Below are 84129 nucleotides of genomic sequence, written 5' to 3' on the forward strand. Positions count from 1 at the left end.
ACGCCGGATAGATGAAAGCAAGCCAAACACGCATCAAAAACAGTATTGCAGAAAAGGGGGTAACCATAGATGTAGGAGCGAGGCTTGCCCGCGAAAAGGTCCGAAGGACCTTCAGAGTTTAGTTACTGATCGCCAGAATGCTCGCCTGATACGACCCGACAAACACATCGAAATCGCCGACTTCGTTCTGTTCCAGCTCCACCTGCTGAGCCAGGGACGAGCGCGCCAGTTCTTCAAATCTAGCCTGTTCTTCGCTTGGAAGTGGCTCGCTGCGGAAGAACTCTGCATGCACCTGACTTTGACGCAAGGAGAACCGGGCAAAGCTTTCCTTGTGCTCGGCCATCGCCGCCAACACTTGCGCCGATGGCGTCAGGGACGCGTCCTTGACCTTGGCCAGTTGCGCGTCCAGTGCCTTGCGGTGGGCATCGCCGCCATGGCTTTGATCCAGCAACGCCGCGAGTGGCGCAATCTTCTCCAGCAACTCGCCGGCCCATTCCTTGAGGTCTACCGGACGCCCGTCCCGTTGCAATTGCAGGCCCGGACGACGCCCTTCCTTGACCACGCTGAGGAAGTTCGAGGTCGCGTTCCCGCAGCTGGTGCTGGTCAGCAGCGGGCTGTCGTTCAGCGCGCAGTACAGCAGGAACGCATCAAGGAACCGCGACTCGGTGAGGTCGATGCCCATCGGCAGGAACGGGTTGATGTCCAGGCAGCGCACTTCGACGTACTGAATGCCACGGGCCATCAGCGCCTGGATTGGCCGTTCGCCGGTGTAGGTCACGCGTTTGGGGCGGATGTTGGAGTAGTACTCGTTTTCGATCTGCAGGATGTTGGTGTTGAGCTGAACCCACTCACCGTGCTGGTGTGTTCCGATCTCGACATACGGCGGATACGGCGTGGCCACGGCTTTGCGCAGGCTGTCGGTGTAGCTGGTCAGATCGTTGTAGCACGGTGTCAAACCGGCCTGGGCGTTACTCTGGTAACCCAGATCGCTCATGCGCAGGCTCGTGGCGTAGGGCAGGTACAACGTGTCTGGATCCAGCTGTTCCAGCTGATGCGAACGACCGCGCAGGAAACCGGCGTCCAGCGCCGGCGAGGCACCGAACAGGTACATCAGCAGCCAGCTGTATCGGCGGAAGTTGCGGATCAGCGCGATGTAGGCCGACGACTGATAATCGCGGTCGGTGCCATCAAAGCCTTCAGCCTCTTTGAGCAGGGGCCAGAGCTTTTCCGGCAGGGAAAAGTTGTAGTGGATCCCGGCGATGCACTGCATGGTCTTGCCGTAACGCAGGGCCAGGCCCTTGCGATAGACGTATTTGAGCTGACCGATGTTGGAGGTGCCGTAATAAGCGATCGGGATGTCTTCTTCGGCCGGCAACGGGCACGGCATCGAAGGGCTCCACAGGTACTCGTTGCCGAGCTTGCTGTAGGCAAACCGATGAATCTTGTCGAGGCTCGCCAGGGTGTCCGCCGGGTCTGGCAGGGCGGGCGTGATGAACTCCAGCAGCGACTCGGAATAGTCGGTGGTGATTTGTTCATTGGTCAGCGCGGAACCCAATGCTTTGGGGTGTGGCGTTTGCGCCAGGCGCCCTTCGCCTGTCACGCGCAGGCATTCACGTTCGATGCCGTGAAGGCACTGTTCGAGCAGAGAGAGGTTTGCGCGCTCGCCGAGCAGAGCCAGGCGGCGGTTGAGAAGTTCGCTCAAGTTGGATTCCTTCACGCGTCAGTCGCCCCAATATGGGGGTGGGCAAGACGGTCTACAAGGGTGAAGTTGAAACTGGCGTTTTCGCCTGGTTTTTTCGAGCCGCACAGGCCTAATGCCGGTCAGTCAGGAATTGCACAATCCCTGTGGGAGTGACCTGTGGCGAGGGGGCTTGCCCCCGTTGGGCTGCGAAGCGGCCCCAAAATCTCTGAGTTTCCAAAATCTTGTGAGTGCTACGCTCTCAAACGGGGGCAAGCCCCCTCGCCACAGGGTTCCACAGGTTGCATTGCGCCGAAATTAACTCAAATTGATGGCATTCATCTACAGGACAGCGAACGTGCCTTGTGCTTTTGCGACCAGTTTGTCGCCTTGCATCACGTCGGCCTCAACCACCAGCGTGCGCCGGCCCGGGTGGATCACCCGCGCCGTGCACATCACCTCGCCGTCGGCGACGGCGCGGATGTAGTTGATTTTGCACTCGATGGTCGCGCTCTGCTGGTCAAAGCCGTGGGTGCTGGAACAGGCCAGCCCCATGGCAATATCAACCAGACTGAACAAAGCGCCGCCGTGCAGTTTGCCGCCGCGATTGCGCAGTTCCGGCGCAAGCCCCAGGGCGACTTGCGCCACCCCGGTTTCCAGACTGTGCAAGCGACACCCCAGCAGCTTGAAAAACGCGCTTTCGGTCAAGCCGGCCGGGATCTCCATCAGCGTTTTTTCAACTGTTTGGCGTTCGCGAACAGCGAGGCCATGGCGTTGTTGGCCGGGGCTGCTGCCGTGGTTTCCTTGCGCGGTGCGGTGTTCTGGGACTGGCGTGGTGCCGAACCCGGACGCGCGCCACGGGCACCGTCGATTTTCTCGCCCGGGGTGTCACTCATGCGCATCGACAGGCCAACGCGTTTGCGCGGGATGTCGACTTCCATGACCTTCACCTTGACCACATCACCGGCCTTCACCGCTTCGCGTGGATCCTTGATGAACTTCTCCGACAGCGCGGAGATATGCACCAGACCGTCCTGATGCACGCCGATGTCGACGAAGGCGCCGAAGTTGGTCACGTTGGTGACCACGCCTTCGAGGATCATCCCCAGTTGCAGGTCCTTGAGGTCTTCGACGCCTTCCTGGAACTCGGCGGTCTTGAACTCGGGACGTGGGTCGCGACCGGGTTTTTCCAGTTCTTGCAGGATGTCGGTGACCGTTGGCAGACCGAACGTTTCATCGGTGTATTTCTTCGGATCGAGACGTTTGAGGAAGCTTGCGTCGCCGATCAGCGAACGAATGTCACGGTCGGTTTCAGCGGCAATGCGCTGCACCAGCGGATAGGCTTCCGGGTGAACCGCGGACGAATCCAGCGGGTTGTCGCCGTTCATTACACGCAGGAAGCCTGCGGCCTGTTCAAAGGTTTTTTCACCCAGGCGCGCGACTTTCTTCAACGCTGCACGGGTTTTGAATGCGCCGTGCTCGTCGCGGTGGCTGACGATGTTCTGCGCCAGGGTCGCGTTTAGGCCGGAGATACGGGCCAGCAGCGCCACGGAGGCGGTGTTGACGTCGACGCCCACGGCGTTCACGCAGTCTTCCACAACGGCATCCAGGCCTCGCGCCAGTTTCAGTTGCGACACGTCGTGCTGGTACTGACCGACACCGATGGATTTCGGATCGATCTTCACCAGCTCGGCCAGCGGATCCTGCAGGCGACGGGCGATCGACACTGCGCCACGGATCGATACGTCGAGGTCCGGGAATTCCTTGGAGGCCAGTTCCGATGCCGAGTACACCGATGCGCCCGCCTCGGAGACCATGACTTTGGTCATCTTCATGGCTGGATATTTTTTGATCAATTCAGCGGCGAGCTTGTCGGTTTCACGGCTGGCGGTGCCGTTGCCGATGGCGATCAGGTCCACCGAATGCTTGGCGCACAGGGCCGCCAGAATCGCCAGGGTCTGGTCCCACTTGTTGTGCGGCACGTGCGGGTAAACCGTGGCGTGATCCAGCAGCTTGCCGGTGGCATCGACCACGGCGACCTTGCAACCGGTGCGCAGGCCCGGGTCGAGGCCCAGGGTGGCGCGCGGGCCGGCCGGGGCCGACAGCAGCAAATCGTGCAGGTTGTGCGCGAACACGTTGATCGCTTCGGTTTCCGCGCTATCGCGCAGCTCGCCCAGCAGGTCGGTTTCCAGATGGGTATAGAGCTTGACCTTCCAGGTCCAGCGCACCACTTCGCCCAGCCATTTGTCGGCGGCACGGTTCTGGTTCTGGATGCCAAATTGCTGGCCGATCATGCCTTCGCACGGGTGCATAGTGCCCGGCAGTTCATCGCCGACTTTCAATGCGCTGCTGAGAATGCCTTCGTTGCGGCCACGGAAAATCGCCAGCGCGCGGTGCGATGGCATGCTTTTCAGCGGTTCGTCGTGTTCGAAGTAGTCGCGGAACTTGGCGCCTTCTTCTTCCTTGCCGGCAATTACGCGGGCACTGAGGGTGGCTTCCTGCTTGAGGTAATTACGCAGCTTGTCGAGCAGACCGGCGTCTTCGGCGAAGCGCTCCATCAGGATGTACTTGGCGCCTTCAAGGGCGGCTTTGACATCGGCCACGCCTTTTTCGGCGTCGATGAAGCGCGCGGCTTCGGTTTCAGGGTTCAGGGTCGGGTCGTTGAACAGACCGTCGGCCAGCTCGCCGAGGCCGGCTTCCAGGGCGATCTGGCCCTTGGTGCGGCGCTTTTGCTTGTACGGCAGGTACAAGTCTTCGAGGCGGGTCTTGGTGTCGGCGAGTTTGATGTCGCGCTCGAGTTGCGGGGTCAGTTTGCCCTGCTCTTGAATGCTGGCAAGGATGCTGATCCGCCGTTCGTCGAGTTCTCGCAGGTAGCGCAGACGCTCTTCCAGATGACGCAACTGGGTGTCATCGAGGCTGCCGGTCACTTCTTTCCGGTAGCGGGCGATGAAGGGAACGGTAGAGCCTTCATCGAGTAGCGCGACGGCCGCTTCGACCTGTTGTGGGCGTACACCGAGTTCCTCGGCGATGCGGCTGTTGATGCTGTCCATAAAACCACCTGACAAATTGTGAAAGCAGGCTCGCAGGCGCAGAGATAACGGCTCGGCGAGTCTGGTTGAGCGGCCTGGCGTGCGCCGCTACCTGGCCAACAGGCTTCCCGTTGACCCGTGAAATCGGACAATTACTGCCAGGGCCATGAAAAAAAAAGCGGCTGCTTACAGTAACGATCAGACGTTGCCTGACACAAAAGGCCGCGCATTATAACCAGCGTTCTGCCCATTGGGGGGCATCGCGGGTTGTAGGCACAATGCCCGGATTTCTGGCGATGAAGGAAAAATCTGCTAACAATGCACACGGTGCGTATAACGGCAGCTACGCCATAATGCGCGCCGAGATCAAAGGAGCATCCAATGAGCAGCACTGCAAACATTGCTGAAGGCGAAAAAATTCTTATTGTTGACGACGATCCCGGGCTGAGCAGCCTGCTGGAGCGTTTTTTCGTCAGCAAGGGCTACCGTGCCCGCGCCGTCCCGAACACGGAACAAATGGACCGCCTGCTGGCGCGTGAAGTGTTCAACCTGGTGGTCCTCGACCTGATGCTGCCCGGCGAAGACGGCCTGACCGCTTGCCGCCGCCTGCGCACGGCGAACAACCAGATTCCGATCATCATGCTGACCGCCAAGGGCGATGAGCTGAGCCGCATCAAGGGCCTGGAACTGGGTGCCGACGACTACCTGGCCAAGCCGTTCAACCCGGACGAGCTGATGGCTCGGGTCAAAGCGGTTTTGCGTCGTCAGGCGGCGCCGGTGCCGGGAGCCCCGGGCAGCGAAGACGAAAGCGTGACCTTCGGTGACTACGAACTGTCCCTGGCCACCCGCGAACTCAAGCGCGGCGACGAAGTGCACATGCTCACCACCGGTGAGTTTGCGGTGCTCAAGGCGTTGGTCATGAACGCGCGTCAACCACTGACCCGCGACAAGCTGATGAACCTGGCCCGTGGCCGCGAATGGGATGCCCTCGAGCGTTCCATTGATGTGCAGATCTCCCGTCTGCGCCGGATGATCGAGCCCGATCCATCCAAGCCACGCTACATCCAGACCGTCTGGGGCGTGGGTTACGTGTTCGTTCCGGATGGCGCCGCCACGAAGTGATCGGTGATTTGTAGGAGCGGGTCTTGCGGGCAAGGGATCAGATGACCTTCCCCGCAGACCCGTGATCCGCAATATGCGAGCATGCTCGCTCCTGCAAGTGTGTAGCGGTTACTCATGAAAACCCCTGTTTGGTTCCCCCAGAGCTTCTTCTCCCGCACCCTGTGGCTGGTGCTGATCGTCGTTCTGTTCTCCAAGGCGCTGACCCTGGTTTATCTGTTGATGAACGAAGATGTGCTGGTGGATCGCCAATACAGCCACGGCGTCGCCCTGACGCTGCGTGCCTATTGGGCAGCCGACGAAGAAAACCGCACCAAAATCGCCGATGCCGCGACCCTGATCCGGGTGGTGGGTGCCGGTGTGCCAGAAGGCGAGCAGCACTGGCCTTACAGCGAGATCTACCAGCGTCAGATGCAGGACGAACTGGGCGCCGACACTGAGGTGCGATTACGCATGCACTCACCGCCAGCGCTGTGGGTTCGAGCGCCTAGCCTGGGTGATGGCTGGCTGAAAGTACCGTTGTATCCGCACCCATTGCGCGGCCAGAAAATCTGGAATGTGCTCGGTTGGTTCCTCGCCATCGGTCTGCTGTCCACCGCCTCGGCGTGGATTTTCGTCAGCCAACTCAATCAGCCGTTGAAACGCCTGGTCTATGCGGCAAGGCAACTGGGTCAGGGCCGCAGCGTGCGCCTGCCGATCAGCGATACACCGAGCGAAATGACCGAGGTTTATCGCGCTTTCAACCAAATGGCTGAAGACGTCGAACAGGCCGGTCGCGAGCGAGAACTGATGCTGGCGGGGGTGTCCCACGACCTGCGCACGCCCCTGACCCGTTTGCGGTTGTCCCTGGAACTGATGGGCGCCCACAGTGACCTGACAGACGACATGATCCGCGACATCGAAGACATGGACGCGATTCTGGACCAGTTCCTGGCCTTCATTCGTGACGGACGTGATGAATCGGTGGAAGAAGTGGACCTGAGCGAGCTGGTTCGCGAAGTTGCCGCGCCGTATAACCAGAACGAAGAGAAAGTGCGCTTGCGCCTGGAACCGATTCAGCCGTTCCCGTTGCGGCGGGTGTCGATGAAACGGCTGCTGAACAACCTCATCGGCAATGCCTTGCACCACGCCGGCAGCGGCGTTGAAGTGGCGGCTTATGTGTCCGGTGATTCCAGCGCGCCGTATGTGGTGTTGAGCGTCATGGACCGTGGCGCGGGCATCGACCCGTCGGAGCTGGAGGCGATCTTCAACCCGTTCACCCGTGGCGATCGGGCCCGGGGCGGTAAAGGGACCGGCTTGGGGTTGGCAATCGTGAAACGGATCGCTTCGATGCACGGCGGGAATGTCGAGTTGCGCAACCGCTCCGGTGGCGGACTGGAAGCGCGGGTGCGGTTGCCGCTTGGGTTGATGCTGCCACGGGATGCCGTCTAACCCGATCGTTCCCACACTCTGCGTGGGAACGATCACCGAGTCAGCTTCAGCCTTTGCCCTTGGTCCGCGTCATATTCGGCCCGCCATTCTTCTCCAGATGCTCGATGATGATCCCCGCCACGTTCTTTCCGGTGGTGATCTCGATTCCTTCCAGCCCCGGCGACGAATTCACTTCCATCACCAGCGGGCCATGATTGGAGCGCAGGATATCTACCCCCGCGACCGCCAACCCCATGACTTTCGCCGCTCGCAACGCCGTCATGCGTTCTTCCGGTGTGATCTTGATCAGGCTCGCACTGCCGCCGCGATGCAGGTTGGAGCGAAATTCCCCCGGCTTGGCCTGGCGTTTCATCGCCGCGATCACCTTGTCGCCGACCACGAAACAACGAATGTCCGCGCCGCCGGCTTCCTTGATGTATTCCTGAACCATGATGTTTTGCTTCAGGCCCATGAAGGCCTCGATCACCGATTCTGCGGCCGTGGCTGTTTCACACAGCACCACACCGATGCCCTGGGTGCCCTCCAGCACCTTGATCACCAGCGGCGCCCCGTTGACCATCTCGATCAAGTCGGGAATGTCGTCCGGAGAGTGGGCAAAACCGGTGACCGGCAAACCGATACCCCGGCGCGAGAGCAATTGCAGCGACCGCAGTTTGTCTCGCGAACGGGCAATGGCGACCGATTCGTTAAGCGGAAACACACCCATCATTTCGAACTGACGCAGCACCGCGCAGCCGTAAAACGTCACTGATGCACCGATCCGCGGGATCACTGCATCGAAACCTTCCAGCGGTTTGCCACGGTAGTGGATCTGCGGCTTGTGGCTGGCAATGTTCATGTAGGCGCGCAGGGTGTCGATCACCACCATTTCATGGCCACGCTCCATACCGGCTTCGACCAGGCGACGGGTGGAATACAGACGCGGGTTCCGCGACAGCACAGCGATCTTCATGCAACACCTGTGGAGAAGGTAGATACCGGGAACACCGGCTTGTCTTGTACATACTTAATGCCCGGATTGACCACCAACTGGCCGTCGATCAGGGCTTTGGAACCGAGTAACAGGCGATAACGCATGGATTTGCGGCAGGCGAGGGTGAACTCGACCCGCCAGACCCGATCACCGAGGGCCAGAGTGGTGCTTACCACGTAGCGCATCTGCGCATGGCCGTTGGAGCTTTTAATGGTTTTTCTCGTTACCAGCGGGGCCTCGCAACGCCGGTGCCGCAGTTGCACGACCGTGCCCAGGTGCGCAGTGAAGCGTACCCATTGCTCGCCGTCGCGCTCGAATGGCTCAATGTCGGTGGCGTGCAGGCTGGAGGTGCTGGCGCCGGTGTCGATTTTTGCCCGAAGGCCCGCGACTCCCAGATCCGGGAGCGCCACCCACTCGCGCAGACCGATAACGGTCAAATGGTCAAATGTCTTCAAAAGTGCTCAACCGGCAAAAACCGCTCAGACCGCGTGCGGCCGAATTCGCGGTATTCACGCAGAATAATGGGTAAAAGGCGACAGATATCTACTGCCCGAATTTCCATCCCTCACTGTGCGGGGGAATGCCTGCATTCTAATCCACAGCGTGGTGATTCATGGCACGACAGAAACGGTAGTACAGTTCATCGATATTTCAGAATGAGGTCATCCAATGGCACAAAAAAGCGAAGAGGACGACAAGATCCGTCTCGATAAATGGTTATGGGCCGCGCGTTTCTATAAAACACGGACCCTGGCCAAGGCTGCGATTGAGAGTGGCAAGGTGCATTGCCGGGGCGAACGCTGCAAGCCGGGCAAGGAGCCGAGGGTCGGCGATGAACTTCAGATTCGCACCGGCTTCGAGGAGCGCACGGTAGTGATCAAGGCACTGTCGAACGTGCGCCGTGGCGCGCCGGAGGCTCAGGCGCTGTATGCCGAAACCGAAGCCAGCATCGCCAAGCGCGAAGCGGCGGCAGCCATGCGCAAAGCCGGGGCGTTGGGCGTAAGCACCGACGGTAAGCCGAGCAAGAAACAACGCCGAGACCTGTTCAAGTTTCGCGGAAACAGCAACGACGAATAAGAACCGTCGTCGGGGGCAGACTTGCAATCGCGCACCTGTGCAGCCATATGGGTGTACTCAACAGCGGCCTAATGAAAATGCCGTTCGTCGAAAACCGAGGTTTGACCTTGCTTGGAACAACCCCGGATTGTTCATAAAATGCCTTTATGGCTGAACTTTGCCCGCTCAAAAAAGCGGAAATGACGCGATTTTCTTTTTTTGTCACCCTTTCAGATACCCAGACCTATGACCCATCTATCGGATAACGACTACACCCAACGCTTCATCTTCGATGACAGCGACACCCGCGGCGAGCTGGTTGGGTTGGAGCGTAGCTATGCCGAAGTCCTTGCCAAACATGCTTATCCGGAGCCGGTCGCGCAATTGCTGGGCGAGTTGATGGCGGCGGCCGCGTTGCTGGTTGGCACCTTGAAGTTCGATGGCTTGCTGATTCTGCAGGCCCGTTCCGAAGGCCCGGTGCCGTTGCTGATGATCGAATGCTCCAGTGAACGGGAAATTCGTGGCCTGGCTCGTTACGAAGCCGACCGGATTGCCCCTGACGCGACCCTCGCCGACCTGATGCCCAATGGCGTATTGGCGCTGACTGTCGACCCCACTCAGGGCCAGCGCTACCAAGGCATCGTCGATCTCGACGGCGAGACCCTGGCCGATTGCTTCACCAACTACTTCGTCATGTCCCAACAAACCAATACCCGCTTCTGGCTTTATGCCGATGGCCGTCGTGCCCGTGGTCTGTTGCTGCAGCAACTGCCTGCCGACCGTCTGAAAGACGATGAAGAACGCGCCGCCAGCTGGCAGCACATCACCGCCCTGGCCAACACCCTCACCGCCGATGAATTGCTGAGCCTGGACAACGAAACCGTGCTTCATCGCCTCTTCCATGAAGAGCAAGTGCGCCTGTTCGATGTGCAGAAACTGCGTTTCCGTTGCAGCTGCTCCCGGGAACGCTCGGGCAATGCGCTGGTCAGTCTGGGTCTGGAAGATGCTCAGAAACTGGTCGTCGAACACGGTGGTCGCATCGAGATCGACTGTCAGTTCTGCAACGAACGTTATCTGTTCGACGCGGCCGATATCGGCCAATTGTTCGCCGGAGCAGGGGTCGATACGCCGTCAGATACCCGTCACTAAAACGCTTCAGCGCAGGTAAATTCACTGCGTAACGCCGGAATAACGCCGTTCTGACGGGAGGGCCCTACACTTTTTGGGCTTTTCTGGCATAATCCGGCCCACTTTTTTCGCGGTAGTAGTGCACGACTTTCTACTACAAAACGTTTGGAGCACTCGGCCACTGGCCGACGGGGAACCTCATGACGCAAGCTAATAACGCCGTGTACACCGATCTGAGTGTTGATGATCTGGTTAAAGAAGCCCTGAAGCGCGGTGAAGGCGAGCTTGCCGATACCGGCGCGCTGGTAGTTCGCACCGGTCACCGTACCGGCCGTTCGCCAGTCGATCGTTTCATCGTTGAAGAGCCAACCACCCAGGACGCCATCGCCTGGGGCCCGATCAACCGCAAGTTCCCGGCCGACAAGTTCGATGCCCTGTGGGCTCGCGTCGAGGCCTTCAACAACGCGCAAGAGCATTTCGTTTCCCACGTGCACGTAGGGGCTGCCGAAGAGCACTACCTGGCCGTGAAGATGACCACCCAGACTGCCTGGCAGAACCTGTTCGGTCGTTGCCTGTTCATCAATCCGGCCCAGTACAACCCGGCTGGCCGTGAAGAGTGGCAAGTGCTCAACGTTGCCAATTTCGAGTGCGTGCCAGAGCGTGACGGCACCAACTCCGACGGTTGCGTGATTCTCAACTTCGCCCAGAAAAAAGTGCTGATCGCCGGTATGCGCTACGCCGGTGAAATGAAAAAAGCCATGTTCTCGGTGCAGAACTTCCTGCTGCCGGCCGCCGATGTGCTGCCGATGCACTGCGCTGCCAACATCGGCGAAGCGGGCGACGTGACCCTGTTCTTCGGTTTGTCCGGTACCGGCAAGACCACCCTGTCCGCTGACGAAAGCCGTTACCTGATCGGTGACGACGAACACGGCTGGGGCGAGGGCGTGGTGTTCAACATCGAAGGCGGTTGCTATGCCAAGTGCATCGACCTGTCCGAGAAGAACGAACCCGTCATCTGGAAAGCCATCAAGCACGGCGCAGTCCTGGAAAACGTGGTACTGGATGACGCCAAGAAGGCTGACTACGCCGACAGCAGCCTGACCCAGAACAGCCGCGCCGCCTACCCGCTGGAGCACGTCGAGAAGCGTTCCGAGAAAAACCTCGGTGGCGAGCCAAACGCTGTGATCTTCCTGACCTGCGACCTGACCGGCGTCCTGCCGCCCGTCTCGATCCTCAGCGAAGAACAAGCGGCCTACCACTTCCTGTCCGGCTACACCGCTCTGGTGGGCTCGACCGAAATGGGGTCCGGCAGCGGCATCAAGTCGACCTTCTCCACCTGCTTCGGCGCACCGTTCTTCCCGCGCCCGGCTGGCGTATACGCAGAACTGCTGATCAAGCGCATCCGCGGCTTCGGCTCCAAGGTCTACCTGGTCAACACCGGCTGGACCGGCGGTGGCTATGGCGTCGGCAAACGCTTCAACATCCCGACCACTCGTGGCGTGATCGCAGCGATCCAGAGCGGCGCTCTGATCGGTGCCGAGACCGAGCACCTGGACACCATCAACCTCGACGTGCCACTGGCCGTACCGGGTGTTGAGACTGGCCTGTTGAACCCACGTAACACCTGGGCTGACAAGGCTGCTTACGATGAAGCCGCGAAAGCACTGGCTGGGTTGTTTGTTGAGAACTTCAAGAAGTTCGACGTGAGTGACGCGATCAAGGCTGCTGGGCCGAAGTTGTAAGGCCTGGATTCAGCGAATGAAAAAGCCGCCCTTTGAGGGCGGCTTTTTTGTGGGCGCGATTCGGACTATCAGAAATACAACTGCCATTATTCCAGCTGAAAAAGCGTTAAACAGCCAGAATAATGCCACTTACGCGTTCGAGCAGATGCCTTCTAACTTCTCAGTATCCCACCGGTGCAGCTTGATCGCGTTGTAGAGCATTCCGATAGTCAGCGGGACTTTGTCGCCACGACCCTTGGCCTGACGCTTGAGAAACACATCAAACCCTTCCGGCTGAAAATATCGATACGCCTCGTAGTCCACAAAGTCGATCCCGAACTGCTCCTCCAGCGCTTCCATCAACTGCCGCGCATCCGCACCGTCACAACCCAGGTCGAAGTTGATCGAAGTGTTGAGGCTGATGGTTTTGCGTTCGGGCAGGCCGAGTTCTTCGTGCAGCAGCTGGATGAGCAGGTGCATGGCGTGGTCGTCGGGGAAGTTGGGGGCGAGGTTCATTGCGGGGTGTCCGTTTGGCTTGGGGAGGGGAGGTTGAGTCGGTTTGCCTTGCCAATACTTGGCGAGCACGTTTTCTCGTGTAGAAAGCGGCATATCGAGGTCTGCCGGAGACGTATCGAATCCGGCGAGGCGCAGGCTAGCCAAGTAGTTCGAACGGCGGACTTTTTCGTAGTGCGCTTGTTTTTGCTTGAAGGTTAATTTGCTCATGAGGAGAGTGCCGGAGCCGTTTCACGGCCATTTCTGTCTGGCATGCATCACTCGCAGCATCTCCACCAAATCGTCTCTGATCAGATAGACCATAACGTAGTTTGAGGTTGCGACTATCTCGCGCGTCCCAGGAACGATGCCTTTTCTGTAAAGAGTCGGGTGCTGTCGAGCGTGCTCTGCCTTCAATTCAAACATCTCATCGAGGGCAACAGCTGCGATTGGGTTGTCCTGACTGATGTGATCCATGATTTTGTTTCGGTCATCAAGCGCCGTCGGGCGCCAGATTACCCTCATCAGCGCGCTCGCTGACGTATAGCATCACGCTTGGCGGCAAATATTCGGCGGGCCTCTTCGTCGCTCACGCTCGGTCTCAAATCATCAATACTGCTTTGTACCTGTTCCTTGAACCATTCTTCATATGCCGCAGCTTCATGGGCCTGTTTCATTGCCTCGGAGCGATCAGGGCGCGTATAAGTTTTGATTTGAAACGGATCATAGTTCGACGCGTCCACATCGAAGTGGTTGATGCCCATGTCTCGCAGATAAGTCACCAGTGTTTCAAGTCGTTTGAATAGGCGCACTTGACGACTACGTTGTGCCGTCAGCGAGCATTCTTTACTTCCGTGTCGGATTTGAATCGACCAGCCGCCTGGTCTTGCGACGATATGAGCGCTGCTTACCGAACCGTTTTCAAGCAATCGTGTGAGGGTGCTGTGGTCGATGGTTTCGGTTGTCATGAAGGTGAGTCCATTGTTGAACAGTGGCTCATATGCTACGCAATCAATAATAGTTTGCAAGATTCAGCTCCTCACATTGGAAGGCGGGAATACAGCGTTGATGATCGTTGATCAGGCAGGCAGCCCTTGCTGGAACAATGCCTGCCTGAGAGTGGGTTTAAGCCGGAGCTTTCCAGCCCATCATGCGTTGCTGGGCGACCTGTAGCAGATCGCAGCCATCCTGGGTTAGCAGGAAGAGTGCGTGGGTGATGTGGGGGATGTCTTCTACGTCGCCGTGTTTGAAGCAAACGCAGTGCAAGGTTTTGAGGAGATCGCTGGACGCTCGGATGCGCTGGAGGGCGGCTTCGAGGATGTCCTGGGGGTTGGCCTCTGTGTCGATGATCAGGGACGGAGAGTCGGTGAGGTTGGTTTGGAGTGGGCGGTAACGATCGGTGAACGGTTTCCATGAATTCATTGTGTTTATCCTCAATGCATCAAATGAAGCCACCACCATCGTGACCAAGCGATGGGAGGCGGACTGTGTTCAGGTTGGTCAACCGGTGAGGATCACACGCATACCCGGCACGCCCGAGGGCGTCCCAAACACAGCCACCATAAAGCGTGCAGACACTTGAGGTGCCGGCAGCATACAGCGAACGCGTAAGTATGATCCATTCGGGTGACCAAGCCCGAGTCGCTGATTTGGCAGCGACAGTCACGACTATAGATTTGAGCTACAAGGCAGCGATAGGCGACAAGGAGTCTTCTGTTGTAGGAACGGGATGAAGCTTTGATAGGCCGTTCCTACCGATCAGCCAACCTTTTCAACAAGTATGATGATACGCCGCAACATCCAGCACATTAGTGGTCAGCCCGGTTACCGGGGTATAGATCGTGCCTTTCACCGCCGAGAAGTTGACCCCTTTGCTGCCCAGTGAAACGTAGCGTTCGCCTTGGTCCAGCTCGGTGAAATAGGTGTAGGAGTAGTTGTGCATCAGCCGGTACTTCGCTTCGGCGTCGACCATGGCTTTGCCAAGATTCCCCAGATCGATAGGGGTCAGGTTCAACGCCTTGTCCAGCCGCACGCCCCAACGCTGGAGGCAGACTTCGGCAAAATGGCGGACGAACCGGCCTGGCTCGGCCAGGGTTTTCGGGCCGCTGACACCATCGTGGGAGGCATTGCCCACTAAGGTGGCGTGACGGCCGGCCATGGGGTAAATGTGGATTTTGGTGCCGGTGGAGGTTTGCGGGATGACGCAGCAGAAGCCTTTCGAGCGTTCGTCCCGGGCATAGAAACCTACATATTCCTTGACGTTGGCACCCAGTTTGACTTTGTCATCCTGGAAGTTGCCAATGCCCGGCACCGGATCGATCGCAAAGATATTCACCGGAATATTTTTAAGTGCAGTGTCATTGAGCATGGCATTGGCCAACATGTGGCAACTAATACCACCGCGACTCCAACCCACCAGGTTTACTTGAGTTGGAATAACACCGTCCTTGCGGAAGGTTTTGATGAGCTGTTCCTGTAACGCCTGTTGGGTCACGCTGCGATCGCCATAGTTGTATTTGCGCCAGAACCAGGAACCTTCAACTTTCACGTCTTCGATGGGAATGCCGGCCGCTTTCAGACGATTGTATTCCGCCTCGGTCAGCTGCTCGCGCTGCCAGCCGCACTGACCTTTGATGATGTTGACGGCATGCTGGACGTTCTCTTCCCAGCCCTTGCCGAATAGCGTGCCGCTGAGGCCGTAGTCTTTGGATCGAGTGAATAGCTCGTCGGCCTGCAGATTGCTGGTGCCGGGGCCGTCGACCACGATCCATTCGGCAAATTCCCGGCCAGGATGGTGGGAGGCCAGTGTCGACACCAGTTCGCCGTCCCAGTAATTTTCATGAGTGGTGTCGAATTTGGTTGAGCCGGTGCCGCAGAAGAAAATAGTTAAGACAGTCATTCGTGTTGCCCTTGTTTGATATAAGAGCTGACACGCTAGTTTGTGTTGTTTAAATAGTGAAGTGATGAGTTGTTGCTGTTCTTGTTGAAGTGTTAGTTGTTGTTTTTTGAGGCGTCATTTGATGAGTTGTTTGGCGGTTTCAAGAAGTTGGCAGCCATCCTGAGTCAACAAGTAAAGTGCATTGACAATATTTGGAATGTCTTTCACATCGGCCTGTTTGAAGCATAGGCAATAGAGCGTTTCGAGCAGATCGCTGGCGGCACGGATGCGTTGCTGGGCGGCGTCGAGAATCTCGTGAGGATTGGCTTGGGTGTCGATGACCAGCACGGGGGTTTCGCTGTAATTGGTTTTGAGTGGGCGATAGCGGTCGTTCATCGAGATCAGTCCTGTGGGAAGTCTGGCAGGCTCGCCGGCGGGCCGACACAGCGTTTTCAGCCGCGTCGGAAACTATAGAGGGCGGCGGTGAGGCGTCGCAATAAGACGTCAATGGACAGGTTTTGTAGGGGGTTTACCGGCGCTATCGACCTTTGCCTACGCACGTTCCGACTATTTTTTAAGCTTTTACCCCAAGCAGTCGATATTCCTACGGGATTGTCAGGCGTGGCGCCCTGAATCTGCATAAGGTGCGCGCCAGATTTTGTAGGACGTTTCGAATCGTCTGAGTCGGCTCTTAAAGGGAATTAGGTATGCAATGGCTACGTATGGTCTCGATATTGTTGTTGTGGGTCGGTGGTTGTCGTTTTAGCGGCGCTGCCGATGCAGGTAGTTCGCTGGTCCTCGCCAACATGGACCGCAACGGTTGGCCGCAGGCACTGACCACTCAGGCAGACGTCGACACCGCATCCCGCGCCGAGGTGTTGATGGTAGGCAAGGCGCTGCTGGCCAGCGAAGCGCTGGACGAACAGAGTCTGAAACAGCGACTGGGTGTGCAGGCTGTGCAGCTCAAGTCGGTCAGGCAAGTGCGGGACGGGTTGTGGGATCGGTTGCTGGACACCTACCGCGACGCCAGCCAGAACTGTGACAGCGAACCCTTTTGCCCGCGTGTGCGTAGCGTCGCTGATTTGCGTCAGTTGGCGGCGGCGTTCACGGGCGAAATCAGCCCGGCTTATGCGGTATGGGCGAGCAAGAGCCGGGCATTTCATGAGCAGGCGTTAAATGAGCAGCTACGAGTGGCAGTATTTGTACCCTAGGCTGCCGGTTTAAAAGCTTCATCGACAACGCGGCGAGATGAGTGCCGCCAGCCCTCAGTCAGAAAGTGAGGCTGATCACAGGCGCGACGCAGCCTCAAGGTCCATCAACCCTCTGCCGTACGCTTCACTGTTGGCATAGATACCCGTGCGGTTTGCCGTTGCCAGCAGTCGTTCGCGTACCTGCTGTGTGCTCAGTTCGGGGTATCGGCTTTGCAGGGCGGCCAGTGCACCACTGACCAGTGCAGCAGCAGGCGAAGTGCCGGCCGTCTGGACGTATTTGCCATCTTTGCTTGTGGTCAGCAGGCCTTGCTCGGCGCCAGAGTCACCACCCGGCACAGCGATACACCAGGCTGCGGCGACACCACAGTAATTGGATTTTGCATTGATGCTGCTGCCGTCGTTCTTTACTGCAACCACAGCGATCCAGCCTTTCTCCAGTTCGGGCAGGGCAACGGGTAATCCTGGCTCGGCCAGCGGTTCTCGTTTCAGCTCATTGCCGGTCGGAAACACAAACACCGCGCCGTCCCGAACCAGTTTTCGAGCGGTCATCAGCGATTCCGGCATCACCTGGTTATAACGTGCTTCATTGATCTCGGTCGCCGGAATGGCATTGGCCCACGAGTTATTAAGGATGCGTGCGCCCTTGTCGAAACCTGCTTGCCAGGATTGAGCGATTTCACTATCGAAGAAAAAGGGTTCGTCGTCGTCGCCGAAGCGATAGGGGATCAACTGGGCGTTATAGGCCACGCCATGCATGCCCTGATCGTCCTTGTTAGCCGCGAGAATGCCAGCCATTTGTGTCCCGTGACCGATTCGGTCGGAGGTGCCAGCTTGTTTCTCGATGTAATCGAACCCGGGGTCAAGGAGCCTTCCTTGAAACTCCGGCAGATGGCTGTTCAAGCCTGAGCCAATCAGAGCCACGGCTACGCCCTGACCGGTGCCGCCGCGAGCATAAAGACTTGAGGCATGGATAACCGCCAAGCCCTTCTGGGCCTGATATTCCCGGGTTTCAAACGCGGCAAGCAGTGGCGGTTCTTCAGGAGGATTAATGCATCCGCTCAGCAGAGTGGATGCAATGACAATAGACATAATGGGTATGCGGTGCATGATCGTTCCTTCGTGAAATCCGCGTCCATCAGGCTTCCTGCTGTGACGAATACTTCGCGGAAAATGTTTTGTCGGAGGAGGATCTTACCGGCAGGCAAGGGATTTACGTCAGGTGGCGAATTGCTCCGTTTTGTTTCAAGCCGTGGCGAGGGATCGATGAGTAGACGCTGTATCATTCCGTATCGTTTTTGCCCCAACCTTTTCTCGACTCGCTGCGTTCGCCGGCTAGGCTTTGGGCTTCGCAGCGGTCAACGGAGTGACAGCTTATGCACAACACCCTGGAACAGGTTTTTGGTTATCCACAGTTTCGACCCGGCCAGGAGGCGGCGGTCAGTGCTGTGTTGGCCGGGCGCTCGGCGGCGGCGATTTTCCCGACCGGTTCGGGCAAGTCCCTTTGCTATCAACTGCCGGCCTTGCTACTGCCGCACCTGACATTGGTTGTGTCGCCCCTGTTGGCATTGATGCAGGATCAGCTAGCGTTCTTGCAGCGCCACGGCATTGCGGCGGGCAGTATCGATTCGGCCCAGAGCCGCGATGACGCCAGCGATGTGATGACGCGGGCAAAGTCCGGTGAATTGAAGATTCTGATGATTTCCGTGGAGCGTCTGAAGAACGAGCGCTTCCGCCATTTTTTGCAGCAGGTACCGATCTCGCTGCTGGTGGTGGATGAGGCCCACTGCATCTCTGAATGGGGCCATAACTTCCGCCCCGACTACCTCAAGCTGCCGGACTATCAGCGGCAGTTCAACATCCCGCAGGCGCTGCTGCTGACCGCCACCGCGACACCCAGGGTGATCGCCGACATGCAGGCCAAATTCGCCATCGCCCCTGAGGATGTGGTGACCACCGGTTTCTATCGATCCAACCTCAATCTGTGGGTGGAACCGGTACGCGGCCAGGACAAGCGACGACGCCTTGTCGAGTGGATGAGCCAGCGTCCTGGCCAGCCGAGTATTGTCTACGTCACCCTGCAGAAAACCGCTGAGCACATTGCCGAGCATCTGGGGCGCAACGGCATTCAGGCCGAGGCCTATCACGCCGGTTTGCCCCATGAACAACGGGAAGCGATTCAGCGGCGGTTCATGGGCGGGCAATCCAATTGCATCGTCGCCACCATTGCCTTCGGCATGGGCATCGATAAAAGCGATATCCGCAACGTGGTGCATTTCGACCTGCCTAAATCCATCGAAAACTACAGCCAGGAAATCGGTCGCGCCGGGCGTGACGGGCAGCCATCCGATTGCCTGGTGCTGGCCAACCGCGACAGCCTCAACGTGCTGGAAAACTTCGTCTACGGCGATACGCCGGAACGGGACGGCATTCGCTACGTGCTCGACGAATTGCAAGCCACCGCGCCCGAGGGGCAATGGGAGTTTCTGCTGGGACCTTTGGCCGATCAGAGCAACATTCGCCAGTTACCGCTCAAGACTTTGCTGGTGCAGCTGGAACTGCGTGGAATAATCGCCCCGCGTTATGCCTATTACGCCGAATACCGTTTCAAGTATTTGCAGGAACCTGACGCATTGCTTGCCCGATTCGAAGGTGAGCGCAAGGACTTCGTCTCGGCAATCATCCAGACCTCCAGCCGTGCACGGACCTGGGCCACGGTGAATTTCGATGCGTTGTATGAGCGGTATTCCGCCGAGCGCAGTCGGGTGGTCAAGGCGCTGGATTATTTTCAGGAGAAGGGCTGGATCGAGGTCGAAAGCAAGCAGATGACCGAGGTTTACAGCCTGCTGCAAGCCGAGGTTGATTCCCAAACCCTGAGCGCTGAATTGCACGCCTGCTTCACCCAGCACGAGCGTACCGAGATCGCACGGATTCACGCCATGCTGGATCTGTTCGCTACCGACCATTGCCTGGGCTATCGCCTGGCGGAATACTTTGGCGATGAAAACGCGCCGAAGCAGTGCGGGCATTGTTCCGTGTGTCACGGTCAGGTGGCGCGATTGCCGGCACCGCCGGAATTGCCAGCGCTTGTGGATAAAAACTTCGAGGCGCTGTGCGGTGATTTTATCCACAGGCACGAGCAGCACACGGGCAACCTTCCTTCAGCTGAACGCGTAACAAGATTTCTATGCGGGATCAGCGTGCCGCTGTTTACCAAGCTCAAAGCGCGGTCGATTCCGGGGTTTGCGGTGTTGGAGGATTATCCGTACGGCGACGTGCGTTGTTGGGTAGAGGTCCATTTGTAGATACCAGGTGCCCGCATCCATCCGCTGAATGTCGCTCATCACAGGAATAAATTTCAAAAAAGCCCAGCGCCTGTCTATGGTGAAGAACTGTCTTTGGATCGCTGACAAGAGAACAACCATGAGCCAGACACCGTTCGATATTCAGCGCGCCGCCGTGATCGGCGCGGGCACCATGGGCCGTGGCATTGTCATGTGCCTGGCCAACGCCGGGGTGCCGGTGCAATGGGTCGATAACAATCCGCAAATGCTTGAGCAAGCACTGACCAGCGTGGCTGAAACTTACGCCCACAACGTGCGTCAGGGGCGGATCGATCAAGCCGAGGCGGATGCGCGCATTGCCCGGGTGACGGCGGCTGCCGATTATGCGGCGATCCGCGATGTCGATCTGGTCATCGAAGCGGTTTACGAAAACCTTGAGTTGAAACAGAAAATCTTCGGCGAACTCGACGGCGTGATGAAACCCGAAGCGATTCTGGCCAGCAATACCTCGGCACTGGACATCGACGCCATGGCTGCTGTCACTCGCCGTCCACAACAAGTCCTGGGCCTGCATTTCTTCAGCCCGGCGCACATCATGAAGCTGCTGGAAATCGTGCGCGGCGCCCGGACGGAGCCGGCGGTACTCGATGCAGCCTTGGCCCTGGGCCAGCGCATGGGCAAGGTCAGCGTGGTGTCGGGCAATTGCCATGGCTTCATTGGCAACCGCATGCTGCATCCGTACGTGCTCGAAGCACGCAAGATGCTGCTGGAGGGCGCCTTGCCTTATCAGGTGGATGCGGCGCTGCAAGGTTTTGGTTTCGCCATGGGGCCGTTTCGCATGTACGACGTGGTCGGCATCGATCTGGAGTGGCGCGCGCGGGAACTGGCAGGCAAAGGCCAGGATGCGCCGGAGGTTCAAGTGGACAACCGCTTGTGCGAGCTGGGGCGTTTCGGTCAGAAGAGTGGCGATGGGTATTACCACTACGAACCGGGCAGTCGCCAGGCTGAGCACGATGTGGAAGTCGATGCGCTGGTATTGGAAGTCAGTGAAGGGTTAGGGTTCCAACGCCGCGAGATCAGCCCTGAAGAGATTCTGGAGCGTTGCTTGCTGGCGCTGGTCAACGAAGGCGCGAAGATTCTTCAGGAAGGCATCGCGGCATCGGCGCATGACATCGACCTGGTTTATCTCAACGGTTACGGCTTCCCGGCGGACAAGGGCGGGCCGATGGCCTGGGCGGATCAGCAAGGGTTGGAAGATATTCATCTGCGCTTGCTGGCTCTGGAGACCCGTCAGGGCGATCACTGGGCGCCGGCACGATTGATTGGTGAGCTGGCGGCGGAGGGTAGGGGCTTTGCTGACATGTGATTTTATGAGGCGCCTGCGAAAAACGATAACGCGGTTTTCGCTTTAGACTCGCTATCCAATTCCAGGAATCGACGCCGATGTCCAACCCCATGCCCCAACGCACCGACTACCCGCACTTCCAGCCCGTCACCACTCGCTGGCACGACAATGACGCCTACGGTCACGTCAACAATGTCACCTACTACAGTTTTTTCGATACGGCGGTAAACACCTACCTGATCGAAGTCGGCGGCCTGGATATCCATGACGGCGAGGTGGTGGGGTTTGTGGTGAGTTCGGCCTGCGACTACTTTGCCTCGATCGCTTTCCCGGACCGTATCGAGATTGGCCTGCGGGTCGGCAAGTTGGGCAACAGCTCGGTGCAATACGAATTGGCGGTGTTCAAGGCAGGGGAAATTGACGCCTGTGCGGCGGGGCGCTTCGTGCATGTGTTCGTGGATCGGACCACGAATCAGCCGGTGGCAATTCCTGCCCGATTGCGCGGGGCGTTGGAGCGACTGGCGATCTGAGAGGCAAAAAAAATCGCAGCCCGAGGGCTGCGATTTTTTGATCTACCGGCAAACGAGGCGATTCAAGCCTCAGTCGTGATAGCGATGTTTATGCTTGCGATGGCCGTAGGCATGACCACGACCTGGATGGCCGCGACGGTAGTAACCACGATCGTCATCATCATAACCACGACGATAGCGACGATCGTCGTCGTCATCGCTCTTGTTGCCCATGTAGTTACCCAGCGCGCCACCGGCGCCGCCGCCTGCTGCGGAACCGATCAGGCTGCCGGTGGTGCCGCCCACGCTACGGCCGACCACGTTACCGCCTGCTGCGCCCAACGCACCGCCAATGGCTGCTTCGCCACGGCTGCGTTTGTCTGCGCCGACGGCGCTACCACCCGCGCCGCCCAGGGCCGCGCCAATGGTTGAACCTGTATTGCCGCCTAACGATTGACCGACGACCGAGCCAAGAACCCCGCCCAATGCGCCGCCCACACCTGCTTCGGTGGTGCCGCCTGCAGAAGCGAAGCCACTGACCAGGCCAAGGGACAACAAGAGAATCGAGGAGAACTTCATAGAGGAACCTCAAGGGGATGACGGCGCGATCCTGAGGCTGTGTCATGGTTGTGACAATCGAAATCCGACGAGTAACACGACTTGAGCACAATTCTATAAGTTACTGTTTTTTGGGCGGAACTTAAGTGTTTTTCACCGGTCTTTAACTACTTCGCAAAGGCCGTTTTTATACAGAAACGGCCTTTTTTGTGGGCGATTGGAAAGTGTTCGAAGGGTGTCGATAGGTGTGTTGCCAAATCGAATGTCTTCGCGGGCAAGCCTCGCTCCTACAAATTGCGTGTCCTTTAGAGGGCGAAAATCTGTAGGAGCGAGGCTTGCCCGCGAAGAGGCCAGACCTGCTACCGCATTAAGCCGATTTCGCCATGATCAACCCCGTCTCACTCGCCGCTTCCAAGCGAATCGCCACAAATTTCGATGTCGGCGTATGGCTGCCATCCCCGGTGCTTTCCAGCGGCACCAGCGGGTTCACTTCCGGATAGTAAGCGGCCGCTTGCCCGGCAGGAATATCAAACGCCAGCAGCGTGAAACCCTTCACCCGACGCTCATGGCCATCATCCCAAATCGAAACAATGTCAGCTTTCTGCCCGGGTTTGAACCCGAGGCGAATGATGTCGGCTTCATTGACGAACAGCACGTCGCGCTGGCCTTTCACCCCGCGATAACGGTCATCAAGACCATAAATCGTGGTGTTGTACTGATCATGGGAACGCATCGACTGCATGATCAGGTCCGGCAGCATGCCGGTGGCGCGGGTGCGTTCGTGGACCAGGTGTTTGGGCAGCCTGTTCACACGGAAGTTGGCCCGGCCCGATGGCGTATTCCAGCGACGTGCGCTGGCGCTGTTACCCAGATAGAAACCACCCGGGTTCTGGATTTTCTCGTTGAAGTCCCGGAAGCCCGGGATGGTGTCGGCGATCAGGTCGCGGATGCGGTTGTAATCGGCCACCAGCCAGTTCCAGTCCACCGGTTTGCTGCCCAGGGTCGCGGCGGCGATGCCGGCGATGATTGCAGGCTCCGAGCGCATCTGGTTCGACAGTGGCTGCAGCTGACCGTTGGAGGCATGGACCATGCTGAACGAGTCTTCCACGGTCACTGCTTGGGCGCCTTCGGCCTGGATATCGATGTCGGTACGGCCCAGGCACGGCAGGATCAGCGCGTCTTTACCGTGGGCCAAATGGCTACGGTTGAGCTTGGTGCTGATCTGCACGGTCAGGTCGCAGTTGGCCAGAGCCTGGAAGGTTCGCGTGCTGTCCGGTGTGGCTTGGGCGAAATTGCCGCCCAGGCCGATGAAGACTTTCGAGCGGCCGTCGGCCATGGCGTGAATCGCCTCGACCACGTTGTGGCCGTTTTCACGGGGCGCCTTGAACTGGAAGCGTCGCTCCAGAGCGTCGAGGAATGCCACCGGCGGACGTTCGTTGATGCCCATTGTCCGGTCGCCTTGCACATTACTGTGGCCACGCACCGGGCACAGGCCGGCACCCGGCCGGCCGATGTTGCCGCGCAACAACATCAGGTTGGCGATTTCCTGGATGGTCGCCACCGAATGACGATGCTGGGTGATGCCCATCGCCCAGCACATGATGACGTTCTTGCCTTTGACGTACATACGCGCCGCTTGCTCGATTTCCATCAGCGTCAGGCCGGACTGTTCGACGATCTGCTCCCACGAGGTGTCGTCGACGATGCCCAGGTATTCCAGAACGTTGACGCTGTGTTCATTGAGGAAGTCGTGGTCGAACACCGCAGGCTCACCGGCCTTCTGCGCATCGCGCTCCCATTGCAGCAGGAACTTGGCCATGCCGCGCATGATCGCCATGTCGCCGCCCAGTGCGGGGCGGAAGTACGCGGTGTTGGTCGGCTTGTCGCCGTTGGTGAGCATTTCCAGTGGGTGTTGTGGGTGCTGAAAACGTTCCAGGCCGCGTTCTTTCAGCGGGTTGATGCACACCACCTGAGCGCCGCGTTTCACGGCTTCGCGCAGGGGTTCGAGCATCCGCGGGTGGTTGGTGCCAGGGTTCTGGCCCCAGACGAAAATCGCATCGGCATGTTCGAAATCATCGAAGGTCACGGTGCCTTTGCCCACGCCAACGCTCTGTGCCAACGCAACACCACTGGCTTCGTGGCACATGTTCGAGCAGTCAGGGAAATTGTTGGTGCCATAGGCGCGCACGAACAATTGATAGAGGAACGCCGCTTCGTTGCTGGCGCGGCCCGAGGTATAGAACTCGGCCTGATTCGGGCTCGACAGGCCGCGCAGATGTTTGGCGATCAGGGTAAAGGCGTCATCCCAACTGATGGGCTGGTAGCGATCGGTTTCGGTGTTGTAGCTCATCGGCTCGGTCAGGCGGCCCTGATATTCAAGCCAGTAATCACTCTGTTCCAGCAGCGAGGTGACGCTGTGTTTGGCAAAGAATGGAGCATCGACGCGCCGCTTGGTCGCTTCCCAGTTCACCGCTTTGGCGCCGTTCTCGCAGAACATCACCATGCCCTTTTCCGGAGAATCACCCCAGGCGCAACCGGGGCAGTCGAAGCCACCGTTCTGGTTGGTCTTGAGCATGATGCGCAGGTTTTTCAGCGCGTTATCGCTGGTCAACCAGGCCTGGGCGACGCTGATCAGCGCGCCCCAGCCACCTGCTGGGCCTTTGTAGGGCTTGTAGCGGGGGACGGGTTTCTGATCGGCTTGACGGTGTTGACTCACGCTTGATTCTCCAACGCTGGGCTGTAAACCCGTGGTGCACTTTTCTGCGGCAGGTGGATGAGGTTGAGGTTATGTCGACGGGCCCATTGCACGGCAAGGCCCGTGGGCGACGACAGGCTGACCAGGGTCTGAATGCCGGCGCGTAAAACTTTCTGAATCAATTCGAGGCTGCAACGGCTGGTGACAATCGCCAGGCCGCCAGTGATCGGGATCTTCTGGCGGATCAACCCGCCGATCAGCTTGTCGAGGGCGTTGTGCCGGCCAATGTCTTCACGGCCCAGCAGCAATTCGCCATTGCCGTTCATGAACACCGCCGCATGCACCGCGCCGCAATGTTGGCCCAGTGGCTGAAATGCACCGATGCGCTGACGCAGGCCGTCCAGCCATTCGGCCGGGGGCAACGGTGCGCCGGCCAAGACTTTGAGATCGGGCAGCGCTTGCTCGACCGCTTCCACGCCGCAGAGACCGCAACCGCTGGTGCCAGCCAGTTGCCGACGCTGCTGCTTGAGGTTCCAGAAGGCGCGATTGGCGATGGTCACTTGCGCGTATTGCGCCGAACCCGAGCCGCTGAGTTGCAAGTCATAGATGTCTGAAGCGTCTTCGATGATGCCGCTGCCAAGGCTGAAGCCGACAATGAAGTCTTCAAGATCCGTTGGCGTGACCAACATGACGGCCTGGCTGATGCCGTTATAGGCAATCGCCAACGCGACTTCCTCGGCCAGCGCGGTGCTGGACGATTCGGTGTATTCAAGGTTGCAGTAACTGTATGTCTGACTGGCGACGGTCGCAGGCGTTTCAACAGCAGGCGCCGCGCGGGAAGGGCGCTTGGCGTTCATAAGGCATCACCAACGGTTTAATCAGCTTAGGGGGCGTTTTCAATGAGTTTCTCCGCCGCGCCGGGAAAACTCATTGAGAACGCCACCTAAGCCTAGGCGCGTCAATCTGTCGCGTCTAATTGCTATTACTGATCTTCCGATAGATGGCGTCGATCAAGAGCCGGCCATTGATTGTTGGTAGATCGCGAAACAGGCTTCTGCAAGCGCCGAACGCGGAGCGCTACGACGCATGATCAGCCCCAACCGGGCGAGGGTCTGGGCACTTTCAATGGGTTGCAGGCGCAAGTGATCGGTGAGGTTTTCCAGACCCCCCTCCAATGGCATCACGGCGCAGCACAGGCCGCCGTGTACCGCTTGTAACAATTGGTGGACCGCATCGGTTTGCAGCAACGGTTGGGGGGCCAAGCCACGACTGTGGAAGTTATGGTCGATGGACTGGCGAAAATGCATGCCACTGGTGAGCATGCCCAGTGGCAGTTCAATCAACGATTTCCAGCTTAAGGGCGCATCGCCGAAACTGAAGAAACGCTGATCGTAGAGCAAGCCCATGCGGGTTTCGCTGAAAGCCAGAGAATCGAAACGCTCACCGTCCAGATGCTCCAGGTATGACACGCCGAGGTCGAGACGGTTGTTTGCCAACTGTTCGAGGATCTGCTCGGAACTCAGGGCCGACAGTTCAAAGCGCAGGTTCGGGTGCTCGGCGTGCAGGCGCTGCATCAGCGGTACCGGGTCGAAACTCGACAGCGGCACCACGCCCAGACGCAACGTACCCACAAGGCTGCCGCGACAGGCTGCCGCTTCGGCCTGCAAGCCGTCGTAGGCCGCCAGCACCGTACGCGCCCACGCCAGCACGCGTTCGCCCGGGGCGGTGAAACCTTCGAAGCGCTGGCCGCGGTTGACCAGCGGCAGGTCAAGCTCTTCTTCAAGGCTGCGCAGGCGCATGGACAGGGTCGGTTGAGTGATGTGACAACGCGCGGCGGCCTGGCCAAAGTGCCGGGTTTCGTCCAGAGCGATGAGGAATTTGAGTTGCTTGATGTCCATCTTCGCTCCAGGGCGCGGGCAAGGTTTGCGATTCTACCGCCTGCGCGGGGTTGGGTCATTGGTCGGCAAGGAGCCGGGCTTTTCAAGGCTGGTCTAGTCTTTGGCGTCTGGAACCCAAACCCCAAGGAGAGTGCACCATGAGTATTTTTAGCTTTGTGAAAGAAGCAGGCGAAAAACTTATCGATCTGCTGACACCTGGCAATGCCAATGCCAGCGAGCAGTTGAAGGAACACCTCAGCAAGGTCGGCCTGGGCAATCCGAATGTTCAGGCGACAATTGAAGGCGACAAAGTCATCGTCACTGGTGATGTGGCGAGCCAGGAAGAGAAGGAAAAGATTCTGCTGGCCTTGGGCAATATCGCCGGTGTCGGCAGTGTTGATGACCAGATCACGGTGACCGGGCCGGTGGCGAAGGTCGCTCGTTTCGTTACGGTGAAAAAGGGCGACACCCTGAGCGCGATTTCCAAGGCCGAATACGGCGACCCGAACAAGTACAACAAGATTTTCGAGGCCAACAAACCACTGCTTTCGCACCCGGACAAGATCTATCCGGGGCAGGTGTTGCGGATTCCTGAGTAAGACTTGAGACCGTGTGATGGCCATCGCGGGCAAGCCACGCTCCCACAGGTTTTGTGTCGTTCGCGTAGAATGCACACACGACACAAAACCTGTGGGAGCGTGGCTTGCCCGCGATGCAGGCGACTCGGTCTAAAGTCCTGTAATGAGCTCCCGATAATCCCCCACCGCCGCAAACTCGGCGGTGTCCTTGGGCGCTTTGCGGCTGTCCGGTTGGCTCACGGCCAGCAGATGCACGACGCCAAAATTGCGCGCACTGCGCAGAATCGGCAGCGTGTCATCGATAAACAGGCTGCGCGCCGGATCGAAGCCGATGTCGGCTTGCAAGGCATCCCAGAACTGCGGGCTTTCCTTGGGATAACCGTAATCATGAGAGCTGATCAACCGCTCGAAATACGGCGCCAGCTCAATTCGTTCCAGCTTCAATGACAGCGAATCGCGGTGGGCGTTGGTGATCAGTATCACCCGTTTGCCGGCCTGATTGATCGCCGCCAGAAACGTGTCTGCATCCGGACGCAGGGCGATCAGGTGCGCGGTTTCCAGTTTCAGTTCGCGCACCGACAGCTTCAGCTCGGCGCTCCAGAAATCCAGGCAGTACCACTGCAATTGTCCGGCATTGCGTTCGAACAACGGCTGCAACTCCAGCTCCGCCATGGCCCGGCTCACCCCATGCAGCTCGGCATAACGCTGTGGCAGATGCTCCATCCAGAAATGGTTGTCGTAGTGCAGGTCCAGCAGCGTGCCGTCCATATCCAGCAAAACGGTATCGATGTCATGCCAGGGCAGCAGGGACATAAAAAACTTCTCCAGCGGTAAAAAAGATATCCGGGATAAACAATCAGGATAGGCCGGGTACAGGCTGGGTGGAAAGCGTCGCGAGCGAAGGGAGTGCAAGGAAAAAACAGGCGAGGACGGGGAGTTTACGAGTTGTAAATGACCCGTCCGAGCCTGTTTTTGACGCAGCAATCTCGAGCGCAGCAGCTTTCAAACAGCCTGTATAGTAACCCGCTTACGCCAAGGAGCCATCTATGCGCCAGAAACCCACCGTACTCGCCCGCGACATTGTCGCCACCAGCCGTTTGTTCTGTGTCGAAGAGCTGAAGTTGCGCTTTTCCAATGGCGTGGAGCGTACTTACGAGCGTCTGGTCAGCAAAGGCACCGGTCATGGCGCAGTGATGATCGTGGCGATGCTCGATGCGGAACATGCGGTGTTGGTAGAGGAGTACTGCGGCGGCACCGATGCTTATGAGTTGTCCCTGCCCAAAGGTTTGATCGAGCCGGGCGAAGACGTGTTGGCGGCGGCCGAGCGCGAGCTCATGGAAGAGGCCGGGTATGGCGCGCGACAGCTTGAGCATTTGACCGAGTTGTCATTGTCACCGGGCTACATGAGCCAGAGGATCCAGGTGGTGCTGGCCACCGACCTGTACGAAGAACGCCTGGAGGGTGACGAGCCCGAGCCGATGGGGGTGGAAAAGATCAATCTGCGTGAATTGTCGTCTTTGGCGCAGAATCCGCGATTCACTGAGGGCCGTGCCTTGGCGGCGCTGTATCTGGCCCGTGACTTAATGACTCAACGTGGGGTGTTTTTGCCGTGAACTTGAATTTTCCCCATCCGTTGATGGCGCCAGTCGTTGAACTGGCTTTGAAGGCTGGCGAGGCGATCCTGCCGTTCTGGCGCGTCAACGTTGCGGTCACTGCAAAGTCCGATGATTCCCCGGTCACCGCCGCCGACATGGCCGCTCATCATGTAATTCTGGCCGGGCTGACCGCGCTGGATCCGAGCATTCCGGTGCTGTCCGAAGAGGACGCCAATATCCCCCAGAGCGTGCGCGCCAGCTGGCAACGCTGGTGGCTGGTCGATCCGTTGGACGGGACCAAGGAGTTCATCTCCGGTAGCGAAGAGTTCACTGTCAACATCGCACTGATCGAACAGGGGCGTGTGGTGTTCGGCGTGGTGTCGATGCCGACCAACGGGCGTTTTTATGTCGGCGGTGCCGGGTTGGGAGCCTGGCGTGGTGATAAAGACGCCGAGCCGTTGCCGATTCAGGTTCGCGAGGTTCCGGCTGCGGGCGAGCTTTTCACGGTGGTCGCCAGCCGTCGGCATTCGAGCCCTGAGCAGGAACAGCTACTGACGGGGTTGAGCGATAGCCTGGGTGAATTGCAACTGGCGAACATCGGCAGCTCGCTAAAATTTTGCCTGTTGGCGGAAGGGGCGGCGGATTGTTATCCGCGGTTGGCGCCGACTTCGCAGTGGGACACGGCGGCGGCGCAAGGCGTGCTGGAAGGTGCGGGCGGTGAGGTGCTGGATTTGAATGGTGAGCCGTTCTGTTATCCGGCGCGGGAGTCGTTGTTGAATGAGTTTTTCCTGGCGCTGCCGGCTAAAGCGGCTTGGCGGGAGAAATTGTTGGCTTTGGCTCGGGGTTGAAGATCAAAGATAAGATCGTTCCCATGCTCCGCGTGGGAATGCTTCCAGGGACGGGCTGCATTCCCACGCAGAGCGTGGGAACGATCAGTCATCGGTGAAGGACATACTGCCCGGTAAACCGCACCGCATCCTCTTCACTCCCGGCATTCACAATCCGCGAATGCAGCGTCAACCGCGCCCGCCCATAGCGCTCATACATTGCCAGAAACTTCTTCCATACTGCCGCACTCGGTGCCTGGCAAATCGCCGTCGCGTCTGTAGTGACCGGTAGCGGGTAGCTGATCTGCCCTTCCTGAATCACGATGTGCCCGTCTTCGATGATGCCTTCTTCACGCAAACGCAAATGCAGCCAGCCCCAGCCGGCCAATACTGCGCCGCAATATAGACTGCCACCGAACATGGTGCTTTTGTGATTGACGTTGGCCGCAAGCGGCAGGTGCAGGCGCAGCTGTTGGTCGTGCCAGTCGAGCACTTTGAGGCCCATGTCCCGCGTGAGGGGGATGTCAGAATGGAGGATCGATTCCAGGTGACGACTGTCGCGGTTCATTCACGGGCCTTTTGTTTGAAGGGGATGATTTTACGGTAGCTCAATCAAGGTCGTCGGTGGGGCTGCTGGCGCCGCTGTCGGCGAAGTTCAGACCATGCTTGCGCAGTTTATCGTGCAAGGTTTTGCGCGGAATGCCGAGGGCTTCGGCGAGGCTGCGCACGGAGCTGTGAGAGCGCGCCAGTTCGGCGGCAATCAAACTCTTCTCGAAATTCTCCACTTGCTCGCTCAGGCCGCCGCTGACCACTTCAATCGTGCTGCCGACGACGCCGTCCGGCGCACTGTTGTCCAGCGCCAGTTCCAGACCCAAGGCAAAGCGTTCGGCGGCGTTCTGCAGTTCACGTACATTGCCTGGCCAGGTGTGGCGCAATAGCAGCGCCCGGTGTCCCGGCTGCAATTCGTGGGGTGGCAAACCGTGGCGGGCGCTGGCTTCATCGGCGAAATACTGGAACAGCATCAGCGCATCTTCGCCCCGCTCACGCAGCGGCGGAATGCGCAGCGGTGCGACGTTCAGGCGGTAATACAAGTCGGCACGGAAGCGGCCCTGATCAGCGGATTGACGCAGGTCCTCCTTGGTCGCGGCAATGATGCGGATATCCAGCGGGATCAGCTGGTTGCCGCCCAAGCGCTCGACGACCCGCTCTTGCAGCAAGCGCAGCAATTTCACCTGCACGTCCAGGCTCATGCTTTCGATTTCATCGAGGAACAACGTGCCGCCGTTGGCGAATTCGAACTTGCCGATGCGACGCTTCTGCGCGCCGGTAAACGCACCGGGCTCGTGACCGAACAGCTCGCTTTCCACCACCGATTCGGCCAGGGCCCCGGCGTTGATCGCCACGAATGGACCGTTACGCCGACTCGACAGGTCGTGCAGCGCGCGCGCCACCACTTCCTTGCCCGCACCGGTTTCGCCGAGGATCAGTACGTCGGCCTTGGTCGCCGCCAATGCACCGATCTGCTCACGCAGGCGCAGCATCGGCGCTGATTGCCCGACCAGTCGAGCGCTCAGTTCATTGCGATCGCTCAGGGCCAGACGCAGGCTGCGGTTGTCCAGCACCAGCCGGCGCAGGTCCAGGGCACGACGCACGCTGTCGAGCAGGGCATCGCTGGCGAAGGGTTTTTCCAGAAAATCATAGGCCCCGGCACGCATGGCTTGAACGGCCAGCGGCACATCGCCGTGGCCGGTGATCAGCAGCACCGGCAGCTCAGGGTCCTGGGCGTGGAGTTCGGTCAGCAATTCCAGGCCGTCCATGCCTGGCATACGGATGTCACTGACCACCACGCCCGACCAGTCACGCTCCAGTTGCCCGGCCAGGCCTTTGGCTTCAGCCAGCGGCAGAATCTTCAGGCCGGCCAGGTCCAGGGTCTGGCTCAGGGCCTGGCGCAGGTGCGGATCGTCGTCGATCAACACGACCTGGATGCGATTGTCGATGGTCATGCACTTCGGTCCTCGGACGGTTGCAGGCTCACGCCCGGTGCGCCTGCGCGCAACTTCAGGGTAATCAGGGCGCCACCTTCCTTGTGGTTGGAGAACGACAGTTCACCCCCGAAGGCGCGCATCAAGGTGTCGCAAATCGCCAGCCCCAAGCCAAGCCCCTGAGTGCGGGTCTTGGTGGTGTAGAAGGGCTCGCCGGCGCGACCCAGCGCTTCCAGGCAAAACCCGGGGCCGTTGTCGCGAATGTACAGATTGACGCCGTCGACGGTGGACTCGGCACTCAACCAGAGTTTACGCGGCGGGCCTTTTTCCGTCAGGGCGTCGAGAGCATTGGCCAGCAGATTGCCGAGTACCTGACGCAGGCGCGTTTCTCCAGCCTCGACCCATAGGGTGGCGGCGGGCAGGTCACGGATCAGCTCGACTTCCATGCTACGCCGACGCTTGGCCAGTAACGCCAGTGCGTCGTCCAGTGCCGGTTGCAGGGCCACACTTTCCGGGGCGTGGCGATCACGCCGGGCGAAGGCGCGCAGGTGAGCGATGATCGAGGCCATGCGCCCGGTCAATTCGCTGATCAGCTTGAGGTTGCCGCGAGCATCCTCGGTGCGCTGATGATCGAGCAGCACTTCGGCGTTTTCCGCATAACTGCGGATCGCCGCCAGCGGTTGGTTGAGCTCGTGGCTGATGCTCGCCGACATCGTCCCCAGCGCCGAGAGCTTGCCGGCCTGCACCAGGTCATCCTGCGCGCGCACCAGTTCCTGCTGGGCGTGTTCGCGCTCCAGCACTTCCTGCTTGAGCCGACGGTTGAGGCCTTCGAGGTCGCTGGTCCGTTCGGCGACCCGGCCTTCCAGTTCCTGGCGGGCCTTGCCTTCGAAGGCGATCCGCTCCAGATAATGGCGCCGGCGTTGCATCATCAGGCCCAGCAGCAGCATCACTACCAGCAACGTTGCACCGCCAATGGCCACGACCGTGCGTACCGGGCGATCGATCAGGGTGCGCGGTGCAAGGATGCTGACGCTCCAGCCGGTTTCTTCGATCTGCCGGGTTTGCGTCAGCCAGGCGTTGGCGTCGAGATTCAACGGCTTGGGATCGCGGGTCGGATAGGGTTGAATCGCGGTGATGGCCTCGCGTTCTGCGTCGCTCAATGGACGGGTCGAGCGGAAACGCCACTCGGGCCGCGACGTGAGGATGACCACGCCATTGTGGTCGGTGACCAGCAGTTGTTCCGGGGTTTTACCCCAAAGACTTTCGGTATGGTCGAGGTCGACCTTGACCACCAGCACGCCGATGATTTTTTCGCGATCACGTATCGCTGCCGCAAAGAAGTAACCGCGCTTGGCCGAAGTGGTGCCCAGGCCGAAGAAACGCCCCAGACGCCCGGCCATGGCTTCGCTGAAATAGGGACGGAAAGCGAAATTGCGGCCAACGAAGCTGTCGTGTTTGTCCCAATTGGAGGCCGCCAGCGTCTTGCCGGTGGTGTCCATCAGGTACATGACTTCGGCGCCGGTCTGCGCACTGATGTTTTTCAGCAGGCGATTGGCATTGCCTTGAATCACGCCCTCGTCGGGCGCAGCCAATGTCGCGCGCAGGGCGGGCAGCTCGCCGAGAATCTGCGGCAACACTTCATACCGATGCAGAGTGCCCAACAGGTTGGCGACATAAAGGTCTAGGGTTTGACGGTTCTGCCCGGCCAGTTCGCTGCGGTAGTAACGCTCGGCCAGATGCTCCAGCGGCCACAGCAAGGGCGCCAGGCACAACGCGAGTAGCGCCAGGCTGCGCCAACGGGGTCTGCGGGGGAGAGTGGGTGTCATGAGCATCAAGCGCCTATGGGTATAGACGCATTATGCCTAGGCTTGCGGGCGCAGTCTGCGCACCGGGATCAAGTGCGCACTGGCGGTGAACATTCACAGGTATTCAGGAAAAAACTTCAGCGTCCTTGAGGAGCGCGGCGGACTGATCCTTGGCTGACAGTTTCGGTGCTTCGTCCAGCTGCCAGTCGATGCCCAGGTCCGGATCGTCCCAGCGAATACTGCGCTCGGCCGAGGGGGTGTAGTAGTCGGTGGTCTTGTAGAGGAACTCGGCGTAATCGCTCAGTACCACGAAACCGTGAGCAAAACCTTCAGGCACCCAAAGTTGGCGATGGTTATCGGCAGACAGACGTACCGCCACCCATTTGCCGAAATGCGGCGAGCTGCGACGAATATCCACCGCCACGTCCAGCACTTCACCGACGGTGACACGGACCAGTTTGCCCTGAGTGTTCTCCAACTGGTAATGCAAACCGCGCAGTACACCTTTTTGCGAGCGGGAATGATTGTCCTGAACGAATTGGGTGTTCAGGCCGGTTGCCTCTTCGAAAGCCTTGGCGTTGAAGCTCTCGTAGAAGAAGCCGCGCTCGTCACCAAATACCTTGGGTTCGATGATCAGAACACCGGGCAGGTCGGTGGTGACTACATTCATGGTGTTTCTCCGGCAATAGGCGTGATGGTCGACATTCTTACGCAAAGTGGCGGCGGGTGCGAGTGGGGCGGTGGTTCAGGGGATAAAATTCGTGAGGTCGCTGCGTGATCTGTCACCTGTTAATCGACCTCACCGAAATACCACTGCTCTGCCTCATAGGGTTGTCCGTCACAATCTTCAGCGGTAAAGCGCAAACCTCTTTCTTCCATCCCGTCTGGAAGGACGAGACCCCATTGCGCTGCGAGGCTTTTATCCGCTGGGCAGTATTCACTATCGATTAGCGGGATGTGACTTCGGTGGTAGTCCAGATTGGTGTAAATGCAGATTTCGCTGGTGAACATGTCTGGCAGGCAGATAACCGTGATTACTCGACAGTCGATGGCATTTTCCGGCCTGGCCTGGCGTATGTGATGCGCGGCATTGATCATTTGTTGAGCGCATTCTTTGCGTATGGCAGTGGTGGCTTGTTTACCCTCTACCAGTGTCGTGATAACCGGAATTTTCCAGTTGCAGTATTTCTGTTCGAGAGTCAGATCGTCCGGAAAATAACCCTCGAAGCGAGAGGCCCAGGCTGCGAGGCCTTTCAATCGACGTGGGATGTTTCGGATTTTTTTGTTTGAGAGTGCAAGGCGGCGCATCGTCATGGTGGCGACTTTATCCTGGGCGGTTGAAGAGTCCTTTGTGGCTATAGGTTGGAATCAGGAACAGTGAAAGGCAATCCGAGATTGCTGTAGGAAAGTTCATCTGAGTAGTCGCTGATCGGAAACCATCCCCAATGCCGACCCTTAGACGGGTATAAGAGGGTTGCGTATCGCCCCAAGCAATGGCGATATAAGCGCCTAATAAAATTTCAGGGGTCGTTGTATGCCGCTCGCCACGTTGATTCACCGCGCCAGTCTGCCCAGCCCGCAAGTGTCTGCGACGCAAGCGCTTGAGCTGTTGAAAGAGCATTACGGGTTGAGCGGGCGGTTGCAGGCTCTTGGGAGCCAGCAGGATCTCAATTTCCGCGTCGACAGCGAGCAGGGGCGTTTTGTCCTGAAAATCTGCCGTGGTGATTATTCGGCGCTGGAGCTGCAAGCCCAACACGCAGGGCTCAAGCATCTGGCTGAACATTCCGGCGTGCCGGTGCCTGGAGTGATCGCGGCCAAAAATGGGGCAGACTTGCTCTCGCTTGAGGTCGACGGCCAAGCGGTGCACGTGCGCCTGCTTGATTACATCGACGGCCAGTCCCTGACGCACCTCGTTCACCTGAGCCATTCAGTGGTCGCCGGTTTTGGCCGGCTCTGCGGCGAAATGGACCTGGCGCTGGCCGGTTTCAATCACCCGGGCCTGGAGCGCACCTTGCAATGGGACGCTCGCCATGCCAACGCATTGATCGCTCATTTGCTGCCGGTGATCCAGGATGACCGGCAACGAAAGCTGATCGCCGACGCCGCCGAACAAGCCGAGCGCCATTTGCAGCCCTTGATGGACACGCTGCCGGTGCAGGCGATCCACATGGACATCACGGATGACAATGTGGTCTGGCAGCGGGATTCGCAGCGCCAATGGCAGTTGCAGGGCGTGATCGATTTCGGCGACCTGGTCCGAACCTGGCGGATCACGGACCTGTCGGTGACCTGTGCCGCGCTACTGCACCATGCCGATGGGGATCCGTTCTACATTTTGCCGGCGGTTCGGGCTTATCACGCGGTCAATCCGTTGCAGCATGAAGAGTTGCTGGCACTCTGGCCGCTGATCGTCGCCCGCTCGGCAGTGCTGGTGCTCAGTGGCGAGCAACAGGTCAGCATTGATCCGGGCAATGAGTACAGTCGCGACAACCTGACCCATGAATGGGAAATTTTCCGTGTTGCCACGTCGGTGCCATTGGATTTGATGGAGGCGGCGATCCTGACCGCCGTCGGTCAAAGCCTGCCGGGCATCGGCAGTGAAGGTTTCGCGCCATTATTGCCGAGTCTTGTGGGGCGTGAATTTGCCTTGATCGATCTGGGCGTGCTCAGTGCGCATTTCGAGGCAGGTAACTGGGAGCAGGAGGGGATCGACCTGCGTCTGCTGACTGAGGCCGCCGCGGCTCACGGTCTGGCGGCCAGTCGATATGGTCAGTATCGTCTGTCCCGCACTCGGCCGGACAGCGCCGGTGAACCGGATACTTTCCCGCTACATGTTGCATTGCGAGTACCCGACGGCACGGCGGTCGAAGCGCCGTTTGCCGGGGTTATCCATATCGAAGGGGAGAACTTGCTGCAACTGGACGGCCCGGAGCTCAGCGTCCGTTTGTGGGGTGTGACCCCATCGGTGCGCAGTAGCGCGGCGCTGGTCAAAGGTCAGGTGCTGGGTTCGGTCAGCGGGCCGTTGATCGTGCAATTGTGTCGAAGCGCTCAACTCGACGCACCGTTGTTTTGCACGCCTTCGCGCGCGGCAGCCTGGCAGGCGTTGTGTCCTTCACCTGCCATGTTGTTGGGGCTGGCCTGTGATGCCCAGGAAGAGCTCGACTCGCAGACATTGCTCGTCCGCCGTGACGCGAGTTTCGCTCGCTCCCAGAAGCACTATTACGTCGACCCGCCGCGCATCGAGCGCGGCTGGCGCAATCATCTGATCGACATGCAGGGTCGTTCTTACCTCGACATGCTGAACAATGTCGCGGTCCTGGGGCATGGTCATCCGCGCATGGCCGCCGTCGCCAGCCGGCAGTGGTCGTTGCTCAATACCAATTCGCGTTTTCACTATGCGGCGATTGCCGAGTTTTCCGAGCGCTTGCTGAAACTGGCGCCGGACAACATGGATCGCGTATTTCTGGTCAACAGCGGCACCGAGGCCAATGACCTGGCGATCCGCCTGGCCTGGGCCTACAGCGGCGGTCGCGACATGCTCAGCGTGCTGGAGGCGTATCACGGCTGGTCAGTGGCGGCGGACGCGGTTTCGACCTCGATCGCCGATAACCCCAAGGCCTTGAGCAGCCGTCCGGACTGGGTGCATCCAGTGACTGCGCCGAACACCTATCGCGGTGAATTTCGTGGCATCGATAGCGCACCGGACTACGTGCGTAGCGTCGAACACAACCTGGCGAAAATCGCTGAGCAGAAACGCCAACTGGCCGGTTTCATCTGCGAACCGGTGTACGGCAATGCCGGCGGTATCTCGCTGCCACCGGGCTATTTGAAGCAGGTCTATGCGCTGGTCCGCGCTCAGGGCGGGGTATGCATCGCCGATGAGGTGCAGGTCGGTTACGGCCGCATGGGCAAATTCTTCTGGGGTTTCGAAGAGCAAGGCGTGGTGCCGGACATCATCACCATGGCCAAAGGCATGGGTAATGGCCAACCGTTGGGCGCAGTCATTACCCGTCGGGAAATTGCCGAGGCGCTGGAGGCCGAGGGCTACTTCTTCTCGTCGGCCGGGGGCAGCCCGGTCAGTTGCCAGATTGGCATGGCGGTGCTGGATGTGATGGAAGAAGAAAAACTCTGGGAGAACGCCCAGGTCGTGGGTGGGTATTTTAAGGAGCGCCTTGAAGCATTTGTTGACCGGCATCCCCTGGTGGGGGCGGTGCATGGCTCCGGTTTTTACCTGGGCGTGGAGTTGATCCGCAATCGAGAAACCCTGGAGCCCGCGACCGAAGAAACCACGGCATTGTGCGATCGCCTTCGTGAGTTGGGGATCTTCATGCAGCCGACCGGCGATTACTTGAACATTCTCAAGATCAAGCCTCCGATGGTTACCTCCCGTCAAAGCGTGGATTTCTTTGTCGACATGCTGTCGAAGGTGTTGGACGAAGAGTTGTAAGACTCGATATCGCTTTCGCGGGCAAGCCTCGCTCCGTGTCGTGCGCATATTCCGCAAACGACGTAAATCCGTAGGAGCGAGGCTTGCCCGCGAAGGCGTCATAAAGGCGAATATAAACATCGATTGTTATCGGTTTTAAGTGGAGAATTTTTCGACAGAAAGAACATTTATCGCTTTTAAAGCCGATTTTTATCGGTTATAAAGTCGCCATTGCCCCGGTGTGGATGACTCACGCCCCGTGCAGTCTCTTTCTGTCATCAGTCGATGCCAACCTCGACCCTCAACACCTGCCCAGGAGATGATTCATGAGCCGTATCGTTACCGTCGCCGCTACCCAGATGGCCTGTTCCTGGGACCTTGAAGCCAACATTGAGACCGCTGAGAAGCTGGTCCGTGAGGCTGCGGCGAAAGGCGCGCAAATCATCCTGATCCAGGAGCTGTTCGAGGCGCCGTACTTCTGCCAGAAGCCGAACCCTGATTACCTGCAGCTGGCCACGACGGTCGAAGACAACGTCGCCATCAAGCATTTCCAGAAAATCGCCAAAGAACTGCAAGTCGTTCTGCCAATCAGCTTCTACGAGCTGGCCGGCCGCGCACGTTTCAACAGCATCGCGATCATCGATGCCGACGGCAGCAACCTCGGGATTTATCGTAAAAGCCACATCCCGGATGGCCCTGGCTATCACGAAAAGTACTACTTCAACCCGGGCGATACCGGCTTCAAAGTCTGGAACACCCGTTACGCGAAAATCGGCGTGGGCATCTGCTGGGATCAGTGGTTCCCTGAGTGCGCCCGCAGCATGGCGCTGCAAGGCGCGCAAATCCTGTTCTACCCGACCGCCATCGGCAGCGAGCCACACGACAAGACCATTTCGTCCCGCGACCATTGGCAACGCGTGCAACAAGGCCATGCCGGCGCCAACCTGATGCCGCTGATCGCCAGCAACCGCGTCGGCAACGAAGAGCAAGATGGCTACGACATCACCTTCTATGGCTCGTCGTTCATCGCCAACCAGTTTGGCGAGAAAGTCCAGGAGCTGAATGAAACAGAAGAAGGCATTCTGGTTCACAGTTTCGATCTCGATGAGCTGGAGCACATCCGCAGCGCATGGGGCTCATTTCGTGACCGTCGCCCGAACCTGTACGGCGCGATCAAAACCCTCGACGGTTCCCTGGAGTCCTGAACCATGACCACTTTGAACAGCACGCCTCGCACTGACGGTTTTTACATGCCCGCCGAATGGGCGCCCCAGACGCAGACCTGGATGATCTGGCCCGAGCGTCCGGACAACTGGCGCCTGGGCGGCAAACCGGCGCAAGCGGCGCATGTGGCGGTGGCCAAGGCCATTGCGCGTTTCGAACCGGTGACCGTGGCCGTCTCCGCTGGCCAGTACGAAAATGCTCGTGCCCGCCTCGACGTGCCGAATATTCGTTTGGTAGAAATGTCCAGCGATGACGCCTGGGTTCGGGATACCGGCCCGACGTTCATCATCAACAACCGCGGAGAAGTTCGAGGTGTGGATTGGGACTTCAATGCCTGGGGCGGTTTCGACGGTGGTCTGTATTCGCCGTGGAACCGTGATTCCCAGGTGGCGGGCAAGATCCTCGAAATCGAGCGCAGCCCGCGCTACCGCACCGAAGGTTTTGTGCTCGAAGGCGGCTCGATCCATGTCGATGGTGAAGGCACCCTGATCACCACCGAAGAGTGCTTGCTCAACCGCAATCGCAACCCGCACATGGACCGTGCGCAGATCGAAGCGGTACTCAGCGCCAATCTGGCTGTGGATAAGATCATTTGGCTGCCCGACGGGTTGTTCAATGACGAAACTGACGGTCATGTGGATAACTTCTGCTGCTACGTGCGTCCGGGCGAAGTGCTGCTGGCCTGGACTGATGACCCGCAAGACCCGAACTACCCGCGCTGCCAGGCGGCAATGAACGTGCTGCAAAACAGCACCGATGCCAAGGGGCGCCCGTTCACAGTGCACAAGATGCCGATTCCGGGGCCGTTGTACGCGACCGAAGAAGAGTGCGCTGGTGTCGATCCGGTGGATGGCACTCAGGAGCGCAATCCAACGGTTCGTCTGGCCGGCTCTTATGTGAACTTCCTGATCGTCAACGGCGGCATCATCGCCCCGAGCTTCGACGATCCATTGGACGGTCCGGCCAAAGAGATTTTGCAGACTGTATTCCCGCAGCATGAAGTGGTCATGGTGCCGGGTCGTGAACTGTTACTGGGGGGCGGTAATATCCACTGCCTTACCCAACAACAGCCCGCCCCGCACAAGGAGTGAGTGAGGTCGTAACAGCTTGAGTTGATTGAAGAATCGATTGAGCAGCGATTTAATCACGTCGTTTCGCAGCAAGCCCGCAGCCCATCAGGACTGCGGGCTTTTTTGTATCCACTTATCGACACTTCGAAAGTATTGGCACAGCTCTTGTATCTTCGATGGCGCAACATGGGGAGGGGAGAGAACTTCGATGTTCTGTCATAAACCTTGGATAAGTTAGCCGCTCACAAACCAGGAGAGAGCGCTGAGATGAACGCCGAAATGAACGTCGTGAGCGAGCGGGCACTGCATCCTCTGGCAGTTAACAGCGAATCGCTCCAGGTCTTGGCGCAATGGTTGAAGTCCAATGGAACGCGTCAGATCAGGGAGCCTGATCCGCGCCGGATGATGATCGAGCGCTACCCCGCTGGTTTATTCAGCGAGGCAGAACTGGAAGCACTGTGGGATGTAATGGAAGGATAAGAAGAAAAACAACGGATTGATAAAAGCGCTGCCGGGAAGGCGGCGCTTTTTTTTGGGGCGAAGGTTCTGATCGTTCCCACGCTCTGCGTGGGAATGCCTCACCGGACGCTCCGCGTCCATAGGGGACGCAGAGCGTCCCTGGCTGCATTTTCACGCAGAGCGTGGGAACGATCATTACGATCATCTTGCTCTTAAAAGCTGTAAGTACCGGTCACGACCAGGCTCCGCGGTGCGCCTGGTTGAATCTGCGCCGCGCTGGTGGCCGACGAGTAATACTCGCGATCGGTGATGTTGTTCAATGCCGCCCGCAAATCCCAATCTTTCTGCCGGAACCCGGCCAATGCATCCCAACGGCCGTAGCCTGGCAGCACAGTGGTGTTGAGGTTGTCGGCGTAACGCTGACCGACCAGGGTCAAACCGGTTTCGGCGTACCAGCCCATTTCCGGTTTCCAGGTCAGGAACAGGCTGCCGTTGTGCTTGGCCACATTGCTGATGCGTTTGCCTTCGAAGCCATTGTTGTCCTTCTCGATTGTTGCGTCCTGCACGCCGACGCCACCGCGCACGTACCAGTTGCCAGCGAGCTTGCCAGTGCCGGTCAATTCAATTCCGCGGGAGCGTTGCAGGCCGGTGAGCAAGGTCACGGTCGGATCGTTCGGGTCGCTGGTGCGACGGTTGTAAAGTTCCAGTTCGTAGATCGCCAGCGTAGTGCTCAGGCGATCGTCGAGCCAGTCGCTCTTCACGCCGATTTCCTTCTGTTTGGTCAGCTCAGGGCTCAGGTCGTTGCTGGCCACGCCTGGGGTGATGCCGATCAAGCCGCCACCGACCGGGGAAAAGGTTTTGGTCCAGGAGGCGTAGAAGGAGTGATTGTGCAGCGGTGTCCAGACCACGCCTACACGCGGGCTGGTGCTGTGGCTGTCACGATCTTCGGAAATGTCCCGCAGCTTGTTGGTCGATTCGATATCAAAGGTGTCGTAACGCAAACCGGCGAGCAATTGCCATTGGTCGTTCAGGCGCAGTTGGTCCTGTACGTACACCGCACGGCTTTCGACTTCGGTGTGAGTGCTGCTCGACACCTGCATGCGTCCGGTATGGCGCAAGTCGCGATTGGGGTTGTACAGGTCCAGCGCCGGAACCGGCGAACTGCCGCGCCCCGAGGTCGCTGCGTTATACAACGTCGGATCGCGCCGTTGGCTGCCGATCTCGATACCGGTCAGCAGGCGATGCTCCAGGCCGAATGTATCGAAGCCGCCTTCCAGTTCAATGTTGTTATAGACGTTGCGGGTGGTCAGATCTTGCTGCCAGTGTTGGCGCGTCACCTTGTTGGTCGCGGGGGTATAACCGGTCAGGTAAGTGTTGTCGAAATCGCTGTTGAGCTTGAATACGCCCAAGGTATGACGCAGCTGCCAGTTGTCGCTGAGTTCATAGCTGAGTTTCGAGCGCAAGGATTGTGACTTGTCGTCGATGAAATCGTGCTCGCTGCCATAGGTCGTCTCCGGCCCTACGTCCGCCGGGCGCCCGTTGACCCCGGGAATGCCGCGATCCGGCGTACGGTTGTAGCGACTGTATTCGTACTGCACCAGCCAGTTGAGGTCGGGCGTCAGTTGCCAGTTCATGGACGGCGCGAACAGTTGGCGATTGCCACTGACGCCATCGCGAAAGCTGTTCTGGTCCATGTTACCCATGTTCAGGCGCAGGCTGATGTTTTCGCTGGGGTCGGTGCTGAGGTCGGCATACAGGCTGCGCAGATCGTCGCTGCCACCTTGGGCTTCAAGAGTTGAGCGGCGACCGAACTCCGGCAGCTTGCTGACCCGGTTGACGATCCCGCCCTGGCTGCCACGGCCATACAACACCGCCGCCGGGCCTTTGAGGACTTCGATGCGTTCGATGTTGTGCAAGTCGCGCACGTACTGGCTGTCATCACGAATGCCATCGAGGTAGAAGTCGTTGCTGGCGTCGAAACCACGGATGCGCAGGCTGTCGAAGCGGGTGTCGGCGCCACTGCTGACGTTGGGGATGCCACTGAGTGCCGTGCCCAGATCGTTGGTGCCGTAATCTACGACGTTCGCGGTTTTCACCGAATCGATGGCCTGCGGCACGTAGCGCACCGGTGTAGCCGTGCGGGTCGCAGTGCTGGTCTCCTTTACGCGTGGATCGTCAGCTTGCGCTTCGGCGTTGATCGAAGTCTCGGGTAAAACAGTCGTGGCGGCACAGGTAAAACCAGCAGACAGGAAAGCAGAGAGCCCAAGGGTGATGGGCGTAAGGCGGGAGGGGGCAGGCATTTGAAGCGCATCCGGAAGGGTAGAAATATTCGAAGGCGCGAATGGTAATGCTTGTTATTTACTTTCGTTAATTATTCTTGAAGGGTGTCTTTGTTTGATTGTTTCAAATTGTGTCGTGATTGCTACAGAAACATTGGGTCGCATTCGACCGATTCATGAAACAGACTGAAAGCCATTCCAGCGTTTTTCCGAAACTGCCTGGGGGATTAACCTGCCGGCATTGAGTTTTCCTACTTTGTTGCCGGAGTTGTCCCATGATCCTTCATTACATTTACGACCCTTTATGTGGCTGGTGCTACGGCGCCAAACCGCTGGTCCAGGCTGCCCAAGCTGTGTTGCCTGTCATCGCCCACGGTGGCGGCATGATGAGCGGCACCAACCGCCAGACAGTTTCGCCACAACTGCGCAACTACGTGATGCCTCATGATCGACGCATCGCCGAATACACTGGCCAACCGTTTGGTGATGCCTATTTTGAGGGTTTGCTGCGCGATGAGACGGCAGTGTTCGATTCAGCGCCGCCGATTGCTGCCTTGCTGGCAGCCGAACAGATCGCTGGCCGCGGGCTAGCACTATTGGGGCGCTTGCAGACGGCTCATTACGTGGAGGGTCGACGCATCGCTGATAACGTCGTGCTGCTGGAACTGGCCACACAAACAGGCCTTGAACCCGAGGCGTTCCAACAGGCATTCAATGAAGCCGACACCGAGCGCCATATCAAGGACAGTCGCGCACTCCTGGCCAAGGTCGGTGGACAGGGTTTCCCGACTTTTGCGCTGGAACAGAGTGGCCAGTTCACCCTGGTCGACATCGGCCCTTGGTTCGGCAAGCCGCAAGCCTTCGCTCAATGGTTGAGCCAGTCGGTTATGGCAAAAGAGTCTTCATCCGTGTTTAAAACCCCGGCTGGTTAGGTTTTTTTCGCCTCATGACCGTAGGAAAATACAAAAAATAGCTGTTTCCGATCGCAAAAAGTTGAATTAAAGCAACTTCATACCGCGTTTCAATCAACGCTTGATATGCCTGAAATTCTTTCTCATGGGCTGCAAAACCTGCAACTACTAGATTAGGCCGCTAAATGCAGCGGAGACCTAGTAATGATCGTTTTAAACAGAGAAGTTGGTGAATCGCTACGGCGCGACAAGTATGTCAACGTCCAGGGCGCTGACTTCAATCTGTTCGGTCATTTTTCCGACTTCGTCAGATTGACCAAAAGTTGGGAAAACATGGAGCCGGACAGTTATTACGGCCAGGCCGATGCGGGCATGCGTTTTCGTCGTTACAGCGATTTTGAGTACAACCCGGTCACCCGTGACCTGACGCAGCTGGAACACCGCGCTTATGTGCAATCGAAGGCCAACAACAGCTACGTCGGCGGACTGGAGCGGCACTTCCAGGACTTCTCCAACGAAGTCATCAATTCGCCGGTGATGCGCAGCCTCATCGATGCGGATTTCGAGGTGTACAAACACGTATTGCCGCCGGAGTTGCACGACGAAATCTGGCAATGCCAGATCCATCAGATCCGCATCGAGATCAAGCCGGGCAAGCAACTGGAAATCACCCCTGAAGGTATTCACTGCGACGGTTATCCGTTCAGCGGTGTGCATTTCTGGGGCCGCAACAACGTGGAGGGGGCAGAGAGCCGTTTGTATTCGCCCCAAGAGGAACAATTGGCGGCGACGACCTATCTGGAAATCCTCGATACCACCTATTTCCTCGATCGCGACATGCGTCACTACGTGACACCGGCACGCAACACCCATGCTCACGAAATGGCCTATCGGCAGATTCTGGCCATTTCTTTCTCGCGGCCCGGGACCGCTTTCGACATTGTTCGCTGAACAGCTAGACCCCATGATGCATATCGCCGAGTGCCCTGTACCGGTGATGCTGCAGCGCGCGACAGCCAAGGATGCCCAGCGTCTGGAACGCTTCTTTCGGCAATTCAAAGAAGTGTCGTTCTGCGAATGGCAGGACGCCAAATGCCTGCGCGGTGTGTTGATGCAAAAAACCACCGCTGCGTTCCTTGCACTCGATATCAGTGGCGAAGTGATCGGCGCGGTATTGGGCGGTATGCTCGGCAGCCGTGGCACCATCAATCATTTGGCGGTAAGCCCGGTGTATCGCAGCCAGGGCGTGGGTCAGCGCCTGGTCGAAGCGGCATCGGCAGACATGAAACGTGTCGGTGTGCTGCGGATGTTCCTGTTTGTCGACGATGCTAATCTTGCCGGCAAACGTTTTTGGAGTGCCCAGGGCTTTTGCGAGCCGCGTGGCGAAACGACCTTTGAGAGGGACTTATGAATGAGACGTCCAGCAGCCAGCCGCTGATGGTCGAGCCCCAGCCCTCGCGCACATTTGCTGAAGCCAGCCCGGTAATTGCGGGCTACTTCACCGTGTCGTTTGTGTTCGGTTTGATGGCCGTCAATGCCGGAATGCCCGTGTGGCTGCCGGTGGCGATGTGCCTGTTTGTCTATGCCGGTGCTTCGCAGTTCGCCGCCCTGGCGCTGATCTCCAGCGGTGCATCGCTGACCACCATCATCCTGACGACGTTTCTGATCAATGCCCGGCACATGCTGATGTCGGTCTACATGGCCAAGGCCTTGCAGGCGATGGGGCTCAGTCGTCTCGAGCGCTGGTGTTATGCCGGCGGGCTGACCGATGAATCGTTCGCCTTTCACAGCGTCAAACTGGGCAAGGGCACGCCGGTCAATGTGCGTTATCTGATTGGCTTCAATCTGTATTGCCACACGTCGTGGGTACTGGGTGGTTTGCTGGGAGCAATCTGCGCGCAGTACGCGGCGCACCTGATCCAATATCAGCTCGACTATGCGCTGACCGCGATGATGCTCTATGTGCTGGTATCGCTGTGCACCACCCGCAATAAATTGATCGCCGCACTGGCTGCGGTCGCCTGCATGGGCGTCCTGAGCCTGATCGGCAATTCACCCTTCAACGTATTCATCGCCACATTCGTGGGCTGCGGAGTGGGTGTATGCCTGACCAAACGTTCCTGATCCTGGTCGTCGCGCTGATGATGGCCGTGACGTTCCTGCCGCGTGCCTTGCCGCTGCAAGTGAACACCGACCATTGGCCGCCGTTCGTCGCCAGGGCGCTGGAATACTTGCCGGTGGCGATCGTCGCTGCCATCAGCCTCACGCCGCTGTTGATCAAGGATCAGCAAGTGCAGCTCGATCGCCCGGAATTCTATGCAGCGATTCCGACGTTGTTATGTGCGTATTTCAGCAAAAACCTCTTTCTCAGTGTGGCGGTTGGGACGGCTGCGTATATTGCGCTCGGGTCGTTCATGTAGCGACAGAGCGACCACGTCGTTCAAGGCCTGGCCCGATAACTCGGAATTATTGACCGCCAACCGCACTTCAAGGGAATCCTCGAAACCGGGGAAAATGGTCAGGCCATTACGCAGGGCCGCCTCACGGGAAACCATGCCCAGGCCATCCATTTGCGTGATCAACGACAGGGTCAGGGTCTCGCTGCAGGAATAGATCATCCGTTTGCCTGACTCGTAATTACCAAGGCCGGCGTCGAGAAAACGCAAGAAGCTGTGGGAATACGGACAATCATCGGCAGGTCGCACCTGAAACTTGTTGCCGAGCAGCATCAGCGGATCGTTTTCCTGACCGCAATGAGCACCGACCACCTGCACCTGGACGTGGGGCAGGGCAATACTGGGTAAGCCCGGTTGTTGCGGGCCGATCAGCACGGCCAGGTCGAAATCCTCGTTCTTCAATTTGCTGAGGTTTTCCATCGACTCGGCGTAGCTGAATTCCAGTTGATAATCAGGAAACACTTCAATGAGGCGTCCGATCATTCGCCGGTTGAAGTCGACTGAGAGAGTGGTGTTAAGCGCAACTTTGAGCGTGCGTTGTCCAGGCACCTTCAGCGCGGCGACTTTCTCTTCCAGTTGCCGCGTGGCGACCAACACTTTGTCCATGTAGGGCGTGAGCTCCGTGCCCTGCGTTGTCAGGGTCAGCCCCTTGTTGGAGCGACGAAACAACCGAAAACCGAACTGCTCTTCAACCTTGTTCAACTGTGCGGCCAATGCCTGCACGGTCAAACAGGAATGCTCTGCCGCCGCCGACAATGAGCCGGTCTGCACAATGCGCATGAGGTTACGTAAGGTTCTGCTATCCATTTGGGTAATGCCCTCTGAAGTGGGCTGGCTATTGTTGTGTACCTGGCCGCCGGGTGGGCGTCGGTCGCGTGCTGGCTATGATCCTGCACCTGAGCATGCTTGTCCCGAGTTTAGTAGCGAAATGATTCTGCGTCCGATGGTTTAAGGCTTACACAGGATTAAGGTTTTTGATGGCGTCTGGATGATCAGGAGCGAAAAATCGCTCGTGGGTTTTCCCAAGTGACGGGAAACCTTTTGCCAAGGCAAAAAAAAGCAGCCTGGTCAGGCTGCTTCGGTGAATAGGTGCTTGATATTGTGCTCCCTCAAGCAGGGGAGGAGAGGTTTACCCGAACGCTGATTTCCAGGTCATCAACGGGGTTCCTAACGTCGACTATTGCCACCTGAAGGCAGTCGGTTTCGCGCTCTCGATTAAATTTTCTGTCCGCATGAGACGGCTGTCAACGGGTGTGTTTGACCGTACGTCGCGTCTTTCCTGGCTGTCTGTGGATGCGATTTTGTTCACGGCATCAGCAAAATAAACTCATTACACCACGTCACTAATGATGTTCCCGTCCCCACCTTTATCCCCCTGACCCAACCTCATACAGTCCTCTCCAACGCCTCCCCATCATTCCGATGAGAAGGTCACTGGAGAATTCATCATGCCTTTTGTCAGCGTTCGCATTACACGCGATGGCGTTACCTCAGAGCAGAAAGCTCAGGTGATCGCCGAAATCACTGAAACCCTGGAACGCGTCCTCAACAAACGCCCGGATCTGACCCACATCGTGATCGAAGAAGTCGACACCGATAACTGGGGCTATGCCGGAATCACCACTACCCAATACCGCAAGCAATTGGCCGAGGCGCAAGGGCAGTCATGACCGCGTGGGTCAAAAACCATCATTCAGTAGAGGGTTCATCATGAGCAATTCGAAAAAAGTCATCGTTATTACTGGCGCTTCTCAAGGTCTGGGCGCAGGCATGGTCAAGGCCTTCCGTGATCTCGATTATCGGGTGGTCGCCACTTCGCGTTCGATCCAGCCATCCACCGACCCGGACATCCTTACCGTTGCCGGCGACATCGGCGACCCGGCGACCGCCCAGCGAGTCATCCATGAAACGATCGAACGTTTCGGCCGTATCGATACCTTGGTCAATAACGCCGGGATCTTCATCGCCAAGCCATTCACTGCCTACACCCCCGAGGACTATGCCGCTGTGCTGTCGGTGAACCTGAATGGTTTCTTCTACATCACCCAACTCGCGATTACCGAGATGGAAAAACAGGGCAGCGGCCACATCGTCAACATCACCACCAGCCTGGTGGACCACGCGATTGACGGTGTGCCGTCGGTATTGGCCTCGTTGAGCAAAGGTGGCTTGAACGCGGCGACCAAATCCCTGGCCATTGAGTACGCCAAGCGTGGCATTCGGGTGAATGCGGTTTCCCCGGGCATCATCAAGACGCCGATGCATGGTGAAGAAACCCACGAAGCACTGGGAAGTTTGCACCCGGTCGGGCACATGGGAGAGATCAGCGATATTACTCAGGCTGTGATGTATCTGGACAGCGCCAACTTTGTCACCGGCGAGATCCTGCATGTTGACGGTGGGCAGAGTGCGGGGCACTAAGTGCGGTTCAGGAGTAGGGCGCTGTTCACAGCAAGGACGACGACCAGCGCTCTCTTCCTTGAGTCATTAGCCTCCGAACGGCGCTACCTTGATCGGTTCACCCTTTTTCGCGCATGACGGCGGATTGGTCATACCCAGTGTCAGCAGGTTGCCGCCGTTAATGATGCAATTGAACTGCTGGTTATCATTGGTTTTCAGCGCGACATAAGTATTCGTGCCTTCAGTACGACGGCTGACAATACTCAAGTCAGAAGGTGAATAGCCCAACGCGCCGGCGCTCTGGGATTTGATCTGCTCATCGGTTAGCGTGTTGGTACTGCTGGCGATGGAGTTGCAGCCCGCCAGAGTGAACAACAGCGCACCCGCCAGGGTTATTTTGTGAAGAGTCATGTGAGTGTTCCTTACTCGTTGGTGTTTCTTTCGGTCGTGTGGTGCCACGTACTTACCGGAAATCACAACTGAGGAAAGCAGTGGCTTGTGAAGCGTAGCAGAGGGAGATCTGCTGGCTGTTCAGGCTATGCTGTCAGCGCGCACCTTGTGCGGATGAAACGGTCTTGAGTCAGCCCACTTCTTCCAGATGCCTCCAGAGAAGTTGCGCGGCTTCTTCGCGCCGATCAGCAGCAGACGAATTCGTTACTCGTGCCTTCAGAGACAGAGCGCTCGACCCAGTCACGGAGTTGCTAGTTCGTGAAATGCTGAAGGTGCTCCACCAAAGCAGTGTTTCGATAATGTCGCCATATTGGCGCGCGCCAGTCCAATATGACGAGGCGCCCGGTCAAGCTGCCCGGAGCAATTAAATTCTTATTCGCCCGCGTGGTCGTTGCCACCGTGCGCGGCGATGAACATGGCGACGGCCGACCGGCAATAGGATTCGACTTCATTGTCGTCCTCTGCTTTCGCCTCATCGAAGCGGGCGATCATCAGGAGATCGGACCCTTTGAAAAGCGCGGCAAACAAGCGGGCGGACCCCAGAGGATCGGGCACGTTCAGCACCGCCTTCGCGTGCAACTGACGCAACAGGGCCTCGATCTGGGCGATGACATAGGCGGGGCCGGCTTCGTAATGGAGCTTGCTTAACGACTTTTGATTCGTCTTGTCGACCATGATCATGGCTTCGACACTGCGCACGTCCGGGCTCAACAACGTGCGAAGCAGGAATGTTCCCACCGCCATGAGCTGATCTGCCGCCGAACCGTCGACGCCTTCAATAAGGGCTTGTGGTGCAAACTGATGGCAGTGGGCCGCGATGGCCGCGCCGAACAGCGCCTCCTTGTTCTCGAAGTGCCGATAGATGCTTAGCTTGGATATCTTCGCCCGCTGGGCGACCTTGTCCATTGTCGTCGCTTGAAAACCCAATTCCACAAAAAGTTCGCACGCGGCCTCGACTATCGTTTGGCCAAGCGTCTCGTTGGCGGGCCGGCCACGCCGGCCCTGGCTTTTTTCGGTCATAAAAAATTCCAGTACTTGACAGTATTCTAATTCTTGAATTAGGGTACTTCAAAGTATCTTAAAAGTACAAGCCAATCTCCCTTCATCCATGCATGGAGCCCATCACCATGAATGACGTCATCATCATCGGCGGCAGCTTTGCCGGGCTTGCCGCCGCCCTGCAGCTCGGCCGTGCCCGCCGAAAGGTCACCGTTCTCGATACCGGCCTGCCTCGCAATCGCTTCGCCGACCATTCGCATGGCCTGCTCGGCCACGACCACAAACCACCGCTTGAGATCCTGGCCGAGGCGCGGCAGCAGCTGGCGCGCTATCCAATGGTCAGGCTGGTCACTGCCCGGGCCGAGAGCATCTCCGGCGCCATCGACGATTTCTCCGTCCTTACTGGCGATGGCGAAAGCCTCAGGGCGCGCCGCTTGATCCTGAGCTATGGCGTCGCCGACCAGATGCCTGAAGTTCCCGGCTTCGCCGAAGGCTGGGGCACCTCCATCGTGCCCTGCCCCTATTGCGACGGCTTTGAAGTTGCCGGTCGGCATTGGGGCCTCATCTGGTCCGGCCCGCCGTCGCACAACTACGTCAAGCTGTACCACGACTGGACCGACACTTTGACGGTCTTCGCCAATGGTCACGACATTCCACCCGACATCCGGGCCGATCTGGCGCGCCGCGGCATCCCTGTCGTCGATGGCCGGATCACCGAAATCGACCATGACGAGAGCCATAACACCACCGTCAGGCTCGACGCCGGCCCCGCTGTCGCGGTCGACATCCTGTTCGCGCATCCGCGCAACAAGCCGTCCGCACGTCTGCATGAATCGTTGGGCCTCGCCACGGTCGATACGCCCCAGGGCATCGCCCTCAAGGTTGACGAGCGTCGCGAAACCAGCGTGCCCGGCGTCTACGCCGCCGGCGACCTCGCCAATCCCCTCATGCCCTCGGTCACCACGGCATCATGGCAAGGCGCGATGGCGGGTATCTTCGCCCAGCAGTCGATGCTGGTTTGAGAGCACAGATTCCCTTCTTCGGTTGTCGCAGGCTTCTAGTTCCTGCTGATCCATGAACGTTTGGTCTGTCGATGGAGATAAGGCTTTGTTGGTCTTATCGCGGCAATGAGGCAGCTTCCAGGGAGTTTCCAAAACCCGGAAACAACAAAGCCCTCGCATTTCTGCGAGGGCTTTGTTTTGTATGGTGCCGGCACCAGGAGTCGAACCCGGGACCTACTGATTACAAGTCAGTTGCTCTACCAACTGAGCTATACCGGCGTGTTAGGGCGACGATTATAGCGATTGGATTGGTTCTGTAAACCCCTGAATTCAGACTATTTTTACGCAGGCGTTTGGTCAGGCGCGAATCAGCACTTTCTTGAGTTTTTGCAGGGCTCGCCAGGCTCGGCTGTTTTGCATCGCCCGCAACTGCGCTTCGGCGTGTTCGGCGCGTTGCAGGGCGGCGGCGAGGTGGTTTTCAGCGTCGGTGATGGGGTGGCTGAAGTTGTGGCCGCGACAGAACTGAAATTCGTCCAGGTTGCAGGGCGGGATGTCGAAGGCGGGTTTGAGGGCCAGGTGTTCTTCGGCGAGGTAGTAAGTGTTGATGCCGTCGAACAGGATGGACTGGTAGCCGGCGCCGGTGACGAGGGTTTCCCAGGTCTGGTCGCGTTCCCATGGGGTTTCGATGAGGATGATCCACGGTCGCCATCGGGTGAAGTCCATGCCGCGCAGGACGGTTTCTTCGTGGCCTTCGACGTCGATTTTCAGGAAGTGAATCGGGCGGTTCCCGGCGTGTTGTTCGCAGATGGAAGCCAGGGTGCGGGATTTGACGGTTTGGCTGCGCACGTCCATGCCAGCGTCTTTGTGTTGCTGGGCCAGGGCCGGGTCGAGGGTCGACAGGCCGGTGCCGGCGATGCCATAGAACGTCAGGTCATCGGCGCTTTCGCCGGCCACGCATTGCAGGTTGATGTCTTTTGCGCGTTGCTGGCACAGGGCGTTGTAGTAGTTCGCCACGGGCTCGACGTTGATGCCGGTCCAGCCGCGGTCATAGAAAGCTTTGGTGACGGAATCCTGAGTGGGGTCGTTGGCCCCGATATCGATATAAAAGCCATTTTCGACGTATTTGAGGGCGCGCCACAGGCGGATGTCTTCGAAATTCTGTGCGTAAGAAATGAACGTCACGGTCGCATCCTGTCGTCAGATTTTTCTTGTTCATGGCCGCATTGGCGGCGTCCTTGTAGGCGTGTATAGCAAGGGACGTTGCGAGGCGCAATTTTTCGCCATGGATGTCCCGATGTTCGGCGGTTATGTCGTTTTGATTAAATGTTTATGCACATTGCCCTGGAGGCGATGGCCTGTTCATTACGATTTTGTGAACTCGTTCTCATTTGTTTGCAAATGCCTGTTTTACCGGTTTTTTATTGGTATGAACAAAAAATGACCAGTGGTGTTTGGCGCGTAAAACAGCGTGGATATTGGATCCATGATAATTCCATCAACAGAGTTATCCACAGGCTTGGGTTGTTTAAGGGCGTTCTGCCAGGAGCAGGAAATTACGCGGTGTGAGTTGGGTTTCACAAAAGGTGCCGAGGCGAACGGTGTAACCCTGTTCGATGAGGAAAAGTGCCCGATCGAGGACCAGCCAGAGCTCCAGAGGCCGTCGGAAAAGGCCTCGCAGCAGTTCCAGATTGCGCACTTGCGCCAATCGCCGCCAACCGGCGGCTTCGAGTGTCGTCCAGTCTGGTGCGCCGACTGTGGATAAGTCTTTGAGTGCTGCCAGGTCGCGGCAGTAATCGGCGAAAGGTTTGTCCAGCCAGGCGCTGGGCAGGGAAGGGGTTGGCAGATATTCGTCGACGCCGCGCAGTTGCCGTTGCAGCAAGTCGAACGCCAGGCGCCGGGCCATGGAGGTGTCGCGCTGGCGTCGGACGCGAGCGCCGGCGGTGACGGTTTCGCTCATCGGCAGGGCAAGATCATCAAGGGACAGACGCAGGTCGGAACGTTCAGCCGCACAGGAAAGCGCCTGATAGGTGTCCAGATTGATCCGGTTGTAGCAGCACGGTGCGATGGCCAGTTGTTTGCAACCGGCGGCACTGGCGAGCTGGATCAGACGCACATGCAGATCACCGCACGCGTGCAGCGCTACGGTCGTGTTTTCGGCGTTCAACAAAGAGGCTGCGTCAGGGGCGAGCACATCTTGCTCGATGTGCAGCGCATGCAATTGATGACGCTGGCTGAGTGCCTGGCCGCTGGCAACCAGCGCCGGGTCGAATTCCAGGCACGTCAGTTGTTGCCCCGTTTGCAGCAGGCGCCGCCCCAAATGGCCCTTGCCCGAACACCAATCCAGCCAATGCGTCGGTGCATGAACAAACTGCAGGCGACTGGCGAACGCTTCAATCTGCTGCCATTTACGTCCCGGGACATCCACATTCAAGCGATGACCTGCCGCTTCAAGTTCACGAGCCGGTAATTCATCCACCGCGCTCAGTTCAGCAGACTTCGCCGCCAATGAAGCAAACGGCTCCGGCGCATCAAGCAAACAAGGTTGGTTATGAGTGTTTTCCGCATCCTCCAGCGACCGACCGCGTAGCCAAAACGCCAACTCCGGGCAGGACGCTTCCCAAGGCAGTTGCAGATGGGTAAACGGTCGAGGTTGCCACAGTGCCTGATGCTTGATCAGAAAAGCATCCAGCGCGGTGAAACGGGCGAGCAGGGCCTCGCCCGTCAGCACGCAGGCATTAACGCCCTTGGCAGGCATCGACGCGCAACCAGCGCTCCAGCAGCTTGAAGCCACGAACCAGCACGTAAGCCATCAGCAGATAGAACATGCCCGCAGCGAAGAAGATCTCCACTGGCAGGTAGGTACGGGCAATGATGGTGCGGGCCATGCCGGTCAATTCCAGCAAGGTCACGGTACTGGCCAGGGCACTGGCCTTGAGCATCAGAATTACTTCGTTGCTGTAGGCCGGCAGGCCGATGCGGGCCGCCCGCGGCAGCATGATGTAGAACAGCGCTTTGGCCCGGGACATGCCCAATGCCCGCGCCGCTTCAATCTCGCCTGGTGGAATGGCCTGGATTGCGCCGCGCAGGATCTCGGCGATGTAGGCCGCGGTGTGCAGGGTCATGGTCGCGGTGGCGCACCAGAACGGACTGCGCAGGTAAGGCCACATCGAACTGTTACGCACCGCGTCGAACTGCGCCAGGCCGTAGTAGACCAGGAACAGCTGAACCAGCAACGGTGTACCCCGGAAAAAGAAGATATAGCCGTAGGGGAACGCCCGCACGTACCAGTGTCGTGACGAGCGAGCGATGCCCAGTGGAATCGCCAGCAGCAACCCGGCGATCACGGCGATAGCCACCAGCTCCAGGGTCAGCGTCGCGCCCTGAGCCAGTTTTGGCAGCCACTTGATGATGACTTCCCAGTTCATTAAGTGTTCCTCGCGAAGCCGCGAGCGGCGCGTCGTTCCATAAAGTGCATGCCGGTCATGGCCAGAATGGTCAGGCCCAGATACATGAAGGCAGCCACCATGTAGAAGGTGAACGGTTGTTTGGAGATGGTCACGCCGATTTGTGTGTGGCGCATGATTTCTTCCAGGCCGATGACAGAGACCAACGCGGTGTCTTTCATCAGGATCATGAACAGGTTGCCCAGGCCCGGCAGGGCGATGCGCCACATTTGCGGCATGATCAGTCGGGTAAAGATGCGAAATTTCGACAAGCCCAGGGCAACGCCGGCTTCACGGTGACCCTTTGGAATTGCCAGGATCGCACCGCGAAACACTTCCGTGGCGTAGGCGCCGAAGCATAGTCCCAGCGCAATGACGCCGGCGGCGAAGGCGTTGAGTTCGAGGTCGGGGTTGCCGAAAAACTCACCCAAGGCACGCATCAGGTTGACTGTGCCGAAGTAGATCAACAGCACCCAGAGTAACTCCGGGATACCGCGAACCAGCGTGGAATAAGTACCGCCAAGCCATTGCAGCGGCTTGTAGGGGGAGGTCTTGGCCAAGGCGCCGAGCAGACCGAGCACCAGCCCCAGGCACAAGGCCGAGAGTGCCAGTTTCACAGTCATCAGCGCGCCAGCGGCGAGCGCCGGGCCGAATCCGTAGAGGTCGATAATCATGGATTTCTATTCAAATCGCGGCAGGCAAGGCGAAGGACCGACACCGTCACAGAACGGCGTCGGCCAGGCAGGTCAGCATCAATAGATGCTGAACGGGAAGTACTTGTCGTTGATCTTTTTGTAGGTGCCATCAGCGACGATTTCTTTCAGCGCATTGTCCAGCTTTTCGCGAATCGGGTCGTTCTTGCGCACAGCGATACCGATCTTGTCGCTTTCTTCAACCGGGTCGCCCTTGAATTCGTAAGCCCGGCCGGCGTCGCTTTTGAGCCATTCGTAGTTGACGTACTTGTCGGCGAGGATGGCGTCCAGACGTCCCGAAGTCAGGTCCAGGTAGGCGTTTTCCTGGGTGTCGTAGAGTTTGATTTCGACACCTTCCATGTTGTCTTCCAGCCAGGTGCCGGCCAGGGTCGCGCGTTGGGCGCCGATCACTTTGCCCTGCAACGACTCCTTGTCGGTTTTGAAGTCGACGTTTTTCGGTGCGATGAACTGCAGCTTGTTGGAGTAGTACGGGGCGGTGAAGTCCACCGCTTGCTTGCGTTCGTCAGTGATCGACATCGAGGAGATCAGGAAGTCGAACTTCTTGGCGTTCAGGGCCGGGATGATGCCGTCCCAGTCGGACGTGACCACGGTGCACTCGACTTTCATCTTGGCGCACAGGGCGTCACCGATTTCTTTGTCGAAGCCGACGACATTGCCACTGGCATCTTTGTTATTGAACGGCGGGTAGGCCGCTTCGATGCCCATCTTCAAGGTCTCGGCGGCGGCACCGGCGCTGAAGGCCAGAGTGACAGCAGCGGCCAGGAAGATTTTTTTGTAGTTCTGCATGCGGGTAGCTCCGTTAGCGGTTGCTGGACATGAATTGTTTGCAGCGTGCCGAAAGCGGGTTTTCAAACACCTGCTGCGGCGATCCTTGTTCTTCGACCAGGCCTTGGTGAAGGAACACCACTTCGCTGGACACCTGACGGGCAAAGCCCATTTCATGGGTCACAAGCAGCATGGTGCGGCCTTCTTCGGCCAATGCGCGGATGACATTAAGTACTTCCTGGACCATTTCCGGGTCAAGGGCGGAGGTGGGTTCGTCGAACAGAATGACTTTGGGCTGCATCGCCAGGGTGCGGGCGATGGCCGCGCGTTGCTGCTGGCCGCCGGAGAGTTGCGACGGGTAGGCGTGGCGCTTGTCAGCGATACCGACCTTGGCCAGCAAGGCTTCGGCGACTTCAATGGCTTCGGCCTTACTTTGGCCGAGCACGCGGCGCGGGGCTTCGATGATGTTGTCGAGCACGCTCATGTGCGGCCAGAGATTAAAGTTCTGAAATACAAAACCAATCTCGCTGCGCAGGCGATTGATCTGCTTGCCATCGGCAGCGACCAGTTCGCCGTTCTTGGCGGCTTTGAGCTTGAGTTCTTCGCCGGCGACCAGGATCTGGCCCTGGTGCGGGTTTTCCAGCAGGTTAATGCAACGCAGGAATGTGGACTTGCCGGAACCGGAGGAACCCAGGATCGAGATCACATCGCCGTCGCGGGCGGTCAGCGAGATGCCTTTGAGCACCTCAAGCTGTCCGTAGCGTTTGTGCAAGTTGCGGATTTCAAGCGCGGGCGTGGCCTCAGCCATGTGCGTTCCTCATAGTGTTTTGCGCTCCTGCTATTGGCGGCCTTCCTGGCGAGGCGGCCAAGCTAGCATAGCGTTCGAATGGCAGCCAACAGCGCTACGGACGGTAAACGGGTGGCATGTGGCAGGTTGTCGCATCGGCACAGCAGACTGTCGCCCTATCAACAACCGAACAGCCGTTTGAACGCGCTCGGACGTGGCTGTCGCGTAAAAAAAGGCGCGATGTTGCCAGCTTTGACGGGGTGTTGGAAGCGCCAACCGGACAAACGTTCCTGATCTGCACTTTTATTGTGCGTGCCTGTATTTCTTGATGTGTTTCTAGTGCGCAGATTCGTTACTGAAGTGGGTGGCAGAGTAACGCTGTGGCGAAATGCTATTGATCTCAATGACTTGCGATAACTGCCCGACCAGCGTGCAGGCCCCGTGTAATGGGCGTGCGAAACATTTTGGCGCAAATATTGCGTGCAGAATAAGAAACGCCCTGTTGGATTATTTTTACGAGTCAGGCGGGCGACGTCATCGCTTTCCTTGCAAAGGTAGTCTTAATGAGTAGTAGCCAAAGCTCCTCCAATGGCCTTGAACAAGGGCTAAAACCGCGTCATGTGACCATGCTGTCGATTGCCGGGGTTATCGGCGCCGGCCTGTTTGTGGGCTCCGGCCACGCCATTGCCGCTGCCGGCCCGGCCGTGCTGTTGGCTTACGCGGCCGCCGGTGCCCTCGTGGTTCTGGTCATGCGAATGCTCGGCGAGATGGCCGTTGCATCGCCAGACACAGGTTCCTTCTCCACGTACGCCGATCGCGCGATCGGTCACTGGGCCGGTTTCACCATCGGCTGGCTCTACTGGTGGTTCTGGGTTTTGGTCATCCCGCTGGAGGCTATCGCTGCCGCGACCATTCTGCATGCCTGGTTCCCGGGTGTGGCGATCTGGGCCTTCACCTTGGTGATCACCTTGCTGCTGACCGTGACCAACCTGTTCAGCGTGAATAACTACGGTGAGTTCGAGTTCTGGTTTGCCCTGGTCAAAGTCGTAGCGATCATCGGCTTTATCGGTCTTGGCATTCTGGCAATCTTCGGCTTCTTGCCGACCAGCCAGGTCAGCGGCGTGTCGCATTTGTTTGACACGCAAGGCTTCCTGCCAAACGGCATGGGCGCGGTGCTGGGTGCCATCCTGACCACCATGTTTTCCTTCATGGGCACCGAGATTGTGACCATCGCGGCTGCGGAGTCGAAGAACCCAGGCAAGCAAATCTCCAAGGCCACCAACTCGGTGATCTGGCGGATCGGCTTGTTCTATCTCGTATCGATCTTCATCGTCGTGGCTCTGGTGCCATGGAATGACCCGGTTCTGGCCAGCGTGGGTTCCTACCAGACCGTGCTGGAGCGCATGGGTATCCCGAATGCCAAGCTGATCGTCGATATCGTGGTTCTGGTTGCGGTAACCAGTTGCCTGAACTCGGCGCTCTACACTGCTTCGCGCATGATGTTCTCGTTGGGCAAGCGCGGCGATGCGCCGGCCGTTTCCCAGCGCACCAACAGCAGCGGCACACCTTACTGGGCCGTGATGCTATCGACCGCAGCTGCGTTTCTTGCAGTGTTCGCCAACTACGTGGCCCCGGCCGCTGTATTCGAATTCTTGCTGGCCAGCTCGGGCGCCATCGCGTTGCTGGTGTATCTGGTGATCGCGATTTCGCAACTGCGTATGCGCAAACAGCGTATGGCTCGCGGTGAAAAAATCGTCTTCAGCATGTGGCTGTTCCCGGGCCTGACCTACGCAGTGATCGTATTCATTGTCGCGGCCCTGACCATCATGCTGTTCCAGGAAGCCCATCGCGCGGAGATTCTCGCGACCGGTTTGCTGAGCCTGTTGGTAGTGACTGCCGGGTTGTTAGTGGCTCGCCGTCGCAAGGTGCAGAAGATGGGGGCGGTGGTACTGAACTGATTCGTACCCTGTAAGGCCAAACGGCCGCTGTCAGTGATGACAAGCGGCCGTTTTTGTTTCTAATCAAGCAACAGCGCAAAACTTGTAGCAGCTGGCGAAGCTTGCGTTCGGCAGTCGTATAAACCTGCTCGCGAGGTCATCCTGATCAACCGCGTCGTCTGACTTCACGACTGCTGCGCAGCCGAACGCAGGCTTCGCCAGCTACAGGTCGTGTTACGGCTTGATGGGTGTTTACTCGGCCTTTTCTTCCTGGGCATCCAGGGACTGGCGATAACTGTCCAGCGCATCGCCAAAGTCAGTGATGAATTGTGGGTCGGTCAGCCAGGCCTGGGCCGCGTCGCGGTCCATGCCGTCGGCCCACATGCGGTAGTCGATCAGCATGTCAGCGGCCAGGTGTGTGGCGGCCATGGCCTCGTTGTCGGCGTTCTCCAGGTCCAGCAGTTCTGGATGGTCGCTGATGATTTCGGCGAGGTCTGACAGCAGGGTCAGCAGCATGTCGTTGCGGCTGGTAGCCTCGGCGTCACGCATTTTGCTGAACATTGCCAGGGTGTATTCCGGAATCGGCTCACCGGGTTCGCCCAGGTCATCGTCCAGCGCGGCGGGTTTTCTGCCGTGGATATTGATTTGCCTGGCTTTGATCTTGGCGCGTTTGGCGCGTTTCTGTTGCTTGTTCAGGGAGGCCATGGGAACTCAGTTCGATTTCTGTTGGTTTTGGGTTGCGATGGCGTCGGACGCCGCCACGTAGTCAGCCTGGAAGGCTGGGGATTCGATCCACGCCAGTGCGCCGGCTTCGTCCACTTCGGTGGACCATTGGCGATACTCGATCAGCGCGGCGACGATAAAATCTGTCGCTGTTTCTTCGCCTTCCTGCTCCAGCACCAACGCGAGCAGCGGGTGTTCAAGGAAGGCCCTGCACATGGCTTGCTGGCTGATCTTCTGCGCGTCGATCATTTCTTTGAACAGGTCAGTCAGGTCCACCGATTCGAAGTCGATGCGATCGTCGTTCGGGTCCAGCTCCACCGGCGCGGCGGCCCGCTGGGTGCGGTTCTGCTTGGCCTTGGCTTTGGCGCGGGAAGCGCGTTTGTTCTGCTTGTTGGCGGAGGCCATGGGCGTCGTTCCGTAATTCGTTGAGAGGGCGCATCCATCAACTGCGTGGCACTCGCCGCCCGGGTGTGTCGGGGGCCAGCTCGCTGGTTCGCAGCCAGGACAATGCAATAGGCCATAGTGTGGCTTGGTATGCGCTGCGAAAAAAGGCGAAATGTCCGACTTCTTCTTCGCCGATATCTTCGGGGTCGATTCGCAGGTGAGTGTTGGTACTCCCAGTGAAGTCGCCGAGCAGGCGTTCGATGGCCTTTGCGGCTAGCCACTCACGACAGTCCTCACGCCGTTTATGAATAATCCACCCGGGCTTATCGGAGCCTCTGCTTGAGCAGCCGCTCCTCAAGCACCGCCCATTCCCGATCCAGTTCCGTACGAAGTTCTTCCTCACTCGGCAGCACCAGTCTGTAGGTGCTGGCGAACAGTTGTTCGTTGCCTTGCAGCACAGAATAGCGCACCACCGATTCATCTTTTTGCGCGCAGAGAATGAGGCCGACGGTGGGGCTATCTTCCGGTCCGCGCTTGAGGTCGTCATACATGCGCACGTACATGTCCATCTGGCCGACATCCTGGTGGGTGAGTACGCCGCGTTTGAGGTCGAAGATGACGAAGCACTTGAGCAGGTAGTTGTAGAACACCAGGTCGATGTAGAAGTCTTTGCTCTCGATACTGATGCGTTGCTGGCGAGCGATGAAGGCGAAGCCTTTGCCCAGTTCGAGCAGGAAGCCCTGGAGTTGATCGATCAAGGCTTGTTCAAGTTCGCTTTCCTGGATCAGGCCCGCGTTAGGCATACCGAGAAACTCCAGTAGCACGGGGTCACGAATGAATTCCCGAGGGCTGGCGTTCATTTGCTGGATGTTGGTGTCGGCTTCCTGTTTGACGCCAGCCCGGTCGCGGCTCGCCAGCAGGCGTTCGTAATAGAGGGTATTGATCTGGCGCTCGAGGGCGCGACTTGACCAGTTCTGCAGAGCGGATTCGTTCATGTACCAGTGGCGGGCATTGTCATTGTCGACTCGTAGCAGTCTGCGGTAATGGGTCCAGCTCAATTCGGAACGCACTGCGTTCCAAATTGGAAAGGTCTGATAGAAATCCCGCATGTAGCGAAGATTGCGCTCGTCAAAACCTTTCCCGAACTGCCCCGTCAGTACTTTCGCCAGCGTCGATAGCAACTGCTTGCCATAAACCGCCCGTCGAGCGCCTTCCTGCTCGAACTCCACAATATGCCGTCCGATCTGCCAACAGGTTTGCACCTGAACAGTATCGACCGCTCGCAGCACTTTCTGACGCGCTTCACGGATCAATTCGCCAAGATTGCCGAGCAGTGAAGTGATCTGTGGATCTTGAGTGTTACCGGGTTTGAGGGAGCTCATGAGATTTTTCCGCGGCTGTAGGAAACGAGCGGAAGAGGATGGCAAAAGCGTGATGGTCCGCGATGCCGGGCGCGGCTGGTAAATCGGAAGGAAATAGCGGATCCGTTTGCAGGACCGTGCCGACCGAAGGGGGTGTTGAAGGAGCAAAAGGCGTAGTCCGATTCGTAGTAAACCCAAGTTTGAATCGATCTAAAACTTGAACATTCGGTAACAAATCTAAAAAGAGTAACGATTGGGTTCTGCGTAACCCGGGAGTCGTCATCATGAAGAACGTCCATTCATTCATGCTGTCCATTGCCGCCGTCGGCGTAATGATGTTTCCAGTCGTGCCTAGCGCCGCCAGTCTTGAACCGATCGACAGCACAGGCGTGCAAGTCCAGCAGCAACAGCAAAACGGGATTACTTACCTGTCCGGGGGGATTGGAGAGGATGAGGCTCGAGCCATTCAACAAACGCAGGGCTATAACCTGCACATGACCTTCGCTACCGGCGTGGAGAACAAATATGTTCCGGATGTGAATCTTGTCATTCAGAAAGACCCAGGGCAGCCCGTGTTGACCCTGAGCGAGGCCGGACCGCTTGTTTACGTCCAGCTGCCACCTGGCAAGTACACCGTCATCGCGACACGCCATGGTGAAGAGCGGCGTGATACGGCAGAGGTAGGAAGTGGTGCTGCGCGCAATCTGGTCTTCCATTGGGGCAGTGAAAACTAGCCGAAGAGAACGACTTGCGCGATGCCTGAGTCAAATTGCAGGCATAAAAAAACCCTGAATCTTGCGATTCAGGGTTTTCGGTATTTGGTGCCCAGAGACGGAATCGAACCGCCGACACGGGGATTTTCAATCCCCTGCTCTACCGACTGAGCTATCTGGGCAACGGGGCGCATTAAACGGGTTTTTCAGGGGGGCGTCAAGCAAGTTTTCAAAAAAAATTTAATTATTACCGTCGCTTACGATCCGACCCCCGAGAAAGCGGGATTATTCCGCCGGCGGAACGTAGCCTTCGGCCTTGGCGTATTCCTCGCCGGAAAAGAACTTGTCCATCTCGCCCTGCAGATATTTGCGGTCTTCGGCGTTCATCATGTTCAGGCGTTTTTCGTTGATGAGCAGGGTCTGGTGTTTCTGCCAGTCGGCCCAAGCCTTGGCCGAGACGTGGTCAAAAATGTCCTGACCTTTTGCGCCCGGAAATGGAGCGCGCTCCAGGGCTGGCAATTCTTCTTTGTACTTGCGACACATGATGGTGCGGGTCATGACGACTCTCCTGCGTTCAATACGGCGGCCGCGCGTTCGAGCAAGGTTTTGACCGGGGCGGCAAGGCCCAGGCGCGGCGGGGTGGCGAGGTTATACCAGAGCCAGTCGGCCTCGGCCACGTGATGGCCGGTCTCCTGGACCTGAACCAGCCAGGGTTCGATGGATAACTGAAAGTGGCTGAAGGTGTGCACCAGGCTCGGCAGTGCCTGTTGGTGGCCCAGTTCAAGCGAATGCTGCGAAGCCAGATGTTGCAAGTCGTTGAGATCGTCGAGTTCCGGCAGGCTCCAGAGACCACCCCATAGGCCCGTGGAAGGGCGACGGTAAAGCAGAATCCCCCCTTCGCCATTGGCGAGCATCGGCATCAGCGTGCGCTTCTGCGGCACGGCTTTACGCGGCTTGGGGATCGGGTAGCGGGTTTCCAGGCCAAGCATGTGCGCCTCGCAGCCCTTTTCCAGCGGGCAGAGCAGACAACTCGGCTTGCTGCGGGTACAGAGCGTAGCGCCCAGATCCATCATCGCCTGGGTGTAGGCATTGACCCGATCATGTGGCGTAAAGCGCTCAGCATTGGCCCACAGCTGTCTGGCAACCTTGGGCTCGCCCGGATAACCCTCTTGTGCGGTAAAGCGCGCCAGCACCCGTTTGACGTTGCCATCGAGGATCGGCGCCCGCAGGCCCATGCTCAGGCTGGCAATCGCGCCGGCGGTGGACAGGCCGATACCCGGCAGCCCGGTGAGCTTCTCCACATCACGGGGAAACTCGCCGCCATATTCGGCAACGACAATCTTCGCGGTCTTTTGCAGGTTGCGCGCACGGGTGTAGTAACCGAGACCGGTCCACAGGTGCAGCACTTCGTCTTCCGGCGCGGCGGCCAGGGCTTCGACCGTTGGCAACGAAGCCATGAAACGGTCGAAGTAGTTCAGCACAGTGCTGACCTGGGTCTGCTGCAACATGATTTCCGAGACCCACACACGGTAAGGGGTGATGCCCTGCTGCCATGGCAAGTCATGGCGGCCATGGCGGTCGTACCAATTCAGCACCGCCATTGAAAACTGCTCGGCTCTCATTGCTTGAACAGTCCCTTGAGCGCGTTTTTCAGTTCCGGGCTGACTTTATCGCCAAGCTTCTCGTCGATTTTTTCACTGATCCGCTCGCCAGCCAGTTTGCTTGCGACTTGCTTCATGCGTTCGTTGTCGAGACGGCAAGCCTTGGCACCCAGTTCCAGCGGACCACGGCAGCGCAGTGGCCACTCGATGCCGACGAAGCGCTCGCTGACCTGACAGGCCGGGTCCGGCATGTCGCTCTTGTCGCCTTCGACGATCACGCCGACGCGGTAATCCATGCCTAGCACCCGCAGGTCGATGTCGCCATTCGCGTTGACGGTCATGCCCGGGATGCGCACTTTCAGGTCGGGGTTGCTTGCCACGCCGTTGTGGAAGGTCAGGTTGCCCTTGAGTTCTTCGAACGGTGTGTCCTTGCCCCGTGGCTCGCCGGTGAGGGTTTTGCGATTCAGGGTGGCGATGCCTTTGCACAGCTGCTGTTCAAGATTGGCATTGAGCAATACGCCGTTGTTGATGACGAAACTGGCGTTGCCGTTGAGGTTATCGATCAGCACGCTCTGGCTGTTGCCGCTGCTGGTCAGTGCGCTATCGAGCGTAACCAGGCCTTGGACCGGTGGATTTTTGCCCTGGCTTTCGAGGATTTTTTCTACAGGCACTTTGCTGATACGCGTCTGCATGTTCAGCGCCGGCACTTGCTGGCGCACGTCCAGAGTCCCTTTGGCTTCGAAGTTGCCGTCGTACAGGTCGCCGCGAAGATTCTCCAGCGTCAGCAGGCCGCCAAGGCCTGTGGCCTTGAGGGCAGCATTCTGAATCGGCAGTTTGTCGAGGGTCAGCTGGCCGAAGGTCAGGTCGGCGTCCACGTCGAGTTTGCTCAGACGCTCTACCGGCAGCAGACGCTCGGTGCTCCACGGGCCTTTGGTCGGTGAGGGTGGCAGCGGTGAACTGCCGGCCCCAGCCATGGCCTCGCTCTCGGTGTTGGCCACTTCGGCCTGACGCACTTGTTTTGCGCTGTTGGCTTCGGCGGATTTTGGCGGCAAGTAACGATCGACGTTGAAGGTGTCAGCCTTGAGGCTCACTCGTAGCGATTGCTTGGCGAAGTCCTCGACAGCGATGCGGCCGCTGAAAGTGCTGTCGTCGAGTTTCAGGTTGAGGCTGTCCAGGGACAAACGGGTTGGCGTGGCGGCAACCTGGCTTACCAGCTCGACTTTGCTCAGGCTGCCTTCGGCCATCGGCGGGAGTTTCTGGCCGATGCTGTCGATAAATTTCGCCAGATCGAATTGAGCAATCGACAAGCCGCCGCTGATTTGCGGAGTCTTGTCCAGGTCGTTGGCCTTCAATTCACCCAAGGCGCGCAGCTGGTTGGCGGAGATTTTGATGCCGGTCCATTCGGCGACGTTAGCGGCCCTGTCCAGCAGCAATTGACCTTGAGCGGCGAAGGTCATGGTCTTGCCTTGCAATGGATCGCCAGCGACTTCGCCGGACAGTTTCATGTCTTCGAATTTGTAGCGCTGCAGCGCACGCTCGAAACGCAACTCGCCGGCCAGCTCGGTCCGTACCCGCAGAACCGGTTGGTTGGTACCCAGAAACGCGGTGAGCTTGACCGGGATGTTGGTCGAGTCATGAACCGGGCCAGTGCTCAGCTGGATGCTTTCGGCGCTGAACTGCTTGCCGGTTCTTTCGTCTCGGTATTCAACGCGGGCGTTGTTGACGGTCAGGCTGTCGATGTCCAGGCGGATCGGCTGGGCCGGTTTTTCTGCCTGAGCGGTAGTCGCTGGCGCAGGTTCGCCGGCCGCGGCGGGTGGCGTGGCCGAAGTGTTCGGGGAGGCAGAGGCCGGGGCCTTGCCGATGTCTTCCCAATTGCCGTGGCCATCCTTGTCGCGGTTGAGGCGCAGGTTCAGACCTTCGACGCGCACATCGCTCATCTGCACTTCGCGGCGCAGCAACGGAATCACCCGGACCGACAGGCCGAGCATCTGCAAGTCGGCGAACGGTTCCGCAGGCTTGGCCAGGGTCGCAACGCTGGCTTCGTGCAATTCCAGGCCCAGCCAGGGAAACAGGCTCCAGCCGATATCGCCATTGAGCGTCAGCTCGATGTGGGCCTTGTCGCGGGCAATCTGGCGAATCTCGTCTTTATAGTCGTTGGGATCGAAGAGGTGGGTCAGGGCAAAGCCCAGCGCCACAATGATCAGCAACAGCCCGAGAAGTACCAGACCCAGGATTTTGCCGAACGCTTTCATGGGCGAGTCCTTGTATTAGTCGAATTCGAAATTTAGCCGGGGAGTATAGCGCTGCGAAGTGGCCGACCGGTCAGCGATCATCTCGGCAGCTCATCCAGCGCTACCTTCAGCTTAGCCGCCAGCGCTTGAGCTTCGAGGTGCCCGGCAGGCGCCAACAGCCGCAATGTTGCGCCCGATGTCGAGGCCATTTTTTGCGCCTCGCTCACCAGGCGTTCTGCAACCCCCCGACGACGGGTGATTTTTCGTACGCATAAATGGGACAGATGCCAGACATCCTGGTGCCGTTGCAAGCGTGCCGCACCCAGCAGCCGATCGTTGAAGCGTCCGGCGATCAGCGAACCGTCGCGCAGGCAGTCTTCGATCAACTGCCTATCCCCTGTGAAAGGTGCAAACAGCCAGTGCGGAGCATCGCGATAGATTTTCTGCAGATCTTGCTGATCCTGATAAGTGGCTTCGTTCAGCAGCTCGACAACGATCGGCATGGCGCTTCCTTTGAAAAGTTAATCCGCGTGAAACCTATTTTTTGCGGTTGTACGAGAACAGACGACATCGAAAAAGGTGATATCACTTTGGTTTTTCTGTCACCTGCAAATGGTAACCTCTGCCCGTTCGTCTGCCCCTTCTGCGACGCGATGTCGCACCAGAATGGAGCTTCACCTAAAAAAAGTCATGCCTGCGTGCATTAAGGCCGGGGGTGAAGAACGGCTGGCGAACAATACTAATAATTGGGGGAAACACCATGACTACGAGCATCACGGCGGACGGCTTTGCCGACCAGCCCGCGTTCCTGTCCAAGGAGCGCATCATCGCCAGGCCCGGATTCAACCGTTGGCTGGTACCACCCGCCGCACTGGCCATCCACCTGTGCATTGGCATGGCCTATGGTTTTTCGGTGTTCTGGCTGCCGCTGTCCAAAGCCCTGGGCGTCACCAAGGCTGTGACTTGCGCGCCGGACATGAGCTTCATCGCACAGGTCTTTTCGTCTCAATGCGACTGGCCGATTTCGATGCTCGGCTGGATCTACACCCTGTTCTTCATCTTTCTCGGCTGCTCGGCTGCGATCTGGGGCGGCTGGCTGGAACACGCAGGGCCACGCAAGGCCGGTGTGGTGTCGGCATTGTGCTGGTGTGGCGGTCTGCTGATTTCGGCGCTGGGGGTCTATACCCACCAGATCTGGCTGATGTGGATCGGCTCCGGGGTCATTGGCGGTATCGGCCTGGGCCTGGGTTACATCTCGCCAGTCTCGACCCTGATCAAGTGGTTCCCGGACAAGCGCGGCATGGCGACCGGCATGGCGATCATGGGCTTCGGTGGTGGCGCGATGGTCGGCGCTCCCCTGGCTGCGGCGTTGATGGGGCACTTCGCTTCGCCAACCAGCGTGGGCGTATGGCAGAGCTTCCTGGTAATGGCCGCGATTTATTTCGTGTTCATGATCGGTGGCGCGCTGTCTTACCGCGTTCCGCCAACCGGCTGGAAGCCTGAAGGCTGGACTGCGCCGGCGAAAAAAGCTTCGAACTCGATGATCACCCACCGTCATGTCCATGTGAATGTGGCGTGGAAAACCCCGCAATTTCGTCTGGTGTGGCTGGTGCTGTGCCTGAACGTTTCGGCGGGTATCGGCATCCTCGGCATGGCTTCGCCGCTGTTGCAGGAAGTCTTCGCCGGTAAATTGCTCGGCACCGACCAGACGTTTGGTCAGCTGGACGCCGGGCAACTGGCCTCGATCGCAGCGATTGCGGCCGGTTTCACCGGTTTGCTGAGCCTGTTCAACATTGGTGGCCGGTTCTTCTGGGCTTCGTTCTCGGATTACCTGGGTCGTAAAAATACTTATTTCGTGTTCTTCGCCCTCGGTTTCGCGCTGTACGCGCTGATCCCGAACCTCGGTCATCTGGGCAACGTCGCGCTGTTCGTGGCGGCGTTCTGCATCATCCTGTCGATGTACGGCGGCGGTTTTGCGACGGTGCCAGCGTACCTGGCGGACCTGTTCGGAACGCAAATGGTCGGTGCGATCCACGGTCGTTTGCTGACAGCGTGGGCGGCGGCCGGTGTGTTGGGGCCGGTGTTGGTGAACTACCTGCGTGAATATCAGCTGAGCCTGGGCGTTGAGCGCGCTGCGGCTTACGACATCACCCTGTACATCCTTGCGGGCCTGCTGGTGCTGGGTTTCATCTGCAATCTGCTGGTGCGCCCGGTGGCCGACAAGTACTTCATGACCGACGCTGAACTGGCGGCCGAACAGGCGCTGGGCCATGACAAAGGTGCTGACGCCAGCACCGTGCTGGAGTGGAAAGCGGATGCGGGCACCAAGCCATTGGCGGTGGCGGCATGGCTGGTGGTGGGGATTCCGTTGGCGTGGGGTGTTTGGGTGACGCTGCAGAAGACGGCGGTGTTGTTCCATTAATAACCTCGCGCCCGAGATCTCGGGCGCGCTGCAATCCCTGTAGGAGCGAAGCTTGCTCGCGAAGAACGATAATGCGGTCTGTCTGGTATATCGCCTTCGCGGGCAAGCCTCGCTCCTACATGTCTTTACAAGTATATCCCCGACAGCAGGGGATTCACTCCGTCAGTGATATCACCTCTCGTGTTTCTGTTTAGCGCCCGCGACCCTATAATGGCTGCCTTTTTCGCCCCAATGATTTTTGCGGAGCTGGTGATGGCCGAACGTATGGCGTCTGTCGAGCGCGACACTCTGGAAACCCAGATCAAAGCCTCGATCAACCTGGATGGCACCGGAAAGGCCCGATTCGATATCGGTGTACCTTTTCTTGAGCACATGCTGGACCAGATCGCCCGTCACGGGCTGATCGACCTGGATATTGTCAGCAAGGGCGACCTGCATATCGACGACCACCACACGGTGGAAGACGTCGGTATCACGCTGGGTCAAGCCTTCACCAAAGCCATCGGCGACAAGAAAGGCATCCGTCGCTATGGCCACGCCTATGTGCCGCTCGATGAAGCGCTGTCGCGTGTGGTGATCGACTTCTCCGGCCGTCCTGGCCTGCAGATGCATGTTCCTTATACCCGCGCGACCGTCGGCGGCTTCGACGTTGACCTGTTCCAGGAGTTTTTCCAGGGCTTCGTCAACCACGCCAACGTCACCCTGCACATCGACAATCTGCGTGGGCACAACACCCACCACCAGATCGAAACCGTGTTCAAGGCTTTCGGCCGCGCCCTGCGCATGGCCGTGGAGCTGGATGACCGCATGGCCGGTCAGATGCCGTCGACCAAAGGCGTTCTGTAATGCAGACGGTCGCGGTTATCGATTACGGCATGGGCAATCTGCACTCGGTGGCCAAGGCCCTCGAGCACGTCGGTGCCGGCAAGGTGCTGATCACCAGCGATGCCGATGTGATCCGCGAAGCCGACCGGGTGGTATTTCCCGGTGTTGGCGCGATTCGCGATTGCATGGCGGAGATCCGTCGCCTGGGCTTCGATTCGCTGGTGCGTGAAGTCAGCCAGGACCGTCCGTTCCTTGGCATCTGCGTGGGCATGCAAGCCTTGCTCGACAGCAGCGAAGAGAATGATGGCGTGGACTGCATCGGCCTGTTTCCGGGCCAGGTGAAGTTCTTCGGCAAGGATTTGCACGAAGACGGTGAACACTTGAAAGTGCCGCACATGGGCTGGAACGAAGTGAAACAGACGGTGATTCACCCGCTGTGGCACAACATTCCGGACCTGGCGCGTTTCTACTTCGTGCACAGCTACTACATCGCTGCCGGCAATGCGCGGCAGGTGGTGGGTAGCGGTCACTACGGTGTCGATTTCGCCGCAGCGCTGGCCGATGGCTCACGTTTCGCCGTGCAGTTCCACCCGGAGAAGAGCCATACCCATGGCCTGCAATTGCTGCAGAACTTCGCTGCGTGGGATGGTCGCTGGTAAATGGCCGTCAAGAAGAAGCCGCCGATCCTGAGCCTCACTCCCGAACAGGAGAACGAGGCCAATCACAAGATCAAACGCTTCATGGAAGACCGCTTCGAGCTGGACCTGGGTTCGTTCGAAGCGGCTGAAATCCTTGAGCTGTTTACCCGCGAAATTGCCCCGCACTATTACAACAGGGCGATTTTCGATGTGCAGACGCACCTCAAAGAGAGGTTCGAAAGCATCGAAAGCGACCTGTGGGCGCTCGAGAAAGAATAGGGGCAGCTTCAAGCCGCAAGCTTCAAGCTGCAAGAATTGGTACACCGCTCGCTTGCAGCTTGTAGCTTGCAGCTTGCCGCTCTTTGACGAAGGAAAAGCATGCTAATTATTCCCGCTATCGATCTTAAAGACGGAGCCTGTGTTCGTCTGCGCCAGGGCCGCATGGAAGATTCCACGGTGTTCTCCGATGACCCGGTGAGCATGGCTGCCAAATGGGTGGAAGGCGGTTGCCGCCGTCTGCATCTGGTCGACCTGAACGGTGCTTTCGAAGGCCAGCCGGTCAACGGCGAAGTGGTCACCGCCATCGCCAAGCGCTACCCGAACCTGCCGATTCAGATCGGCGGCGGTATCCGCTCGCTGGAAACCATTGAACACTACGTCAAAGCGGGCGTGAGCTACGTGATCATCGGCACCAAAGCCGTGAAAGATCCGGCTTTCGTTGCGCAAGCCTGCCGCGCGTTTCCGGGCAAAGTGATCGTCGGTCTGGATGCCAAAGACGGTTTTGTCGCCACTGACGGCTGGGCAGAAATCAGCACCGTTCAGGTGATCGACCTGGCCAGGCAATTCGAAGCCGACGGTGTGTCCGCAATCGTTTATACCGACATCGCCAAAGACGGCATGATGCAGGGCTGCAACGTTTCGTACACCGCCGCTTTGGCCGCGGCGACGAAGATCCCGGTGATCGCTTCCGGCGGTATCCACAATCTGGGTGACATCAAGTCGCTGCTCGACGCCAAGGCGCCAGGCATCATCGGCGCCATCACGGGCCGGGCGATTTATGAGGGTACGCTTGATGTGGCAGAAGCTCAGGCTTTCTGTGATAACTACGCGGCCAGCTCCAAGCTGTAAGCTGCAAGCCGCAAGTTAAAAGCGCGACCGCGATCCGCTTTACTTGCAACTTGTAGCTTGAAGCTTGCAACTCTTAATCGGAGATTAAGCCCATGGCTCTGGCCAAACGCATCATCCCTTGCCTGGACGTGGATAACGGCCGGGTGGTCAAGGGCGTCAAGTTCGAGAATATTCGCGACGCCGGCGACCCGGTGGAAATTGCCCGTCGTTACGATGAGCAAGGTGCCGACGAGATTACCTTTCTCGACATCACCGCCAGCGTTGATGGTCGCGACACCACGCTGCACACCGTCGAACGCATGGCCAGCCAGGTGTTCATCCCGCTGACCGTCGGCGGCGGCGTGCGCACCGTGCAAGACATCCGCAACTTGCTCAATGCCGGTGCGGACAAGGTCTCGATCAACACCGCAGCAGTGTTCAACCCGGAATTCGTCGGCGAAGCGGCTCAGCATTTTGGTTCGCAGTGCATCGTGGTCGCCATCGACGCGAAGAAAGTATCCGGTCCGGGCGAAACCCCGCGCTGGGAAATTTTCACCCATGGCGGTCGCAAGCCAACCGGCCTGGACGCCGTTGAGTGGGCGAAGAAAATGGAAGGCCTGGGTGCCGGCGAAATCCTGCTGACCAGCATGGACCAGGACGGTATGAAAAACGGCTTCGACCTGGGCGTTACCCGCGCCATCAGCGATGCGCTGGGGATTCCGGTGATCGCATCCGGCGGTGTCGGCAATTTGCAGCACTTGGCCGACGGCATCCTCGAAGGCCATGCCAGCGCGGTGTTGGCGGCGAGTATTTTCCACTTCGGCGAATACACCGTGCAGGAAGCCAAGGCCTACATGGCTCATCGCGGCATTGTGATGCGTTAAACAGGCCAGTGGACAGCATGGCGGGCTCAAGGCACTCTTGGGCACGCCATGGATTCCGGTAGCCCGACATGTTTAAACGTCTTCTTCTTGTCCTCGCCAGCGCTTCTCTGTTGTTCATCAACGGCGTTCGCGCCGACGAAAACCCCGGTCCCGGCCTGGTGTTGCTGACGGAAAACTTCCCGCCGTACAACATGGCGAAAAATGGCAAGAACTTCGCTCAGGACGAGAACATCAATGGCATCGCCGTGGACATCGTCCGTGAGATGTTCAAGCGCGCCAACATCACCTACAGCCTGACGCTGCGTTTCCCTTGGGAGCGAATCTACAAACTCGCCCTGGAAAAACCCGGTTATGGCGTGTTCGTGATGGCGCGGTTACCGGACCGCGAGAAGCTCTTCAAATGGGTCGGCCCTATTGGCCCGGATGACTGGATCATGCTGGCCAAGGCCGATAGCAAGATCACCCTCGAGTCGCTGGAGCAGGCGCGCAAGTACAAGATCGGCGCCTACAAGGGCGATGCAATTGCCGAGACGCTGGCCAAGCAAGGATTGAAACCGGTTGTTGTGCTGCGGGATCAAGACAACGCGAAAAAACTCGTCAACGGCCAGATCGATCTGTGGGCCACCGGTGACCCGGCAGGCCGCTACCTGGCGCGCCAGGAAGGCGTGAACGGGCTCAAGACCGTGCTGCGCTTCAACAGCACCGAGCTCTACCTGGCGCTGAACAAAGACGTACCGGACGAAACTGTCGCCAAGCTGCAAGCCGCGCTGGATCAATTGCGCAAGGAAGGCTGGGTGGACGAGATCATGTCGCGTTATTTGTAGCGTTCCATGCCCAACCTTGTGCCAATGTTGAAGCGCACCCGCTCGCAATGAGGGCGTACCCGTCGGCATCAATGTTGCCTGATACACCGCCATCGCGTGCAGGCTCGCTTGATGTTGTGGTGTAGCAAATTAGCGGTAAACCCCATCCTTGCCATGTGCCGCCGTCGCGCGATTGCCGCGCACGCTGATCATTTGCTGAATATCGATCCAGTCGATGCCCTGAGCCTTGAGCTTGGGCAATTCTCGTTCAAGCACCGCCAATGTCTGCGGGTACGGATGCCCGATCATCACCGCAGAACCCTGCTTGCGCGCCAGGCTGATAGCCGTTTGTAGCTGAGTGAAAATCGCGGCTTCAGTGGGTTCGTCATCGAGGAACACATCCCGCGAAACGCTCGCCAAACCGATTTTCTGCGCCTCGGCGGCGGCCACGGTTTGTGCACTGGTGCGGCTGTCGACGAAGAACTTGTGTCGACGCTGCAAGTCGGCCATCAGCCAGGCCATGGCCGGTTGCTGGGCGGTCATGCGGCTGCCCATGTGGTTGTTGATACCCGCGGTATATGGCACAGCCTTGAACGCCGCGTTCAAGCGTCTCTCGAGTTCTTCGATGGGCAACTCGGGATGCCAGGCGAACGGCCCGGTGGCCGGGGCCATGGGCATGTGCAGCATGACGATCTTGCCGGCACGATGGGCTTGGCGGGCGACCTCGGCGGCGTGGGGGGTGTCGGGCATGATTGCCGCGGTGACCGGGCCGGGCAGCGCCAGCACGCGGCGATCCTGAGGCAGGTTTTGCCCCAGGTCATCGATGATCAGGCTCAGATAAACCTTCGCCGGTGTGGCCGCCGTCGTGGCAGGCGCCGCGTAAACGACGCCCGCCAGACAACACAGCAGGCCGAAGAGCAACCGCAGACGCACCTCAGCGGCCAGACGTGATGCTCAGTCCTTTGAGCAGGCTCAGGGCCTGGGCCAACTGGTAATCGTCATCCTGCGGCATGGCCTTGGGCTTGCCACCGGAACCGGTCGGTTTATCGGCGCCGCCGTTGCCATTGCCCAGGTGACCTTGCAGATCGGCCTCTTTGAAGTATTCACCGTCCTGCTCGTTGGTGATCTTGGCCCTGCGCACTTCGATGTCCGGGACGATGCCCTGAGCCTGAATCGAGCGGCCGTTCGGCGTGTAATACAGCGCCGTGGTGATTTTCAGTGCGCGCTCGTTGTTCAGCGGCAACACAGTCTGCACCGAGCCTTTGCCAAAACTGGCGGTGCCCATGACCACGGCGCGTTTCTGATCTTGCAGGGCGCCGGCAACAATTTCCGAGGCCGAGGCGCTGCCGCCGTTGATCAGCACGACCATTGGCACGGCTTCGCTTTCGTCCTTGCCGGTGGCGGAGAAGCGCAACTCGGAGTTGGCGATACGGCCCTTGGTGTAGACGATCAGGCCTTTGGTGATGAAATGGTCGACCACTTCCACCGCCGATTGCAGCACGCCGCCCGGGTTGTTACGCAGGTCGAGGATGATACCGCTGAGTTTCTTGCCGTTGTCTTTGCGCAGCTTGGCCAGGGCCTTGGAGACCTCTTCGCCGGTCTTGACCTGGAACTGGGTGATGCGGATGTAGCCATAGCCGGATTCCAGCAACTGGCTCTTGACGCTCTTCACTTGAATGATGGCGCGGACCAGGGTCACATCGAACGGCGCACCGCCGTCGCGTACCAGGGTCAGGGTGATCTTCTGGCCGATCTTGCCGCGCATCTTGTCGATGGCCTCGGTCATGCTCTGGCCGCGAGTCGGCTGGCCGTTGATCTTGACGATGAAGTCGCCAGCCTGAATGCCCGCCTTGGAGGCCGGGGTGTCATCGATGGGCGAAACCACTTTGATGAAACCGTCTTCGGCGCCAACTTCGATACCCAGGCCGCCGAATTCGCCGCTGGTGCTTTCCTGCAACTCAGCGAAATCTTCCGGGCCAAGGTAGGCGGAGTGCGGGTCGAGGTTGCTGAGCATGCCTTTGATGGCGTTTTCCAGCAGGGTCTTGTCGTCCACCGGTTCTACATAGGCTGCCTTGATCCGGTCCATGACTTCAGCAAAGGTGCGCAACTCGTCCAGCGGCAATGGCGCCTTGGTGGTCGCAGCAGTGCCTGCAGGTGCGATCGCCGGGGCAGGCTCAGCGGCAAACGCCAACGGCGCACCGATCACCAAGGCGATCGTCAGGGCCAGCGAGGTAAGGCGAGACAAATACAGCATGTCGAACGAACTCCTAATGTAGGTGACTCAACGCCTATCCTTGCGCGCGACACCATTGCGCCGGATCACTTGGGTGACCCTGCTGACGAATAGCGAAATACAGTGCTGGAGTGTCCTGTCCACCACTGTTACCGACAGTGGAGATGGACTCACCGGCTTTTACCACGTCACCCGCCGATTTGAGCAGCGTCTGGTTGTGACCATAAAGACTCAAGAAACCGTTGCCATGGTCGAGGATCACCAGCAACCCGGCGCCTCGCAACCAATCGGCAAACACCACGCGGCCACCGTGAACGGCATGCACCTGGCTGCCGGCGGAGGCACTGATCATTACGCCATCCCATTTGGTTCGGGCATCGTCGCCACGGCTTTCACCGAAGCGCGCCAGCAGTCGACCATCAACCGGCCATGGAAGTTTGCCGCGGGTGGAAGCAAAGGGGCCGCCAAAGGTTTCGCCTGAACTGGAAACCAATGCGCCGGGTGTTGATTTAACGGTTTTGCGTGGGGCGTCAGTAGCATCTGCTTCAGCCTGAGCCTCACGTAAACGCTTTTTTTCCGCTTCCTGCTGGGCGATCAGCGCTTTTTGCCGCGCCTCCTCTGCCTCTCGGGCCTGACGAGCCAGGGTTTCTTCAATGGTTTTAAGGACTTTAGACAGATCCGCCTGATCCTGCTCGCGCGCCGCCAGTTTCTGATCGCGGGCCTTCATGTCTTGGCTGAGTTTGGCCAGGACTTGCTGGCGCTCCTTGCGGACCTTGTCCAGTTCGTCGCGCTGGCTGTCGAGGCTGCTTTTCTGTACCAGCAGTTGCGCCTGCTGCATGGCGATGTCTTTTTCGACATTGGCCAGTTGGCGCAGGGTTTCGTTGAAATTCTTCAGCTGCTCCAGGCGGGCCTGGCTCAGATAATCGTAATAGGTGAGGGTGCGCGCGAATTTTTCCGGGTTCTGCTGGTTGAGCAGCAGCTTGAGGTATTCCTGACGCCCATTCTGATAGGCCGCGCGGGCCTGGATGGCGATCAGTCGCTGCTGTTCAATGCGCGCGCTCTGGAGTTTTTTTTTCTCGGCATCGAGTCGCTGCAGCTCGGATTCGCTTTTCTGCAGCTCTTTTTGCAGGGCTTCGACCTGCTTCTCGAGCTTGCCCATCTCGGTTTCGGTGCCCTTGAGGTCTTTCTGCACCCCGGATTTTTCTTCCTGGAGTTTACCCAGCAATTTTTTCAGCTCGGCAATGTCCTGACGCGTGGCGTCCAACTGTTGTTGGGTTTGCGTGCGCTCGTCGGCGAAGGCCGGTTGAAGCAGGCAAGTCAGGGCAAGGGCTATCAGGACGCGAAGCATAGAGGCGGGCGACACCAGGGAAAGGGACGGCCTAGTATGCCCGCCAAGCGCAGCAAAAAAAACGCCCAATTGGGGCTGTGTGATAACTGGACAGAAAAACACCGAAAACCAATGTGGGAGCGAGCTTGTGTGGCGAGGGGGCTTGCCCCCGTTGGGTCGCGAAGCGGCCCCCAAATCTGCAATCGCGGTGCATCAGATACACCGCATGCAATGGTTTTACGACTGCTACGCAGCCGAACGGGGGCAAGCCCCCTCGCCACACAGGCTCCCACAGGTATGGCGTCGTCAGATGGATCTGATCAGACCAGAATCGAAGTGCCAGTCATTTCCGCTGGTTTTTCCAGCCCCAGCAACATCAGCATGGTCGGCGCGACATCCGCCAGTACACCGCCGTCGCGGACCTTGAAGTCACGCTTGCCAACATAGATGAACGGCACCGGCTCGGTGGTATGCGCGGTGTGCGCCTGACCAGTGGTTTCATCAGACATTTGCTCGACGTTGCCATGGTCGGCGGTAATCAGGGCTTCGCCGCCGACTTTTTCCAACGCATCGACGATGCGACCGACGCACAGGTCCAGGCATTCGACCGCTTTGACTGCCGCGTCGAATACACCGCTATGGCCGACCATGTCGCCGTTGGCGTAGTTGACCACGATCACGTCGTAACGCTGGTTTTCGATGGCGTCGACGATGCGGTCGGTGACTTCCGGGGCGCTCATCTCCGGCTGCAAGTCATAGGTGGCGACTTTCGGCGACGGGACCAGGATGCGTTCTTCGCCCGGGAACGGTTCTTCGCGACCGCCAGAGAAGAAGAACGTCACGTGAGCGTACTTTTCGGTTTCGGCGATGCGCAGCTGCGTCTTGCCATTTTTTGCCAGGTAATCGCCCAGCACGTTATCCAGGCTGCCCGCGGCGAAGGCCGACGGCGCGGGGATGCTGGCGGCGTATTGGGTCAGCATGACGAAACCGGCCAGTTTAGGCTGGCGAGCGCGTTCGAATTCCTTGAAATCGTCTTCGACGAACACGCGGGTCAGTTCGCGGGCACGGTCGGCGCGGAAGTTCATGAAGACTACGGCGTCGCCGTCTTCGACTTTCACCGGCTCACCGATGCTGGTGGCTTTGACGAATTCGTCGCTTTCACCACGCTCGTAAGCGGCTTGCAGGCCTTCCTGTGCGGTGGCGGCGTTGAATTCGCTGGCGCCATCGACAATCAGGTTGTAAGCCTGGGACACGCGATCCCAGCGGTTGTCGCGGTCCATGGCGTAGTAACGGCCAATGATGCTGGCGATCCGGCCTTTGCCGAGTGCCTGGAAAGTCGCGTCCAGCAGCTCGATGGACGATTCCGCGCTTTTCGGCGGTGTATCGCGACCGTCGAGGAAGGCGTGCAGGTAGATTTTTTCAGCGCCGCGCTTGAAGGCCAGTTCAGCCATGGCGACCAGGTGATCCTGATGGCTGTGAACGCCGCCATCGGACAACAGGCCCATGAAGTGCACGGCTTTGCCGGCAGCAACGGCTTTATCCACCGCGGCGCAGATGGTCGGGTTCTCGAAGAACTCGCCGTCGCGGATCGCTTTGGTCACGCGGGTGAAGTCCTGGTACACCACGCGGCCGGCGCCGAGGTTCATGTGACCGACTTCGGAATTGCCCATCTGGCCGTCTGGCAAACCGACGTCCATGCCGCTGCCCGAGATCAAACCGTTCGGCACGGTTGCCCACAAGCGGTCCAGTACGGGCTTCTTCGCGGCATAAATGGCGTTGGATTCAGGGCTCTCACTGTGACCGAAGCCGTCGAGAATAATCAGGACCAAAGGTTTAGGCGTGGTAGTCATGGAATCCACTCGTGGCTGAATTAAAAGAGGCGATGGAAAAGGGAGTGGCAGTTTAAAGCCAAGTTCAATCCACGTCACCGCCAGACGGGGTTTGGCCCACTCTAGGGGCTGTGTATACTGGCCGACATTTTAACGCCCTGGAACCTCCTTCGATGGTTGCTAACCTGATTCAATTCGCCACTAACCACTATCTGCTCGTCGGTCTCTTCGTTGTACTGCTGGCGTTGCTGATCGCTTATCAGATGCAAGGCGGCGGCCGCAGCCTGAGCACCGGTGAACTGACCGGGCTGGTCAACAAGGATGCAGGCGTGGTGATCGACATCCGTTCGACCAAGGATTTCACCGCTGGTCACATTGTTGGCGCGTTGAACATTCCTCACGACAAACTGACCGCTCGCGTCGGCGAACTGGAAAAACACAAGGCCAAGACCATTATCCTGGTCGACGCCATGGGCCAGACTGCCGGCACCCATGCCCGCGAATTGATGAAAGCCGGCTTCACCGCCGCCAAACTGTCCGGTGGTATTTCCAGCTGGAAAGCCGACAATCTGCCGCTGGTGAAATGAAATGAACCACGTCGTCGTCTATTCCAGCGATTACTGCCCTTATTGCTCGCGAGCCAAATACCTGCTCGAGAACAAAGGCGTAGCCTTCGAAGAGATCAAGGTCGATGGCAAGCCGCAGGTGCGTGCCGCGATGGCTCAGAAAGCCGGACGAACGTCCGTGCCGCAGATCTGGATCGGCAACACCCACGTTGGCGGCTGTGATGATTTGTTTGCCCTGGAGCGCGCCGGCAAGCTCGACGCCTTGCTCCAGGCCTGACTGCCTTACTTGAAATAGCCAACCCTACAAGACCCGAGATCAGAAAGGATCTGAGATGACTGACCAACAGAACACTGCAGCTAGCGAAGAAGAAACCGCACCGCAATTCTCCTTGCAGCGCATCTACGTACGCGATTTGTCCTTCGAAGCCCCGAAAAGCCCGGCGATCTTTCGCCAGCAGTGGGAGCCGAGTGTCGGTCTGGATCTGAACACTCGCCAGAAGGCTCTGGAAGGCGACTTCCACGAAGTCGTGCTGACCCTGTCGGTCACCGTGAAAAACGGTGAAGAAGTGGCGTTCATCGCTGAAGTTCAACAGGCCGGGATCTTCCTGATCAAGAACCTGGACGATGCTTCGATGAGCCACACCCTCGGCGCGTTCTGCCCGAACATCCTGTTCCCGTACGCTCGCGAGACCCTGGACAGCCTGGTGACCCGCGGCTCGTTCCCGGCCCTGATGCTGGCCCCGGTGAACTTCGACGCACTCTACGCACAAGAACTGCAACGCATGCAGGCGGCTGGCGAGACACCGACCGTTCAGTAAGCGTCGATGCAGTAATGAAAAAAGCGCCGTAACAGGCGCTTTTTTCATGGGCGGGAGATGATCGTTCCACGCTCTGCGTGGGAATGCAGCCCGTGACGCTGCGCGTCACACGGGTGCCAGGCTCGACGCCAGTGGTGCTGCTGGAACGCGGAGCGTTCCTTGAGGCATTCCCACGCAGAGCGTGGGAACGATCAGACGTGGGCTTACTTGAACCCGAGCTGGCGCCAGCCTTCGTAAACGGCGACGGCCACGGTGTTGGACAGGTTCAGGCTGCGGCAGCCTTCGCGCATGGGCAGCCGCAGGCGTTGTTCGCCGGGCAGGGCCTCGAGCACTTCCGCCGGCAAGCCACGACTTTCCGGGCCGAACAGGAAGGCATCGCCCTCGGCGAAGCTGGCGTCATGAAATGGCCGCGAGCCCTTGGTGGTAAAAGCGAACAGCCGAGGATGGCCGAGGCTTTCCAGACAGCTGGCCAGGTCTGCGTGACGCTGCAGGGTGGCATACTCATGGTAATCGAGGCCGGCCCGGCGCAGACGCTTGTCGTCCATCTCGAAGCCCAGCGGTTCGATCAAATGCAGGTGGCAGCCACTGTTGGCGCACAGCCTGATAACGTTGCCGGTATTCGGCGGAATTTCTGGTTGGAAAAGGATGACGTGAAACATGCACGGCTCCGAAGGTAAAGATGACGGGTATTCTACGCCGCCAAAGGACCCTCGTTCGAAACTATTCCCAAGGGTAATGGCTTCGCTGGCGATTGTCGGGGTGATGGTGGGGCTGATGATCGGTCGCCTGACCGCGCCCGACCCCAGCGTATTAGAGCAAGTCGAGGTGACAAGCGATGGGCTGGTGGTGTGGTTCAACAACGAACCGGAAACCCACGGCGAGATAGTCGACGGCAGCGTGGCGCTGTTATTCAAGGCTGAAGGTAAGGCGCAGAAAGGTCAGCTCAAGCTCAACGGCAGAGACGTGAACTGGCGAACGCGATTGAGTGACGGGGGATTGTTGCTGACGGTGGTGGCGGCCCGTCCGCTGCAGGGCGAGTGGGCCGGTAGCGAGGTCGATGACCGCTGGCGGCTGGAGATCCATCTCCGGGAGCAATAAAAGAGGGAATCCCCGGCCTGCCTGTACCAAGGTTCCCAAAACGGGAGGGCTTCGCGCATGGCGTCGTAAGCCCGGTGTAAAGAGGGAATCCCCGGCCTGCCTGTACCAAGGACCCCAAAACGGGATGGGCTCGTCGCGATTGCGTTAGGAGCCCGGATGTAAAGAGGGGAATCCCCGGCCTGCCTGTACCAAGGCCCCCGAAACTGGGTAGTGAATCAAATCACTGATTGGACTAATGCAGGGGGCGTGCCAGGTTTTAACAAGTTGAAACAGAATGTTGTGCTGAAACGTCGAAAGCCCCGTATTCCGGGGCTTTCTTGTTTCTGCGAGAGGGGTTCGATTGCGAACGCAAGCGGGATTTCAGATCGGTTGCCGTGCGCGATTGCGGTTCACGATGCATTGACGCGGTGCACGGAAGGGTGGTGGTGATCGTTCCCATGCTCTGCGTGGGAATGCAGACCGGGACGCTCCGCGTCCCCCTGCCGAAGCGGACGCAGAGCGTCCATTGAGGCATTCCCACGCAGAGCGTGGGAACGATCAGGTGGGGGGATTAACCCTCATCTCCCTCATCATCATCCCCACCATCCACCTTCATCCCCAATTCCTTGATCTTGCGCGTCAAGGTATTGCGGCCCCAGCCCAGCAAAACGGCAGCGTCGCGGCGGCGGCCGGCGGTGTGTTTGAGGGCCGTCTCGATCATGATCCGCTCGAAAGCCGGAACGGCGCTGTCGAGCAGGCTCGATTGACCGCGAGCCAACGCCTGATCGGCCCATTGACGTAGCGCTTGCTCCCAATTGGTCACCGGTGCGGAATCCTGCGGCAGGCTCAGCAGCTCTGGCGGCAAATCGCTGATGTGCACTTCGCGACCCGAAGCCATCACCGTGATCCAGCGGCAGGTGTTCTCCAGCTGACGCACGTTGCCGGGCCATGGCAGGTTCTTCAGGTATTCCTCGGTTTCGCTTTTGAGCAGCTTCGGTTCCACCGCCAGTTCTTGGGCGGCACGGCTGAGGAAATGCTTGGCCAGGGTCGGGATGTCTTCACGACGGTCCGACAGCCGTGGAATATGGATGCGGATCACGTTGAGGCGATGGAACAAGTCCTCACGGAATTTTCCGGCATGCACCAGGGTTTCCAGGTTCTGGTGAGTCGCGGCAATGATTCGCACGTCGACCTTCACCGGCACATGACCGCCGACACGGTAGAACTCACCGTCCGCCAATACCCGCAGCAGACGCGTCTGAGTGTCCGCTGGCATATCACCGATTTCATCGAGGAACAGCGTGCCGCCGTCAGCCTGCTCAAAACGCCCGCGACGCAGGTTGGCCGCGCCGGTAAAAGCGCCTTTTTCATGGCCAAACAGCTCGGACTCCATCAGATCCTTGGGGATCGCCGCCATGTTCAGCGCAATGAACGGCGAAGCCGCCCGTGGGCTGTGACGGTGCAGCGCGTGGGCAACCAGTTCTTTACCGGTGCCCGATTCGCCGTTGATCAGCACGGTGATGTTGGAGTGGCTCAAGCGTCCGATGGCGCGAAACACTTCCTGCATCGCCGGGGCTTCGCCGATGATTTCCGGGGTGCGGGTCAGCGTCGGGACGACTTCCAGGCCTTGCTGTTCTTGAGCGTGCTGGTTGGCGCGCTTGACCAGCGAGACGGCTTCGTCGACATCGAAAGGCTTGGGCAGGTACTCGAAAGCGCCGCCCTGATAAGACGCGACAGCGCTGTCCAGATCGGAGTGCGCAGTCATGATGATGACCGGCAGTCGTGGGTGCTGTTCCCGAATCCGTGCCAGAAGGTCCAGGCCGCTGGCGCCCGGCATGCGGATGTCGGAGATGATCACGTCCGGCTGCTGGCGCGCCAGGCGGCTCATCACGCCATCGGCGCTGTCGAAGCTTTGCGTGGTCATGCCTTCCTGCTGCAAGGCTTTTTCCAGGACCCAACGGATAGAACGGTCGTCATCGACGATCCACACGGTTTCACTACGGCTCATGTCGATGTGGCTCCTTGTTCCAGTGGCAGAAAGATCGAGAACGTGGTGTGGCCTGGATGGCTTTCACATTCGATCAGGCCCTGGTGCTGGCTGATGATGTTCTGGGTAATGGCCAGGCCCAGCCCGGTACCGTCCGGGCGACCGCTGACCATGGGGAAGAAGATGGTTTCCTGCAGATCGGCGGGGATTCCCGGGCCGTTGTCGATGATTTCGATCTTGGTCACCAGGCGATGGCGCACATGACCGATGGTGAACTGGCGCATGGCGCGGGTACGCAAGCTGATGCGGCCGAGGCGCAGCTCGTTCTGGCTGCTGATGGCCTGCATCGCGTTACGCACAATGTTCAGCACGGCCTGGATCATTTGTTCGCGATCGATCAATACATCCGGAATGCTTGGGTCGTAGTCACGCACCAAAGTGATGCAGCCCTGGCTTTCTGCCTCTACCAAGTGACCCACGCGTTCCAGCACTTCATGGATATTGCACATGGCCAATGACGGCAGTTTGTTGGAGCCGAGCATGCGATCCACCAGATTGCGCAGGCGATCGGCTTCTTCAATGATGACGTTGGTGTAATCGCGCAGGCTTTCTTCCGGCAATTCACGGGCGAGCAACTGAGCCGCGCCGCGAATCCCGCCGAGCGGATTCTTGATTTCGTGGGCGAGGCCGCGTACCAGCATTTTGCTGGTCTCCTGCTTCGACAGCTGCGCCTCTTCCTTGGTGATCCGCAACAAGCGGTCACGGGGGTGAACCTCCAGCAACAGCAGCGTATCGCCATTGCTCAGGATCGGTGTCACGGCGTAGTCGACGGTCAGGGTCTGGCCAGTGAGCGCGGTAAGCATCGCTTCGCGCTTGGTAAACGGGTGCGCCTGCTGGACTGCCTGGCGCAGGGAATTCAGCGCCTCGGTGGATTCGGTGAACAACTCACTGATGAACTGCCCATGGCTTCGCTGGCCGCTGATGGCCAGCAGCATCTCCGCCGCCGGGTTCATGTACTCAAGGCGCAGGTCGGCGTCGAGCAGAATGGTTGCGGTGGTCAGGTTGTCGAGTAGCAAGCGGTGTAGTGCGTCGCTAATGGTCATCAGGACCTCTTTTGGAGCGGAGCGCGCGCAAGAAACAAGCGCCGATACGGGGAAAATGCAAAAACCAAACCAAGGCTCCGAAAAGAAGCGTTTAGAGCCTGAAACAGGCGTTTGACGCTCGTTTGCGTGGCGTTCTGCCAGCTTTTGCGGGTATTTTCGAACCAAAATGGGTTGCGTGATGAGTACTGTGCACTCTATTGCACCAATATAGTGCGCAAACTTGAGCGAAGTAAAAGAAGCAGAAGAGCCCGTGCCAAGTACAGAACTGTGGCGAACAACTTTGAGCGACGAGAATCCTGTGGGAGCGTGGCTTGCCCCCGAAGAATGCATCGCGGTTTTTTCGGGATTACGCGTCATCGTTCTTCGCGGGCAAGCCCCGCTCCCACAGGTTATGCGCCTTACATGGCAG

Annotated in this window: 83 protein-coding genes, 2 tRNA genes and 2 pseudogenes; 37 read left to right on the forward strand and 50 right to left on the reverse strand. The window is 58.6% G+C overall.

Annotated elements, in window-relative coordinates; all coding sequences use genetic code 11:
• Positions 1 to 118 precede the first annotated feature (118 nt).
• The 3 genes from gshA to BZL43_RS21395 form a co-directional block, all read right to left on the reverse strand.
• A complete protein-coding gene (gene gshA, locus BZL43_RS21380; protein ID WP_095634145.1) occupies positions 119 to 1702 on the reverse strand; it encodes a glutamate--cysteine ligase in 1584 nt (527 codons plus the stop codon).
• 318 nt (positions 1703 to 2020) lie between these two features.
• Positions 2021 to 2404 (reverse strand): PaaI family thioesterase, encoded by a 384-nt coding sequence (locus tag BZL43_RS21390; protein ID WP_007903088.1) that lies wholly within the window; start codon positions 2402 to 2404, stop codon positions 2021 to 2023.
• The gene (locus BZL43_RS21395) at positions 2404 to 4728 is read right to left on the reverse strand and encodes a Tex family protein (RefSeq protein ID WP_095634147.1); all 2325 of its coding nucleotides are present in this window, start codon (positions 4726 to 4728) and stop codon (positions 2404 to 2406) included. Before BZL43_RS21395 ends, BZL43_RS21390 begins: the two co-directional genes overlap by 1 nt.
• 360 nt (positions 4729 to 5088) lie before the next feature.
• On the opposite strand from BZL43_RS21395, the gene ompR reads away from it, so the two are divergent.
• Positions 5089 to 5829 (forward strand): two-component system response regulator OmpR, encoded by a 741-nt coding sequence (gene ompR, locus BZL43_RS21400; RefSeq protein ID WP_007903084.1) that lies wholly within the window; start codon positions 5089 to 5091, stop codon positions 5827 to 5829.
• A 114-nt stretch (positions 5830 to 5943) separates the two neighbouring features.
• Positions 5944 to 7257 (forward strand): ATP-binding protein, encoded by a 1314-nt coding sequence (locus BZL43_RS21405; RefSeq protein WP_095634148.1) that lies wholly within the window; start codon positions 5944 to 5946, stop codon positions 7255 to 7257.
• Between the two features lie 46 nt (positions 7258 to 7303).
• Here BZL43_RS21405 and rimK read toward each other — a convergent pair whose 3' ends face one another.
• Entirely contained in the window at positions 7304 to 8209 is a 906-nt protein-coding gene (gene rimK / locus BZL43_RS21410; protein ID WP_095634149.1) for a 30S ribosomal protein S6--L-glutamate ligase, read from the reverse strand.
• Complete coding sequence (locus BZL43_RS21415; RefSeq protein WP_173667533.1) at positions 8206 to 8667, reverse strand: ATP-dependent zinc protease; 462 nt, start codon at positions 8665 to 8667, stop codon at positions 8206 to 8208. Before BZL43_RS21415 ends, rimK begins: the two co-directional genes overlap by 4 nt.
• A gap of 232 nt (positions 8668 to 8899) precedes the next feature.
• Between BZL43_RS21415 and BZL43_RS21420 the strand changes: the two genes are divergently transcribed.
• The 3 genes from BZL43_RS21420 to BZL43_RS21435 all read left to right on the forward strand — a co-directional run bounded on the left by BZL43_RS21420 (position 8900) and on the right by BZL43_RS21435 (position 12156).
• Entirely contained in the window at positions 8900 to 9307 is a 408-nt protein-coding gene (locus BZL43_RS21420) for an RNA-binding S4 domain-containing protein (protein WP_095634150.1), read from the forward strand.
• A gap of 225 nt (positions 9308 to 9532) precedes the next feature.
• Positions 9533 to 10435 (forward strand): Hsp33 family molecular chaperone HslO, encoded by a 903-nt coding sequence (gene hslO / locus BZL43_RS21425; RefSeq protein WP_095634151.1) that lies wholly within the window; start codon positions 9533 to 9535, stop codon positions 10433 to 10435.
• Positions 10436 to 10614: 179 nt separating this feature from the next.
• Positions 10615 to 12156: a phosphoenolpyruvate carboxykinase gene (locus BZL43_RS21435; RefSeq protein WP_095634152.1), complete on the forward strand. Its 1542-nt coding sequence runs from the start codon at positions 10615 to 10617 to the stop codon at positions 12154 to 12156.
• A 129-nt stretch (positions 12157 to 12285) separates the two neighbouring features.
• Here the strand turns inward: BZL43_RS21435 and BZL43_RS21440 are convergent, their stop codons facing one another.
• The 7 genes and pseudogenes from BZL43_RS21440 to BZL43_RS21470 form a co-directional block, all read right to left on the reverse strand.
• On the reverse strand, positions 12286 to 12651 hold the full coding sequence (locus BZL43_RS21440) for a DUF1493 family protein (protein WP_095634215.1): 366 nt from the start codon (positions 12649 to 12651) through the stop codon (positions 12286 to 12288).
• 66 nt (positions 12652 to 12717) lie between these two features.
• Positions 12718 to 12858, reverse strand: a pseudogene (locus tag BZL43_RS21445) (YhfG family protein); the annotation flags it as partial.
• Between the two features lie 21 nt (positions 12859 to 12879).
• Positions 12880 to 13152, reverse strand: a complete 273-nt coding sequence (locus BZL43_RS21450; RefSeq protein ID WP_095634153.1) for a type II toxin-antitoxin system RelE/ParE family toxin — start codon at positions 13150 to 13152, stop codon at positions 12880 to 12882.
• Positions 13152 to 13655, reverse strand: coding sequence for a hypothetical protein (locus BZL43_RS21455; protein ID WP_371916225.1), 504 nt, complete (start codon positions 13653 to 13655; stop codon positions 13152 to 13154). Before BZL43_RS21455 ends, BZL43_RS21450 begins: the two co-directional genes overlap by 1 nt.
• Before the next feature lie 97 nt (positions 13656 to 13752).
• On the reverse strand, positions 13753 to 14049 hold the full coding sequence (locus BZL43_RS21460) for a hypothetical protein (RefSeq protein ID WP_095634155.1): 297 nt from the start codon (positions 14047 to 14049) through the stop codon (positions 13753 to 13755).
• Between the two features lie 349 nt (positions 14050 to 14398).
• Positions 14399 to 15526, reverse strand: coding sequence for a hypothetical protein (locus tag BZL43_RS21465; RefSeq protein WP_095634156.1), 1128 nt, complete (start codon positions 15524 to 15526; stop codon positions 14399 to 14401).
• 114 nt (positions 15527 to 15640) lie between these two features.
• On the reverse strand, positions 15641 to 15901 hold the full coding sequence (locus BZL43_RS21470; protein WP_095634157.1) for a hypothetical protein: 261 nt from the start codon (positions 15899 to 15901) through the stop codon (positions 15641 to 15643).
• Between the two features lie 311 nt (positions 15902 to 16212).
• Between BZL43_RS21470 and BZL43_RS21475 the strand changes: the two genes are divergently transcribed.
• The gene (locus BZL43_RS21475; protein WP_095634158.1) at positions 16213 to 16716 is read left to right on the forward strand and encodes a polysaccharide deacetylase; all 504 of its coding nucleotides are present in this window, start codon (positions 16213 to 16215) and stop codon (positions 16714 to 16716) included.
• Between the two features lie 75 nt (positions 16717 to 16791).
• On the opposite strand, the gene BZL43_RS21480 is transcribed toward BZL43_RS21475, so the two are convergent.
• Complete coding sequence (locus BZL43_RS21480; RefSeq protein ID WP_095634159.1) at positions 16792 to 17823, reverse strand: S8 family peptidase; 1032 nt, start codon at positions 17821 to 17823, stop codon at positions 16792 to 16794.
• A 266-nt stretch (positions 17824 to 18089) separates the two neighbouring features.
• Between BZL43_RS21480 and BZL43_RS21485 the strand changes: the two genes are divergently transcribed.
• The 3 genes from BZL43_RS21485 to BZL43_RS21495 all read left to right on the forward strand — a co-directional run bounded on the left by BZL43_RS21485 (position 18090) and on the right by BZL43_RS21495 (position 21872).
• The gene (locus BZL43_RS21485) at positions 18090 to 20018 is read left to right on the forward strand and encodes an ATP-dependent DNA helicase RecQ (protein ID WP_095634160.1); all 1929 of its coding nucleotides are present in this window, start codon (positions 18090 to 18092) and stop codon (positions 20016 to 20018) included.
• Between the two features lie 118 nt (positions 20019 to 20136).
• Positions 20137 to 21363 carry a 3-hydroxyacyl-CoA dehydrogenase gene (locus BZL43_RS21490; RefSeq protein ID WP_095634161.1) on the forward strand — a complete coding sequence of 409 codons (1227 nt, stop codon included), beginning with the start codon at positions 20137 to 20139 and terminating at the stop codon, positions 21361 to 21363.
• Between the two features lie 77 nt (positions 21364 to 21440).
• Positions 21441 to 21872 carry a thioesterase family protein gene (locus BZL43_RS21495; RefSeq protein ID WP_095634162.1) on the forward strand — a complete coding sequence of 144 codons (432 nt, stop codon included), beginning with the start codon at positions 21441 to 21443 and terminating at the stop codon, positions 21870 to 21872.
• Between the two features lie 69 nt (positions 21873 to 21941).
• Here the strand turns inward: BZL43_RS21495 and BZL43_RS21500 are convergent, their stop codons facing one another.
• From BZL43_RS21500 to BZL43_RS21515, 4 genes are all read right to left on the reverse strand, one after another.
• On the reverse strand, positions 21942 to 22430 hold the full coding sequence (locus tag BZL43_RS21500) for a glycine zipper domain-containing protein (RefSeq protein ID WP_095634163.1): 489 nt from the start codon (positions 22428 to 22430) through the stop codon (positions 21942 to 21944).
• 346 nt (positions 22431 to 22776) lie between these two features.
• The gene (locus BZL43_RS21505; protein WP_095634164.1) at positions 22777 to 25125 is read right to left on the reverse strand and encodes an FdhF/YdeP family oxidoreductase; all 2349 of its coding nucleotides are present in this window, start codon (positions 25123 to 25125) and stop codon (positions 22777 to 22779) included.
• A complete protein-coding gene (fdhD, locus tag BZL43_RS21510) occupies positions 25122 to 25961 on the reverse strand; it encodes a formate dehydrogenase accessory sulfurtransferase FdhD (RefSeq protein ID WP_095634165.1) in 840 nt (279 codons plus the stop codon). The genes BZL43_RS21505 and fdhD overlap by 4 nt, the downstream gene beginning before the upstream one ends.
• A 153-nt stretch (positions 25962 to 26114) precedes the next feature.
• Positions 26115 to 27002 carry a LysR family transcriptional regulator gene (locus BZL43_RS21515; protein WP_095634166.1) on the reverse strand — a complete coding sequence of 296 codons (888 nt, stop codon included), beginning with the start codon at positions 27000 to 27002 and terminating at the stop codon, positions 26115 to 26117.
• Positions 27003 to 27139: 137 nt separating this feature from the next.
• Between BZL43_RS21515 and lysM the strand changes: the two genes are divergently transcribed.
• A complete protein-coding gene (gene lysM, locus BZL43_RS21520; RefSeq protein WP_095634167.1) occupies positions 27140 to 27580 on the forward strand; it encodes a peptidoglycan-binding protein LysM in 441 nt (146 codons plus the stop codon).
• 129 nt (positions 27581 to 27709) lie between these two features.
• Here the strand turns inward: lysM and yrfG are convergent, their stop codons facing one another.
• Positions 27710 to 28372 (reverse strand): GMP/IMP nucleotidase, encoded by a 663-nt coding sequence (yrfG, locus tag BZL43_RS21525; protein WP_095634168.1) that lies wholly within the window; start codon positions 28370 to 28372, stop codon positions 27710 to 27712.
• A gap of 233 nt (positions 28373 to 28605) precedes the next feature.
• On the opposite strand from yrfG, the gene nudE reads away from it, so the two are divergent.
• Both nudE and cysQ read left to right on the forward strand, forming a co-directional pair.
• A complete protein-coding gene (nudE, locus tag BZL43_RS21530) occupies positions 28606 to 29172 on the forward strand; it encodes an ADP compounds hydrolase NudE (RefSeq protein ID WP_095634169.1) in 567 nt (188 codons plus the stop codon).
• Complete coding sequence (gene cysQ, locus BZL43_RS21535; RefSeq protein ID WP_095634170.1) at positions 29169 to 30002, forward strand: 3'(2'),5'-bisphosphate nucleotidase CysQ; 834 nt, start codon at positions 29169 to 29171, stop codon at positions 30000 to 30002. The genes nudE and cysQ overlap by 4 nt, the downstream gene beginning before the upstream one ends.
• Positions 30003 to 30090: 88 nt before the next feature.
• On the opposite strand, the gene BZL43_RS21540 is transcribed toward cysQ, so the two are convergent.
• The 5 genes from BZL43_RS21540 to BZL43_RS21560 form a co-directional block, all read right to left on the reverse strand.
• Positions 30091 to 30549 carry a YiiD C-terminal domain-containing protein gene (locus BZL43_RS21540; protein ID WP_095634171.1) on the reverse strand — a complete coding sequence of 153 codons (459 nt, stop codon included), beginning with the start codon at positions 30547 to 30549 and terminating at the stop codon, positions 30091 to 30093.
• A gap of 40 nt (positions 30550 to 30589) precedes the next feature.
• Positions 30590 to 31984, reverse strand: a complete 1395-nt coding sequence (locus tag BZL43_RS21545) for a sigma-54 dependent transcriptional regulator (RefSeq protein ID WP_095634172.1) — start codon at positions 31982 to 31984, stop codon at positions 30590 to 30592.
• Positions 31981 to 33789: an ATP-binding protein gene (locus tag BZL43_RS21550; protein ID WP_095634216.1), complete on the reverse strand. Its 1809-nt coding sequence runs from the start codon at positions 33787 to 33789 to the stop codon at positions 31981 to 31983. The genes BZL43_RS21545 and BZL43_RS21550 overlap by 4 nt, the downstream gene beginning before the upstream one ends.
• A 103-nt stretch (positions 33790 to 33892) precedes the next feature.
• Entirely contained in the window at positions 33893 to 34438 is a 546-nt protein-coding gene (gene rfbC, locus BZL43_RS21555) for a dTDP-4-dehydrorhamnose 3,5-epimerase (RefSeq protein ID WP_095634173.1), read from the reverse strand.
• Positions 34439 to 34557: 119 nt separating this feature from the next.
• Positions 34558 to 35082, reverse strand: coding sequence for a DUF3916 domain-containing protein (locus tag BZL43_RS21560; protein ID WP_095634174.1), 525 nt, complete (start codon positions 35080 to 35082; stop codon positions 34558 to 34560).
• Positions 35083 to 35302: 220 nt separating this feature from the next.
• On the opposite strand from BZL43_RS21560, the gene BZL43_RS21565 reads away from it, so the two are divergent.
• From BZL43_RS21565 to BZL43_RS21580, 4 genes are all read left to right on the forward strand, one after another.
• A complete protein-coding gene (locus BZL43_RS21565) occupies positions 35303 to 38215 on the forward strand; it encodes an aminotransferase (RefSeq protein WP_095634175.1) in 2913 nt (970 codons plus the stop codon).
• 305 nt (positions 38216 to 38520) lie between these two features.
• Positions 38521 to 39399, forward strand: coding sequence for an N-carbamoylputrescine amidase (gene aguB / locus BZL43_RS21570; protein WP_095634176.1), 879 nt, complete (start codon positions 38521 to 38523; stop codon positions 39397 to 39399).
• Positions 39400 to 39402: 3 nt separating this feature from the next.
• On the forward strand, positions 39403 to 40509 hold the full coding sequence (gene aguA, locus BZL43_RS21575) for an agmatine deiminase (RefSeq protein ID WP_095634177.1): 1107 nt from the start codon (positions 39403 to 39405) through the stop codon (positions 40507 to 40509).
• Between the two features lie 246 nt (positions 40510 to 40755).
• Positions 40756 to 40968 (forward strand): hypothetical protein, encoded by a 213-nt coding sequence (locus BZL43_RS21580; protein ID WP_030129326.1) that lies wholly within the window; start codon positions 40756 to 40758, stop codon positions 40966 to 40968.
• A gap of 191 nt (positions 40969 to 41159) precedes the next feature.
• Here the strand turns inward: BZL43_RS21580 and BZL43_RS21585 are convergent, their stop codons facing one another.
• A complete protein-coding gene (locus BZL43_RS21585) occupies positions 41160 to 43247 on the reverse strand; it encodes a TonB-dependent siderophore receptor (RefSeq protein ID WP_095634178.1) in 2088 nt (695 codons plus the stop codon).
• Between the two features lie 254 nt (positions 43248 to 43501).
• Between BZL43_RS21585 and BZL43_RS21590 the strand changes: the two genes are divergently transcribed.
• The 5 genes from BZL43_RS21590 to BZL43_RS21610 all read left to right on the forward strand — a co-directional run bounded on the left by BZL43_RS21590 (position 43502) and on the right by BZL43_RS21610 (position 46557).
• On the forward strand, positions 43502 to 44158 hold the full coding sequence (locus BZL43_RS21590; protein WP_095634179.1) for a DsbA family protein: 657 nt from the start codon (positions 43502 to 43504) through the stop codon (positions 44156 to 44158).
• 183 nt (positions 44159 to 44341) lie between these two features.
• Positions 44342 to 45088 (forward strand): 2OG-Fe dioxygenase family protein, encoded by a 747-nt coding sequence (locus BZL43_RS21595; protein WP_095634180.1) that lies wholly within the window; start codon positions 44342 to 44344, stop codon positions 45086 to 45088.
• A gap of 46 nt (positions 45089 to 45134) precedes the next feature.
• Entirely contained in the window at positions 45135 to 45548 is a 414-nt protein-coding gene (locus BZL43_RS21600; protein WP_168185130.1) for a GNAT family N-acetyltransferase, read from the forward strand.
• Positions 45545 to 46261: an AzlC family ABC transporter permease gene (locus tag BZL43_RS21605; protein ID WP_095634181.1), complete on the forward strand. Its 717-nt coding sequence runs from the start codon at positions 45545 to 45547 to the stop codon at positions 46259 to 46261. Before BZL43_RS21600 ends, BZL43_RS21605 begins: the two co-directional genes overlap by 4 nt.
• Positions 46240 to 46557 (forward strand): AzlD domain-containing protein, encoded by a 318-nt coding sequence (locus BZL43_RS21610; RefSeq protein WP_095634182.1) that lies wholly within the window; start codon positions 46240 to 46242, stop codon positions 46555 to 46557. The genes BZL43_RS21605 and BZL43_RS21610 overlap by 22 nt, the downstream gene beginning before the upstream one ends.
• On the opposite strand, the gene BZL43_RS21615 is transcribed toward BZL43_RS21610, so the two are convergent.
• A complete protein-coding gene (locus tag BZL43_RS21615) occupies positions 46474 to 47400 on the reverse strand; it encodes a LysR family transcriptional regulator (protein ID WP_095634183.1) in 927 nt (308 codons plus the stop codon). The two genes, BZL43_RS21610 and BZL43_RS21615, sit on opposite strands and share 84 nt — an antisense overlap.
• A gap of 641 nt (positions 47401 to 48041) precedes the next feature.
• Here BZL43_RS21615 and BZL43_RS21620 point away from each other — a divergent pair.
• A complete protein-coding gene (locus tag BZL43_RS21620; protein WP_007897514.1) occupies positions 48042 to 48263 on the forward strand; it encodes a 4-oxalocrotonate tautomerase family protein in 222 nt (73 codons plus the stop codon).
• A gap of 40 nt (positions 48264 to 48303) precedes the next feature.
• The gene (locus BZL43_RS21625; protein WP_095634184.1) at positions 48304 to 49014 is read left to right on the forward strand and encodes an SDR family NAD(P)-dependent oxidoreductase; all 711 of its coding nucleotides are present in this window, start codon (positions 48304 to 48306) and stop codon (positions 49012 to 49014) included.
• A 66-nt stretch (positions 49015 to 49080) separates the two neighbouring features.
• Here BZL43_RS21625 and BZL43_RS21630 read toward each other — a convergent pair whose 3' ends face one another.
• Positions 49081 to 49404: a hypothetical protein gene (locus BZL43_RS21630; protein WP_063341871.1), complete on the reverse strand. Its 324-nt coding sequence runs from the start codon at positions 49402 to 49404 to the stop codon at positions 49081 to 49083.
• Positions 49405 to 49815: 411 nt separating this feature from the next.
• Positions 49816 to 50463 (reverse strand): TetR/AcrR family transcriptional regulator, encoded by a 648-nt coding sequence (locus BZL43_RS21635; RefSeq protein ID WP_095634185.1) that lies wholly within the window; start codon positions 50461 to 50463, stop codon positions 49816 to 49818.
• 107 nt (positions 50464 to 50570) lie between these two features.
• Here BZL43_RS21635 and BZL43_RS21640 point away from each other — a divergent pair, with 107 nt between their 5' ends.
• On the forward strand, positions 50571 to 51464 hold the full coding sequence (locus BZL43_RS21640) for an NAD(P)/FAD-dependent oxidoreductase (RefSeq protein WP_095634186.1): 894 nt from the start codon (positions 50571 to 50573) through the stop codon (positions 51462 to 51464).
• Between the two features lie 182 nt (positions 51465 to 51646).
• Here the strand turns inward: BZL43_RS21640 and BZL43_RS21645 are convergent.
• The 7 genes from BZL43_RS21645 to BZL43_RS21675 all read right to left on the reverse strand — a co-directional run bounded on the left by BZL43_RS21645 (position 51647) and on the right by BZL43_RS21675 (position 57172).
• Positions 51647 to 51722 (reverse strand) — tRNA-Thr (locus BZL43_RS21645).
• 78 nt (positions 51723 to 51800) lie between these two features.
• The gene (locus tag BZL43_RS21650) at positions 51801 to 52625 is read right to left on the reverse strand and encodes an FkbM family methyltransferase (RefSeq protein ID WP_095634187.1); all 825 of its coding nucleotides are present in this window, start codon (positions 52623 to 52625) and stop codon (positions 51801 to 51803) included.
• Positions 52626 to 52968: 343 nt separating this feature from the next.
• A complete protein-coding gene (locus BZL43_RS21655; protein WP_095634188.1) occupies positions 52969 to 54198 on the reverse strand; it encodes a methyltransferase in 1230 nt (409 codons plus the stop codon).
• Positions 54179 to 54868: an ABC transporter permease gene (locus tag BZL43_RS21660; RefSeq protein ID WP_095634189.1), complete on the reverse strand. Its 690-nt coding sequence runs from the start codon at positions 54866 to 54868 to the stop codon at positions 54179 to 54181. The genes BZL43_RS21655 and BZL43_RS21660 overlap by 20 nt, the downstream gene beginning before the upstream one ends.
• Entirely contained in the window at positions 54868 to 55560 is a 693-nt protein-coding gene (locus BZL43_RS21665) for an ABC transporter permease (protein ID WP_095634190.1), read from the reverse strand. The genes BZL43_RS21660 and BZL43_RS21665 overlap by 1 nt, the downstream gene beginning before the upstream one ends.
• A 78-nt stretch (positions 55561 to 55638) precedes the next feature.
• On the reverse strand, positions 55639 to 56385 hold the full coding sequence (locus BZL43_RS21670) for an ABC transporter substrate-binding protein (protein ID WP_095634191.1): 747 nt from the start codon (positions 56383 to 56385) through the stop codon (positions 55639 to 55641).
• 13 nt (positions 56386 to 56398) lie between these two features.
• On the reverse strand, positions 56399 to 57172 hold the full coding sequence (locus BZL43_RS21675) for an ABC transporter ATP-binding protein (protein WP_095634192.1): 774 nt from the start codon (positions 57170 to 57172) through the stop codon (positions 56399 to 56401).
• A gap of 542 nt (positions 57173 to 57714) precedes the next feature.
• Between BZL43_RS21675 and gabP the strand changes: the two genes are divergently transcribed.
• Positions 57715 to 59109: a GABA permease gene (gabP, locus tag BZL43_RS21680; RefSeq protein ID WP_095634193.1), complete on the forward strand. Its 1395-nt coding sequence runs from the start codon at positions 57715 to 57717 to the stop codon at positions 59107 to 59109.
• Between the two features lie 231 nt (positions 59110 to 59340).
• Here the strand turns inward: gabP and BZL43_RS21685 are convergent, their stop codons facing one another.
• The 4 genes and pseudogenes from BZL43_RS21685 to BZL43_RS21700 all read right to left on the reverse strand — a co-directional run bounded on the left by BZL43_RS21685 (position 59341) and on the right by BZL43_RS21700 (position 61577).
• Complete coding sequence (locus BZL43_RS21685; RefSeq protein WP_095634194.1) at positions 59341 to 59793, reverse strand: hypothetical protein; 453 nt, start codon at positions 59791 to 59793, stop codon at positions 59341 to 59343.
• Positions 59794 to 59799: 6 nt separating this feature from the next.
• On the reverse strand, positions 59800 to 60216 hold the full coding sequence (locus tag BZL43_RS21690; RefSeq protein WP_095634195.1) for a hypothetical protein: 417 nt from the start codon (positions 60214 to 60216) through the stop codon (positions 59800 to 59802).
• Between the two features lie 37 nt (positions 60217 to 60253).
• Positions 60254 to 60460, reverse strand: a pseudogene (locus BZL43_RS28635) (alpha/beta hydrolase); the annotation flags it as partial.
• A gap of 58 nt (positions 60461 to 60518) precedes the next feature.
• A complete protein-coding gene (locus BZL43_RS21700; RefSeq protein ID WP_095634196.1) occupies positions 60519 to 61577 on the reverse strand; it encodes a YhcG family protein in 1059 nt (352 codons plus the stop codon).
• Positions 61578 to 61840: 263 nt separating this feature from the next.
• Here BZL43_RS21700 and BZL43_RS21705 point away from each other — a divergent pair, with 263 nt between their 5' ends.
• Positions 61841 to 62290 carry a hypothetical protein gene (locus tag BZL43_RS21705; protein WP_095634197.1) on the forward strand — a complete coding sequence of 150 codons (450 nt, stop codon included), beginning with the start codon at positions 61841 to 61843 and terminating at the stop codon, positions 62288 to 62290.
• 85 nt (positions 62291 to 62375) lie between these two features.
• Here BZL43_RS21705 and BZL43_RS21710 read toward each other — a convergent pair.
• The 5 genes from BZL43_RS21710 to BZL43_RS21730 form a co-directional block, all read right to left on the reverse strand.
• Positions 62376 to 62451: transfer RNA gene (locus BZL43_RS21710), tRNA-Phe, on the reverse strand.
• Positions 62452 to 62554: 103 nt separating this feature from the next.
• On the reverse strand, positions 62555 to 62827 hold the full coding sequence (locus BZL43_RS21715; RefSeq protein WP_007897448.1) for an oxidative damage protection protein: 273 nt from the start codon (positions 62825 to 62827) through the stop codon (positions 62555 to 62557).
• Positions 62824 to 63891 carry an A/G-specific adenine glycosylase gene (mutY, locus tag BZL43_RS21720; RefSeq protein ID WP_095634198.1) on the reverse strand — a complete coding sequence of 356 codons (1068 nt, stop codon included), beginning with the start codon at positions 63889 to 63891 and terminating at the stop codon, positions 62824 to 62826. Before mutY ends, BZL43_RS21715 begins: the two co-directional genes overlap by 4 nt.
• Positions 63888 to 66122, reverse strand: a complete 2235-nt coding sequence (locus tag BZL43_RS21725) for an AsmA family protein (protein ID WP_095634199.1) — start codon at positions 66120 to 66122, stop codon at positions 63888 to 63890. Before BZL43_RS21725 ends, mutY begins: the two co-directional genes overlap by 4 nt.
• 77 nt (positions 66123 to 66199) lie before the next feature.
• Positions 66200 to 66604: an acetyl-CoA sensor PanZ family protein gene (locus BZL43_RS21730; protein ID WP_095634200.1), complete on the reverse strand. Its 405-nt coding sequence runs from the start codon at positions 66602 to 66604 to the stop codon at positions 66200 to 66202.
• Positions 66605 to 66861: 257 nt separating this feature from the next.
• Here BZL43_RS21730 and BZL43_RS21735 point away from each other — a divergent pair, with 257 nt between their 5' ends.
• The 7 genes from BZL43_RS21735 (at position 66862) to BZL43_RS21765 (ending at position 72801) form a co-directional block, all read left to right on the forward strand.
• The gene (locus BZL43_RS21735) at positions 66862 to 68523 is read left to right on the forward strand and encodes an OFA family MFS transporter (protein WP_095634201.1); all 1662 of its coding nucleotides are present in this window, start codon (positions 66862 to 66864) and stop codon (positions 68521 to 68523) included.
• 252 nt (positions 68524 to 68775) lie between these two features.
• Positions 68776 to 69369 (forward strand): imidazoleglycerol-phosphate dehydratase HisB, encoded by a 594-nt coding sequence (gene hisB / locus BZL43_RS21740; RefSeq protein WP_007939452.1) that lies wholly within the window; start codon positions 68776 to 68778, stop codon positions 69367 to 69369.
• Positions 69369 to 70007: an imidazole glycerol phosphate synthase subunit HisH gene (gene hisH / locus BZL43_RS21745; protein WP_018929214.1), complete on the forward strand. Its 639-nt coding sequence runs from the start codon at positions 69369 to 69371 to the stop codon at positions 70005 to 70007. Before hisB ends, hisH begins: the two co-directional genes overlap by 1 nt.
• Positions 70008 to 70265, forward strand: a complete 258-nt coding sequence (locus BZL43_RS21750) for a DUF2164 domain-containing protein (RefSeq protein WP_095634202.1) — start codon at positions 70008 to 70010, stop codon at positions 70263 to 70265.
• Between the two features lie 99 nt (positions 70266 to 70364).
• Positions 70365 to 71114: a 1-(5-phosphoribosyl)-5-[(5-phosphoribosylamino)methylideneamino]imidazole-4-carboxamide isomerase gene (gene hisA / locus BZL43_RS21755; RefSeq protein ID WP_095634203.1), complete on the forward strand. Its 750-nt coding sequence runs from the start codon at positions 70365 to 70367 to the stop codon at positions 71112 to 71114.
• Positions 71115 to 71206: 92 nt separating this feature from the next.
• Positions 71207 to 71977: an imidazole glycerol phosphate synthase subunit HisF gene (hisF, locus tag BZL43_RS21760; protein WP_007897430.1), complete on the forward strand. Its 771-nt coding sequence runs from the start codon at positions 71207 to 71209 to the stop codon at positions 71975 to 71977.
• A gap of 68 nt (positions 71978 to 72045) precedes the next feature.
• A complete protein-coding gene (locus tag BZL43_RS21765; RefSeq protein WP_095634204.1) occupies positions 72046 to 72801 on the forward strand; it encodes an ABC transporter substrate-binding protein in 756 nt (251 codons plus the stop codon).
• Between the two features lie 129 nt (positions 72802 to 72930).
• Here BZL43_RS21765 and BZL43_RS21770 read toward each other — a convergent pair whose 3' ends face one another.
• From BZL43_RS21770 to gpmI, 4 genes are all read right to left on the reverse strand, one after another.
• Entirely contained in the window at positions 72931 to 73713 is a 783-nt protein-coding gene (locus BZL43_RS21770; RefSeq protein ID WP_095634205.1) for a divergent polysaccharide deacetylase family protein, read from the reverse strand.
• 1 nt (position 73714) lies between these two features.
• Entirely contained in the window at positions 73715 to 75034 is a 1320-nt protein-coding gene (locus tag BZL43_RS21775; RefSeq protein WP_095634206.1) for a S41 family peptidase, read from the reverse strand.
• 34 nt (positions 75035 to 75068) lie between these two features.
• Positions 75069 to 76361, reverse strand: a complete 1293-nt coding sequence (locus tag BZL43_RS21780) for a murein hydrolase activator EnvC (RefSeq protein WP_095634207.1) — start codon at positions 76359 to 76361, stop codon at positions 75069 to 75071.
• A 299-nt stretch (positions 76362 to 76660) separates the two neighbouring features.
• Entirely contained in the window at positions 76661 to 78190 is a 1530-nt protein-coding gene (gpmI, locus tag BZL43_RS21790; RefSeq protein ID WP_095634208.1) for a 2,3-bisphosphoglycerate-independent phosphoglycerate mutase, read from the reverse strand.
• Between the two features lie 152 nt (positions 78191 to 78342).
• On the opposite strand from gpmI, the gene BZL43_RS21795 reads away from it, so the two are divergent.
• From BZL43_RS21795 to secB, 3 genes are read left to right on the forward strand one after another with little or no spacing between them, the layout of a single operon-like run.
• Entirely contained in the window at positions 78343 to 78756 is a 414-nt protein-coding gene (locus BZL43_RS21795) for a rhodanese-like domain-containing protein (RefSeq protein ID WP_095634209.1), read from the forward strand.
• Position 78757: 1 nt separating this feature from the next.
• A complete protein-coding gene (gene grxC / locus BZL43_RS21800; protein WP_095634210.1) occupies positions 78758 to 79012 on the forward strand; it encodes a glutaredoxin 3 in 255 nt (84 codons plus the stop codon).
• Positions 79013 to 79067: 55 nt separating this feature from the next.
• Positions 79068 to 79553 carry a protein-export chaperone SecB gene (gene secB, locus BZL43_RS21805; RefSeq protein ID WP_007897410.1) on the forward strand — a complete coding sequence of 162 codons (486 nt, stop codon included), beginning with the start codon at positions 79068 to 79070 and terminating at the stop codon, positions 79551 to 79553.
• 203 nt (positions 79554 to 79756) lie between these two features.
• Here the strand turns inward: secB and BZL43_RS21810 are convergent, their stop codons facing one another.
• From BZL43_RS21810 to glnL, 3 genes are all read right to left on the reverse strand, one after another.
• A complete protein-coding gene (locus BZL43_RS21810; RefSeq protein ID WP_095634211.1) occupies positions 79757 to 80212 on the reverse strand; it encodes a tRNA (cytidine(34)-2'-O)-methyltransferase in 456 nt (151 codons plus the stop codon).
• Between the two features lie 989 nt (positions 80213 to 81201).
• Positions 81202 to 82638, reverse strand: a complete 1437-nt coding sequence (gene ntrC / locus BZL43_RS21820) for a nitrogen regulation protein NR(I) (protein WP_018929202.1) — start codon at positions 82636 to 82638, stop codon at positions 81202 to 81204.
• Positions 82635 to 83720 (reverse strand): nitrogen regulation protein NR(II), encoded by a 1086-nt coding sequence (gene glnL, locus BZL43_RS21825; protein WP_095634213.1) that lies wholly within the window; start codon positions 83718 to 83720, stop codon positions 82635 to 82637. Before glnL ends, ntrC begins: the two co-directional genes overlap by 4 nt.
• Before the next feature lie 220 nt (positions 83721 to 83940).
• Between glnL and BZL43_RS28400 the strand changes: the two genes are divergently transcribed.
• A partial coding sequence (locus BZL43_RS28400) for a hypothetical protein (protein WP_218228039.1) occupies positions 83941 to 84129 on the forward strand: 189 nt, incomplete at its 3' end.

Origin of the sequence: Pseudomonas sp. PICF141 (assembly GCF_002286815.1) — a bacterium.
In the GTDB taxonomy this organism is placed as follows: domain Bacteria; phylum Pseudomonadota; class Gammaproteobacteria; order Pseudomonadales; family Pseudomonadaceae; genus Aquipseudomonas.

Bases quoted from the DNA above. Each gene is read 5' to 3' on its own strand.
- BZL43_RS21615 (WP_095634183.1), bottom strand. From the start codon at position 47,400: ATGGATAGCAGAACCTTACGTAACCTCATGCGCATTGTGCAGACCGGC.
- BZL43_RS21655 (WP_095634188.1), bottom strand. From the start codon at position 54,198: ATGCCTGCCAAGGGCGTTAATGCCTGCGTGCTGACGGGCGAGGCCCTG.
- BZL43_RS21775 (WP_095634206.1), bottom strand. From the start codon at position 75,034: ATGCTGTATTTGTCTCGCCTTACCTCGCTGGCCCTGACGATCGCCTTG.
- mutY (WP_095634198.1), bottom strand. From the start codon at position 63,891: ATGAGAGCCGAGCAGTTTTCAATGGCGGTGCTGAATTGGTACGACCGC.
- BZL43_RS21405 (WP_095634148.1), top strand. From the start codon at position 5,944: ATGAAAACCCCTGTTTGGTTCCCCCAGAGCTTCTTCTCCCGCACCCTG.
- BZL43_RS21690 (WP_095634195.1), bottom strand. From the start codon at position 60,216: ATGGCCTCCGCCAACAAGCAGAACAAACGCGCTTCCCGCGCCAAAGCC.
- yrfG (WP_095634168.1), bottom strand. From the start codon at position 28,372: ATGTCCCTGCTGCCCTGGCATGACATCGATACCGTTTTGCTGGATATG.
- BZL43_RS21725 (WP_095634199.1), bottom strand. From the start codon at position 66,122: ATGAAAGCGTTCGGCAAAATCCTGGGTCTGGTACTTCTCGGGCTGTTG.
- BZL43_RS21390 (WP_007903088.1), bottom strand. From the start codon at position 2,404: ATGGAGATCCCGGCCGGCTTGACCGAAAGCGCGTTTTTCAAGCTGCTG.
- secB (WP_007897410.1), top strand. From the start codon at position 79,068: ATGACTGACCAACAGAACACTGCAGCTAGCGAAGAAGAAACCGCACCG.
- BZL43_RS21540 (WP_095634171.1), bottom strand. From the start codon at position 30,549: ATGAACCGCGACAGTCGTCACCTGGAATCGATCCTCCATTCTGACATC.
- BZL43_RS21470 (WP_095634157.1), bottom strand. From the start codon at position 15,901: ATGAACGACCGCTATCGCCCACTCAAAACCAATTACAGCGAAACCCCC.
- hslO (WP_095634151.1), top strand. From the start codon at position 9,533: ATGACCCATCTATCGGATAACGACTACACCCAACGCTTCATCTTCGAT.
- BZL43_RS21545 (WP_095634172.1), bottom strand. From the start codon at position 31,984: ATGACCATCGACAATCGCATCCAGGTCGTGTTGATCGACGACGATCCG.
- BZL43_RS21780 (WP_095634207.1), bottom strand. From the start codon at position 76,361: ATGCTTCGCGTCCTGATAGCCCTTGCCCTGACTTGCCTGCTTCAACCG.
- BZL43_RS21600 (WP_168185130.1), top strand. From the start codon at position 45,135: ATGCTGCAGCGCGCGACAGCCAAGGATGCCCAGCGTCTGGAACGCTTC.
- grxC (WP_095634210.1), top strand. From the start codon at position 78,758: ATGAACCACGTCGTCGTCTATTCCAGCGATTACTGCCCTTATTGCTCG.
- BZL43_RS21490 (WP_095634161.1), top strand. From the start codon at position 20,137: ATGAGCCAGACACCGTTCGATATTCAGCGCGCCGCCGTGATCGGCGCG.
- BZL43_RS21560 (WP_095634174.1), bottom strand. From the start codon at position 35,082: ATGACGATGCGCCGCCTTGCACTCTCAAACAAAAAAATCCGAAACATC.
- BZL43_RS21705 (WP_095634197.1), top strand. From the start codon at position 61,841: ATGAAGAACGTCCATTCATTCATGCTGTCCATTGCCGCCGTCGGCGTA.
- BZL43_RS21395 (WP_095634147.1), bottom strand. From the start codon at position 4,728: ATGGACAGCATCAACAGCCGCATCGCCGAGGAACTCGGTGTACGCCCA.
- BZL43_RS21565 (WP_095634175.1), top strand. From the start codon at position 35,303: ATGCCGCTCGCCACGTTGATTCACCGCGCCAGTCTGCCCAGCCCGCAA.
- hisB (WP_007939452.1), top strand. From the start codon at position 68,776: ATGGCCGAACGTATGGCGTCTGTCGAGCGCGACACTCTGGAAACCCAG.
- BZL43_RS21610 (WP_095634182.1), top strand. From the start codon at position 46,240: ATGCCTGACCAAACGTTCCTGATCCTGGTCGTCGCGCTGATGATGGCC.
- BZL43_RS21620 (WP_007897514.1), top strand. From the start codon at position 48,042: ATGCCTTTTGTCAGCGTTCGCATTACACGCGATGGCGTTACCTCAGAG.
- BZL43_RS21625 (WP_095634184.1), top strand. From the start codon at position 48,304: ATGAGCAATTCGAAAAAAGTCATCGTTATTACTGGCGCTTCTCAAGGT.
- rimK (WP_095634149.1), bottom strand. From the start codon at position 8,209: ATGAAGATCGCTGTGCTGTCGCGGAACCCGCGTCTGTATTCCACCCGT.
- hisF (WP_007897430.1), top strand. From the start codon at position 71,207: ATGGCTCTGGCCAAACGCATCATCCCTTGCCTGGACGTGGATAACGGC.
- BZL43_RS21485 (WP_095634160.1), top strand. From the start codon at position 18,090: ATGCACAACACCCTGGAACAGGTTTTTGGTTATCCACAGTTTCGACCC.
- BZL43_RS21735 (WP_095634201.1), top strand. From the start codon at position 66,862: ATGACTACGAGCATCACGGCGGACGGCTTTGCCGACCAGCCCGCGTTC.
- BZL43_RS21550 (WP_095634216.1), bottom strand. From the start codon at position 33,789: ATGACACCCACTCTCCCCCGCAGACCCCGTTGGCGCAGCCTGGCGCTA.
- BZL43_RS21715 (WP_007897448.1), bottom strand. From the start codon at position 62,827: ATGACCCGCACCATCATGTGTCGCAAGTACAAAGAAGAATTGCCAGCC.
- BZL43_RS21670 (WP_095634191.1), bottom strand. From the start codon at position 56,385: ATGCAGAACTACAAAAAAATCTTCCTGGCCGCTGCTGTCACTCTGGCC.
- rfbC (WP_095634173.1), bottom strand. From the start codon at position 34,438: ATGAATGTAGTCACCACCGACCTGCCCGGTGTTCTGATCATCGAACCC.
- BZL43_RS21585 (WP_095634178.1), bottom strand. From the start codon at position 43,247: ATGCCTGCCCCCTCCCGCCTTACGCCCATCACCCTTGGGCTCTCTGCT.
- BZL43_RS21500 (WP_095634163.1), bottom strand. From the start codon at position 22,430: ATGAAGTTCTCCTCGATTCTCTTGTTGTCCCTTGGCCTGGTCAGTGGC.
- BZL43_RS21595 (WP_095634180.1), top strand. From the start codon at position 44,342: ATGATCGTTTTAAACAGAGAAGTTGGTGAATCGCTACGGCGCGACAAG.
- BZL43_RS21420 (WP_095634150.1), top strand. From the start codon at position 8,900: ATGGCACAAAAAAGCGAAGAGGACGACAAGATCCGTCTCGATAAATGG.
- glnL (WP_095634213.1), bottom strand. From the start codon at position 83,720: ATGACCATTAGCGACGCACTACACCGCTTGCTACTCGACAACCTGACC.
- BZL43_RS21515 (WP_095634166.1), bottom strand. From the start codon at position 27,002: ATGGACATCAAGCAACTCAAATTCCTCATCGCTCTGGACGAAACCCGG.
- BZL43_RS21605 (WP_095634181.1), top strand. From the start codon at position 45,545: ATGAATGAGACGTCCAGCAGCCAGCCGCTGATGGTCGAGCCCCAGCCC.
- BZL43_RS21665 (WP_095634190.1), bottom strand. From the start codon at position 55,560: ATGATTATCGACCTCTACGGATTCGGCCCGGCGCTCGCCGCTGGCGCG.
- ompR (WP_007903084.1), top strand. From the start codon at position 5,089: ATGAGCAGCACTGCAAACATTGCTGAAGGCGAAAAAATTCTTATTGTT.
- BZL43_RS21580 (WP_030129326.1), top strand. From the start codon at position 40,756: ATGAACGCCGAAATGAACGTCGTGAGCGAGCGGGCACTGCATCCTCTG.
- BZL43_RS21685 (WP_095634194.1), bottom strand. From the start codon at position 59,793: ATGGCCTCCCTGAACAAGCAACAGAAACGCGCCAAACGCGCCAAGATC.
- BZL43_RS21440 (WP_095634215.1), bottom strand. From the start codon at position 12,651: ATGAACCTCGCCCCCAACTTCCCCGACGACCACGCCATGCACCTGCTC.
- BZL43_RS21730 (WP_095634200.1), bottom strand. From the start codon at position 66,604: ATGCCGATCGTTGTCGAGCTGCTGAACGAAGCCACTTATCAGGATCAG.
- BZL43_RS21810 (WP_095634211.1), bottom strand. From the start codon at position 80,212: ATGTTTCACGTCATCCTTTTCCAACCAGAAATTCCGCCGAATACCGGC.
- BZL43_RS21675 (WP_095634192.1), bottom strand. From the start codon at position 57,172: ATGGCTGAGGCCACGCCCGCGCTTGAAATCCGCAACTTGCACAAACGC.
- BZL43_RS21660 (WP_095634189.1), bottom strand. From the start codon at position 54,868: ATGAACTGGGAAGTCATCATCAAGTGGCTGCCAAAACTGGCTCAGGGC.
- gpmI (WP_095634208.1), bottom strand. From the start codon at position 78,190: ATGACTACCACGCCTAAACCTTTGGTCCTGATTATTCTCGACGGCTTC.
- BZL43_RS21765 (WP_095634204.1), top strand. From the start codon at position 72,046: ATGTTTAAACGTCTTCTTCTTGTCCTCGCCAGCGCTTCTCTGTTGTTC.
- BZL43_RS21495 (WP_095634162.1), top strand. From the start codon at position 21,441: ATGTCCAACCCCATGCCCCAACGCACCGACTACCCGCACTTCCAGCCC.
- BZL43_RS21450 (WP_095634153.1), bottom strand. From the start codon at position 13,152: ATGAGGGTAATCTGGCGCCCGACGGCGCTTGATGACCGAAACAAAATC.
- BZL43_RS21435 (WP_095634152.1), top strand. From the start codon at position 10,615: ATGACGCAAGCTAATAACGCCGTGTACACCGATCTGAGTGTTGATGAT.
- BZL43_RS21465 (WP_095634156.1), bottom strand. From the start codon at position 15,526: ATGACTGTCTTAACTATTTTCTTCTGCGGCACCGGCTCAACCAAATTC.
- gabP (WP_095634193.1), top strand. From the start codon at position 57,715: ATGAGTAGTAGCCAAAGCTCCTCCAATGGCCTTGAACAAGGGCTAAAA.
- BZL43_RS21795 (WP_095634209.1), top strand. From the start codon at position 78,343: ATGGTTGCTAACCTGATTCAATTCGCCACTAACCACTATCTGCTCGTC.
- lysM (WP_095634167.1), top strand. From the start codon at position 27,140: ATGAGTATTTTTAGCTTTGTGAAAGAAGCAGGCGAAAAACTTATCGAT.
- BZL43_RS21635 (WP_095634185.1), bottom strand. From the start codon at position 50,463: ATGACCGAAAAAAGCCAGGGCCGGCGTGGCCGGCCCGCCAACGAGACG.
- BZL43_RS21750 (WP_095634202.1), top strand. From the start codon at position 70,008: ATGGCCGTCAAGAAGAAGCCGCCGATCCTGAGCCTCACTCCCGAACAG.
- BZL43_RS21640 (WP_095634186.1), top strand. From the start codon at position 50,571: ATGAATGACGTCATCATCATCGGCGGCAGCTTTGCCGGGCTTGCCGCC.
- ntrC (WP_018929202.1), bottom strand. From the start codon at position 82,638: ATGAGCCGTAGTGAAACCGTGTGGATCGTCGATGACGACCGTTCTATC.
- BZL43_RS21480 (WP_095634159.1), bottom strand. From the start codon at position 17,823: ATGCACCGCATACCCATTATGTCTATTGTCATTGCATCCACTCTGCTG.
- fdhD (WP_095634165.1), bottom strand. From the start codon at position 25,961: ATGAACGCCAAGCGCCCTTCCCGCGCGGCGCCTGCTGTTGAAACGCCT.
- aguA (WP_095634177.1), top strand. From the start codon at position 39,403: ATGACCACTTTGAACAGCACGCCTCGCACTGACGGTTTTTACATGCCC.
- BZL43_RS21460 (WP_095634155.1), bottom strand. From the start codon at position 14,049: ATGAATTCATGGAAACCGTTCACCGATCGTTACCGCCCACTCCAAACC.
- aguB (WP_095634176.1), top strand. From the start codon at position 38,521: ATGAGCCGTATCGTTACCGTCGCCGCTACCCAGATGGCCTGTTCCTGG.
- BZL43_RS21700 (WP_095634196.1), bottom strand. From the start codon at position 61,577: ATGAGCTCCCTCAAACCCGGTAACACTCAAGATCCACAGATCACTTCA.
- hisA (WP_095634203.1), top strand. From the start codon at position 70,365: ATGCTAATTATTCCCGCTATCGATCTTAAAGACGGAGCCTGTGTTCGT.
- BZL43_RS21475 (WP_095634158.1), top strand. From the start codon at position 16,213: ATGCAATGGCTACGTATGGTCTCGATATTGTTGTTGTGGGTCGGTGGT.
- nudE (WP_095634169.1), top strand. From the start codon at position 28,606: ATGCGCCAGAAACCCACCGTACTCGCCCGCGACATTGTCGCCACCAGC.
- BZL43_RS21630 (WP_063341871.1), bottom strand. From the start codon at position 49,404: ATGACTCTTCACAAAATAACCCTGGCGGGTGCGCTGTTGTTCACTCTG.
- hisH (WP_018929214.1), top strand. From the start codon at position 69,369: ATGCAGACGGTCGCGGTTATCGATTACGGCATGGGCAATCTGCACTCG.
- BZL43_RS21590 (WP_095634179.1), top strand. From the start codon at position 43,502: ATGATCCTTCATTACATTTACGACCCTTTATGTGGCTGGTGCTACGGC.